The sequence below is a fragment of the Ralstonia sp. 25C genome (assembly GCF_051904805.1).
Lineage (GTDB): Bacteria > Pseudomonadota > Gammaproteobacteria > Burkholderiales > Burkholderiaceae > Ralstonia.
In genome coordinates this window covers 620739-734926 of sequence record NZ_CP196737.1, presented here as the reverse complement: position 1 = coordinate 734926, position 114188 = coordinate 620739, and the positions used below count along the sequence as shown (strand labels likewise).

Below are 114188 nucleotides of genomic sequence, written 5' to 3'. Positions count from 1 at the left end.
GTATCTGTATCCGATGTTCGTGACGGTGCTGGCGGCGATCTTCCTGCGTGAACGATTGACCGCGACGGCGATCATCGCGCTGGTGCTGTGCTCTGTTGGTGCTGGGCTGACGGTGGGCGGCGCGGGCCTGTCGGGTGGCAGCGTGCTCGGTATTGCGCTGGGCGTAACGTCGGCGGTGATCTACTCGATCTACATCACAGTGGGTGCGCGGGTGACGCGCGGGCTTGATCCGCTCGCGTGTACGACGGTCATCTGCACTGCGGCGGCTGTGGTGTACACGGGCATGGCGCTGGTCGGCGCGCCTGCACACCTGCCTGGCACGTTCGGCGGGTGGGCGGCGGCCGTGGCGATTGCCGGTCTGTCGACGGTGGTGGCCATTCTGACGTTCTTTGCCGGCCTGCAGAAGCTGGGCGCGGCGCAGGCGTCGATGCTGTTGACGCTGGAGCCTGTGGTGACCGTGCTGTTGGCGGCGCTGCTGCTGGGCGAGTCGATTGCGCCGATGCAGATGACGGGTGGCGTGCTGATCCTGGCGGGCGTGCTGTGGCTCACGCGTGCTGATGCCAAGCCCGCCAGCCATCGGGTGGAAGACATGGCCTGATACCGGCTCGATGCCCAAACAAGAAACCGCCCGACCAGGCCTGAACCCGGTCGGGCGGTTTGCTTTTCAGCCTTCAGGCGATTACTTCTTCACGCCTTCCGGCAAGCGTTGCAGGCTCTGCACCCGCATCAGCGCCGGACGATCCGCCAACACGCCATCGTAGAACGACGCCAGGTCACCCTTGAGCGCGGTGCGAGACGCATCGTTCAGATAGATCATGTGGCCCGACGGGTAATTCTTGATCGTCAGGTTCTTGGCCTTGATGGTCGGGTCCAGCGGCATCTGCGCCAGCGTCAGCTCGGTCTGGTGGAACGGCGTGACGGCGTCGTAGTAGCCGCTGGCCTGCAGCACCTTCAGGTCGGGGTTTAGGCTCATCGTCGAGGCCAGGTCGCCGGCGGTGTAGAGCGTGTTGCCGCCGCCCTTGTTGGCGCCCGTTGGGTCGATGTGGCTGAAGTCCCAGTTGTTGAACACGGCGTCGTTCAGGTCCACGAACGACGAGGTCGACGTGTACTTGAGCTGGGTGTTCAGGTAGCTGTTCCACAGCACCGTGTACACGCCACCGATGTTGGAGATCGACGGATCGTTGCTGCCCGAATTCGGCAGGATGAACGGTGCGATGCCTTTGCCTGTGTAGTTGGCACGACCGTCATACTGGCCGATCTGGATGCCTGGGTTCAGCGTCAGGAAGAACGTGTACGGCGGGTTGTTATTCTGCGATGGCACGTTGCCCAGCGCCGCCGGATTGCCGAACGTCTGGATCAGCGAGACCGGATCGGTGCCGATGTACGAGCCCATCGTCTGCGCAGACTGCAGGTTCAGGTTCAGGCGCACGTTGACGAAGCCGCCGTCTGCTGCGCTCGGTGCCTGTGCCAGCGGCGCGAGCGTGTTGTCGGCGTAGTTGCGGGCCTGAGCCATGTAGCTGTCGAGATCGGCGGGCGGCGGGTTCACCGTCGTCTTCTTCCAGTACCACGCGTCCGCAGCCAGCGTCGGGAACGTGCCCACGGCCGACAGTGCATTCGCATAGTCGAGGATGGACGACTGCAGCGTGATGCCGTTCAGCTCGATGCCGTCTTCATGCAGGACCCACGACACCACCGCACTGCGCGCTGTGCCATACGACTCGCCGAACAGGAACTTGGGCGAGTTCCAGCGTGAGTACTTGGTCAGGTAGCGCTGGATGAAGCGGTCGATCGAGCGTGCGTCCTGATCCACGCCCCAGAAGTCCTTGTTCTTGGCCGGTGCAATGGCGGCCGAATAGCCGGTGCCGACTGGGTTGATGAACACCAGGTCGGAGCGGTCGAGCAGGCTGTCGGGATTGTCGGGCAGCTTGTACGGCGCGGGCGGCGTGAAGTTCGGGAACGACGACTGCAACCGCTTCGGCCCAAACGAACCCAGCAGCAGGAACACCGACGACGAACCCGGGCCGCCGTTATAGAAGAACGTCACCGGGCGCGGCTTCGACGGATCGGGGTTGTCCTGCGTATAGGCCACGTAGAACATCGTCGCGTTGGACTGCGAGGTAACTGGGTCGATGGTCGTCAGGTGGCCGGCGGTGGCGGTATAGGCGATGCTCTTGCCGCCGATGGTGACGGTGTGGTGCGTGACGGCAGCGTTTTCGCCGGGGTCGGCAGCGAGCGCGTCGTTGGGGCCGGTGCCGTAGACGTTCGGGTCCACATAAGGCTGGTCGGGCGGCACGGCGGCCGTGACCGGTTGCGTAGTCGCGTTGCCCGCATTGGCGGCAACGCCGCTGGGGCTGGCGCTGGCAGAGGAGTCTCCGCCGCCGCAACCCGCCAGCAACACGGCGGACAACGCCGCTGCCACAAGCGATGCGCCCATGGCTCTGGGCAAACCTGCAAAATCACTGGTCGATAACCTGGATTTCTTCATGGCGATAATGGCCTTTTTCAGGGTGACGAACGCCATCACTTAAAACGGATGGTTTTAAGTGGGCTCCATATCCGGGTTGCGTTTTGTAATTTCTATCCGGCGCAAAGCGGATATTCTGATTTCCCGTATATTGATGGGAAATTAATGCAATGATTTTCGATTGGGCAAAGCTTCTCCCTGAAACTCATCGGAGTCTCAAAACAAGGAATGCCATAGAGTCAATGCGCTGGCTAGTTTGCGCAAAGTTGACTGCTGCTCTGCGAAAACGTTGGCGCGAATATGTCCGTGCGCTCTGGTTAAATGGAAGCGCCGGCCGAATGTCTCCAGACCTTGGGTAATTCAATGACGAACCAAAAAGTAGTTCGTAAGGAAACCGTTGTAAAGGTCTGTTTTTCGTCGCATGCGGCCGACTGGTAAAAAAGACATTCGTGACTCTGGGCGGTGTTATCGAAAGGCGATTAACTACAAACCGCGCATGGCATTTTTGACCGCCTTAACGATGGGATTGCTCCATCTTGGTGCCCGAACGGGGCCTGCGGGGCGCGGCACGGCGCATTACAATGCGCTCCTCACTGTTTCCTGGAGCGCCTAGCAATGCCCATGCTTGAACCGTCCGTGCTGGACCAACTGTTTCACGCAGCCCGCACTCACAACGTATGGCTGGACAAGCCGGTCGACGACGAACTGCTGCACACCCTGTACGACACCGTGAAGTACGGCCCGACCGCCGCCAACAGCACGCCGGCGCGCTTCGTCTTCGTTAAGAGCGCCGCTGCCAAGGAGCGCCTGGTGCCGTGCATGTCTGCCGGCAATCAGGAGAAGACCCGCCTGGCACCCGTGACCGTGATCGTGGCGTACGACACGCAGTTCCACGAGCAACTGCCCAAGCTGTTCCCGCACACCGATGCGCGTTCGTGGTACGCCGGTGACCAGGCCAAGATCAACGCCGCCGCGCTGATGAACAGCTCGCTGCAGGGTGGCTATCTCGTGATCGCCGCACGTGCACTGGGCCTGGACTGCGGCCCGATGGCGGGGTTCGACGCCGACAAGGTCAACGCAACGTTCTTCGCCGATGGCCAATGGAAGGTCAACTTCATCATGAACATCGGCTACGGTGATGTGGAGAAGCTGCACCCGCGCAACCCGCGCCTGTCGTTTGAAGAGGCGTGCAAGATCGCCTGATCGACAGCGATCGTGCAAAGAAGAAGCGGGGGATGTTGAGTCCCCCGCTTTTTTTTATTCCTTCGGCGCTGGCGTCTTCGGTTTGAATTCGCACAGCGGCTCAATCGCGCAGTGCCAGCATTCGGGCTTGCGCGCCTTGCACACGTAGCGCCCGTGCAGGATCAGCCAGTGGTGCGCATCCTGGCGGAACTCCTCGGGCACCACCTTCATCAGCTTCAACTCCACTTCCAGCACGTTTTTGCCCGGTGCAAGCCCCGTGCGGTTGGCCACCCGAAAGATATGCGTGTCCACCGCAATCGTCGGTACGCCAAAGGCCGTGTTCATCACCACGTTCGCCGTCTTGCGGCCCACGCCGGGTAGGGATTCCAGTGCGGCCTGGTCGCGTGGCACCTCGCCGCCGTACTGGTCCAGCAGGATGCGGCACGTCTGCAGGATGTGCTTGCCCTTGGTGCGGTACAAACCGATGGTCTTGATGTATTCCGTCAGCCCTTCTTCGCCCAAGGCCAGTATCTTGGCCGGCGTATTGGCCACCGGAAACAGCTTGCGCGTGGCCTTGTTCACGCCCACGTCCGTCGCCTGCGCGGACAGCAGCACCGCAATCAGCAACTCGAACGGCGTGGTGTATTCCAACTCGGTGGTCGGCGTCGGATTGTTCTCGCGCAGGGTCTCGAAGATGGCGTAGCGCTTGGCGGGATTCATCGTCGGGGCGTCAGGTGGGGTCGGCGTCGGGTTTGGCGCGGTGCTCGATCTGCTCAGCGATACGCTTGCGGCGGGCCTCGGCTTCGTCGATCTGCGCTTGTACATCCGCCGGCACATCGGTCACGTTACGCGGACCTTGCCCGCGCGCGGCCATCTCGGCTTGCTTCTGGCGTGCGCGTTCGATAGCGGCCTGGATGATGGCCTTCTTGCGCGCCTGTGCTGCCAGTTCTGCTTCATCAGCGGGCTGCTCCGCGCTCACTGCGGCTAGCTTGGCTGCAGCTTTGGCGGCGAGGCGGGCTTCGTTTTCCGCTTGCTCGCGTTTGAGGCGTGCGTTGCGGAAGACGTAGCGGTCGCGGGCGATGTCGGCTTGTTCCTGACTCCACGCGTCCCACCCCGTGCGGTCGCCCGTGACGGGCACCATGTCGATGCAATCGACGGGGCAGGGCGCAACGCACAGGTCACAGCCGGTGCACCAGTCTTCGAGCACCACATGCATCGCCTTGGGCGCGCCGACGATGGCGTCGACCGGGCAAGCCTGGATGCATAGCGTGCAGCCGATGCAGCGTTGTGGGTCGATGACGGCGATTGCGCGCGCTTGTTCGATGCCGTTGGCTGGGTCGAGCGGCAGCAGTTCGCCTGTGCGGCCGAGTGCATCGGACAGGCGGCGGATGCCCTCCACGCCGCCCGGCGGGCAGCGGTTGGGCAGCGCCTCGCCGATGGCCATGGCCTCGGCGTAGGGGCGGCAGCCGTTGTAGCCGCACTTGGTGCACTGGGTTTGCGGCAGGAGGTTTTCGAGCCGGTCGGCTAAGGAAACCACGATGGGACTTGTCGTTTGAATAGCCCGCCATTATCGCCGATTTGCCCGGTGCGCAAGGGGTGCATGCCCTGACGCCACTTGTGTCAAGTCACGCGTTGACCATGTGACATAATTCTTTCGTTCTAAACGGACCGTCGTGCCATGTCGTCTTACTCCGCCGCGCCGTTCTCCGACGTCGAAGCCATCGACTCCCCCAGCGATTCCGCCACGCCACGTGTACGACGTGATCCGGCCGGCACGCGCCGCCGCATCCTCGCAGCGGCGCTCGAAGAGTTCTCGCGCGGCGGCTTTGCCGGTGCCCGCGTCGATGCCATTGCCCGACGCGCGGAGACCAACGAGCGCATGCTGTACTACTACTACGGCAGCAAGGAGAAGCTCTTCCTTACCGTGCTCGAGCACATGTACTTCCGCTTCAAGCAGGCGGAGGAACAGGTGCAGATCGAGTCGTCCGACCCGCGCGAGGCCGTCATCCAGCTCGCGCGTTTCGTCTGGGATTTCTATTACGAGAATCCCGAGTTCATCCGCCTGCTCAACAGCGAGAACCTGCACGAGGCGCGGCATCTGAAGACCTCGCCGCACCTCGGCGAACTGGTCAATCCGGTCATCGATGTGCTGCGCGGCGTGGTCGAGCGCGGGCAGCGCAGCGGTGTTTTCCGCGACGATGTCAACGTGTCGCGGTTGTATCTGACGATTTCGGCGCTGGGGTATTACGTGCTGTCCAACCGCTACACGATCAGCGCGGTGGTCGGCCGCGACATCGCCTCGGCGGATGAGCACGAGGCCTTCGCGCAGCTGCACATCAAGATGCTGCTGGCGTATCTGGAGCGGCCCAAAGGCTGAGCGGCGTGCCGCGTCCAAACGAAAACGCCTCGCAAACCGCGAGGCGTTTTCGTTGGAGCATCGGGCTCAGAACCTGTTCACGATCCGTAGCGAGCGGTCCGAGGTTGGCTTGAGAAGCGCAGCCGTACATGGGTACGGCGAGCATCGCAAAGCCAAGATCGGGTCGCGCAGTAGGATCGTGGGCAGGTTCTCAGGCGACGGCCTTGATGCGCGGGGTGTCCTGGTCGTACTGGCGGATGAAGTCGCGCAGTTGCGGATACACCTGTTCACGCCAGCGGCGGCCCGAGAAGATGCCGTAGTGGCCGCACTTGGGCGCCGTCAAATGCTGCTTGCGCGCTTTCGGGATGCCAGCGCACAGCTCATGCGCGGCTTCGGTCTGGCCACTGCCGGAAATGTCGTCCAGCTCGCCCTCAATGGTGAACAGCGCCGTGTTCTTGATGTCCTGCGGGCGCACCGGCTTGCCTTCGATCACCCAGGTGCCGTTGGCCAGGTGGAATTCCTGGAACACGTCACGGATGGTTTCCAGGTAGTAATCAGCGGCCATGTCGAGCACGGCGTTGTACTCGTCGTAGAAGCGCACGTGGGCTTCGGCGTCTTCGGTGTCGCCTTCGATCAGGTTCAGGTAGTAGTCGTAGTGCGACGACAGGTGGCGGTCCGGGTTCATGGCGACGAAGCCGGCATGCTGCAGGAAGCCCGGATACACCTTGCGGCCGTGGCCCGGATAGTTGGCCGGCACCGTGTAGATCACGTTGGTCTCGAACCAGCTATGCGACTTGTTGGTCGCCAGCGAGTTGACGGCGGTCGGGCTCTTACGCGCATCGATCGGGCCGCCCATCATGGTCATGGTGCGTGGCGTCTTTTCGCCGTCCGACGCCATCAGCGAGATGGCGGCCAGCACCGGCACGGTCGGCTGGCACACCGAGATCACGTGCAGCTTCTCGGCGCCAATGTGGTTGATGAACTCGCGGATGTAGCTGATGTAGTCCGACAGGTGGAACGCGCCTTCTTCCAACGGCACCATGCGGGCGTCGATCCAGTCGGTCACATACACCTTGTGGTCTTGCAGCAGCGTGCGGACGGTGTCGCGCAGTAGCGTGGAGTGGTGGCCCGACAGCGGCGCGCACACCAGCACGACGGGCTCATCCTTGAGCAGCTTGATGGTCTCGGCGTCGTCGGCGTAGCGCTTGAAGCGGATCAGGCGGCAGAACGGCTTTTCGATGATGGTCTGCTCGACGATCGGGATGTCGCGGCCGTTGGACTTGACGGAGCGGATGCCGAATTCCGGCTTCTCGTATTCCTTGCCTAGGCGGTACAGCAGTTCGTAGCCCGCGGCGTAGCGTTGCGCGCCGGGCACCATGGACAGCGGGCTGAGCGGGTTGGTGAAAGTCTTGGCGGTCGCTTGAGCCCAGGCCGTCATCGGGCTGAGCAGGGCGCGCTGGAATTCGTGGAGCTGGTAAAGCATGGCTGGACCGGTCTGTGGTGGCGAGGGCAAACGCAAACGATTATGCGCTCAGGTGCATGTTACTGCGATGCAGCACAAACCCTGATAACAGAGTGTTGCGCGGCTTATATGATGCGCCCGTGTCAGTCTAGAACGATGCAGCAAAAAAGCGGCCGAAGCCGCTTTTCTTTTCGCAATTGCGCCTACCGCGTGGCGCTTGCAGCACCTTACAGCACGTCGGCGATAGCGTTGACCACGGCATCGATGTTGTGCGTGTTCAGCGCGGCCACGCAGATACGGCCGGTCAACACGGCGTAGATGCCGTGCTCGTTACGCAGGCGATCGACTTGCGCCGAGGTCAGGCCCGAGTACGAGAACATGCCGCGCTGTGCCTTCACGAACGAGAAGTCGGTCTTCACGCCCTTGGCGGCCAGCTTGTCGACCAGCGCATTGCGCATCGACTTGATGCGGTCGCGCATTTCGCCCAGTTCCTGCTCCCACATGGCGCGCAGCTCGGGGCTGTTCAGTACCGTGGCGACCACCGTGCCGCCGTGCGTGGGCGGGTTGGAGTAGTTCGTGCGGATCACGCGCTTGACTTGCGACAGCACGCGGGTGGCTTCGTCCTTGCTGGTCGTCACGATCGACAGGGCGCCGACGCGCTCGCCGTACAGCGAGAACGACTTCGAGAACGAGCTCGACACGAAGAACGGCAGGCCCGATTCCGCAAACAGTTGCACGGCCAGGCCGTCCTGCTGGATGCCGTCGGCAAAGCCTTGATAGGCCATGTCGAGGAACGGGATCAGGTTCTTGGCCTTGATGACTTCTACGACTTGCTTCCACTGGTCGGCGGTCATGTCGACGCCGGTCGGGTTGTGGCAGCAAGCGTGCAGCACGATGATCGTGTTCGCTGCGTAGCTGTTCAGCGAATCCAGCAGACCAGCGAAGTTCAGGCCGTGCGACGGAGCATCGTAGTACGCGTAGTTGACGACTTCGAAGCCAGCCGACTCGAACAGCGCGCGGTGGTTTTCCCAGCTCGGGTCGGAAATGGCGACCTTGGCGTTCGGGTACAGGCGCTTGAGGAAGTCGGCACCAATCTTCAGCGCGCCGGTGCCGCCCAGGGCTTGTGCCGTGACCACGCGGCCTTCGGCGATCAGCGGGGAATCCGCACCGAACAGCAGCTTCTGCACGGCCTGGTCGTAGGCGGCAATGCCTTCGATCGGCAGGTAGCCGCGCGGAGCGACAGTGGCCAGGCGAGCCTTTTCAGCTTCCTGCACGGCGCGCAGCACCGGAATTTTCCCTTCGTCGGTGAAGTACACGCCCACGCCCAGGTTCACTTTGGTGCTGCGGGTATCGGCGTTGAAAGCTTCATTCAGGCCCAGGATGGGGTCGCGCGGGGCCAGTTCGACGGCGGAGAAAAGCGACATGAGATGTGTCTCGATCGGTTGGTTCGGAATTCGGTGGAGTGCTGCAGGCGGTGCGCCGCAAGCGGTCGGCAGGGCTGCCGACGCCGAATGCATGAAGCGGGCACAAGACCGAATTGTACCGAATACAGGCTCTAATCGCCCAAAAAATCCTTGCAGAACAGGGGCATAAAGCGATTTGGTGGGCGGTACAGATGCGGCATTCCAGACCTCCAAACGATTGCCAGAGTGGCGCGCTACACTAGACGATTGGTTGCAATTGCCGCCGCTGCCCTCATTTGCTGGGGACGTGCGAGTCACTTTGTCGACTTCCTGCGCTGCCATCCACCCCCGCCGCCATGACCGATCTGAGCCAAGTCCCCCTTCAGCACGACAACTCGCACGACGAGTCGAAATTCGTGACCTTCGAGGGCTCGCCGTTCCAGTTGTATCAGCCGTATCCGCCGGCCGGCGACCAGCCGGAGGCGATTCGCCAGCTCGTCGAGAACATTGAAGACGGCCTCTCGTACCAGACCCTGCTGGGCGTGACGGGCTCGGGCAAGACCTACACCATGGCCAATGTGATCGCCCGGGTGGGGCGCCCAGCCATCGTGTTCGCGCCCAACAAGACGCTGGCGGCGCAGTTGTATTCGGAGTTCCGCGACTTCTTCCCGCGCAACGCGGTCGAGTACTTCGTCTCGTACTACGACTACTACCAGCCTGAGGCCTACGTGCCGCAGCGCGATCTCTTCATCGAGAAGGATTCGTCGATCAACGAGCACATCGAGCAGATGCGGCTGTCGGCGACGAAGAGCCTGCTCGAGCGACGCGACGTGGTGATCGTGGCCACCGTGTCGGCCATCTACGGTATCGGTAACCCGAGCGAATACCACCAGATGATCCTGACGCTGCGCGCGGGCGACAAGGTCAGCCAGCGCGACGTGATCGCGCGCCTGATCGCCATGCAGTACACGCGCAACGAGACCGACTTTCAGCGCGGTACCTTCCGCGTGCGCGGCGACACGGTCAACATCTTCCCCGCCGAACATGCGGAGATGGCGGTGCGTCTGGAGCTGTTCGACGACGAGGTCGAGTCGCTGCAACTGTTCGACCCGCTGACCGGGCGCGTCCGGCAGAAGATTCCGCGTTTCACGGTGTATCCGTCGAGCCACTATGTGACCCCGCGCGAGACCGTGTTGAAGGCCATCGAGACCATCAAGGTGGAACTGCGCGAGCGGCTCGATTTCTTCTACAAGGAAAACAAGCTGGTGGAAGCGCAGCGCCTGGAACAGCGCACGCGCTTTGATCTGGAGATGCTGCAGGAACTCGGCTTTTGCAAGGGCATTGAGAACTACTCGCGGCATCTGTCTGGCGCGGCACCAGGCGAGGCGCCGCCGACGCTGGTCGATTACCTGCCGCCCGACGCGCTGATGTTCCTGGACGAATCGCACGTGTTGATCGGCCAGCTCAACGGCATGTACAACGGCGACCGGGCGCGCAAGGAAACGCTGGCCGAATACGGCTTCCGCCTGCCTTCCGCGCTCGACAACCGGCCGCTCAAGTTCGCGGAGTTCGAGACCAAGATGCGGCAGGTTACGTTCGTGTCCGCCACGCCGGGCGACTACGAGAAGAAGACGGCCGGCACCGAAGTCGTGGAGCAGGTCGTGCGCCCCACGGGCCTCGTCGATCCGACCATTGAAGTGCGGCCGGCCACGACGCAGGTCGATGATCTGCTATCGGAAATCCACCTGCGCGTGGAAGCGGGTGAGCGCGTGCTGGTGACGACGCTGACCAAGCGCATGGCCGAGCAGTTGACCGAGTTCCTGTCGGAAAACGGCGTCAAGGTCCGCTACCTTCATTCGGACATCGATACCGTGGAGCGCGTGGAGATCATCCGCGACCTGCGCCTCGGTACGTTTGATGTGCTGGTCGGCATCAACCTGCTGCGCGAGGGCTTGGACATTCCGGAAGTGTCGCTGGTGGCGATTCTGGATGCCGACAAGGAAGGCTTCCTGCGCGCCGAACGCTCGCTGATCCAGACCATCGGCCGCGCCGCACGGAACGTGAACGGCACCGCCATCCTCTATGCGGATCGCATGACCGATTCGATGAAGAAGGCCATTGGCGAGACCGAGCGCCGCCGCGCCAAGCAGATCGCCCACAACGAGGCACACGGCATCACGCCGCGCGGGGTGGTCAAGCGCATCAAGGACATCATCGACGGCGTGTACAACGTCGACGACGCCCGCGCCGAACTGAAGGCTGCGCAAGAGGCCGCCAAGTACGAAGACATGAGCGAGAAGCAGGCGTCCAAGGAAATCAAGCGCCTCGAAAAGCAGATGCTCGACCACGCCAAGAATCTCGAATTCGAAAAGGCGGCGCAGGTGCGCGATCAACTGGCCAAGCTCAAGTCGCAGCTCTTCGGGGCGAGCGGCGAAGACCATATCGTTCCGGCCGCCTGAACTGCGCGGCCGCGTTGGTTGTCGGATGTCCCGCCGCCTCGCCGAGGCCGGCGGTGATTCCGTGTTGACACAATTTCAAGCCATTCCTGGGCGCTGCGCGTCGCCCGGCTGGGGAACCGGTACGTTGTGCCGTAAGAGCGGCCATCACTGCGGCTGCCATCGGGCGCACGTGTCCGCCATCAAGGGAGTTCGATGTTCAATTTTTTGCTGAATCCGTGGCGCAAATGGCGCGCTTCCCGGCATGCCAGCCACCAACTCGATGCCATCCTGGCGCAGTTCGAGCCCACGCGCAGCCTGGCCGAACGCAATGAATGGCTGATCGAGCTGGCCTACTGGCTGCGCCGCGCGGACAGGCCCGTGGGGACCACCTCCGAGTCGTGGCGGTATGCGCGTCTGCGCTACCTGCTGCAGGTGCTGGAGAACAACCCCGACCTGGCCGCCCGCGTCGGCCAGACCCTGCGCACCATCGTGCAGGACAACGACCCGGTGTCGCTGCTGTGCGATACGGGCCTGTCGTCACGCTCGGGTTTCTGGGGCGAACTGGTGGACCGCTGGCAGGCGCGCTTTCTGCCGCCCGCGCCCAACGAACCGCAGTTGGCGGCACTGTTCGCGCTGCTGTTTGTCGGCCCGTACGACGCGGCCTGGGTCGATGGCCTGGACGATGAACTGGTGACGCGTCTGCATGCGCTGTTCCGCGCCGGCTTGAGCGATGCCGATGAACTCGCGGGCCAGACGCGGCTGGAGCGCAGCCTGGGCATCGGCATCCAGATCCTGATCAGCCAGGTGCGGGCGGCGGGGCTGTCCCGCGCGATCCGCAGCCGCATGGACCACGGGGACGTGACCGAACTGCCGTTCTACCGGCTGGCGGATGCGGCCAATGCCATCTTTCTGGAGCGCCCCGACGAGGCGCCTGCCCGGCCCGAGCAGTTCGCGCAGCAACTCAACTATTTCCGCGCGGTGCTGGACCAATGCCGCGCGGCCACGGCCAGCGTGTACCAGCATCTGGACGAGAACGGCGTGTCGGTCGAAGTGGTCTTCCAGGTCGAGCGCATGAAGGCATGGCTGGGCCGCATTGACCTGTTGCTCACTGCCTGGGCGGATACCCGCGCCACGCGTCGCTTCACCCATCTGACGGCGGAACTCGTGTCCGCCAGCCAGCACCGCCGCAGCGTCGGTTATCTGATCCGCTCCACCTTTGCCGATCTGGCCCGCAAGGTGGTCGAGCGTTCGGCAGAAAGCGGCGAGCACTACATCACCCGCGACAACAAAGAGTACGGCGCGATGGTGAAAGCCGCGGCTGGCGGCGGTGTCATCACGGCCGCCACGGTGTACATCAAGTTCTTCATTGCCGGGGCGCACCTATCGCGTTTTACCGAAGGCTTCCTCGCCTCGATCAACTACGCGGTCAGCTTTCTCGGCATTCACTTCGCGCATTTCACGCTGGCCACCAAGCAGCCGGCCATGACGGCGCCCGCGCTGGCACATCGGCTCGACCAGGTCGCCCGTCCCGAGGGTCTGGAGCGTTTCGTGGATGACACCGTTGCCATGATCCGCACCAACGCGGCGGCGATTGTCGGCAACCTCGTGGCGGTGGCGCCCGTGGCGTTTGTGGTGCAGTGGCTGGCGGGGCGGTTCTTCCACGCGAACCTGATTTCGCCCGAGAAGGCCATCGCAACCATCGACTCGTTTTCCCTCCTCGGGCCGACGCCGCTGTACGCGATTTTCACGGGCGTGCTGCTGTGGGCGTCGAGCCTGGCGGCCGGCTGGGCCGACAACTGGTTTGCGCTGCACCGCGTGCACGATGTGATTGCCTTCCACCGGCGCCTGCGCTTCATGGTGGGCACGCGCGGTGCGCAGCATATTGCCGGGTTCTGGAAGCGCAACCTGTCGGGCATCGTGGCCAACGTGTCGCTGGGCTTCATGCTGGGGCTGGGCCCGGAGATCGTGTCGTTCTTCGGGCCGCACACCGAGGTGCGCCACGTCACGCTGTTGACCGGTGCGGTCGCTACCGCCGTGGGCGTGCTCGGGCCGGCGGTCATGCATACGGCGCCGTTCTGGCTGGCTGTGGCTGGCATTGCGCTGATGGGCGTACTGAACGTGCTGGTGTCGTTCGCGCTGGCCTTCAACATGGCGATGCGCTCGCGCAACCTGCGTGGGCTGGATCGCAAGCGCATTACCGGGGCGGTGTGGCGGCGCATCCTGCGAGACCCGCTGTGCCTGCTGGTGCCGCGTCCGGCCACCGAGGCCACGCCGCCCGGTAGCAGCACACCGGCCTGATTAGGTGCGGTACGTCGCTCCAGCGCGCCGGTGCTGGAGCGCTGAACCTCGCCGCTGAGGTTCTGAACCGCAATGTCGGAGCAAAAAGAGACACCTATGGCGTTCAGAACCCCAACGATGCCCCTAAAAGGTGGGCTCGCGAGGGTTTGAGGGCCGTCATCGGTGTTCGGAGCCCCGGCGTCGGAGCTTGAAGGTCCGACCGTGAGGTTGCCGAGGTCCAGGCTTGCACCTAATAGGTGCGGTCCTGAGCGATTGAGGTCCGCTTTCGAGGTTCGGGACGTTGACGTCGGACTTCAGAGGCTCGGCGGTCCCGCTTAAAGACGCGATGCGATGCACCGATCCGGCCCATGCATGCGCTTCTGAGGTCCATCGATGGTGTTCCGAGCCCCGTTGCCGGGGTTCGGAGCCCCAAGGCTGGAGTTCTGAACCCCACGACCGTGCTAGCTCGGCTGTGCGGCGAGCACCGCGATTTCGCTGCGGAAGGGGATGGAAGGTTGTGCACCCAGCCGCGTGACGGAGACCGCTGCCGCCGCCTGCCCGAACTGGATGGCGGCATCGGGCGATGCGCCTTCGGCCAGCGCCGTGGCCAGCGCGCCAACAAAGGTGTCGCCGGCGGCGGTGGTGTCCACGGCCTGCGCGCTGGGGGCGGGCAGCAATAGCCGCGTGGTGGCATCCACATAGGCAATGCCGCGTGCGCCCAGGGTGATGATCACGTGCCGGGCGCCTTGTGCGTGCAGGTCGGCCGCTGCATCCAGGGCGGCTTCTGGGGAGTCGACGGGGCGGGCAGTCAACAGCGCCGCTTCGGTTTCATTCGGGATCAGGTAATCGCAGGCGGCCAGCCACGGCGTGGGCAATGGGCCGACGGCCGGCGCCGGGTTCAGTATGACCGTCTTGCCGAGCTGCCGGCCGAGTTTGAGCGCGCATTCCACCGCATCGGGCGGGGATTCCAATTGGCAGACGATGACGCGGGCCCGCTCGAACGCGGCGCGCTGCGCTTCGATCATGGTGGGCGTGAGCAGCTCGTTGGCCCCCGCCACGATGACGATGGTGTTCTGCCCGCTGTCGGCCACCGTCACGCAGGCGATGCCGGTGGTGACGCCTGCGTGGGCCGACACCATCGCGGTGTCCACGCCTTCGCGGCGCAGGCCATCGCGCAGGGCGATGCCGTGGGCATCGTCACCCACGCAGCCGAGCATGGCGACACGGCCCCCCAGGCGGGCAGCTGCCACGGCCTGGTTGGCGCCTTTGCCGCCCGGGATGGTCTCCAGCGCCGGGCTCGCAACCGTTTGCCCAGGCGACGGCAAACGAGGCGTGCGGATGACCAAATCCATGTTGAGGCTGCCGACGATGAGCACGTCGGCAGCAGGGTGGGCGGAAGAGACGGAAGGGCGCTTGGCCACCATGGCGAGACTACGTTGAGAGAGCGGAAATGGGTGGGGCGAACGAGTTGGGCCGGGTGGGGTCTCAGGCAGCGCGGGCAGGGCGTGCCGGTTCGGCGGTCAACTCGCGCAGCGACAACCGCGGCGGCAGCACGATACGGCGGGGCTTGCGTTCGTCCACCGGATGGCGCATGGCGGCGTCGGTCAGCTGTTGCAGCAGGGTTTGCGCGGTGGTCTCGCCAAGCTGACGGATCGACTGGCCCACGGTGGACAGCGCCGGATAGACATAGCGGCTCAACTCGATGTCGTCAAAGCCGATGATCGACAGCGCCTTCGGTACCGGAATACCGAGCTCGGCAGCGGCACGCAGCGCGCCGATGCCCATCAGGTCGTTGCTGGCGAAGATGGCGGTCGGCTGTTCGCCTTCGGTCAGCAGTTGGCGTGCAGCGCGATAGCCGCCCGGGCTGGTGAAGTCGCCTTCCGCCACGCGGGCAGAGGCCTCCGGCACACCGGCTTCGCGCAGGGCGCGGTGAAAGCCCGCCAGACGGCCAGCCGTCACGCTCAGGTCCGCCGGCCCGCTGATGCAGGCAATGCGTCGGTGACCCAGCTCCAGCAGGTGCTTGGTGGCCATGTGCGCGCCTTCTTCGTGATCGACCTGGACCTGGTCGGCCTGGATGCCTTCGGTCGGGCGGTCAACCATCACCACGGGCAGAAAGGATTCGCCTAGCGCGTCGACGAGCGCAGTGTCGGGCCCGGCGCTGCTGACGATGATGCCGTCGACGCGCTTTTCCATCAGCACGCGCAGGTAGTCGCGCTGCTTGCGTGGGTCGTCGTCGGAGTTACACAGGATGACGCTGTAGCCGGCCGCAGCGCATACGTCTTCAATGCCGCGCGCCAACTCCGCAAAGTAGGGGTTGGTCGCCGTGGGCACCAGCACGCCGATGGTGCGCGTGGTGCGGTGCTTGAGCGAGCGTGCCACGGCGCTGGGCACGTAGCGCGTGGCGCGGATGGCCTCTTCCACACGCTTGCGCGTTTCCGCGTTCACAGGGCGCGTGTTGTTGATGACATGCGAGACGGTGGTGAATGACACTCCCGCCAACGCTGCGACGTCCTTGATCGTTGCCATGTTGAAGCTCCCTGTGTCGTTCTAGTGTGTGTGTGTGGTGACCCGGTTGCGCCGGGTTCGATAGGTATCCATGACCACGGCCGCCACGATGACCGCGCCCGTGATGATCCGTTTGGTGGGCTCGGAAGCGCCGATCTGTGCGAGGCCCGATTCGAGCACCGAGATGATCAGCACGCCAAACAGCGTGCGCACGACCGACCCGCGCCCACCCATCAGGCTGGTGCCGCCGATCACCACGGCCGCAATCACCTGCAATTCCATGCCGACGCCGGCGTTGGGGTCTGCGGCTTCCAGGCGTGACACCTGGAACAGCGCGGCCAACCCCGACAGCAGCCCCATCAGCGCGAACACCGCAATCTTGTACGGGCGCGGGTTCACGCCTGCCAGCCGCACCGCCTCTTCATTGGTGCCAATGGCAACAAGGTAGCGGCCGAACACCGTACGCACCAGCACAATCTGCCCGATGACGGTGATGGCCACGGCAATCAGGAACGATGGCGCAATGCCCAGCGCGATCGGGTTGGCCAGCCAATCGACCGCGCTGCCGATATATACGGTACGCGAATCCGTGAGGCTGTAGGCGAGACCGCGCGCCATTTCCAGCACCCCGAGCGACACGATGAACGACGGAATGCCCCAGTGCACCGTCACTGCGCCAGTGAGCGCACCGGCTGCCGTGGCAAGCAGCACGCCGGCGAGCGCAGCGGGCAATAGACCCCAGCCGAACTTTGTCATGGCAATCGACAGCACCGACGCTGCCAAGGCCAGCACGGAACCCACCGAAAGGTCGATCCCGCCGATCATCAAAATGAATGTCATGCCTACGGCCATGACGAGCAGATCGGGGATCTCGTTGGCGATGGTCGTGAAGGTGGGCACTGAGAAGAACGTCGGCGACAGCGTGCCGAACAGCACCAGCATGGCCACCAGCGCCGCGAGCAGCCCGCCGATGGCGCCAAGCGAGATACCCAGCGCGGCACGCGTGCTCTGCCCGGTGGCAGGCGAGGGTGGCAGGGTGGAGTCAGAGCGCATCCGCGGTCTCCGAAGACGATGGGGAAGCCGGTGAGTCGCGCTTGTCCAATTCGGCCGACTCACCGAAAGCGGCGGCGAGCAGGGCGTCCTGGCTCCAGCCACCGCGTTGGAAAATGTGTGTGAGCCGTCCGGCGCGCATCACGCCGATGCGGTCGCACAGCTGCATCAGTTCACGCAGGTCACTGGACACCACGACAAGTGCCTTGCCGCGCGCGGCCAGCGCATCGAGCAGCGCGTAGATGTCGAACTTGGCGCCGACGTCCACGCCGCGTGTGGGTTCGTCGAACAGCAGCACCGGCGTGTCACGCTCCAGCCAGCGGGCAATCGCCACCTTCTGCTGGTTGCCGCCCGAGAGTTCGCCCACGGGTTGCTCCGGCCCGCCACAACGGATGCGCAGCGCGCCGATGTGCCGCTGCGCCAGCGCACGTTCGCGCGCGGGTTGCAGCCAGCCGCGTTTCGTCACGGTGGCCATGTTGCCCAGCGCGATGTTGGTGGCAATTGGCAGGCTCAGCATCAGGCCTTCGTCCTTGCGGTCTTCGGTGAGCAGGCTGATGCCGTGGCGTACCGCATCGCCAGGCGAACGCATGCGTACGGGTTTGAGCGGTGAGCCCACTTCGATGGTGCCGGCATCCGCGCGGTCCGCGCCAAAGATCAGCCGCAGCAGCTCCGTGCGCCCCGCGCCCACCAGGCCGGCGATGCCGAAGATCTCGCCCGGCGCGACCTCAAAGCTCACGTCGCGCACGGCTGGCGCACGTGTGAGGCCAGTCACGCGCAATGCGGGCGTACCGTCGCCAGGCCGGGGTTCGCGTGCGGGGCGTTCGGTATCCGAGGCAGCGCCTTCGGCCGGCACCGCGCGTCCGACCATCGCCTGAATCAGCGCATCTTGGGTGACCGTCGCGGCCGGCGCATCGGTGATGAGCTTGCCGTCGCGCAGCACGACAATGCGGTCGGCAATGCGTGCCAATTCATCCAACCGGTGAGAGATGTAGACGATCGCCACGCCTTCGCGGCGCAGCGCGTCGATGCGCGCGAAGAGCGTCGCGCTTTCGTGCGCGCTCAGCATGGCGGTCGGCTCGTCGAGGATCAGTACGCGACAGGCGCTGGTCAGCGCGCGCGCAATCTCGATCATCTGCCGGTGGCCGATGCCCAGCGTATGCACGGGCGTCCAGGGGTCGAGGTCGAGCCCGACGCGCGCTAGGGCCTGCTCTGACTGGCGCTGCAGTGTCTGCCGATCCACGAAGCCCAGCCTGCGCGGCAGTTCGCCCAGGAACAGGTTTTCGGCCACAGTGAGCGTGGGCACCATGCTCAGTTCTTGCAGCACCATGCGCACGCCCAGCGCCTCGGCCGCGTTGCGCGAAGCGGGGGCATATGGCGCGCCGCCCAGCGACATCGCGCCGGACGTTGCCGTCTCCAACCCGCAGAGGATCTTGGAGAGCGTGCTCTTGCCTGCGCCGTTCTCGCCCGTGAGCGCAAGCACCTCGCCGGCGTGTACGTCGAGATCGATCTCGCGTAGCACTGGCGCGGCGTAGTGCTTGCTGACGGCGGAAACGCGCAGCAGCGGCGTGCGCGAAGCGTGGGCGGTCAACATGGCTGGCGGCGGCTGGCCTGTCAGACGCGTTACGAGCGCGTCACGAGGTTGACGGGCGTCTCGACCACACCCGACAGCTTCGCCTGCGGTGTTTTGCTGGCCAGCGCCTTCAGGGCGGTCTCGATGCCGAAGACGGCTTGCTGATCGGCGTGCTGGTCTGCCGTGGCCACCACGCGCCCATCGGCCAGCATGGCCTTGATGGCGTCGATGTTGTCGTACCCGCCAATCAGCACCTTGCCGATCTTGCCCGCCGCCCGCACGGCAGACACCGCGCCGATCGCCATGTTGTCGTTGCCGCACAGCAGGGCCTTCAGATCAGGCTGTGCGCGCAGCATGGCGGCCGCCACCTTGTTGCCCTTGTCGATTTCCCACTCGCCCGATTGCACGCCGACGATCTTCAGCTTGGCGGCCTCCGCAGCATCCTTGAAGCCGGCCGTGCGCTGCTGCGCATTCGTCGTCGTCGGAATGCCTTCAATGATGCCGACCGCATCGCCCGGTTTGAGCGACTTGGCGACGAAGTCACCGACGAGCCGTGCGCCCTTGCGGTTGTCCGGGCCGACGAAGGGCACGTTCAGTCCCTTCTCCTTGAGCGCCGCCGGGTCAAGCCGGTTGTCGATGTTGATGACGAGGATGCCCGCATCCACGGCCTTCTTGACCACCGGCACCAGCGCTTTGGAATCGGCCGGCGCCAGTACGAGGGCATCGACCTTCGACACGATCATCTGCTCGACCAGGCGGATCTGGCCGCCGGTGTCGGTTTCATCACGAATGCCATTGGCCAGCAACGTGTAGTCCGACGCGTGTTCCTTCTGGTGCTTGCGCGCGCCGTTCTCCATCGTCAGGAAGAACTCGTTGGCGAGCGACTTCATCACCAGCGCCACCTTGGGCGGCTGGTTGGCAGCATGTGCAAGAGAAAACGACAGGGGCAGGGCAAGGGCGACAGCAGAGCCCGCGCCAAGTTGCAGCGCGCGGCGACGGCGGATATCCATGGTGTCTCCTCCAGGAAGAGGCCGGTCTAAGAGGGATTGCGGGCGTCGCTGTCCTAAGCCATTCAAAAGGGCAATCGCGCCACAGTGTTCGCAAACGTTTGCGTATCCAGTAGTCTCGGTTGCCGCGTAACAAAAGTCAATGGATTTAAGTTGGCCGCAGCATAAGTGGAAACCCGCATGTGCCGCGCTGGCGCACGACATTCGCAAGCTGCGCTGCAAGATGCGGCGTGATAGCCCTATCCGACGTGGTTGATTGTTTTAGTCCACAATACGGCCTGCCGCGCGGCTACCCGGCGCAGTTTCCCACTGTGCGGGCTCTGCAATCCCCTTGCTGCGACGCGGAATCCCCCGACACCTTAGTTGACCGATTTTGTCGGGTTCCTTTATACTTGAGCAAAACGATCAGGTATTTCCCCGACGCCCATGAGATTGACCACCAAAGGCCGCTTCGCGGTCACCGCCATGATTGACTTGGCGCTGCGCCAAGAGCAGGGTCCGGTCACGCTGGCCGGCATCAGCCAGCGCCAGAAGATTTCGCTGTCGTACCTTGAGCAGTTGTTCGGCAAACTGCGCCGCCACGAAATCGTGGAAAGCGTGCGCGGCCCGGGTGGCGGCTACAGCCTGGCGCGCCGTGCGGATGACGTCACGGTGGCCGATATCATCATCGCCGTGGACGAACCGCTGGACGCCACCCAATGCGGCGGCAAGGGCAACTGCGGCGAAGAACACAACGGCCAGGCCGGCCGCTGCATGACGCACGACCTGTGGGCCACGCTCAACCAGAAGATGGTCGAGTACCTCGATTCGGTGTCGCTGCAGAACCTGGTCGATCAACAACGTGAGCGCCAGCCCGATGTGATTCAGGATATGCGTGAAGCCCGTCCGGCTCGTCGTGAGCGCACACCGGCCCGTGCCCGTGGTGCGGATGCGCCCGCCACCGCAGTGCCGGCAGAGCCGGTCAAGCGCGCGCCGCTGGTCAACTCCGTTTTCAGTCTGGCGCAGTCGTGATCGCATGATTGCGCCAGCGTGAGGTCCGGCCAAGACGCCGATCCCACACATAGAACATCGCCCCCCACACAAGGCAGACAAGACAATGAGCACCCTGCATCTTCCTATCTACATGGACTACTCCGCGACGACGCCGGTGGATCCGCGCGTGGTCGACAAGATGATTCCGTACTTGCGCGAAAGCTTCGGCAATCCGGCCTCGCGCAGCCATCCGTTTGGCTGGGAAGCTGAAAAAGCCGTTGAGACCGCGCGTGAGCAGGTCGCCGCGCTGGTGAACGCCGACCCGCGCGAGATCGTGTGGACGTCGGGCGCCACCGAATCCGACAACCTAGCGATCAAGGGCGCCGCTAATTTCTACAGCAGCAAGGGCAAGCACATCATCACCGTCAAGACCGAGCACAAGGCTGTGCTGGATACGACGCGTGAGCTGGAGCGCCAGGGCTTCGAAGTGACGTATCTGGACGTGAAGGACAACGGCCTGATCGATATCGAAGTCTTCAAGCAAGCCATCCGCCCGGACACCATTCTTGCGTCGGTGATGATGGTCAACAACGAGATCGGCGTCATTCAGGACATCGAGCAACTCGGCGAGATCTGCCGCGAGAAGGGCGTGATCTTCCACGTTGACGCCGCGCAGGCGACCGGCAAGGTCGGCATTGATCTGCAGAAGCTGAAGGTCGACCTGATGTCGTTCTCGGCGCACAAGACGTATGGCCCGAAGGGCATCGGCGCACTGTACGTGCGTCGCAAGCCGCGTATCCGCATCGAAGCGCAAATGCACGGCGGTGGCCACGAGCGCGGCATGCGTTCGGGCACGCTGGCGACGCACCAGATCGTCGGCATGGGTGAAGCGTTCCGCATCGCCAAGGAAGAAATGGCGACCGAGAACGAGCGCATCCGCATGCTGCGTGACCGCCTGTACCGTGGCCTGAACACGATGGAAGAGGTGTACGTGAACGGCGACATGGAAGCCCGTGTGCCGCACAACCTGAACATCAGCTTCAACTTTGTGGAAGGCGAGTCGCTGATCATGGCGATCAAGGACGTCGCCGTGTCGTCGGGCTCGGCTTGCACGTCGGCCTCGCTGGAGCCGTCGTACGTGCTGCGCGCCCTGGGCCGCAACGACGAACTGGCTCATAGCTCGATCCGCTTCACGGTCGGCCGCTTCACCACGGAAGAGGAAGTCGACTACGTGGTCGAACTGCTCAAGAGCAAGATCGGCAAGCTGCGCGACCTGTCCCCGCTGTGGGAGATGTACAAGGACGGCGTGGATCTGAACAGCATTCAATGGGCGGCGCACTAAGCGCGGCGTTTGAGAACAACGGCGCCCCCGCGCCAGCCAACGATTGAAAGAGGTGTGAAATGTCTTACAGCAACCAAGTTCTGGATCACTACGAAAACCCGCGCAACGTCGGTTCCTTCGAGAAGGGCGACGACACGGTCGGCACCGGCATGGTCGGCGCACCGGCCTGCGGCGACGTGATGAAGCTGCAGATCAAGGTGAACGAGCAGGGCGTGATCGAAGACGCCAAGTTCAAGACCTACGGCTGCGGCTCGGCCATCGCTTCGTCGTCGCTGGTGACGGAGTGGGTGAAGGGCAAGACGCTGGACCAAGCACTGGAAATCCGCAACACGGCCATCGCTGAAGAACTGGCGCTGCCGCCGGTGAAGATTCACTGCTCGATCCTGGCGGAAGACGCCATCAAGGCGGCCGTGGCCGACTACAAGGAAAAGCACGGCACCGCCGAACAGAAGGCTGCTTAAGCCGCGCATCCAGCATCAATAGAAAGGACGCAGCATGATCACCCTGACCGACAAGGCCGCGCAGCACGTTACCCGCTACCTGACCCGCCGTGGCAAGGGCGTGGGCCTGCGCGTGGGCGTGAAGACCACCGGCTGCTCGGGCTTGGCTTACAAGCTCGAATATGCGGATGAGATTGCCGCCGAAGACCAGGTGTTCGAATCCAACGGCGTCAAGGTGATCGTCGATCCGAAGAGCCTGCCGTACATCGACGGCACCGAGTTGGACTTTGCACGCGAAGGGTTGAACGAAGGCTTCAAGTTCAACAACCCGAACGTGAAGGACGAGTGCGGTTGCGGCGAGTCGTTCCGCGTGTGAGTGGACCAAGCGGGGCACATTGAAGCAAGCGATTGTCGGTTTCGAGCGGGACGAGGAAGGCCATTGGGTCGCCCGTCTCGCCTGCGGGCACGGACAGCACATGCGCCACGATCCGCCCTGGCAGCAGCGGCCCTGGACTGAAACCGAAGCGGGGCGTGCCAGCAAGATCGGCGTGGTGGTGGAATGCCTGAAGTGCGATCGGGGTGAGCCGCGAGGTTGAGCCGATCAAGTCAGCAACACAAAGGCGGCATAGCCGCTTTTTTTATTCATGAATCCTGCGAGCACGCATTTCTCCCTCTTCGGTCTGCCCGAGCACTTCGAGGTCGACGACGACGCGCTGAACGCTGCGTACCGCACCGTGCAATCGCAGGCGCATCCGGATCGCTACGCGCACGCGGGTGACGCCGAGCGTCGTGTCGCGATGCAATGGGCCACGCGCGCCAACGAGGCCTATCAGACGCTGCGTGATCCGCTCAAGCGGGCGACGTACTTGCTGCACCTGCGCGGGATCGACGTGCAGGCCGAGAACAACACGGCCATGCCGCCGGCGTTCCTGATGCAGCAGATGGAGTGGCGCGAAGCACTGGGCGATGCCAAGGCCGAGCGCAATGTGGATGCGCTGGACGATCTGCTCGGCATGCTGCGCAAGGAAAAGCGCGCGCGTTATCAGGCGCTGTCCGGTCTGCTCAACGGCGATGGCAACAGCGCCGCAGCAGCCGATGCCGTGCGCCAGCTGATGTTCATCGAAAAGATCGAACGCGACACCGCCGAGGCCATCGACCGGCTGGAAGACTAGAACCCAGAATTTGCGACAATGGCAGGTTTGCCGAGGCCGGCATCCTGCGTATTCCGCGCAATCGAGACATCCCCATGGCTTTACTGCAGATTTCCGAACCCGGCGAATCGCCCGCACCGCACCAGCGCCGTCTGGCGGTGGGCATCGACCTGGGCACGACCAACTCGCTGGTGGCCGCTGTGCGCAGCAGCGTGCCGGAAGTGTTGCCCGACGATCAGGGCCGTCCGTTGCTGCCCTCCGTGGTGCGCTATCTGCCCACCGGCGGCGCGCATATCGGCTACAAGGCCCAGGCCGAAGCTGTGCGCGACGCCAAGAACACCATCATCTCGGTCAAGCGCTTCATGGGGCGTGGGCTGAAGGATGTCGCCCACATCGAGAACACGCCGTACGACTTTGTCGACGCGCCTGGCATGGTGCAACTGAAGACCGTGGCCGGAGTGAAGAGCCCGGTGGAAGTGTCGGCGGAGATCCTCGCCACGCTGCGCCAGCGCGCGGAAGACACGCTCGGCGATGACCTTGTCGGCGCAGTGATTACCGTGCCGGCGTACTTTGACGACGCACAGCGCCAGGCCACGAAGGACGCCGCCAAGCTGGCCGGCCTGAACGTGCTGCGCCTGCTGAACGAACCCACCGCCGCTGCCATCGCCTACGGCCTGGATAACGCGGCCGAAGGCGTCTACGCGGTGTACGACCTGGGTGGCGGCACGTTCGATATCTCCGTGCTCAAGCTCACCAAGGGCGTATTCGAGGTGATGTCCACGGGCGGTGATTCCGCGCTCGGCGGTGACGATTTTGACCAGCGCATCGTGTGCTGGATCGTCGAGCAGGCTGGCCTGCAGCCGCTGTCGGCAGAGGACACGCGCCTGCTGTTGAACAAGGCGCGCGCCGCCAAGGAATGGCTCTCCACTGCCGACAGCACCGAGATCGACGCGATGCTCTCCACTGGCGAGACCGTGCACCTCGTGCTGACTGCCGAGACCTTTGCTGAGCTGACGGCCAATCTCGTGCAGAAGACGCTGTCGCCAGTGCGTCGCGCACTGCGTGATGCCGGTGTGACGGTGGACGAGGTGAAGGGTGTGGTGCTTGTGGGTGGCGCGACGCGCATGCCGATCATCCGCCGCGCCGTGGGCCAACTGTTTGGTCGCACGCCGCTGACGAATCTCGACCCCGACCAGGTGGTTGCCATCGGGGCGGCCATGCAGGCCAACCTGCTGGCCGGCAACCGCGCGCCAGGCGAAGACTGGCTGCTGCTGGACGTGATCCCGCTGTCGCTGGGCGTCGAGACGATGGGCGGCCTGGTCGAGAAGATCATCCCGCGCAACAGCACGATTCCCGTGGCGCGCGCGCAGGAATTCACCACCTTCAAGGATGGCCAGACCGCCATGGCGATCCACGTGCTGCAGGGTGAGCGCGAACTGGCGAGCGATTGCCGCTCGCTGGCGCGTTTCGAGCTGCGCGGCATTCCGCCGATGGTGGCCGGTGCCGCGCGCATCCGCGTGACGTATCAGGTGGATGCCGATGGCCTGCTGTCGGTGGCCGCACGCGAAACGGTGTCGGGCGTGGAAGCGTCGATCACCGTGAAGCCGTCGTACGGCCTGGCCGATGACGACATCGCGCGCATGCTGCAGGAAGGCTTCCAGTCCGCCGAAGACGACATGCGCCGCCGTGCGCTGGCGGAAGAGCGTGTGGAAGCCGAGCGCCTGCTCGAAGCGCTGTCGCAGGCGCTGGCGGCCGATGGCGATCTGCTGTCGGCCGAAGAGCGCGCCGCCATCGACACCGAAATCGCGGCGCTGCGCACCACGATGCAGGGTGAAGACCACCGCGCCATCAAGGACGCCGTGGATGCCCTCTCGCACGGCACCGACGAGTTCGCTGCGCGCCGCATGGACCGCGGCATCCGCAAGGCGCTCGCCGGCAAACGCATCGAGGAGCTCGGCTGATCGCCGATCGCGTCCCCAAACACACTTATCGAACGAGTTTTTCATGCCACAAATCGTTGTCCTTCCTCACGTCGAATACTGCCCGGACGGGGCCGTGATCGAAGCCAAGACCGGCACGACCATCTGCGACGCGCTGCTGGGCGCTGACATCGAGATCGAACACGCCTGCGAAAAATCCTGCGCCTGCACGACCTGCCACGTGATCGTGCGCGAGGGCTTCAATTCGCTGGATGAGGCGACCGAGAAGGAAGAAGACCTGCTCGACAAGGCCTGGGGCCTGGAGCCGAACTCGCGTCTGTCGTGCCAGGCCAAGGTGGCGGATACGGACCTGACGGTCGAGATTCCGAAGTACACGATCAACCACGCGAAGGAAAATCACTGAGCCTTGCGGCCAGCGGCGCCGTCAGTGCAAATAGGGAGCCCCATCATGAAATGGAACGACATTCAGCAGATTGCCGAAGCGCTGTACGACAAGTACCCCGACGTCGATCCCACGCGCCTGAACTTCGTCGACCTGCACAACAAGGTCGTCAGCCTCGATGGCTTTGACGACGACCACAAGCGCGGCGGCGAGAAATTCCTCGAAGCGATCCAGCAAGCGTGGATCGACGAAGCGGAGTAAGCGCATAGCCTCCACCGCACGCGCATGAAAAACCGGCCCGAAGGCCGGTTTTTCTTTGGGTGCGAAGCGGATGCCGGATCAGCCGGCCACCAGCGAGCCGTCTTCGACGTGCACGCGGTCACCCGGCTGGAAGCCCGGGGCAGCCTTGTAGGTGAAGCTGCGGTTGGTGCCGTTGTCCATACGCACGTTCACGCGGTATTCGGTATCGCGATGGTAGTAGTTTTCTGCCACATGGCCGCCGTAACCGCCCGCCAGCGCGCCGCCCACCGTAGCGAGCGTGCGGCCATTGCCGCGACCGACCTGGTTACCCAGGAGGCCACCCACCACTGCACCGCCAATCATGCCGAGACCGGTTTCCTTGGCTTGCGTGGTGATCGGGGTGATCGACGTCACACGGCCGGCATACGGGCTGGCCGATTGGCGCGGCTGCGTTTGTGCGTAGTGCGGGCTGGTCAACGGAGCGCGTTCAGCATACGAAGGCTCACGCGCACGTGCCGGGGCCGGAGCGGGTGCCACGTTTTGTGCCGGATACGGCGCGGCTTGATTCGGTTGCGTCGTCTGGCCCGGAGCCGCCAACGCCATGGGGGCGGAGGCGCCCGGCATCGCGGCTGCAGACTGGGCTGCGACGTTCGGATCGGTGCTGCCCTGCGTGGCCTTCGACGTCGGCAAGACGCCGGTAATGGCGGCCACTGCCGTCAGGCTGGCGATGATCACGGCCACAGCGGCCGTCGTCATCAGCGGATGCATGCGGCGCGACGACGGCGGCACTTGGCCCGGCGACGTGGCGGCATATTGTTGACCTTGGTTCGATTGGACGTTGTTGTTCATCTTCGCTCTCCTGCGCCGTGATCGGTTCGGCGTTTTGATGATCACAGTGTGGTGCATCGCCCAAACGGATGCCGTTTTAATTTGTAAGCATCTGTAGTCCTGTTTTTCTATTAAAAATCAAAGAGTTGCCGCGTTTTTATACATGTTGTGGCATCGTGGGGATGTTACAAATAGCGGGGTAGGCGCGCCGATTGCGCGGCTGCGCGCCCAACAAAAACGCCCCCGAAGGGGCGTTCTCGCGAGGCTGGCTTTCCGGCCAATCAATCTTCGCGGCGCAGGTGCGGGAAGAGGATCACGTCGCGGATGTTCGGGCTGTCGGTCAGCAGCATCACCAGACGGTCGATGCCGATGCCGCAGCCGCCCGTCGGGGGCATGCCGTATTCCAGTGCGCGGATGTAGTCAGCGTCGTAGAACATGGCTTCTTCGTCACCGGCGTCCTTCTGTTCGACCTGCTTGCGGAAGCGCTCGGCCTGGTCCTCTGCGTCATTCAACTCCGAGAAGCCGTTGGCGATTTCGCGGCCGGTAATGAACAGCTCGAAGCGCTCGGTGATGCCCGGCTGCGTATCGGAGGCGCGCGCCAGCGGCGAGACTTCGACCGGGTAGTCGATGATGAAGGTCGGCTCCCACAGTTGCGACTCGGCCGTCTCTTCAAACAGCACCAGTTGCAGCGTGCCCACGCCGGCGTTCAGGAACTGCGGCGCGTTGGTGTCGATCTTGAACTTCTTCAGCTCGGCGCGCAGGAACTCGACGTCGGCCAGTTGCGCATCGGTGTACTGCGGCGCGTACTTCTGAATGGCCTGGCAGATCGTCAGGCGATGGAACGGCTTGGCCAGATCCAACTCGCGGCCCTGGTAGGTCAGGGTGGCGGTGCCCGAGGCGTCGATCGCGGCTTGGCGGATCAGCTGCTCGGTGAAGTCCATCAGCCAGCGGTAGTCCGTGTAGGCCGCGTAGAACTCCATCATCGTGAACTCGGGGTTGTGTCGCGGCGACACGCCCTCGTTACGGAAGTTGCGGTTGATTTCGAACACGCGATCAAAGCCGCCGACGATCAGGCGCTTGAGGTACAGCTCCGGCGCGATGCGCAGGAACATCTGCATGTCCAGTGCGTTGTGGTGCGTGATGAACGGCTTGGCCGCAGCGCCGCCCGGAATCGGGTGCAGCATCGGCGTCTCAACCTCCATGAAGCCGTTGCCAGCCATGAAGTTGCGCAGCGAGGCCATGGCCTTGGTGCGGGCGCGGAAGGTGTCGCGCGTTTCCTTCGAGACGATCAGGTCGACGTAGCGCTGGCGATATTTCACTTCTTGATCGGCCAGACCATAGAAGTCGCCCGGCAGCGGGCGCAGGCTCTTGGAGAGCAGGCGCAGTTCCGTCACGGCCACCGACAGTTCGCCGGTCTTCGTCTTCATCAGCGTGCCGCGGGCGGCCACGATATCGCCCAGATCCCACTTCTTGAAGCTGGCGTAGACGTCTTCGCCCACGGCATCACGGCTGATGTAGAACTGGATGCGGTCGGTGCTGTCCTGCACGGTGGCAAAGCTGGCCTTGCCCATCACGCGCTTGAGCATCATGCGGCCGGCGATGGCGACTTGCACCGGTTCGGCTTCCAGCGTGGCCTGCTCAAATTCGCGGTACTTGGCTTGCAGATCGCCGGCGTGATGCGTCGGGCGGAAATCGTTGGGGAAGGCGACGCCTTGTTGGCGGATCTCTGCCAGCTTCTCGCGGCGCTCGGCGATGATCTTGTTGTCATCCTGCGCCGCGACTGGTGCTGTGGCCGGGTTGTTCTGTTCGGTCATGATGGTGATGAGAGGAGAGTCTTGTCAGGCGCGGATTAGGTGTAATTGCGCAGATCGTCGAGTTCGGTCGCGCCAAAGTCGGGGCGGGCGAGGTAGGCGGCGATGCGCGCGGCGGCGTCTTGCGGCGAGACCAGCTCGCCATGCGTGTGCAGATCGCGGAAGCGCTGCACGCCGGCAAAGCTTGCGCCACGGATGGTGCGTTGCATGTCGGTGTCGATCACACCCGGGGCCAGCGCCACGGCGCGCACGCTGGCATCGCCATCCACGTTGATGGCGCGCACGAACATGTCGAGCCCCGCCTTGCCCGTGCAGTACGCAGCCCAGCCGGCGATCGGCCGGCGCGCGGCGCCCGACGAGATCGCCAGCACGCGGCGCTGCGCGTTCCAGGCGGCGGTGCCGCGTAGCAGGGCGGCGGTCAGTGCCATCGGGCCAGCCAGGTTCAACTGCAGGTGCGGCAGGAGCGTATCGGCGCGCAGCGTGTCGATGGTGCCGATGGGCTCGACCGCACCGGCGTTGAGCACCAGCGTCACGTTCTTGTAGGCGGGCAGGGCGGCCAGCGTCTTGGTCATCCAGGCCTCGGCGGCGTGCGCGTCGGACAGGTCGACCTGATGCCAGTCGAGTGTCACGCCAGCGGCAGTCGCTTGTGCGCGCAGTTCAGCGTTATCGCCGCGAGCTACGCAGATGAGCCGGTGACCCGGCTGCATCAACGCCCGGGCCAGCGCGGCGCCCAGGCCGCGCGAGGTGCCGGTCAGGATGAACAAAGACGTGTCAGGCATGGCGGTCGCTCGGGCTCGGTTAGACGCCTTGCTTCAGGCTGGCCTGAATGAAGGGGTCCAAATCGCCGTCCAGCACCTTCTGCGTGTTGGAGATTTCCACGTTTGTGCGCAGATCCTTGATGCGGCTCTGGTCGAGCACGTAGGAACGGATCTGGTGGCCCCAGCCCACGTCGGTCTTGGCGGCTTCCTGCGCGTCGGCCGCAGCTTGGCGCTTGCGCAGCTCGTGCTCGTACAGGCGCGATTTCAGCATCGTCATCGCCTCAGCGCGGTTACGGTGCTGCGAGCGGTCGTTCTGGCACTGCACGACGATGCCGGTCGGGATGTGCGTAATCCGCACGGCCGAATCGGTCTTGTTGATGTGCTGACCGCCCGCGCCGGACGCGCGGTACGTATCGACACGCAGGTCCGCCGGGTTGACCTCGATCTCGATCGAGTCATCCACTTCCGGGTACACGAAGATCGACGAGAACGACGTGTGGCGGCCACCTGCCGAGTCGAACGGCGACTTGCGCACCAGGCGGTGCACGCCGGTTTCGGTGCGCAGGAAACCGAATGCGTATTCGCCCTCGACCTTGATCGACGCACTCTTGATGCCGGCCACGTCGCCTTCGGACTCTTCCAGCACTTCGGTCTTGAAGCCCTTGCGCTCGCAGTACTTCAGGTATTGACGCAGCAGCATCGACGCCCAGTCGCACGCCTCGGTACCGCCGGCGCCGGCTTGGATGTCGATAAAGCAGTTGGCGGCGTCCATCGGGCCGGAGAACATGCGGCGGAATTCCATGTCTTCGACAATGGCGCGCATGCCGGCGGTATCGGCTTCAATGGCCTCGATGGTGTCGTCGTCGCCTTCTTCGCGGGCCAGCTCGAACAGCTCGGCGCCGCCGGTGAGGTCTTCGTCGAGCTTGGTCAGGGCCAGCACGACGGTTTCCAGCGATTTTTTCTCGCGGCCCAGTTCCTGGGCGCGTTTGGGGTCGTTCCAGACCTCGGGGTTTTCGAGTTCCTTATCGACTTCAACTAGACGTTCAGATTTGACGTCGTAGTCAAAGATACCTCCGAAGGTCGTCGGCGCGCGACTTCAGGTCGGCCAACGTGTTCTGGATGGCATTGAGGCGTTCTGCTTCCATGGTGCAAAAATCCGGTCGGAAACCAGAAATTATAGCGGAATCAAGGGGTTCCCCGCCTGCGCGGGCCGGTAAAAGCCGTGTTTTGGAAGAGATTTGTACGCCCCATCTGGCGCCCGGCCGGGGTTCGGTTAGCATGACGCCCACTTCCCGTGGTTTTTGGCGTTGCCCAGATGATCATCCGCTCGCTGCTCGATACCGATCTGTACAAATTCACGATGATGCAGGTGGTGCTGCATCACTTCCCCGGTGCGCACGTTGAATACCGCTTCAAGTGTCGCAACGCCGGCGTTGATCTCGTGCCGTTCATCGAAGAGATCCGCGCGGAAATCCGCCAGCTCTGCACCTTGCGCTTTACCGAGGCCGAGCTGGATTACTTGCGCGGTTTCCGCTTCATCAAGAGCGATTTCGTCGATTTTCTGGGCCTATTCCACCTCAACGAGAAGTACATCGAGGTGCGTCCGGCGCCGAGCAATGACGGGCAGATTGAAATCGTCATCGCCGGGCCGTGGCTGCACACGATCATGTTCGAGGTGCCGGTGCTGGCCATCGTCAACGAGGTGTTCTTCAGCCGCACGCAAAGCCACCCGCAGTGGGAGGAGGGCAAGCGCCGCCTGACCGAGAAGCTGGGCTCGCTGATGCGCCCGGGCCTGGAGGCATGCCGCATCGCCGATTACGGCACGCGCCGCCGCTTTTCGCACACGTGGCATGAGCACGTGCTGATGGAGACACGCACGCAACTCGGTGCCCAGTACGCCGGCACCAGCAACGTCTACTTCGCCATGAAGCACAACATGACGCCGCTGGGCACCATGGCGCACGAATACCTGCAGGCGTGCCAGGCCCTGGGCCCGCGCCTGCGCGATTCGCAGACCTTCGCGCTGGAGACCTGGGCCAAGGAATACCGCGGCGATCTCGGCATCGCGCTGTCGGACACCTACGGTTTCGACGCCTTCCTGCGCGATTTCGACATGTTCTTCTGCAAGCTCTTCGACGGCGTGCGGCATGATTCCGGCGACCCGTTCGAGTGGGGCGAACGCATGCTCAAGCACTACGAAGAGATGCGCGTCGAGCCGAAATCCAAGGCGCTGATCTTCTCCGACAGCCTGGATATGCCCAAGGTGATCGGCCTGTACGAACGCTTCCATGATCGCTGCAAGCTGGCCTTCGGCGTGGGGACCAACCTCACCAATGACCTGGGCTACACGCCGCTGCAGATCGTCATCAAGATGGTTCGCTGCAACGGGCAGCCGGTGGCCAAGCTGTCAGACGCACCCGAAAAGACCATGTGCGACGACCCGGCCTACCTGACGTATCTGAAGCAAGTCTTTGGCGTGCAGTAGTCAGTAGTCAGTAGTCAGTAGTCAGTAGTCAGTAGTCAGTAGTCAGTAGTCAGGCGTGCAATTGGGCTCACGCCGACGCCGAATAAGTTTCAACGGCGTTGGCGGACCGAGCTGAATGCGGCTCGTATAATCGACCGATCTTTCGGAGCCGCCATGGAATCACGACCAGATACCCCCGTCGACCCGCTCGACACGACCCGCGCCCGCGACGCCATCTTCGCGCGCATCCGCAATGCGCAGCATCGTCCCGCGCAGCCGACCCAGGGTGAACGCGATGCCGTGGCGGACTACCTGGCGCGTCATCCGGCAGGTCCGCGTCCACCCATCCCGGAAGATGTCGCCGCGCATTTTTCCGAGCAGGCGCTGAAGATGGCGTCGACGCTGGACTCGGTCGCCACGCTGGCTGACGTGCCGGTTGCCGTGGCGCGCTATCTGGCCGGCCTGGACCTGAAGCCAAGCGCTGTGGCGTGGACCACGCTGCAATCCCTCGATTGGGCGGCAGCCGGCATCGCCGTCGAATTCCGCCCCCCGGTGCGCGAACCCCAAGCGGATCACGACCACGGTGATCTCGTTGGCATTACGGGCTGCTTCTGCGCGATTGCCGAGACGGGTTCGCTGATGCTGCTGTCGGGGCCGGAGAGCGTGGCTTCCACCGCGCTGCTGCCCGAGACGCATATCGCCGTGGTGCCGCGTTCGCGCATCGTCGCCAACCTGGAAGAGGCCTATGCGTTGGTGCGTGCGGAGCGGGGTGAGCTGCCGCGTGCCACCAATGTCATCAGCGGGCCGTCGCGCACGGGTGACATTGAGCAGACCATCGTGCTGGGCGCCCATGGCCCCTACCGCGTTCACGTGATCGTGGTGACGGAGGCCTGAAGGCCATTCGGCGCATTGGGCCAATTGGGCCAATTGGCCCCGTTGCACTGTCAAACATGTGTGGACGTTTTCCGAGCGCCGCGACCTAGGCGTTTACACTGGCGTCTTTGCCCGTGAGGCGCGCCTGGCTTCGCTGCGCGCCGCTGCTAAGGAGAACGCCCACGTGAAACGCCTCTGGCCCCTTGTCTTCCTGTTTGTCTGTGGTTTCGCGCGTGCCGCTGATGTGAATGGCGCCGAGTTGCCGCTGTGGTGGGGCGTGCCGTTCGCGGGGATTCTGCTGTCGATTGCGATTGCGCCGCTGGTGGCGCCCAAGCTGTGGCACGACCACTACGGCAAGATTGCGGCCGCGTGGAGCTTGGCATTTCTGGTGCCGTTCGGCATCAGCTTCGGCGGCGAGGCGGCGATCGCTTCCGTCGTTCACGCGGCGCTTGCCGAGTACATCCCTTTCATCGCGTTGATTGCCGCGTTGTATGTGGTGGCAGGCGGCATCTGCATTCGCGGCAATCTGCACGGCACGCCCAAACTCAATACGGGGTTGATCGCTCTCGGCACGGGCCTGGCCAGCATCATGGGTACGACCGGTGCTGCCATGCTGCTGATCCGTCCGCTGCTGCGCGCCAACGAGGCACGCCGGCATCGTGCGCATGTCGTCGTGTTCTTCATCTTCCTGGTGGCCAATGCGGGTGGGGCGCTCACGCCCCTGGGCGATCCGCCGCTGTTCCTGGGTTTCCTGCAAGGCGTCGATTTCTTCTGGACCGCGAAATTCCTCTGGCGCCAGACGCTGACGATGTGGGTGTTGCTGCTGGCCATCTTCTTCGTTGTCGATAGCTACTACTACCACACGGGCAAGGAAGAACTGCCCAACATCACCGACGCCACGCCCGACGACGCGGGCCCGCTGCGCTTCGAGGGCAACATCAACTTTGTGCTGCTCGGCGGCATCCTGGGCCTGGTGCTGATGAGCGGGCTGTGGAAGCCCGGCATCGTCTTCCACGTGATGGGCACCGAGGTGCTGCTGCAGAACGTGGTGCGTGATGTCGGTCTGGTCCTCATCGCGCTGCTGTCGTTGTGGCTCACGCCCGGCAGCGCGCGTTCGGGCAACGAGTTCAACTGGGAACCCATCCTGGAAGTGGGCAAGCTGTTCGCGGGCATCTTTATCACCATCGGCCCCGTGATTGCGATGCTCAAGGCGGGGGTGGATGGCCCGTTTGCCGCGATCGTGCATCTGGTGAACGACGGCACCGGCCAGCCCAACAACGCCATGTACTTCTGGGCGACGGGCTTGTTGTCATCCTTCCTCGACAACGCGCCGACGTATCTCGTGTTCTTCAACACTGCCGGCGGCGACGCGCAAATGTTGATGAGCGAAGGCGCCGCTACGCTGGCCGCCATCTCGGCTGCAGCCGTGTTCATGGGGGCCAATACGTACATCGGCAACGCGCCCAACCTGATGGTCAAGGCCATCGCTGAAAGCCGTGGCTTGCAGATGCCGAGTTTCTTCGGCTACATGCTGTGGTCGGTGGGGATTCTCGTGCCGATCTTTGTTTTGATGACTTTCGTTTTCTTCCGTTAACCTGACGTGTTGAACGTATGAAACCCGGAATCCTTGTCACCCGCGCGATGTTCCCGGAAGTGCTGGAGCGCTTGCGCGAAACCTTCGACGTGATCGACAACCAGGCGGATGTCGTCTATCCGCCCGAGGCATTGGCCGAGCGCTTGCAAGGCCGCGTGGGCCTGCTCGCGAACGCGGCTGACACGATCAACGCAGAGTTGATCACCCGTGTGCCCACGCTGCGTGCGGTTGCGAACATGGCGGTCGGCTACAACAATCTGGACCTGCCGGCGATGACGCGTGCGGGCATTCTGGCCACCAACACGCCGGACATCCTGACCGAGACCACGGCCGATTTTGGTTGGGCCTTGCTGATGGCCGCCGCGCGTCGCGTGTCGGAATCCGAACGCTGGCTGCGCGCAGGGCAGTGGAAGCGGTGGACGTATGACGCGTTCCTCGGTGCGGAGGTGTTCGGCAGCACGCTGGGCATCCTGGGCATGGGCCGCATCGGCCAGGCGCTGGCGCGGCGGGCGAGCGGCTTTTCGATGCGCGTGATCTATCACAACCGCAGCCGCCTCGCGCCCGAGATCGAGCAGGACACGCGCGCCACGTATGTCAGCAAAGAAGAACTCCTGAAGCAGGCCGATCACCTCGTGCTCGTGCTGCCGTATTCCAAGGAGAGCCACCACGCCATTGGCGCCGCAGAGCTGGCGCAGATGAAGCCGACGGCCACGCTGGTCAACCTGGCCCGCGGCGGCATCGTCGATGATGCGGCGCTGGCGCAGGCGTTGGCGGACAAGCGCATCTTCGCGGTCGGCCTGGACGTGTACGAGGGCGAGCCAAAGGTGCATCCGGCATTGCTGGAGGCAGAACACGTTGCGCTCACACCGCATATCGCCAGTGCCACGCACGGCACGCGCCTGGGCATGGCGAACCTGGCGGCCGACAACCTGATCGCCGCGCTGGGTTTTGGCCCGCATGCAGGGCAGCCGCCCAACTTGTTGAACCCCGACGTGCTGGCGGTCCAGCGCGCCGCTTCCTGATCGAATAGCTCTATGGATTGGTTGGCTTTGTTGACGCTGCTGGGCGTGGCCCTGGTGGCGGTGCTGTGTGTGCTGATCTGGCGCGGTATGTCGCGTCCGGCGGCCAATGATGTGTCGCCGGTGCTCGCCGCGCTGCAGGATGGGCTCATGCGGGAGCTTGCACGGGGCAACGAGCGCGTGGAGCGCGAACTGCGCGGTGAAATCGCGGAGACGGCGCGCATCGGCCGTAGCGATGTCACGCAGCAACTCGGGCAGTTCCAGCAGGTGCTGGCCACGCAGCTTACCAGCGTCGCCACGCTACAGAACAACCAGATCGACACGTTTGCGCAGCAGCTGACCAAGCTGACCGAGACGAACACGCAGCAGCTAGAAGCTGTGCGCCAGAGCCTGCAGCAGCAGGCCCAGCAGGCGCGCGAAGAGCAGGGCAACGCGCTGCGCCGCTTCGGCGAGGTCATGCAGCAGCAACTCGCCCAACTGGGCGAGGGCAACGAGCGCCGTCTGGCCGAGGTGCGTGCCACGCTGGAGCAAAAGCTCAAAGACATCGAGGCCAACAACGCGACCAAGCTCGACGAGATGCGCCGCACCGTCGACGAAAAGCTGCACGCCACGCTGGAGCAGCGCCTGGGCGAGTCGTTCAAGCTGGTGTCGGATCGGCTGGAGCAGGTGCACCGCGGCCTGGGCGAAATGCAGGCGCTGGCCCAAGGCGTGGGTGATCTCAAGAAGGTGCTGACCAACGTGAAAACGCGCGGTACCTGGGGCGAAGTCCAGCTCGAGATGCTGCTCGAACAGATGTTGACGCCGGAGCAGTACGACAAGAACGTCGAGACTGTGCGCGGCACCGGCGCGCGCGTGGAATTCGCCATCCGGCTGCCCGGCAAGACCGATGCGGACCGTGACGCGACGGTCTGGCTACCGATCGACGCCAAGTTCCCCAAAGAGCAATACGAACGCTTGCTCGACGCGCAGGAGCGCGCGGATGCCGAGGCCGCCGCAGTCGCCAGCCGTGAGTTGGAAGTCGCGGTGCGCAAGGAAGCCCAGACCATCCACGAGAAGTACATCGCACCGCCGGCCACGACCGATTTTGCGATCCTCTTCCTGCCGACGGAAGGCCTTTATGCCGAAGTGCTGCGTCGCCCGGGCCTGACCGACGAGCTGCAACGCAAATTCCGCGTGACGGTGGCGGGGCCCACCACGCTCACGGCCATCCTGAACAGTCTGCAGATGGGCTTCCGCACGCTCGCGCTGGAAAAGCGCTCCAGCGAGGTGTGGCAAGTGCTGGGTGCGGTGAAGAGCGAATTCGGCAAATTCGGCGACGTATTAGCCGCGACCAAGAAGACCTTGGAACGCGCTGTCAGCAACATCGAACAGGCCGAGGTGCGCACGCGGCAGATGAACCGCAAGCTCAAGGCGGTGGAAGCGCTGCCGAGCGATTCCGCGCAAAACGTGCTGGGGCTGGAAACGGCGTCGGCGTTGAATGGGCAGGATGATGAGACCGAGGCCGAGTAACAGCCGTCGGCATCAGCAAAAGCAAAGGGGCGGAAATTTCCGCCCCTTTTTTTATCCATAGATACCGAGATCAGGCTTCTTCGGGCACGTCGCGCAGCGCGATTTCGATGCCGCCGAAGCGTGCGGCCACCCAGTTATAGGCGTGGCAACCCAGCCAGAGCGCGCCGAAACCGATCAGCGCGTTAAGAATCAGGCCACTCAAGATGGCAATCGCCGGCAGTTCGCCCGTGCGAACAAAACCGGTAAAAAAGACCAACCCCACGATCGGGAGCGAGAAGCACAGGTACACCAACATCAGCGCACGCGCAGTGTGGGCCGGGTGGAGGTAAACAATCTCCTGTTTCGTCATGGCATTACTCAAACGTGGGCAAGCTCAAAGCATTCAAACTGGCGCAGAGTGTAGCGAATCGACCGACTCGCCGATACCCGCGCCCGGCGGGTGACGCAAAAAACCGACAGGCCGTGCACTATCGTGGGGCGTGCTTCCGCTACACCAGGCCGTCGAACAGCAGGACCTGGACTGCATCCCCCGCGTTGACCTGGCCTTGCTCATGCGCGAGCACGACAAAGCAGTTGGCCTCGCTCATGGAGCGCAGCACGCCGGAGCCTTGCTGGCCCGTCAAGCGCACTTCCAACTGCCCGCGGTTATTCAAGGCGGCGATGGCGCGTTGGTATTCGGTCCGTCCTGGGCGCTTGCGGATGGGTGTTGCACTGACGGCCGGCACCAGTGGCGCACCGGACTCGGTGGCGCCCATCATGCGCAGCAGCGCGCCGCGCACGAAGTGATAGAACGTCACCATGACCGCCACGGGGTTGCCTGGCAGACCAAACAGAAACGCGTTGTGCCCATTCGAGTTGATGCGTCCGAACGCCATCGGCCGGCCGGGGCGCATGGCGATCTTCCAGAACGTCACATCACCCAACTGGGCCATCATCTGCTTGGTGAAATCCGCTTCGCCAACGGAGACACCGCCGGAGGTGATGATGGCATCGGCGTTTTCGGCGGCCGTGCGGAACGCGGCTTCCAGCGCGGCCGGGTCGTCGCGCACGACGCCCATGTCGAGCAACTCCACGCCCAGGCGCGAGAGCATGCCGTGCAGCGTGTAACGGTTGGAGTCATACACGCAGCCGGCGTCGAGCGGTTCACCGATGGAACGCAGCTCGTCGCCGGTGGAGAAGAACGCCACGCGCAGCTTGCGGCGCACCGGCACTTCGGCGATGCCGAGCGAGGCGAGCAGACCAATGTCGGCGGGGCGGAGGATGCGGCCAGCGGACAGTGCGGCGTTGCCACGGGCGAGGTCTTCGCCACGCAGACGGCGGTTGTCGCCTGCGCGCACGGCATCGTGGGCAAAGCGGACGGTGGTGGCATCACCTTGCGTGAATTCCTGCGGGATGACGGTATCGCAGCCGGCGGGCATGACGGCGCCGGTCATGATGCGCACGGCATCGCCCGCGCCCGGAGCACCGTGGAAGGCCACGCCTGCGTACGCGGTGCCGATCACCTTCAGCGTGACTTCACCGCCAATATCGTCGTTATTGCGCGCCAGTTCGGCGCTGGAGAAGGCGAAACCATCCATCGCGGAGTTGTCGTGCGAGGGCACGTCGATGGACGACAGGATGTCTTCGGCCAGCACGCGGTCGAGCGCGCTGCGGATCGGCACGCGCGCAAAGCCGCTTACGGGCTGCACGAAGCCGCGCATGATGGCTTGGGCCGTTTCCACGGGCAGCGCGTTCGGATCGTAGTCGGACAGGCAGGAGACGACGGAGGCGAGGGTGGTCATGTCGAAGGTAAGTGCATCTGCGGCGCACTAGCGGCGCTCGGCCAGCGTATGAAGTTCTGCCAGCGTGTTGATATTGGCGAAGGCGGCGCTGTCGTCAAACAGGACGTCTACCGTGGCGTGGCGGGCGGTCCAGGTTTCAATCTTGCGCCCACCGCCTTGCAGGTAGGCGGTGAGGTCATCGGCCAGCCGCGCATCGATCAGACAGAATACCGGTTGCACTTGCCGGCGCGGTTGAGCCTGCGCATCCGGCTCCATCGTGACGGGCATGGCGATGCGCGCGTCGGCGTCTTCCAACGCGTGGGCCAGCTTGGCGGCCAGGTCGGTCGGCACGAATGGCGAATCGCACGGGGCCGTCAGTAGATAGCGCGTCTGACATTGCTCCAACCCCGCCAGGATGCCCGCCAGCGGCCCCGCAAAATCCGGTACGGAATCCACCACCACCGGCACCCCGAACGATTCGTACGCAGCCAGGTTGCGATTGGCGTTGATGAGCATGTGATCGACCTGCGGCGACAAGCGCATCAGCGTATGCATCGCCATCGGCGCGCCGCGGAACGTTTGCAGGCCCTTGTCGACGCCGCCCATACGGCTACCCCGGCCGCCGGCCAGGATCAGGCCGGTAATGTCGGATGTGGAAATCATGTGAAGTGAAACGGCCGGCCGTCAGCCGCCGATGTAGGACATTTCGATACGTCGCCCGGCCGAGGCGGGTGCCTGTCCGCTGGCGCGCAGTTCGGAGTAGCGGTCGGCGCGACCCTGCCAGATCGTGCGGATGGCATTGGACAGTTCGATGTCGCTCGCGCCGCCTCGCAGCAGAGCGCGCAGGTCAAAACCCTCGGTGGCGAACAAGCAGAGATACAGCTTGCCTTCCGTTGACAGTCGCGCGCGGGTGCACTCGTGGCAGAACGCCTGCGTGACGCTGGAGATCACGCCGATCTCGCCCGCGCCATCTACGTAGCGCCAGCGCTCGGCGGTTTCGCCGTTGTAGTTGGCGTTCAGCGGTTCCAGCGCAAACTCGGTCGACAGACGTTGGATCACCTCCGCCGACGGCACCACGGAGCGCATGTCCCAGTGGTTGGTGGTGCCCACGTCCATGTATTCGATAAAGCGCACGATGATGCCGCTGCCCCGGAAGTGGCGTGCCATCGGCACGATCTGGTCATCGTTATCGCCTTTTTTGACGACCATGTTGACCTTGATCGGCGCCAGCCCGACCTGTTGCGCGACTTCGATGCCGTTCAACACCTCGCTGACGGCAAAGTCGACGTCGTTCATGCGGCGGAAGGTCGTATCGTCGATGCCGTCCAGGCTGACGGTGATACGGCTGAGGCCGGCGTCCTTGAGCGACTGCGCCTTGCGTGCGAGCAGGGCGCCATTGGTGGTGAGCGTGATATCCAGCGGTTTGCCGTCAGCCGTGGTCAGGCGCGCCAGCATTTCCACCAGGCGTTCGATGTTCTTGCGCAGTAGCGGCTCGCCGCCAGTCAGGCGGATCTTTTCGACACCGTGCTCGATGAACAGCCGCGCCATGCGCTCGATCTCTTCGAACGACAGCAGCTCGGAGTGCCGCAGGAACCGGTAGTCCTTGTCGAACACATCCTTCGGCATGCAATAGACGCAGCGGAAGTTGCAGCGGTCCGTCACCGAGATACGCAGATCGTGCAGGCGGCGGCCGCGCGTATCGGCCAGCCAGCCCTGCGCGGGGACGAGCGTGTCCGGCACGGCGGGCACCGTGGCGCGATAGTGCTGACCATCACGCAGGTCATAGATGGGGATGACGGTTTCGGTCATGGTGCGGTGCGGCGCGTCAGTCCACGGGGCGGGACGGTTGCGCTCGATACAAGGTCGAGTGTAGCGCAGCCCCTGTTTGAAGCGCGGAGCACAGTTCAGGCCCCGCGTGTCGCGCACAGGAAAAAGGGCGGCCGAAGCCGCCCCTTCAATGTGCCAGCAGTTGCCTGCTGGGAACATCACTGATGCCTTATTGCTGGTCTGCGCCACCTGCCGGACGGCTGGTCTCGACCAGAACCATCGGGCCTTGCTGGACCGGCGGCAGCGGCTTGCGCTCACGCGGTACGCGCGGCGGCGTGACGGCGCGGGCGGCCTCGGCTTGCGCGGCTTCCAGCTTCTGCGAATCCGTGTGAACCCACGTCATGCCAGCGTTGTCCAGCACGCTTTGCAGCGTCTCGATCGGCAACGGCGATGCCTGTGCCACCGTGCTGACCGGGGCCGGCACTTCAGCAAAGGCCGTCACGATGGCCACTTCAGGCACCTCGGCCACTTCCACGGCGGCAGGTGCGGGGGCGGCTACCGGTTCGGTCGGATGCACAGCGGGCAGGGCGGAGACGGGTGCCACGGCTTCCGTCGTGGGCACGGGCTCGTGCACCACCGGAGCCACTGGCTCGATCGGCGCGAACGATGCCGTCTGCACCGGCTCCGTCACAGTCGTGTGCAGCGCAGGCTCGGCAGGCTGACCACCTTCCGGCGCAGCATGCACTTCGGCAACGGCGTCTTCCGTGCTTTCGGCGTCTTCAGCTTCACCTTCCGCACGCACGCCTTCCGCACCTTCGCGGTCACGACGATAGCGGTTGCGACCACGGCGACCACGGCGGCGGCGTTCTTCACCCTCGCCGTTACCTTCTGTGCCCGGCGTCACGCCTTCTGCCGGGGCAGCGGTGTCGAGCAGCGGTTGCGGCACTTGCGGTGCAGCAGTCGGGTCGAGCAGGCTTTCGGTCGCCGCGGCTGCGGCTTCCTTGGCTTGCTGATCGCGCTCGCGGGGTTCACGCGGCTCGCGCGGTTCGCGGGCCTCGCGGGGTTCACGACCCTCACGCGGTTGGCGCTCACGGCGTTCCTGGTTGCGTTCGCGGCGGCCTTGGCCCTGATTTTGGCCTTCAGCGCGCGGTTCCTGACCTTGTGCCGGTTGACGGGCTTCTGCCGTCTCGCGGGCAGCGCCTTCGACCTGAGGCTGGCGATTGCGATCGCGGTTGCCGCGTTGGTTGTCGCGCTGACCTTCGCGTTGGCCTTGTTGCTGGCCCGATTGCTGGCCATCACGGGCTTCGTTACGGTCGCGGCCTTGGCGGTTGCCGTCGCGGCCGCTCTGACCTTGACCTTGGCGCTCGCCACGGTCGCCGCGCTCACCACGTTGGCCACGGCCGCCGCGGTCTTGGCGATTGCCACGATCACGGCGGTTGCCATCTTCCGCACGTTGCTTCGGCGCTTCGGCAGGCGCGGCGACCACCGGCTCAGCCGGCTTGCCGCCAAACAGCGACTTCAGCCACGAAACAAAACCACCCTGAGCTGGCACCGGAGCCGGCGCTTGCGGGGCAGGGGCTGCGGCCTCGGTACGGGGCGGGCGCTCGGCGCGCGGCACCGACACGGGGGCCGGTTGTTCCGGCGTGATGCCCTTGACGGCCGCTTCCTGGCGCGGCTTGGCAGCTTCCTTGCGGGTGCTGTAGGCGGTGTCGGCTTCCAGTTCCTTGGCGGCCTCTTCGGCCATCTTGTAGCTGGCCTTGGTGTCGTCCAGACGCGGATCGTCGTGGCGCAGGCGCTCCAGCTTGTAGTGCGGCGTCTCCAGATGCTTGTTCGGGATCAGCAGCACATTGACCTTGAATCGCGTCTCGATCAGGTTGATGTCCGGGCGCTTCTCGTTGAGCAGGAACGCAGCCACTTCCACCGGCACTTGGCAGTGGATCGCGGCGGTGTTTTCCTTCATCGCCTCTTCCTGGATGATGCGCAGCACCTGCAGGGCGGACGATTCGGTATCGCGGATGTGGCCCGTGCCGTTACAGCGCGGGCAGGTGACGTGCGAGCCTTCCGACAGCGACGGACGCAGGCGCTGGCGCGACAGTTCCATCAGGCCGAAGCGGCTGATCTTGCCCATCTGCACGCGGGCGCGGTCGTGGCGCAGCGCGTCTTTCAGGCGGGTTTCGACGTCCTTCTGGGCCTTGCTCGACTCCATGTCGATGAAGTCGATCACGATCAGGCCGCCCAGGTCGCGCAGGCGGAGCTGGCGGGCGATTTCGTCGGCGGCTTCGAGGTTGGTGCGCGCGGCGGTTTCCTCGATGTCGGCGCCCTTGGTGGCGCGTGCCGAGTTCACGTCGATGGCGACCAGCGCCTCGGTGTGGTCGATCACGATGGCGCCGCCCGAGGGCAGCATCACCATGCGCGAGTACGCCGATTCAATCTGGTGTTCGATCTGGAAGCGCGAGAACAGGGGAACATCGTCGCGGTATTTCTTCACCCGATTCATGTTGTCGGGCATCACCACGCTCATGAAGGCGCGGGCCTGATCGTAGATATCGTCCGTATCGATCAGGATTTCACCGATATCCGGCTGGAAGTAATCGCGGATCGCGCGGATCACCAGGCTGGATTCGAGGTAGATCAGCAGCGGGGCCTTGTTGTCGACGGCAGCGCCATCAACGGCCTTCCACAGCTGCATCAGGTAGTTCAAGTCCCACTGCAGCTCTTCAGCCGAGCGGCCGATGCCGGCGGTGCGGGCGATGATGCTCATGCCGTCCGGCACTTCCAGTTGCGCCATGGTTTCGCGCAGTTCCTGGCGGTCTTCGCCCTCGATGCGGCGCGACACGCCACCGCCACGCGGGTTGTTCGGCATCAGCACTAGGTAGCGGCCGGCCAGCGAGATGAACGTGGTCAGGGCTGCGCCCTTGTTGCCGCGCTCTTCCTTCTCAACTTGGACGATCAGTTCCTGGCCTTCGCGCAGCGCATCCTGAATGCGCGCATTGCGCACGTCCACACCTTCCTTGAAGTAGGCGCGGGCGACTTCCTTGAAGGGGAGAAAACCGTGCCGCTCTTCGCCGTAGTTGACGAAGCACGCTTCCAGCGACGGTTCGATGCGGGTGATGACACCCTTGTAGATATTGCCTTTGCGCTGTTCGCGCCCGGCGGTTTCGATGTCGATGTCGATCAGCTTCTGACCGTCGACAATTGCGACGCGCAATTCTTCTTGCTGCGTCGCATTGAACAACATGCGTTTCATTGCAACCTCACTCCAATGCCGTGCAAGCACGGCGCTTCATGGAGCACGCGAAGGCGGAGCGGGTGGTCAACGAATTGCCAGGGTATCGGCCGATACAGATACGGCGCGACGGGGCACGGGCGAAAGAAATGAGGGCATTACACGCGTCATCAGGGATGCCAGGGCGGGAGTTGCGGGCGCGGTTAGCGCCGCGTTTCGCTGTATTGCACGTCCTGTCACTCGTGCCACGGGTCAGCGCGTTCGTTGTACGGGCGGCGGACCGGCGGCGGCGAGTCGCGTGAAGCGACCACAAAGAGCGAATTGACGGACGGCCTGTCCGGACGAAACCCGCGGCGGGCAGATCGGGCGGCATGCTGCTTGTTGGAGTTTTGCCGCCGGACCGCCATGGCAACGCGGTAACCGGATATCCAGCCGGCCGGCACCAACTTTGGTGCGGCAAGGGCTTCTTTCACCAAGCGGGCGCCGTATGGATGACCATGTGGCGCCCGCTTTTGAATTCTGTTCTACCAGCTGCTCGTTCTACGCTGGCCGACGTTGCCGACGTGATCTTTGGTTCGCGTCTTGCAGAGAGGGACAGCGGTGCGTGCTGCTTTCGTGCCGATCGAGTCGGCCACGTGTTTAGCTTTGTAACACAAGTGGGCGAGACATCGGCACGTTCCGGACGATTCCAGACGAAAACGGTGGCTGTGTACAATACCTGTTGTTTCGTCCCGACCGGCTCTTGCTGGCGCTTGTACGACTGTCCAGCGAGAAAATTATATTGAAAATGAATGAGTTACGCCATCCATTTGATGGCCGCATTCAAGAAGCCGTGCGCGACGCACTCGACGGAAAATCCGTCGCCTATGTCGAGATTGGCGAGGACGCTGAGGGCCAGCGCATCGACAATTTCCTGATGCGACTGGCCAAAGGTGTGCCCAAGAGCCATATCTACCGCATCCTGCGTTCCGGCGAGGTGCGGGTGAATAAAGGCCGCATCGACGCGGAATATCGCCTTAAGCTGGGTGATCTGGTGCGCATTCCGCCGCTTCGAATTGCGCAGCAGGCGGAAGCGCCGCGCGCCGTGCCGGCCGCTGAATTTACGATCCTCCACGAAGATACGCATCTGCTGGTCATCGATAAACCGGCGGGCGTGGCGGTGCATGGCGGATCGGGGGTTGCGTTCGGGGTGATCGAACAGTTGCGCCAGTCCCGTCCGGAAGCCAAGTTCCTGGAATTGGTGCACCGGCTGGACCGGGAAACCTCCGGTGTGCTCCTGCTCGCGAAGAAGCGCTCTGCGCTCGTGGCCCTGCATGAGCAGATTCGCGAAGGGCAGCTCGATAAACGCTACTTTGCCGCGGTGAAGGGCGTCTGGCCCCATCAGCGTCAGCACATCAAAGCGCCGCTGCACAAGTTCACCACGCCGGAGGGCGAGCGCCGCGTGCGCGTGCAAGCGGATGGGCAGGCCTCCCACACGATTTTCAACAAGGTGGGTGTGTTCGGGCCGTACACGTTGCTTGAAGCCGAGTTGAAGACCGGGCGCACGCACCAGATTCGCGTCCATCTGGCACATGCCGGTTTTCCCATTCTCGGTGACGACAAATACGGCGATTTCGCGCTGAACAAGTCGCTTTCGCGCGCAAACGCCTCGCCTCGGCTGGGGCGGATGTTCCTGCATGCGCATCGCTTGCAGCTGACCCATCCGCAAAGCGGTGAGACGGTTACGTTCAGCGCGCCCTTGCCCGCTGAATGCGCTGCGTTTCTGAAAGCCTTCCCAACCGAAAGCCCCGATTCCGATGCCGCAGCAGCGCTTTGATCTGATCGTCTTCGACTGGGATGGCACGTTGATGGATTCGACGTCGGCCATTACCCGGTCGATCCAGTTGGCGTGCCGGGATCTCGATCTGCCCGTGCCGGACGATACGCGCGCCAGCCATGTGATCGGCCTGGGCCTCCGGGATGCGCTCGAATACGCGGTTCCGACGCTGGATCCCGCCGATTACGGCAAGCTGGCTGAACGCTATCGCTTCCACTACCTGAGCCGCGATTCGCAACTGGTGCTGTTTCCGGGCGTGCGCGACATGCTGGACGCGCTGCGCCGCGAAAACTACCTGCTGGCGGTGGCGACGGGCAAGTCGCGCATTGGTCTGCAGCGTGCGATGGAGGCGACCGGGCTGACGGGCGTGTTCGATAACACGCGCTGCGCGGATGAAACGTTTTCCAAGCCGCACCCGGCCATGCTGCTCGAACTCACGCGTGACCTTGGTATGGACGTCGAGCGCACGCTGATGATTGGCGATACCACGCACGATCTGCAGATGGCTGCCAATGCGGGCGCGGCGGGCGTGGCCGTCACTTACGGCGCGCATCCGGCTGACGTGCTGCAGGCGCTTGCGCCCCTGTATTCGGCCAAGTCGGTGCCGGATCTGCATGACTGGTTGTTGCAACATGCCTGATATGGCGGAAGTGGTTCGCATTTGCGAGGGCGCCGCGTTGGAAGATGGCGGCGTTGGCGTGCGCTTTTCCGTGGACGTGCGCGGCCGCACGGTAAGCGCCTTTGTCGTTCGCTACGCTGGCAACGTGCATGGCTATCTGAACCAGTGCGCGCACGTGCCGATGGAAATGGACTGGCAGGAAGGCCAGTTCTTTGAAAGCTCCGGGCTGTATTTGATGTGCGCAACGCATGGTGCCATTTACGAGCCGGATACCGGCCGCTGTGTGGGCGGCCCATGCCGAGGCGCACACTTGTCGAAGCTGGATATCACCGAGCGCGATGGCGCGGTCTGGTGGCAACCCGATGCGCTGTTCCGCGCGCCAGCCCCGTCGGCTTGACGGCGTGGTTCTTCTTTTCGATCGTTTTTACTCTCGTCTATGACCGACTCGATTCCGCCGAAAGGCCCTGAAGACGCACCCAAGCACGGCGACGACAAGCCCGAAGCACTGGAAGTCACGCAGCACGCCGATCACCCGCTCGAAGCCGAATTGCGCGACCCGGCGGCAGGCAAGCCGGCATCTCCGAAGGCCTCGACGGCATCCGCTCAGGCGGGTGGCTGGGAGCGTGAGGTGCTCGAAAAGGTGCTCATGGCGACCGTTCGCGAGCAACGTGCCGCGCGTCGCTGGCGCATTTTCTTCCGCTTCGTGTCACTGGCCATTGTTGGGCTGATTTTCTATGCCTTCGCTACGTTCGAGGGGGAAACCGTCAGCACCGGGCGTCACACTGCCGTGGTTGCGCTCGATGGCGAGATCGCCGCGAATACGAACGCCAGCGCGGAAAACATCAATGCCTCGCTGCAGGCTGCGTTTGCGGACAGCAACACGGTTGGCGTGATCCTGAAGATCAATTCGCCTGGCGGCTCGCCGGTGCAGGCGGGCATGATCAACGACGAAATCCGTCGTCTCCGGGCCAAGTACAAGACCATTCCGCTTTACGTGGTGGTGGAAGAGATGTGCGCGTCGGGTGGTTATTACGTGGCCGCTGCCGCCGACAAGATCTATATCGACAAGGCCAGCATTGTCGGCTCGATCGGCGTGCTGATGGATGGCTTCGGTTTTACCGGGCTGATGGACAAGGTGGGCGTGGAGCGCCGCCTGCTGACCGCCGGCTCGAACAAGGGGATGCTCGATCCGTTCTCACCTGTGTCGCCGCAGCAGAAGCAGTTTGCGCAGGAAATGCTTGACCAGGTGCATCAGCAGTTCATCGATGTGGTCAAGCAAGGCCGCGGCAACCGCCTGAAGGACGATCCGACGCTCTTTACCGGGTTGTTCTGGACGGGCGCCAAGGCGGTGGATCTGGGGTTGGCGGACGCCGTCGGTAGCGCAGATTTTGTTGCGCGCAGCGTCATCAAGGCACCCGACGTGGTCGATTACACCGTGAAGGAAAACTTTGCCTCGCGCGTGGCACGCAAGCTGGGCACGGCGATGGGGGCGGGCGCGATCAAGGCGCTGGCCGACACCGGCCAGCTCAAACTCTTGATGAAGGAATAACGCGCTTATCTCGCCAGCAACGAGAAAATGGCCGGCCGTTTGTGCAGATCCATGCGGTCGGCGCGCCACTCGTTCACGGGCAGCGTCACCACCTGCTCACTGGGCAGCGTCAGGTCTACCGCAATCGACAGCAGCGTGCCGGGCGCGCAACCGGCCTGGATGGCTTCCAGCAGAGCGCCGTTGCGGTAGGGCGTTTCGATGAACACCTGAGTTTGTCCCGCCGAACGCGAGAGCTGTTCCAGCGCGCGCAGCTTGGTTTTGCGCTCCGCTGCGTCCACCGGCAGATAGCCGTTGAACGCAAAACTCTGGCCGTTCAGGCCCGACGCCATCACTGCCAGCAAGATCGAGCTCGGCCCAACCAGCGGCTTCACCCGCACGCCGTGCCGATGTGCAAGGCGCACGAGATTCGCGCCCGGATCGGCGACTGCCGGCACGCCAGCTTCCGACATCAACCCCGCGTCCTGCCCCGCAACGACCGGCGCCAGCAGGGCTTCCAGCTCTGAATCCGGCGTCTTGACGTTCAGCTCGCGGATGGTGATTTCCTGCAGCGGGCGCGCCAGCGGCGTGGTTTCGCCCAGCTTCTTGAGCAGTGCGCGGGCCGTTTTGGCGTGTTCGGCCACAAAGTAATCAAGCTGCGCCGTGATCTGCTGAACGCCCGCAGGAATCACATCGGGCAGCGGGTCGGCTGCATCGCGCAAGCCGAGCGTATTGGGAATGAGGTAGAGCGTGCCGGCCATGGCTTAAACGAAGAGCGGGTAGTGCGCGTTGCGCAGCATGCTGGTCAGCGCGATCAGGGGTAGACCCACCAGCGCAGTCGGGTCTGTCGATTCCACGCGTTCGAGCAGCGCGATACCGAGGCCCTCTGACTTGGCACTGCCGGCCACGTCGTACGGGTGTTCCAGGTGCAGGTAAGCGTCCAACTCCTCGTCCGACAGGTTGCGGAACGTGGCCAGCGTGCGAATGTCCTCACTCTGATGCTGGCCGGAGCGCCCGTCATACAGGCACAACGCCGAATGAAATGTGACGGTGCGGCCACGCATCCAGTGCAATTGCGCGAGTGCGCGGGGGTGGTCGCCGGGTTTGCCGACCTGCTTGCCGTCCAGCGTGGCGACTTGGTCGGAGCCGATCACCAGCGCCCCCGGGTATCCGGCTGCGACCTTTTCCGCCTTTTGTCGGGCCAAGCGCAGTGCGGTCTGGTCTGGCGATTCGCCGGGGGCGGGCGTCTCATCGATGTCTGGCACTACGATCTCGAACGGCAGGCGCAGGCGCTCCAGCAATTCACGTCGATACGGCGAACTGGAGGCGAGAATCAGCGGCGGACGCGAAGCAGAAGTCATAAGTGCTTGAAGATGCAGTGGATTTTGAGCGAAAACCTTTTGACGCCAGAGGTTTCTGCCCGCTATAATCCCGCGTTTCGCGGTTTGGCCGCGCAGTGTCGCAAACCAGGCGTTCAGGCGCAAGGGATGGCAGTCGCTGCAGGCGGTCTATCCGGTTCGCGCACCAACACAGCGCCAAGTCAGATAACGCGTTCAGCAGGTTCGATTCGTGGATTTTCGTACATTCGATCTTTTCGCGTTCATCCGGGCGGGTGAGCAGGTCAGTGGCACGGTCAGTTTGGCCGACATGCCGCGTCTGCTTGCCGAGCAGGCTGCCGATGCGCCGGCGGATGCCAATACACAGTTCCGTTGGCAAATGCAGGGTTTGGTGCGTGAGGAGGCCGATGCAACCCAATCGGCTCGTCAGCGGCTCTTCGTCGAACTAGAAGTGGATGGCGCAATCTGGTTGCAGTGCCAGCGGTGCCTGAAGGCTTATGAGCAACCCCTGCCGGTGCGTACGCGCCTGGAGGTGATGCGCTCAGAGGCGGAAGCCGATGCGGTCCCGCTCGATGACGACGAAGCCGATGTCATCGTCGGCTCACGCAGCTTCGACCTGGTCACGCAGATTGAAGACGAGTTGCTGCTGGCGTTGCCCGTGTCGCCGCGTCATGCGGTTTGCCCGGATGAGGTCGTGCCGGAAGCCGCTGAAGCTGAAAAAAAGCCGTCGCCGTTCGCGGTGCTGGCTGCGCTGAAGACCAAGCATTAAGCGCGCGCCTGTCGCGCTGATGTGGCGAATTCATGCAGTACGTTTCACACGCCTACCGGAATGGCTACGCTCCGGCTCCGTGTGATGTGATAAAATCGATCAAATTGCTTAGGAGTCAGTCATGGCTGTTCAACAAAACAAGAAGTCGCCGTCCAAGCGCGGCATGCATCGTTCGCACGATTTCCTGACGGCGGCCCCGATCGCTGTCGAGCCGACCACCGGCGAAGTGCACCTGCGTCACCACGTGAGCCCGAACGGCTACTATCGCGGCCGCAAGGTTGTGAAGACCAAGAACGACTGATGCGTTTTGCCAGTCCTCTGGCAAGCGTGTTGGGTTGGTCTGAACACACAGGTTCATGATGCAAGCAGAAAAGCGGCAAGCAAAATTGCCGCTTTTTTGTTGATCAGAATCCGGCAATGCGTGTACCGGTTTGTGTACCATACGCGCGCAAAATGCTGGAGCCGCACGTGAAACCGCAACTCAGACTCGCATGACCATCAAGCTTGCCATCGACTGCATGGGCGGCGATCACGGTGTTGGCGTGACGATCCCTGCAGCGATCCAATTTCTTGCCGCGCACGACGACGTCGAGATGCTGCTCGTCGGGCAGCCCGATGCCATCGCGGCGCAGCTCAAACGAATCCGCGCTACTGGGAACCCTCGCGTCCATGTCGTTTCCGCCTCTGAGGTGGTGTCGATGGACGATCCGGTCGAGGTCGCGCTGCGCAAGAAGAAAGATTCTTCGATGCGCGTGGCCATCAATCAGGTCAAAGAAGGCGCCGCCCACGCGTGCGTTTCCGCCGGCAATACCGGCGCGCTGATGGCCGTGTCGCGTTACGTTCTCAAGACGCTGGATGGCATCGATCGTCCGGCCATCGCCACTGCCATCCCGAACGAGAAGGGCGCAGGGACTACGGTGCTGGATCTTGGCGCCAATGCCGACTGCGAACCCGAGCACCTGCTGCAATTTGCGCAGATGGCCTCGGCAATGGTGTCGGTGGTCGAGCATAAGCCGCGCCCGACGGTGGGCTTGCTTAACATCGGCGAAGAGGTCATCAAGGGCAACGAAGTCGTCAAGCAGGCGGGTGAGTTGCTTCGGGCATCGGACCTGAACTTTTACGGCAACGTTGAAGGCAACGACATCTTCAAGGGCACGACCGACATCGTTGTCTGCGACGGTTTTGTCGGCAACGTGGCGCTCAAGAGTACCGAGGGCCTCGCCAAGATGATCGGCGAGATGCTGCGCGAAGAATTTAGCCGCTCCTGGTTCACCAAGCTGCTGGCCATGGTGGCGATGCCCGTCATCGTCAGCTTGAAGCGGCGCATGGACCATCGGCGCTACAATGGCGCCGCGCTGCTTGGCCTGCGCGGGCTGGTCATCAAGAGCCACGGTTCGGCCGATGCTTATGCGTTCGAATGGGCTATCAAGCGCGCCTACGACGCGGCCGCCAATGGCGTGATCGCCCGCATTGCGCAGGCGTTCGAATCGCACCACGACGCGGCGGTTGCTGCGCCAGTCCCCACTTCCACTCCGGCCGCTGACGCAGCTTGAACGCGTTGCTGCCGAGTCAGATTTCACCCCACCGCACATGACACGTTACGCAAGGATCATCGGCACGGGCAGCTATCTGCCGCCCAAGCGCGTCACCAATGATGAGTTGGCCGCGCAATTGGCCGAGAAAGGCATCGAGACGAGCGATGAATGGATCGTTTCGCGCAGCGGCATCCGCGCGCGCCATTTCGCCGAGTCCGATGTTGCATGCAGCGACCTCGCTGTGAAGGCGGCTGAACGGGCAATCGAGGCGGCTGGCATCGATCGCTCGGAGTTGGATCTGATCCTCGTGGCCACGTCCACTCCGGATTTCGTGTTCCCGAGCACCGCATGCCTCGTGCAGCAGAAGCTGGGCATCACCAATCACTGCGCCGCGTTTGACGTGCAGGCCGTGTGTTCGGGCTTCGTGTACGCACTGGCTACCGCCGACAAGTTCATCCGCTCGGGCGCGTACCGCAACGTGCTGGTGATCGGCTCGGAGGTCTTCTCGCGCATCATCGATTTCAACGACCGCACCACGTGCGTCTTGTTTGGCGATGGCGCCGGTGCCGTGGTGCTGCAGGCGTCTAACGAGCCGGGCATCCTGTCGACCGCCTTGCATGCCGATGGCAGCCACGCCAACATCCTCTGCGTGCCTGGCAACGTGGCCGCGGGCGTGGTTCAGGGCAGCGCCTTCCTCTACATGGATGGCCAGGCCGTCTTCAAGTTGGCCGTCAACGTGCTCGACAAGGTCGCGCGCGAAGCGCTGGCTGCCGCCGAGATCGATGCCTCGCAGGTCGACTGGCTGATCCCGCATCAGGCCAACATCCGCATCATGCAAGGCACCGCCAAGAAGCTGGGGCTGTCCAACGACCGGATGGTCGTCACCGTGGATGAGCACGGCAACACGTCGGCCGCTTCGATTCCGCTGGCGCTCGACGCGGCGGTGCGCGACGGACGTATTCAGCGCGGTCAGCTCGTGATGCTTGAGGGCGTGGGCGGCGGCTTTACGTGGGGCGCGGCACTGCTGCGCTTCTGAGCGACGAATTTCCAGAACGAAAATACGCCATGACATTCGCTTTCGTCTTTCCCGGTCAGGGTTCCCAATCGGTTGGCATGCTCAACGCGTTTGCTGATCATCCTGCCGTAGCTGCCACGCTGGCCGAGGCATCCGATGCGCTGGGTCAGGACATCGGCAAGCTGATCGCCGAAGGCCCGGCCGAAGAGCTGAATCTGACCACCAACACGCAACCGGTCATGTTAACGGCTGCCGTTGCTGTCTATCGCGCATGGCAGGCTGCGGGCGGTCCGGTCCCGACCGTCGTGGCTGGTCATAGCCTGGGCGAATATTCTGCGTTGGTGGCGGCTGGCGCCATCGCTTTCAAGGATGCGGTGCCGTTGGTGCGCTTCCGCGCCAAGGCGATGCAGGAAGCTGTGCCGGTGGGTGAGGGTGGCATGGCCGCGATCCTTGGTCTGTCGGACGATGATGTGCGCGCAGCATGCGCTGAAGCGTCGGCCGCTGGCGTGGTCGAAGCCGTGAACTTCAACGCGCCGGCGCAGGTGGTGATTGCCGGTGCAAAAGCTGCCGTCGAAAAAGCCTGCGAGATCGCCAAGGCCAAGGGCGCCAAGCGTGCACTGCCGCTGCCGGTGTCGGCGCCGTTCCACTCGTCGCTGCTGAAACCGGCATCGGATCGCCTGCGTGAATACCTTGCCAACGTGACGATCAGCACGCCCGTCATCCCCGTCATCAACAACGTGGATGTGGCTGTTGTGAGCGATCCGGCTGCCATCAAGGACGCGCTGGTGCGCCAGGCAGCGTCGCCGGTGCGCTGGGTTGAAACCATCCAGAAGATGAAAGCTGATGGCATCACGCGTGTGGTTGAATGTGGCCCGGGCAAGGTGTTGGCCGGTCTGACCAAGCGTATCGATGGCGACATCGTTGGGGATGCGATTTTCGATCCGGCAACGCTTGAAGCCGTGCTGGGCCAACTCAAATAATCAACAGGATTCGCATGACCCAAGCATTGAACAATCAAGTCGCGCTCGTGACCGGCGCTTCGCGCGGCATCGGCCGTGCCATTGCATTGGAGCTGGCACGCCAGGGCGCGACGGTGGTCGGTACGGCCACGTCGGAAGCTGGTGCACAGGCTATCTCCGCCTACTTCGCCGAAGCTGGCGTGAAGGGCGCGGGCGTCGTGCTCAACGTGAATGATTCCGCGCGTTGCGAAGCCGTGATCGACGAAACCATCAAGACGCACGGCGGTTTGAATATCCTCGTCAACAATGCCGGCATCACGCAGGACAACCTGGCGATGCGCATGAAGGACGAAGAGTGGGTGTCGGTCATCGACACTAACTTGTCGGCAGTATTCCGTCTGTCGCGCGCGGTGCTGCGCCCGATGATGAAGGCGCGTGGCGGCCGCATCATCAACATCACCTCGGTGGTCGGTTCGGCCGGTAATCCGGGGCAAGCCAATTACGCTGCGGCCAAGGCTGGCGTGGAAGGCATGGCTCGGGCTCTGGCGCGAGAAATCGGCAGCCGCAACATCACCGTCAACTGCGTTGCACCGGGCTTTATCGATACCGATATGACGAAGGTCCTGTCGGAAGAGCAGCATACCGCGCTGAAAGCGCAGATTCCGCTGGGCCGCCTAGGCGCACCGGAAGATATCGGCAACGCGGTGGCCTTTTTGGCGTCACCGGCTGCAGGCTACATTACGGGCTCGACGTTGCACGTCAACGGCGGCATGTACATGGGATAAGAAGCCGTCCCGGCGGCGATTGTGCAGGGCCTTGCGCATGCGCGAGATCGTGCAAAATCGCTGAATTAACTGGCTTTTAGCATCATGTTGGGCGCACTTTTTGCATGGATTTCGGCGCGGTTTTTCGCCGCGCAAACCTGCTAGAATGCGCGCACTTTTTGTCGAATACTTCCCTGGAGGGTTAAATGGACAACATCGAAGCACGCGTCAAGAAGATCGTCGCGGAACAACTCGGCGTGGCCGAAGCGGACATCAAGAACGAGTCGTCGTTCGTGAACGATCTGGGCGCGGATTCGCTCGATACGGTTGAGCTGGTGATGGCACTGGAAGACGAGTTCGGCATGGAAATCCCGGACGAGGAAGCCGAGAAGATCACCACGGTGCAACAAGCCATCGACTACGCAACCGCCCACGTCAAGGCGTAAGCGTTAATCGATCTCTTGACATCGCGGGCCACAGAAAGGGCTGTTATCCGGTTTGACCGGGTGGCGCGCTTTCTGTGGCCTTTGTCGCTGATACAGAGTTGCAGGAAAGCATAGTGAGCCGTCGTCGCGTCGTCGTAACCGGCCTTGGGCTGGTTTCTCCGGTAGGAAACTCGGTCGCCGAGGGGTGGGCCAATCTGGTCGCCGGCAAGTCCGGGATCGCCACCGTCACCAAATTCGATCATTCCAATCTGGCTGTGCACTTCGCTGGTGAAGTGAAGGGCTTCAACGTCGAGGAGTACATCCCGGCGAAGGAAGCCCGCAGCATGGATACCTTCATCCACTACGGCATTGCCGCCGGGGTGCAGGCGCTCAAGGACAGCGGGCTGGAAGTGACCGAGGCCAACGCCGAGCGCATCGGCGTGTTGGTCGGTTCTGGCATTGGCGGTCTGCCAATGATCGAAGATACCCACGCTACCTTGGTAGAGCGCGGCCCGCGTCGGATTTCGCCGTTCTTCGTGCCGGGTTCGATTATCAACATGATCTCGGGCCACCTGAGCATCATGCACGGTCTGAAAGGCCCGAACCTGGCCGCCGTGACGGCTTGTACGACGGGTCTGCACAGCATCGGTCTGGCTGCGCGTCTGATTCAGGCGGGCGATGCCGACGCCATGGTCGCTGGCGGTGCCGAGTCGACCATTTCGCCGCTGGGCATCGGCGGCTTTGCCGCGGCGCGTGCGCTGTCCACGCGCAATGATGATCCGGCCACTGCATCCCGCCCCTGGGACAAGGACCGAGATGGCTTTGTGCTGGGCGAGGGCGCCGGCGTCATGGTGCTCGAGGAATACGAGTCTGCCAAAGCCCGCGGCGCCAAGATCTACGCGGAGTTGATCGGTTTCGGCATGAGCGGTGACGCGTACCACATGACGGCGCCGAACATGGACGGCCCGCGCCGCTGCATGCTGAACGCGCTGCGCGATGCCGGCGTGAATACCGATCAGGTCCAGTACCTGAACGCCCACGGTACGTCCACGCCGCTGGGCGACAAGAACGAATCCGACGCCATCAAGGCTGCCTTCGGCGAGCACGCCGGCAAGGTGGTGGTGAACTCCACCAAGTCCATGACCGGCCACTTGCTGGGTGGTGCCGGTGGTCTGGAGTCGGTGTTTACGGTGCTGGCGTTGCACCATCAGGTGTCGCCGCCGACCATCAACATCTTCAACCAAGACCCCGAGTGCGATCTCGATTACTGCGCGAACACCGCGCGTGACATGAAGATCGACGTGGCCGTGAAGAACAACTTCGGTTTTGGCGGTACAAACGGCACGCTGGTGTTCAAGCGTCCGTAAGACAAACGCGGCGCGTGGCCTGAAGGTCCGCGCCGCTGTCATTTTCACCTTGGTTGTCGAACACATCACCTTCCCGGCTTCATATCGGCGCGTATGCCTAGTCGGTCGGCTCGGCACTGTAGGTCTGCTCAGCATTGCCTTGTTCTGGTTGATCGTCGCATGGGGCTTTGCCCTCCCGGCAGTGACGTGGTTCGTGCTCGGGGTGCTGACGATTGCGGCTGCCATGCCTCTGTTGATCAATCGTTCGCCGCTTGCCATGGAACTGATGTGGCGGGCGCGTCTCAAAGGGAATGGCGAGCCTGGGCAACCACGCTGGCAAGTCAGGCTACAGATGCCTCAGGCGTTTCGGGCCGCGCCGCTGTTATGGGCATGTCCTGTTGGTGAGCGAATTCTGATCCTCGGGGTTGCACATGGCGGATGGTGCCCACAGATAGTCGTGCTGATGTCGCCGTGGTTTGCCGCGGGGCAACTGCGCCGACTAAGAAGTCTGTTCCGTCTCGGCCCGCCGCTGCTGGCGTCTCGTGTGCCGTAGGCAAAATACAACGTTCCCAAGTCATAAAAATTCAAGGCGATACACTGCAGGTGAAGAATCCGTGAGTGAACGCGAAGCCGACCAGATCCTCGTCGAGCGCGTCCAGCAAGGCGACAAGCGGGCGTTTGAACTCCTAGTGGTCAAATACCACCGGAAGATCATCCGCCTCGTTTCGCGTTTGATCCGTGACGCAGCCGAAGTCGAGGATGTGGCACAGGATGCCTTTATCAAGGCCTACCGTGCGCTGCCCCAATTCCGGGGGGAGTCCGCGTTCTATACGTGGCTGTATCGCATCGCCGTCAATACGGCCAAGAATTACCTGGCGACCCAGGGCCGGCGCCCGGAATCGTCGAGCGATATCGACACCGAAGAGGCTGAAACTTTTGCCGACGGTGAGCTACTAAGGGATATCAATACGCCGGACTCCATGCTGCATACCAAGCAGGTGGCCGAAACGGTCAACCGTGCAATGGAAGCGCTGCCCGAGGAATTGCGAACCGCAATCACCCTTCGGGAGATCGAGGGTCTGAGCTATGAGGAAATCGCCGAAGCGATGGAGTGCCCGATCGGAACGGTCCGTTCACGAATTTTCCGGGCGCGCGAAGCGATTGCCGAGAAATTGCGCCCCCTGCTGGGAACGGTTGAGGGCAAACGGTGGTAGCCAGCCGATATGAAAAACCGGCGGCCGGAGTTGGAATTGGTCGCAAACGGTGAAACCTCGGGAAGTCTTCTCTCGGATCGTTGATTGGACGTTGGAGTTTTTGGGGTTGGGAAATGGGTCAGGCTCAAATGCAGACGACAGAAGCGGAGTTCGCGCAGCGCATCTCCGCCTTGATGGACGGTGAAGTTGCGGTGCACGAGGTGTCGTCGGCCGTAGAACTCGCCAAGGATGGCGACGGTGCGGTGCACTGGCGCGAGTATCAGCTGATCGGCGATGCGCTTCGGTCGGAAGAGCTGCTGCACGCACGTTCGTCCGAGGATTTTCTTAGTCGGTTCTCGGCCAAGCTTGAGGCTGAACCGCATTTGCTCGTGCCCACTGTGGCGCAGCGAGTGAAAGCGCAAGAGAGGCACCGTTTCCTCGTTAGCCCGGCCTGGGTCCGCCGGATCATGCCGTCGACTGCTGTGGCAGCGGCGGTGGCGGCCGTTAGCTGGGTCGTCGTGCCGCAACTACGTGGCCCAGTTGATGGCGCTGACGGTTCGCCGGCACTGGTCGCAAAGGCCGCGCAGGGTGCCGGTGTACAAGCGGTGACCGTGGCTGCTGCCGACGCGACGCCAATGATTCGCGATGCGCGTCTGGATGAATACCTGAGTGCGCACCGTCAATCCGCCACCAATGGCATGGTGGTTCCGTATCTGCGAGCAGTGGCCAATGGGGTGGCAAACACCCAGGACTCCAATCAGGAATAATGCGGGTATCCATGTCGAAGGTGTGGCACCCCGTTGCTGGGGCAGGCGCCCGCAAGTTGCTGGCCGTTCGCCGGTCTGTTTTTCTTCTCCTGTGTGTTTCGGCGCTGGCGACGGCTGCACAGCCGCAGCCCGATCCCATGCCGCGCAAGGAAGCCGCTTCCTGGCTGACCAAGATCCACCGCGCGGCCCTCAAGCAGAACTATGTCGGCACGCTGACGTATCAGCGTGGCACCGGCATGCACTCCACACGCATCCAGCACTACGCTGATCTGTTCAACAACGAGTACGAGCGTATCGAGACGCTCGACGGTAAGCAGCGCGAAATGCTGCGTCAGAACGACGTCGTCCGGAACTTGATCTACGACGTCAAACTCGTTGTGACCGAGAAGCAGGAGCACAAGGATAGTTTCCCCGCGCTGCTCGCGACGACGAATGGCGAAGTGCTCGACCAGTACGACATGCGCCATCTGCCCGCCGAGCGTGTGGCCGGCATGGATTGCGAGGTCTTCCAGCTGGACCCCAAGGATGGCTTCCGTTATGCCTACCGCATCTGGGCGGAGCGCAGCAGTGGTCTGCTGATGCGTGCCCAGACCATCGATGAAGATGGCAAGGTGCTTGAACAGGTTGCGTTCTCGCAGGTCGCGCTGGGCGTGCCGTCGGACAAGCAGAAGATCGTTTCTGCGTTTAAGAACGTGAGCGGTTGGAATCAGTACGAGATCGTCACGCAGCCGATCAATCTGGCGGACCAGGGCTGGACGATTGGCATCCCCATTAAGGGCTTCCAGAAGATTCGTGAAGTTCGCCGTCCGTTGGGCGACATTGCGCCGGCGGGTAAGGGGGGCTCGGCCTTCGAGGTGCAGCAGGTCGTGTTCAGCGACGGGCTGGCGGGGTTGTCGCTGTTTATCGAGCCCGTGTCTGAGAAGCGCACGCGCCGTGAGGGCTTCATCTCGCAGGGGGCCACGCACGTGATGGTGCGCCGCATTGCCGATTTCTGGCTCACGGTGGTGGGTGAAGTCCCCTTTGCTACCATCAAGCAGTTTGGCGCGGCGGTGGACTACAAGCCCGTCTCCGCCAACGCAGCGACCGGGACTAGCCGGCCGGCGACCAGCGCGCCGCAATAGTCGGGTAGCTGCCTCAATTGCGCGGCATGCCCGCGCAGCACATTTCTCTATCTGTTTTCGTTCCGGGGAGCCTCCATGCGTACCGCTCGATCCGTTCACGCTTTGCGTTTGCTGTGTGTTGCCGCTGCTCTGGCGCTGGGCGGTGCGCTTGCGCCAGCCTATGCGCAGAACGCCACCGGCAGCACGGCGACGGGCACCTACGGCTTGCCCGACTTTGCCGATCTGGTGGAAAAGGTTAGCCCGGCTGTCGTCAATATCCGCACCACCGAGAAGGTGCGCATGCGCAACGGCCCGAGCGACGACGACATGGCCGAGTTTTTCCGTCGCTTCTTCGGCGTGCCGCTGCCGGGCATGCCTGGTCAGGGTGGTCAAGGGCAAAAACGCCGCAACGCGCCTCCGCAGCAGGAAGAAGAGCAAAGCCGCGGCGTGGGCTCCGGGTTCATCATTTCGGGTGACGGCTACGTTTTGACGAATGCGCACGTTGTCGAAGGTGCGGAAACCATCTATGTCACGCTGATCGACAAGCGCGAGTTCAAGGCCAAGGTGATTGGTGTAGACAAGCGGACTGACGTCGCGCTGGTCAAGGTGGATGCCACCGGCTTGCCGAGCCTGAAGCTTGGGGATTCCGACAAGGTGCGCGTGGGCGAATGGGTCTTGGCAATCGGCTCGCCGTTTGGCCTGGACAATACGGTGACTGCGGGCATCGTGTCGGCCAAGGGGCGCGATACGGGGGATTACCTGCCGTTCATTCAATCCGATGTGGCCGTGAATCCGGGCAATTCGGGCGGACCGCTGATCAACCTGCGTGGCGAGGTGATCGGCATTAACAACCAGATCTACAGCCAGAGCGGTGGCTACATGGGCATCTCGTTCTCGATTCCGATCGATGAAGCGATGCGTGTGGCGGATCAGCTCAAAGCGCAGGGTCGTGTGACCCGCGGTCGCATTGGGGTGGCCATCGACAACGTGCCGAAGGATGCGGCGGAATCGTTGGGCATTGGCCGTGCGCGCGGCGCCTACGTGGGCAACGTTGAGTCGGGTGGTCCGGCGGAAAAGGCTGGCATCGAGGCTGGCGACATCGTTCTGAAGTTCAATGGCCGCGACGTCGAGAAGGCCGGCGATCTGCAGCGCCAGGTCGGCGAGACCAAGCCCGGCACGCGCGCGACCGTGCAAGTCTGGCGCAAGGGTGCAACGCGTGACTTGACGGTGACCGTGGCCGAGCTGCCTTCGGATACCAAGGTCGCCCAGCGCGGCAAGGGCACGCAGCCGGACAACAGCCAGCAGGGTCCGGGTAAGCCGAATGCACTGGGGCTGGTGGTGGCCGATCTGTCGGATGGTGCCCAACGCGAATTCAAGACCAAGACTGGTGTCGAGGTGCAGGTGGCCGAAGGGCCCGCAGCGCGCGTTGGCATTCGGCCGGGGGATCTGATCCTGCGCGTGGGCGACACTGATATCACAGGCGCCAAACAGTTCAATGATGTGGTCGCCAAACTCGACAAGAACCGTATGGTGGCCGTGTTCGTGCGCCGTGGCGATGCGACCCAGGTGGTCACGATGCGCCCGAGCACTGCGCGTTCGGGCAGTGGCCAGTGATTGAGCTGACGCTGTACGGCCGCTCATACTGCCATTTATGCGACGACATGAAGGTCGCGCTGGAGCCATTCCAGCGCGGCTTTTCGTTTGTGCTGCACGAGGTGGATGTCGATCGTGATCCGGCGTTGGAAGAGCGTTTCGGTGAGCTGGTGCCGGTGCTGATGACGGGCGCGCCGGACGCGCCGCCGGGCGGGGCTCAGGAGTTGTGCCACTACTTCCTGGACGCGTCTGCCGTGCAGGAGTGGCTTGCGCAACAGCTGGCGCGCGGCTGACGCGTCGCTGCCGCAAAAAGAGGCGCGGGGAGCCCCCGGAAATCCGGTAAAATCGCCTGTTAGCGCCGATTTTTGCAGTGCACGATTTTTGTGTCGCAGCCTCGGCTTGGAATCCAATACCTCCCGCTGGCGCCGTCTCACGCGCGCTGGCCATGCCGGAATCGCCTCGCGCCCGGCAGATGCGCCCGGGATGGGCGCTTTTCGACGCATTCGATGGACAATATCCGTAATTTCTCGATCATCGCCCACATCGACCACGGCAAATCGACGCTGGCCGATCGCATCATCCAGTTGTGTGGTGGCCTCTCCGACCGCGAGATGGAAGCCCAGGTGCTGGACTCGATGGATATCGAGAAAGAGCGCGGCATCACCATCAAGGCCCAGACCGCCGCACTGTCGTACAAGGCGCAGGACGGCAAGGTCTACAACCTGAATCTGATCGACACCCCGGGGCACGTCAACTTCAGCTATGAAGTCAGCCGCTCGCTGTCCGCCTGCGAGGGCGCGCTGCTGGTGGTGGACGCCTCGCAGGGCGTGGAAGCGCAGACGGTTGCCAACTGCTACACCGCCATTGAGCTGGGTGTGGAAGTGGTGCCGGTGCTCAACAAGATCGATTTGCCGGCCGCCGACCCGGACAACGCGATCCAGGAAATCGAAGACGTGATCGGCATCGACGCAACCGACGCGACGCGCTGCTCCGCCAAGACGGGTGTGGGCGTGGCGGACGTGCTGGAAGCGCTGATCGCCAAGGTGCCGGCGCCCAAGGGCGACCCGGCCGCGCCGCTGCAGGCGTTGATCATCGACTCGTGGTTCGACAACTACGTTGGCGTGGTGATGCTGGTGCGCGTGGTGAACGGCACGTTGCGCGCCAAGGACAAGGTCCTGTTGATGGCAACCGGCGCGCAGCATCTGGTGGAGCAGGTCGGTGTGTTCTCGCCGAAGTCGATGCCGCGCGAATCGCTGTCGGCGGGGCAGGTGGGTTTCGTTATCGCCGGCATCAAGGAACTGAAGGCCGCGAAGGTGGGCGACACGATCACGCACGTGGCGCCGCGCAAGGCCGAGGCGCCGCTGCCGGGCTTCAAGGAAGTCAAGCCGCAGGTGTTTGCTGGTCTGTATCCAGTGGAAGCCAACCAATACGAAGCGCTGCGTGAATCGCTGGAAAAGCTCAAGCTGAATGACGCGTCGCTGCAATACGAGCCGGAGGTGTCCCAGGCGCTGGGCTTCGGCTTCCGCTGCGGCTTCCTTGGCCTGCTGCACATGGAGATCGTGCAGGAGCGTCTGGAGCGCGAATTCGACATGGACCTGATCACCACCGCACCGACGGTGGTCTATCAGGTGCAGCAGCGCGACGGCACCATGATCCAGGTGGAAAACCCGGCGAAGATGCCGGCGGACCCGAGCAAGATCGAGGCAATTCTCGAGCCGATCGTCACGGTCAATCTGTACATGCCGCAGGACTACGTTGGCGCCGTGATCACGCTGTGCGAACAGAAGCGCGGCTCGCAGATCAACATGAGCTACCACGGTCGCCAGGTCCAACTCACGTACGAAATCCCGATGGGTGAGATCGTGCTGGACTTCTTCGATCGCCTGAAGTCTGTCTCGCGCGGTTATGCGTCGATGGACTACGAGTTCAAGGAATACCGTGTGTCGGACGTCGTCAAGGTCGACATCCTGATCAACGGCGACAAGGTCGATGCGCTGTCCATCATCGTGCACCGTTCCAACAGCACGTATCGTGGTCGGGAAGTCGCCGCCAAGATGCGCGAGATCATCCCGCGCCAGATGTACGACGTCGCCATCCAGGCCGCTATCGGCGCCAACGTGATTGCGCGTGAGAACGTCAAGGCGCTGCGCAAGAACGTGCTGGCCAAGTGCTACGGCGGCGATATCTCGCGCAAGAAGAAGCTCCTCGAGAAACAGAAAGAGGGCAAGAAGCGCATGAAGCAGGTCGGCACCGTTGAAATTCCGCAAGAGGCCTTCCTGGCCATCCTGCGCGTCGAAGAAAAATAACCCGGACACCGCTCGGACGATCTCTCCTCCATGAACTTCGCCCTGATCCTGTTTATTCTCGTCGTCATCACCGGTATTGCGTGGGTGGCTGACAAGCTCGTATTCCAGCGCCAGCGTCAAGCCGCAGCAGCGACTGCGCTGGCTGAGTTCGATGCGCGTGCGCAAGTGCAAGCCCAGTACGGCGGCGGTGGCGATATTGGCGCGGCACGTCTGCAGTTGGCTGACGAGAAGCTGCGCCAGCCGTGGTGGCTCGAATACACCGCCAGCTTCTTCCCGGTGATCGCCGCGGTATTCCTGCTGCGCTCGTTCGTGATCGAGCCGTTCAAGATTCCGTCGGGCTCGATGATCCCGACGCTGCAGATCGGCGATTTCATCCTCGTCAACAAGTACACGTACGGCATCCGCCTGCCGATCGTGAACAAGAAGATCGTCGCGCTGAATCAGCCGCAACGCGGTGATGTGATGGTCTTCCGCTACCCGAAAGATGAGTCGATGGACTACATCAAGCGCGTGGTTGGCGTGCCGGGCGACGTGGTGAAGTACGACAACAAGCGCCTGACGGTGAACGGCCAGCCTGCCTCGTACACGCCGCAATCGGACTACCTCGACGGCGAGCGTCTCACGTATTCCAAGCAGTATCAGGAAACGCTCGGCAACGTTTCCCACAACATCCTGAACGACGCGGATCGCCCGGCCTATGTCTCTGGCCCGGACGATTTTCCGTTCCGCGAAAACTGCACTTACAATCAGGCCGGGTTTACCTGCAAGGTACCTGAAGGTCACTATTTCATGATGGGTGATAATCGCGACAACAGCGCGGACTCCCGTTATTGGGGCTTCGTGCCGGACAAGAACATCGTCGGGAAGGCGTTCTTCATCTGGATGAACCTGGGTGACTTGAAGCGGATCGGCAGCTTCCGTTGATCCGTAGAAGTGATTAATCAATCTCTTATTCAAACTCGGCACTTGCACAACGGGGGAAATGCAATGCGGATTCGTCAGGCTGGGCTGAAACGCCCGTCGCGCGGGATTACGATGTTCGGCATTCTGATCGGCATCATCGTGCTGATCACGGCGGTGTTGCCGGCGATCCGGTCCATTCCGAGCCTGATGGAGTACCAGGCGATCACGCGTGCGGTAAAGCAAGCACGCGAGCGTGCGTCTACGCGGCAGGACATTACCTCTGCTTTTGACAAGCAAGCGGCCATCGACGACATCACATCGCTCAAGGGCGACGATCTTGAAATACTGGATTCCGGCGGTTCCATTCAGGCCGTGCACTTCTCATACAAGCGAGAGATTCCGCTGTATGGCCCGATCGGCATGGTGATCACCTACTCGGGGACCCTGCGTTGAGATGAGTTTGGAAGCACTACAGCAACGTCTTGGCTACCGCTTCAGCAAACCGGAGTTGCTGCAGCAGGCGCTCACCCATCGCAGCCACAGCGCGATGCACAACGAGCGCCTGGAGTTTCTTGGCGATTCGATCCTGAATTGCGCCGTCGCCGACATGCTCTACGGTATGTTCGGCAAGTTGGATGAAGGCGATCTCTCCCGCGTGCGGGCGAACTTAGTCAAGCAGCAGGCGCTGTACGAGATCGCCCAGATGCTGCAGCTGCCTGATGCACTGCGGCTGGGCGAAGGCGAGTTGAAGAGCGGTGGTTTCCGCCGGCCGTCCATCCTGGCGGATGCGCTGGAAGCCATCTTCGGGGCGGTGTTCCTCGACGGCGGTTTCGATGCCGCCCGCACGCTGATCCGCAAGCTCTACATCCCGATCCTGGAGCAGGTCGATCCGCGCACCCTTGGCAAGGATGCCAAGACGCTGCTGCAGGAGTACCTCCAAGGTCACAAGATCGCGCTGCCGCTGTACACGGTGGTTGCCACCCACGGCGCGGCGCATAATCAGCAATTCGAGGTCGAGTGCACGATCCCGAAGCTGGAGATTCGCGTCTCCGGCAGCGGTGCATCGCGGCGCGCGGCCGAACAATCGGCGGCCAAGCTGGCCTTGGAAGAAGCGCATCGCCTGGTGCCGCAGCTCGTCAAGCGCAGCCGCGCCGAGCGCACTGGTAAGACGCGCAAGCAGGCCACGCCGCCCGATCCGCAGTTGTCTCTCAGGTTGAAGGAATAATCAGGTAAATGAGCGACACCCCATTGCAGCCTCCGCAGCCAGAATCTGGCGTGCCGGAGGGGTTCCGCTGCGGCATGGTCGCCATTGTTGGGCGGCCGAACGTCGGCAAATCCACGCTGATGAATGCCTTGGTGGGCCAGAAAGTCAGCATCACGTCGCGCAAGGCGCAGACCACGCGTCACCGCATCACCGGTATCCAGACGACGGAAGACGCGCAGTTCGTCTTCGTCGATACGCCGGGCTTCCAGACGCGCCACGCCACGGCGCTGAACCGATCCCTCAATCGCGCCGTCACGTCCACGCTGACGTCGGTGGATGCCGTGTTGTTTGTGGTGGAAGCGGGTCGTTATGGCCCGGATGACGAGAAGGTGCTCTCGTTGTTGCCGCGCGAGACGCCCGTAATCCTGATCGTCAATAAGGTCGATCGGCTGGATGGTTACACGCGTGCCGAGATGGTGGCCACGTTCCTGCAGGACATGGCGCAGGTGTTTCCGTTTGCCGAAATCGTGCCGATGTCGGCCAAGAATCGCGACGACATCGACCGTCTGCTCGGCATCGTGCGCCCGTACCTGCCGGAAGGCGAGCCGATGTACGACCCCGAAGCGCTGACGGACCGCAGCGAGCGGTTTCTGGCTGCCGAGATCGTCCGCGAAAAGGTCTTCCGCTGGACGGGCGATGAGCTGCCTTATTCCAGCACCGTCGTCGTCGACAAGTTCGAGACCGAAGGCCGTCTGCGCCGCGTGTTCGTGACCATCCTGGTCGACCGCGATGCGCACAAGGCGATGATCATTGGCGCGAAGGGTGCCAAGCTCAAGCAGATCTCCACCGAAGCCCGCATGGACATGGAAAAACTGTTCGACGGCAAGGTGTATCTGGAGGTCTGGATCAAGGTCAAGAGCGGCTGGGCCGACAACGAAGCCGGCCTGCGCGCCTACGGCTACGAGTAACCACTCAGCCACGCCACTCCACATACGCTCGATGGCGGGACGATCCGATCCGATTCCGGACGAGGCGGCGGAATGGCTGGCCGAGGAAGGCGTGGCAGGCGCCGCGCCGCGCAAGAGCTTTCCCGCTGGGCGTTCGGAGACGCGGGTTGCGGCACAGCCAGCCTTCGTGCTGCACAGCTACCCGTATCGGGAAACCAGTCTCATCATCGACGTTTTTACGCCCGACTACGGGCGCATGGCGCTGGTTGCCAAGGGGGCGAAACGCCCGCATTCGGCGTTGCGCGCGGTGCTTCAGACGTTTCAACCGTTGTCAGTCTCCTGGAGTGGTCGTGGTGATGTGCGCACCCTCACGCGTGCCGAGTGGGTGGGCGGCATGCTTCCGCTGGGCGGGGAAGGGCTGCTCTCCGGCTTCTATCTGAACGAACTGCTCGTCAAGTTTGTCGCCCGCGAAGACGGCCACCCCGTGCTGTTCGCGCACTACGTCGAAACGCTCAATAAGCTGGCGCACGGCGAACCTGCGGCTTTTACGCTGCGTGCGTTCGAGCGCGTGCTGTTGCGCGAAACCGGTTTTGCCGCGCAGCTTGATCGGTGCATTAATGGCGAGCCGGTGCAAGCCGATGGCGACTACGTCTATCACCCCGAACGCGGCATCCGGCGCACGCTGCCGAGCGATCCATCCTCGTGGCCCGTGTTGCGCGGCCAGACGTTGCTCGATATGGAGCACGATGATTACGCGTCGCGCCCGACGACCGCCCAGCAGAGCCGTAGCCTGATGCGTTTCTTGCTGCATTATCATTTGCACGGCACGCCGCTTTCGACGCGCCAGATCCTCATCGACTTGCAGAAACTATGATCTTTCACGCCTCACCGGGGGTCATCGACCTGGGCGTCAACATCGACCACGTTGCCACGCTGCGCAACGCACGCGGTACCGTCTATCCGGATCCGATCGCGGCGGCGCTGCTGGCCGAAGAGGCTGGCGCCGACCTTATCACGCTGCATCTGCGTGAAGACCGTCGTCACATCAAGGACGCCGACGTGCGCGCACTGCGCCCGCAACTGCGCACGCGCATGAACCTCGAATGCGCGGTCACGCAGGAGATGCTCGACATCGCGTGCGACATCGGTCCGCAGGATGTTTGCCTCGTGCCGGAGCGCCGCCAGGAAGTGACCACCGAGGGCGGGCTGGACGTGGTGGGCGGCTTCGCCAAGGTGCAGGCCGCGTGCAAGCAACTGGCCGATGCGGGCATCCGCGTGTCGCTGTTCATCGATCCGGATGCCGCGCAGATTGAGGCAGCCGCTGCCGCAGGCGCGCCCGTCATCGAACTGCATACCGGCCGTTATGCCGAAGCCACCGACGATGCCGAAGTGAAGGCCGAACTGGTGCGTATCGAAACGGCGGTGGAAGAGGGCATCCGCTGGGGTGTGCGCGTGAATGCCGGGCATGGCTTGCACTACACGAACGTGCAGCCGGTTGCGGCCATTGCCGGCATCCATGAACTCAATATCGGCCACGCCATCGTGGCGCACGCGGTGTTTGCCGGTTGGCAGAACGCGGTGCGCGAGATGAAGGCGATCATGGTGGCAGCGCGGTTGTCGTCGACAACGCCGGCCGCCGCACACCCAGGCGTGCCCGTATGAACGCGCCGGCTGCAGCTGCCTCGGTGTCCGGCGCCATCTACGGCATCGGCACCGACATCATCCAGATCGAGCGTGTCGAAGGTGTCATGCAGCGGACCAACGGCCGCTTCGCCGAAAAGGTGCTCGGGCCCGATGAGCTGCGCGTCTACCATGCCCGCAAGGCACGGTCCGAACGGCGCGGCCTGGCGTTTCTTGCCACGCGTTTCGCCGCTAAGGAAGCGGTGTCCAAGGCCATCGGCCTGGGCATGCGCTGGCCGATGACGTGGCGTGCGGTGCAGACGCTTAACCTGCCCTCCGGCCAGCCGGTGGTGCGCTACAGCGGCGAACTGGCCGACTGGATCGCCCAGCATGGCCTCCATATTCAGATCAGTGTGACGGACGAGCGCGACTACGCAGTCGCTTTCGCTGTCGCCGAGTTGCAAACGAAACCTTCCGCATGACTTCAACCAACAAGCAAAAGCGTCCTGGCCCGATCGTCCTTGATGTGGCCGGCCTCGAACTCGGCCCGGATGATGTCCGTCGCATCGCGCATCCGCTGACGGGCGGCGTCATCCTGTTCGCACGCAACTTTGAATCGCGTGGGCAACTGACGGCGCTCACCAAGGCCATCCGCGCTGTCCGTGAAGACGTGCTGATCTGTATCGATCACGAAGGTGGCCGCGTCCAGCGCGCGAAGACTGACGGCTTCACGCATCTGCCGGCCATGGGTGCGTTGGGCAAGCTGTGGGATACCGACGTGCTGGCTGCCACGCGCGCCGCCACCGCTTGCGGCTACGTGCTGGCGGCCGAGCTGCGCGCGTGCGACATCGACCTCAGCTTCACGCCGGTGCTCGACCTAGACTACGGCACCAGCAGCGTGATCGGCGATCGCGCCTTCCACCGCGACCCGCGTGTGGTGACGATGCTCGCCAACCACCTGACGCTGGGCCTGCGCCTGGCCGGCATGGCCAACTGCGGCAAGCACTTCCCCGGCCACGGTTACGTGCAAGCCGATTCGCACATCGCCGTGCCGGTGGACGAGCGCCCGCTGGAAGCGATCCTGGCTGACGACGCGCAGCCCTACGGCTGGATGGGCATCGGCCTGCAATCGGTGATGCCCGCGCACGTCATCTACTCGGCGGTGGATCCGAACCCGGCTGGTTTCTCGCGCTTCTGGCTGCAGGACATGCTGCGCGCGCATTTCAATTTCGATGGCGTGATCTTCAGTGATGACCTGAGTATGGAAGGCGCGAGCGTCGCTGGCTCGGTGGTCGACGGTGCGCGTGCAGCGCTGACGGCGGGCTGCGACATGGTGTTGATCTGCAACGCGCCGGATAAGGCCGATCGGCTGCTGGGGGAATTGGATGCGACGATCGGCAAGGCGTCGCTGCGGCGTGTGCGCCGACTGTTCGGTGGCAAGGCCGTGAAGGATTGGGCCAAGCTGCAGCAACAATCGGCCTACAAGCAGGCGCTGCGCACGTTGCGCGAGGCGAAACTCATCGCATAGTTCCAAAGCGCAACAACAAGCGCGATCGCAAAAGAAAAGGCTCCCGAGGGAGCCTTTCTTGTTGCTGCTGCGCCAGCTTACTTGGCGCGGCTGCGGTACTCGTCGGTACGCGTGTCGATTTCGATCTTGTCGCCGGTGTTGCAGAACAGCGGCACTTGGATCTTGAAGTCGGCGTTGTCGTTGATCTGGGCGGGCTTCAGGACCTTGCCCGAGGTGTCGCCCTTGACAGCCGGTTCCGTGTAGATGATTTCGCGGACAACCGTCGTTGGCAGTTCGACCGAGATGGGGTTGTCGTTGTACAGCGTCACTTCCACTTGCATGCCGTCTTGCAGGTAGTTCAGCGCGCTGCCCATGTTTTCGGCGTCGACTTCGTATTGTTCGCCGGTGCCCATGTTCATGAACACATAGCGCGAGCCGTCGAAGTAGGAGTACTCGGCTTCCTTCTTGTCCAGGATGATCTGGTCGAACTTGTCGTCGGCGTTGAAGACCGATTCGCTCGGTGCGCCAGTCAGCAGGTTCTTGTACTTCATCTTGATGACAGCACCCGAACGACCCGAGCGGCTGTACTCGGTTTTTTGCACGACCATTGCGTCGTTGCCGATCATGAACACGTTGCCTGCGCGGAGTTCTTGCGCGATTTTCAAAGCCATTTCACAGTTCCTGAGAGTAAGAGGGTTCGATGCGCGCCAAGCAACGAAGCACCGCGCGATACCCTCGGGTCGCGCGAACCAGGTCAGAGCCGGGGCCGCATACAAATCAGCCCGCTATTTTACCTGTTTTTCGCAAAATGCCACCAGATTCGCGGCGAGATCGCCCAGTTGCATCAAGCTTTGCTCCCACGTGATCGCCCGGCTACGCACGCTTGGCACAGCGGCGATGAAGTCGGCCCAGTTGAGTGATGCGGGCGCCCCATTCCAGGCATGCCAGAACGCAATGAGCGCATCGGCTTCGGCCTGGGGCAGCGCGGCGGTATAGCGGGCGAGAAATGCATCGAGCTTGGTCAGATGCACATCGTCGCTTTGCGGATAGATGTGCCAGACAAACGGCCGCAGCGCCCACTGGGCACGCACGAACGAATCTTCACCGCGCACGAAATTGACATCGCAGGCCCAGAGAAGCGGATCGTAGTGCTCCTGCTGCACAAACGGCACCACGGCGACTGTCAGATTGCCGCGCGACCAGCGGGCGCCGGTTTTTGCGGCGCCGGCGTCGCCCAAAAGGGCGGCGATCTGCGTGGCCGCCAAGCCCTCCGGCGCGAGGCAGAGGATCGGTTGGGGCGATGCCTCCCATTGGGCAACGAGCGCCGGCAGTGCTTCGTTGGCATAGGCAAACAGGCTCACGCGCAAGGCGTTGGGGTGCGCCCGCATCAGATCATCGACGCCAAGGCGATGCCACAACGCTTGGTGGGCTGCGGGGCTCGCCTCGAATGTTGAGCGTTGGGCGCCGAGGTGCGATTCGCGGAGTACGCCGCCCGTGTTGCGGGCGAAGCCTGGGAAGAAGAAATACTTGACCAGCGGCAGGCGCGAATGTGGCGATTGCATCGCGTGGTGCTCGGCGACCCAGTTCTCTGCGCTGAGATATTCCAGGTTGATCCAGACCGGCGCGGTGCCGTGCGCTGCCTGCTCGGCCATGTGCGTCAATATCGGCTCCGGGGTTGGGCATGCAAAGGCGCCAACTACCACGTCATGCGGTGCAGGATGTGCGTCGGCGGCAAGCAGCGTTGCCACCTGGGCATCGTCGCCCCAACGGCGGATGTCGACACCCGAGACGCGCTGCGCGTCGGCCGCAGCGTCCACGGCGGGGCAGAGCTTTTCGAATGCGCGCAGATCATCCATCCACAGGCGGACGGTATGACCATGCTCCTGTACGAGTTGCCGGGCCAGACGCCAGCACACGCCGATGTCGCCATAGTTGTCGACGACGCGGCAGAAGAGATCCCAGGACGTGATGGTGCGCATGCGGCAAGGCGAGGAGAGCGAGATGGCCCGACATTGTAGTCGGCCGCTTGTTCTACACTGACGGCCTCTGAGCTTGCGAACGCCATGCCATCCGACACCCCCGAGACGCCCCAGAGCGCCAACCCGAGCGAACCCGCGAATGTGCCTGCGAATGTGCCTGATTTCGACGCGAAAGCGCACATCGCACGCCTGCCGAACCTGCCCGGTGTATATCGCTATTTCGATGCGCAGGGCAATGTGCTCTACGTGGGCAAGGCGCGTGACCTGAAGAAGCGCGTCTCCAGCTATTTCAACAAGACGCTGCTGTCTCCACGCATCGCGATGATGGTCGCGAAGATCGCCCGCATCGACACCACCGTCGTGCGCAGCGAGGCCGAGGCGCTGCTGCTGGAGAACAACCTCATCAAGGCGCTGGCGCCGCGCTACAACATCCTCTTCCGCGACGATAAGTCGTATCCGTATCTCAAGCTCACGCAGCATGCGTATCCGCGCATGGCGTACTACCGCGGCGCGACGGACCGCAAGCACCAGTACTTCGGCCCGTTCCCGAGCGCGCATGCGGTGCGCGAGAGCATGCAGATCCTGCAGAAGGTGTTCCAACTCCGCACGTGTGAGGACACCGTCTTCAACAACCGCACGCGCCCCTGCCTGCTGCACCAGATCCATCGCTGCAGCGGCCCGTGCGTGCAGGCGATCAGCGCCGAAGACTACGCCCGCGATGTCGGCAACGCGGCGGGCTTTCTGCTGGGCCGTCAGGACGAGGTCATGCAGACGCTGCAGGACAAGATGCTCCGCTATTCGGAAGCGCTGCAGTTCGAGCAGGCTGCCATCGTGCGCGATCAGATCGGTGCGCTTTCGGCGGTGCTCACACAGCAATCCGTGGAAGAGGTCGGTGCCGCCAGCGACATCGACATCCTGGCTGTCGCCATCAAGGGCGGCCACGCCTGCGTGAACCTCGCGATGGTGCGCGGCGGGCGGCACCTGGGCGACAAGGCCTACTTTCCGACACACGTGGAGGAAGGCGCCGCCATCGTCGGCGAAGACCTGGAGGCCGAGACCACGACCGACGCCGAAACCCAACGCGACCCCGAGCGCATGGCCAGCGACATTCTCGAAGCCTTCGTAGCGCAGCACTACCTGGACCAGTTCGTGCCGCCGGTGCTGGTGGTCAGCCACCCCATTCACGCCGCCGAGCTGATCGACGCGCTGGCTGAACAGGCCGGACGTCGTGTCTCGGTGGTGCGCCAGCCGCAGAGCGGCCGTCGCGCGTGGCTCGAGATGGCGCAAAAGGGCGCCGAACTTTCGCTGATGCGCCGGCTTTCCGAGCAAGGCAGCCAGCAGGCTCGCACGCGCGCACTGGCCGAGACCATCGGCATCGACCTCGAAGACCTCGCCGCCCTGCGCGTGGAGTGCTTCGACATCAGCCACACCGCCGGCGAGGCGACGCAAGCTTCATGCGTGGTCTTCCACAGCCACGACATGCAGAACGGCGAATACCGCCGCTACAACATCCAGGACATCACCCCTGGCGACGACTACGCCGCCATGCGCCAAGTGCTCACGCGCCGCTATCAGAAGATCGTCGAACAAGCTGGTGAAGACACCCCCAACATGCCCACCATCGTGCTGATCGACGGTGGCAAAGGGCAGGTGGAAGTCGCACGCCAGGTGTTTGAAGAGCTGGGGCTCGACATCGGCTTGCTCGTCGGCGTGGCCAAGGGCGAGGGCCGCAAGGTCGGCCTGGAGACGCTGGTCTTCGCCGATGGCCGTCCTTCATTGGAGCTTGGGCAGGGTAGCGCCGCGCTGATGCTGGTCGCGCAGATTCGTGACGAGGCGCACCGCTTCGCCATCACCGGCATGCGCGCCAAACGGGCGAAGGCGCGCAACACCTCCCGGCTGGAAGAGATCGAAGGCATCGGCGCCAAGCGTCGGCAGCGCTTGCTGGCGCGCTTCGGTGGCCTGCGCGGCGTGATGGCCGCCAGCGTGGATGAACTCGCCACGGTCGAAGGCATCTCCCAGACGCTCGCCGAAGAAATCTACCGTCAGCTGCATTGATCGGCGACAATGCCCAATCTTGCCGCGCCGGGTAGGGCCCGCGCGGCAGTTGTCCTCTCGATTTGCCATGCCTTTCAACTTCCCGATCCTCCTGACCTGGCTGCGTGTGGCCATGATCCCGCTGGTGGTGGGCGTGTTCTACGTGCCGGACACCTGGATGGCGCTGCCCGCCAAGAACCTGACCGCAGCGGTCTTCTTCATCGTCGCGAGCCTGACGGACTGGTTCGACGGCTTCCTTGCACGTCGCTGGAATCAGACCTCCGCATTTGGCGCGTTCCTGGACCCGGTAGCCGACAAGCTCATGGTGGCCGCTGCGCTGCTGGTGTTGCTGGCACTGGGCCGCGTGTCAGACGTCATCGCGCTCATCATCATCGGCCGCGAGATCACCATCTCCGCCCTGCGCGAGTGGATGGCGCAGATCGGTGCGTCAAAGAGCGTCGCCGTCAATATGCTCGGCAAGCTGAAGACGACCTTCCAGATGATCGCGATTCCGCTGCTGCTGTTCCAAGACAAGCTGCTCGGCGTGATCGACGCGCAGGTGTGGGGCACGTGGCTGATCTACGTGGCGGCGGTGCTCACGCTGTGGTCGATGGCGTACTACATGAAGCTCGCCTGGCCGCAGATCCGTGAGCGCGCGAAATGAGCTTGCAAAAACTCTTGCGCAAAAGTGTTGACGAGCGCGATTCTTTTTTGCCATAATCTCTTTCTCGTTGCAGCGATGTGACGAAACGGTCTGGCAGCACAAAGGTTGTACGGCAGTGCTGGTAGCCAAAATGCGGGAATAGCTCAGTTGGTAGAGCGCAACCTTGCCAAGGTTGAGGTCGCGAGTTCGAGCCTCGTTTCCCGCTCCAGTTTGAAATGTGTGGCCGTGCTGATGTGGTGCGCGGCGGCATAACCGGTTACGCGGGAATAGCTCAGTTGGTAGAGCGCAACCTTGCCAAGGTTGAGGTCGCGAGTTCGAGCCTCGTTTCCCGCTCCAATCCCGAAGGGAAGCCTTGCTTCCCTTTTTCTTTATCGGCACGGCCCAGACGCGGTTCGCTACGAATTGCTACAATGCGGTGCTGAACCCTTGGCGGGGTAGCAAAGTGGTTATGCAGCGGCCTGCAAAGCCGTGTACGCCGGTTCGATTCCGGCCTCCGCCTCCAGAATGCAAAGTAAAAAAGCCCCGACCTGTTCGGGGCTTTTTGTTTGCTGCTCCCCAGCTGTCCCTTTTTCGGCCTGGTTCCTCCCTTGGGGAGGCCGCGGCCATCTATGTGGCGCTTGAATAGCACCCGCATCTTGTTCTGTCGCAACAAAAAGTGATAGAACGACACCCATATCCGTGCCGAGCGTGCTTTTTACATTTGTTTTGAGTGCGACGGGGCTGTGCTTCTAGGATGGCCTCGGTTCAAGCTAGCAGTGGACCGCGCAGGAGAGGGTGGGGCTCGTACAACAATGTGTCGGCGCTGAGCCGATAACAACGACAGAGACCCATAACGGTGGCCGGGGCCGACAACGCGGCCAGGCCAGAAACGGGGAAAAGGGCAGTCCAGATGGCGATACGAATTGCCTCGGTGGAAGACAATCAGGCGCAATCGGAGTTGATCCGAGAGATCCTGGTGTCGTCCGGATACGAATGCGAGAGTTTCAGTAGCGGGGATGCCTTCGTCAAAGCGCTGCGGGATCGCACGTTCGATCTGCTGTTGCTGGACTGGCAGTTGCCCGACATCAGCGGCATCCAGCTGGTGAGCTGGGTGCGGCAGACGGTCGGCCCGGCGCTGCCGGTGCTGTTCCTGACCAACCGCTCGCTAGAAGACGATGTGGTGCGCGGGCTGGCCGCCGGTGCGGATGACTACGTCATCAAGCCGGTGCGCCGCGCTGAACTGGTCGCGCGCGTGGGGGCGCTGCTGCGCCGCGCCGCGCCGCGTACGGGCGAATCGTTGGAGCGCATTCACGTGGGGCCGTATGCAGTGGACCCGCTGGGGCGCGTACTGACGCTGCATGGCGCCCAGGTCGAACTGTCGCCGCGCGAGTTTGATCTGGCGCTGTACCTGTTCCGCAATATCGGCAAGCTGGTGCCGCGCGAGCTGATCGAGCAGGCGGTCTGGGGCCGCAGCATCGGTCCGGATTCGCGCACGCTGGCGACGCATATTTCGAAGTTGCGGCTCAAGCTCGATCTCAATCAGAAGAATGGCGTGCGGCTGGTGTCGGTGTATTCGCATGGCTATCGACTCGAAACCACACAGGAAGAGAGTGAAGCCAACTGACGCCAAGGTTCCGATGGGGCGCGCCGCGTGTGTCGGCGCGTTCCTTATTTTTGCGGGCGCGTGGCAGCTCGTCATGGCGCAGCCCTCGGGCGCCGATGGGACGGAGTTCCTCTATCGCGTGCAGCAGGGCGATACGCTCATCAGCCTGGCCGACCGCTACATGGATAGCGTCGAAAGCTGGCATCTGCTGCAGCAGCGCAACCACGTGGCCGACCCCTACCACCTGAAGCCCGGTTCGGTGCTGCGTATTCCGTTCGACCGCATTCCAGTGGTGGCGGCGACAGCGCAGGTAGTGTTTGCGCGGGATGCCACCACGGGCGGCAACAAACCGCTGGAAGCCGGCATAAAGCTGGCGGAAGACGCCCAGATCGATACCGGTGACAAAGGCGCCGTCACGCTCGCGTTTGATGACGGCACGCGCGTGACGGTGCCGCCGGGCAGTCATGTCACGCTGTCACGCGTGCGAGCGTTTGCGCGCGCCGGGTTGATCGACGTGCGCATGCATGTGAAGCAGGGCGAGGCCGAATCGACGGTGTCGCCCAAAAAGCGCGGTGTGGGCCGTTACGAGATTTCGACGCCCGCGCTGGTGACAGGCGTGCGCGGAACGCGATTCCGCGTGCAGGCCAGTGAATCGGGATCGACCAGTTCCGTGCTCGAAGGCGAAGTGGCCGCCAAGGCGGGCCATCAATCGCAGGCGGTGAAGGCGGGGTTTGGCGTGCAGGCCGCAGATGGCCGCATCAAGCGTGCGGCGTTGCCAGCCACCCCCAAGCTCAATGCGATGCCCGAGCTGGTGCAGACGCCGTGCTGGCGGGCAACGTGGGAGCCGGTGAAGGGCGCGGTGTCCTACCGTGCCGCTGTGGCACGCGATGCTGCGTTGACCGAACTGAGCGCCTATCAACTCAGCAAGACGCCCGGCGCAACGCTGTGCGGCGACGAGGACGGTGATTACACCCTGGTTGTACAGAGTGTCGATGCGCTCGGGCTGACCAGCGTTTCGGCCACGCGGCCGTTTACCGTGCGCCTGCATCCGGAGGCGCCGTATACGATTCAGCCGGCAAGCGGCAAGGCCTATCGCAGCGGCGATGTGGCTTTTGCCTGGGCGTCGGTTTCCGATGCGCGTAGCTATGACTTCGAGGTGGCTGATGCGCAGACCTTTGCGTCGCCGACCGTCCAGCAGCACGGAACGGATGTCCGCGTGATCAAACCGCTGGCTGCGGGTACGTGGTGGTGGCGCGTGCGCTCGGTGGCCGCAGATGGCAAGACGGGCCCTTGGAGCGATGCGCTGAAGTTCCGGGTGCTCGACGTGCCGTCCGATGCCGCGCCCCAGGCTTCCGTCGATGCCGCGGATGACGGCAAGCTGCACGCTCACTGGCCCGCGCTGGCGCCGGAGTTGTCGGCATCTGGCGCCCATACGCGCCTGCAGCTTGCTGCTGAGCCCACCTTCGCCAAGCCCATCGCCGATATCGTCAGCGACGGCAATGAGGCGGTCATTCCGCAGCCGCCGGCCGGCGTGTATTACCTGCGTACGGGCGTAGACCTCGGTGATGCGGCCTCGGTGATCTATGCCAAGCCGCAGCGCATCGATGTCGGCAGCTTTGTCAGCGATTCATCGCGCAGCCCGGTGCAAAGCGGGGGCGGCAACCTCTTGCTCAATGACTGGTCCCGTTGATCCGGCGCCGGTGAGCCCGGCCGCGCCGCGATCGGCGCTGCGCTCGCTGGTGGAATGGGTCGTGTTGGTGGCGCTGGCTGCGTTGCTGACGGTCGGTGCTGTGCGCTGGAGTGTGGTGGCGCGGTTGGACGCGGCACTGTATGACGCCGTTGCCACGCTGCATGGACATGCGCCGCGCGACGACATCGTCATCGTGGCTATTGACGATCAAAGCCTTGACGCCGTGGGCCGCTGGCCCTGGCCTCGCAGCCGACTCGCTGAGCTGATTGCGCGGGTAGGCCAGGCGCGGCCGCGCGGGATCGGCATCGATATTCTGCTGATCGAGCCCGATCTTGCACACCCGGAAGGCGACCGAGCCCTGACGGCAGCCATCGCGCAGGCGGGGCATGTCATTTTGCCCGCCCTGCCGGAGCGCACCGAGCAGGCACGCGTCTATCACTATCCGTTCCTGGGTCTCGGCGCCGCGGTCGCACATATCAATGCGGCACCGGATGCGGACAGCGTCGTGCGCGGCGTCTATCTGGCGGAGGGGCCGCGTGGGCATGTGCTTGACCATCTAGCGATGCAGCTTGCCCGGCAGGCAGCGCGACCGCCGGTCTCCATGTTGGCGCCAGCGGATGCAGAAACCGATGCCGAGGGCTGGACGCGCCGCACACCGATCCGTCTGAATTTTGCGGGCCCGGCCGGTACATTTCGCCACGTGCCGGCGCTGGACGTGCTCAACGGCCGCGTCGGCCCAGAGGCGTTTGCCGGCAAGCTGGTACTGATCGGGGCCACGGCGTCTGGCGTGTCCGATATTTTTGCGACACCCACCTCGCGCACGATGAGCGGCGTGGAAGTGCTGGCCAACGCCACGCAGACGGTGCTCGACGGCAGCGCGATCCTGCCGGTGGCGCCTGAGCTGTTCTGGATGATGACGCTGCTGCCGTTGCTGATGGCGGCCTGGGCGGTGCGTTGGCTGACGCCCCGCATGGCGCTGGCGGTGTCATTGGCCGGCGCGGTCTTGGTATTGCTCGGGGCCGTCTTCGCGTTGGTGGGGCTGCACCGCTGGCTGCCGCCGTTCGCCGCGCTGGTGGGGCCGCTGGTCTTGTATCCGCTGTGGAGTTGGCGCCAGCAGGAGGCCGCGTTGCGCTTTCTGCGCGAGGAGATGCAGCACCTGGCGAGCGAGCCTGGCGTCCTGGCCGATGCACCGCTGGCCCGTACCGGCCGCACGCTGGGTGCGCACATGGATGCCGTCGCCTCGCTGACGGACAAGCTGCGCGGCCTGCGCCGCTTTCTGGCTGATGCGCTGGAGAGCCTCCCCGATGCCACCGTCATCTGTGCGCCCGATGGCGCAATCCTGCTGGCCAATGGCCGCAGTGCGGACCTCGCTGGCCAGTCGCACACATCGGGGCAGAATCGCGCCGCTGCGCTGCGGGACTTGCCCACGCTGTTGGCGCTCGCGTTTCCCGACCCTGCCGCCGGCCAGCAGTACTGGGCGCGCTGGCAAGCCGAACCGGGCGTCACGCTGGAGCCCGTCGAATTGCGCACGCATGACGGCCGCTCAATGCTGATGCATGCCGCCGCCTTGCGCGATGACGCGGGTCAGCCCATCGATATCATCGTCAGCTTTGCCGACATCACACCCGTTCGCCAGGCCGAGCGCCACCGCGAAGAAGCCCTGCGCTTCATCTCGCACGACATGCGCTCGCCGCAGAGCGCCATCCTCGCGCTCATCGAATTGCAGCGTGATGCGTCTCGCGCGTTGGACCGGGAAGCACTGCTGTCGCGGATCGAGCAGTTGTCTTCGCGCACGCTCGAGTTGGCCGACACTTTTATCGACCTGGCGCGTGCGGAGTCGCAGGTGCTCAGGCTGCAGGATGTCGACCTGGTGGGGCTGGTGCTCGACGCAGCCGATGAAGTGTGGGCGCTGGCGAATCGCCATCACGTGGAAGTGCGCGTGGAGGCCGACATCGAGGCGCCTGTGCGCGGTGATCCGCGCCTGCTGGTGCGGGCGTTGGTGAATCTGCTCAACAACGCCATCAAGTTCAGTGCCGAGGGTTCGGTCGTTACCGTGTCGCTGGGCGAGGACGAAACGATGTTCACCGTGGCGGTGGCGGACCAGGGGGCTGGCATTGCACTGGCCGATCAACCCCGGCTGTTCCAGCCGTTTCATCGCCTGCACGAAGGGGCGGCCAACGCACCTGCCGGCAGCGGGCTCGGGCTGGTGTTCGTGAAGACGGTGGTCGACCGTCATGGTGGGCGCATTGCCGTGCAAAGCGCGCCGGGCCTCGGTTCGACCTTTACCGTGTCGCTGCCGCGCGCGCCGCAACACCGCGACGCCTGATCGCCGGGCACTGCGGCGCACTCCACTGTGGCGTTTGCCACATGCCCTTTTCAATCATTTGCATTCCGGGTCCCTGGCGGCCCTACATTGCATTGGTCGACCGGCACAACGTACGCGGGCAACACGCCCGAACGAGAGATGGCGCCACCTGGGCGAGAACCGGCAGCACAGGCATAGCAACCCATGCATTACCGGCCACCCAGGCGCTACGTATGTTGAGCAAGACCGCAACCGATGTGCTGAGCGAATGCGATTACGAACGCATTCGCACGCAACTGCACCACGCCCTGTATGGCGACGGGAACCCATCGCAGGGTGTGCGTGTCTGGCAGGCCGGTCGGCTTTTATCCAAACCGTGTGCCGCAGACCAGGAGTGGGCCCATGCATACCATGACCATCACGCCTCGGTCTGATCGCGCGACGCACGGGCATTCCAGACACCGAGCCATGAAAATCGGCCTGATCGACACACATATCAGCCGCCAGCAGGCGATTCATTCCGCGCTGCAGCCGTCGCGCTTTGAATGCGTTCCGCTGTTTCTTTCCCGCCAGGTGTTCGAAGCCATCGACGTGCATGGCATCAATCTGCTGATGGTGGGCGCGCACGCGCACGACATGCCGGGCCTATCACTGGTGCGCAGCGTGCGCGAGCGCGTTGGTGCCGGCATGGCCATCGTCTACCTCGGTGACGGACACGCCGACGCCGAAACCGCCGACGCGCTCAACCACGGCGCTGACCTGTGCTTTCAAGGTGAGATTCGTCCGTCCGAGCTGCTTGCCCGGCTCGACGCGCTGATCCGACGCTTTGCCGTCAGCCGCGCGGTTCGCGTATCGGAAATCCAGTTGGGGCCGTACACAATTGATCGCCAGAACCGATCCATCCGCGTGCACGATACCGCCGTGCCGGTGCATGCACGCGAGTTCGAACTGGCACTGCTGCTGTTCGCCAACGCGGGTCGGGTGCTGTCACGCGCGGATATCGAATTGGCGTTGTGGGGCCGCGAACTGAGCCCCTATTCGCGGACGCTCGATACGCATGTCTCGCGGCTGCGCAAGAAGCTGGCACTGGGCGCCGCAAACGGCCTGCGCCTGCGAGCGATCTACGGGCAGGGCTTCTGCTTGGAGCGCGTTATGGAACGCGCGACCGCCTACTGACCTGACCGCGTTTTACGGCAATGCAAGGGCCCCGAATATCGGGGCCTTTTTCATTGCTGAAGCAGACACCGGGGAAGGACCAAAAAGAAACGCCCTGATACTCAAAGCAGCAGCATCAGGGCGAAGTAGGCCGCAGCTCTCTCTTCTGCGGCCGGAGCGCACCCACGAGGGTAGGTACACGCTCAGATTACGTGGCTGGGAGTGGAGGAATGCAAACCTTTATCAACAGCTGTCTCGGAGGGAGCGAGGGCGCAAGAACCTCCTACCATAAGACATCGTACAACCGGGCGAGATTTCGGGTCCTGACCTTGGTTCAGGCCGAAGTTGACTGCATCAGCTTGCTAGCCGTCTCGTGCGCGTGGCGCAGGCGTTCCCGGCTGTTGGAGAGGTGCATGCGCATCGCCGCACGGGCGGCTTCCGGGTCCTTGCGCGCAATGGCTTCGAAGATGCTGTGGTGCTCGCGGTTGACCGTAGCGCGCAGCTCCGGGGCGTTCAGGTAGCCCACTTGTGCCAGGCTCATCCGCGTGCGGGGGATCAGCGTTTTGCCAAGCTGGGCGAGGGCGCCCACGAAGTGCTCATTGCCAGTCGAGCGCGCAATGCTCAGGTGGAACTGCAGGTCGGAGGTGGCGCTGTCGTTGCCATCCGCCTGATCTTGTTCGATAGCTTCCAGCGCGGCACGCAAGGTGTCGATCTCGTCCGCGGTAATGCGTTGCGCGGCCAACCCGGCGCATTCCGTTTCAATGGCCATGCGCAGTTCCAGCATGGACAGGATGTCGTGCAGCGTGGAAGCGTCGCCTAGCTGGATGCTGTTGTCGGCGCGCGGTGGCAACACAAAGCTACCGATGCCGTGGCGCGTTTCGATCAAACTCTTGGCCTGCAAGCGGGAGATGGCTTCGCGCACCACTGTGCGGCTGACGCCCAGTGCTTCCATGAGCGCGGATTCCGTCGGCAACTTGTCGCCGGGGCGTAGCGATTCCGTCGCAATGCGCCCCTTGATGTGGTCCACCACCACGTCCGCCAGGCTTTGAGTGCGGCGCACGAGCGTTGCGGGGGAGCTGCCGGACATGCGATCTCCGATCGTGGGTGGCTTGAATTTCGGGTTTACCAGGGCTGGCCCAGTAGGAATACGTCAATTATATTCCCGTTCCATGTTGTACGACGACTGATGACATACGTGACGACCATGAATCACCTCTCTGCTGAAACGCGCACGCCCCGTATTACCCGCTTGCAGGTCATCCCGGTTGCCGGGCGCGACAGCATGCTGTTGAACCTGAGCGGCGCGCATGGCCCGTTCTTCACGCGCAACATCGCCATTCTGGAAGACTCCGAAGGCCACATCGGCGTGGGCGAAGTGCCGGGCGGCGAGGCGATTCGCAAGACCATCGAAGACGCGACGCCGCTGGTTGTCGGACAACCCGTCGGCGCGTACAACAACGTGCTCAACACCGTGCGCCGTCAGTTTGCCGACCGCGATGCCGGTGGCCGTGGCCTGCAGACTTTCGATCTGCGCACCACGGTGCATGCAGTGACTGCGCTGGAAAGCGCGTTGCTGGATTTGCTGGGCCAGCACCTGGGTGTGCCCGTGGCGGCCTTGCTGGGGCAGGGCCAGCAACGCGCCAAGGTGCCGGTGCTGGGCTACCTGTTCTTCGTGGGCGATCGCAAACGCACCAACCTGGACTACGCCGACGGCAGCGATGCCACCGACGACTGGACCCGACTGCGTCATGAGGAAGCGCTCACGCCGGAAACGGTCGTGCGCTTGGCCAAGGCGGCGTATGCGCGCTACGGCTTCAAGGATTTCAAGCTCAAGGGCGGCGTGCTGAGCGGCGATGATGAAATGGTCGTGACCACCGCGCTGGCCGAGGCGTTTCCCGACGCGCGCGTCACGCTGGACCCGAACGGCGCATGGTCGCTGGCGGAGGCTATCCGCTTGTGCCGCGACAAGCACGACGTGCTGGCCTACGCCGAAGATCCGTGCGGCGCCGAGGGCGGCTACTCCGGCCGCGAGGTGATGGCCGAGTTCCGCCGCGCCACGGGCCTGCCGACCGCCACCAACATGATCGCCACCGACTGGCGCCAGATGGGGCATGCCATTCAACTGCACTCGGTCGATATTCCGCTGGCCGATCCGCACTTCTGGACGATGCAAGGCTCGGTGCGCGTGGCGCAGATGTGCGATGACTGGGGCCTGACCTGGGGCTCGCATTCCAACAACCACTTCGATATCTCGCTGGCGATGTTCACGCACGTGGCCGCAGCCGCGCCGGGCAACATCACCGCCATCGACACGCACTGGATTTGGCAAGACGGTCAGCGCCTGACGCGTGAGCCGTTCCAGATCGTTGGCGGCGAGATCGATGTGCCGGCCAAGCCAGGCCTGGGTGTGACGATCGACATGGAGCAGATCGAAAAGGCGCACGCGCTGTACAAGCAGCACGGCCTGGGCGCGCGCGACGATGCGATTGCCATGGGCCAACTGATTCCCAACTGGAAGTTCGATAACAAGCGTCCCTGCATGGTGCGCTGACGCTGCATGATTTCTGGGCGGCTGGAGGCTGCCCATCAAAACTACAAAGATATTTGGAGACGAAACCGTGAAGACCATCAAGGGCTTGCGCTGGTGGATCATCGTGCTGGTGTGTCTGGGCACGATCATGAACTACCTGGCGCGCAACTCACTGGGCGTGCTGGCACCCACGCTCAAGCAAGAGCTGTCCATGACCACGCAGCAGTACGGCTACGTGGTGATGGCGTTTCAGTTCGGCTACACGCTCATGCAGCCGGTGTGCGGCTTCATTGTCGACTTGATCGGCCTGCGCATCGGCTTTGCACTGTTTGCTGTGTTGTGGTCGTTTGCCGGTGTGCTGCACGCAGGCGCGACGGGTTGGCTGTCGTTGGCGGGCTTCCGTACGTTCATGGGGCTGACGGAGGCCGCCGCCATTCCGTCCGGCATGAAAGCCGTGGCGGAGTGGTTCCCCGACAAGGAAAAATCCGTGGCCACGGGCTGGTTCAACGTGGGCACGTCGTTTGGGGCCATGCTGGCGCCGCCGCTGGTGCTGTACCTGTCGATGCGGCATGGCTGGCAGTCCGCGTTTGTGGTGACGGGCGCGCTGGGTTTCTTCTGGGCGGCGCTGTGGTTTGCGTTCTATCGCTCGCCGCAGCAGCATCCTCGTCTGTCCAGTGAGGAGCTGAAGACTATTACCGACGGGCAATTGCGTTCGGCAGGCGACAAGCCGGTCGAGAAGCGCTCGATCGGCAAGATCATCGGTGCGCGCCGTTTCTGGGCGATTGCGCTGGCGCGTTTCTTTACGGAACCTGCGTGGCAGACCCTGAGCTTCTGGATTCCGCTGTACTTCTTCAAGGAGCGCGGCATGGACCTAAAGCAGATCGCCATGTTTGCGTGGCTGCCGTTCTTGGCGGCTGACTTGGGCGGGATGGCCGGTGGGTATCTGTCGCCGTTCCTGATGAAGTTTGGCAAGCTGCCGCTCATCTGGTCGCGCGTGGGCGGTGTGGTGATTGGCGCATTGATGATGATCGGTCCGGCATGCGTGGGCCTGGTGGCGTCGCCGTACACGGCCATTGCGCTGTTCTGCGTGGGCGGCTTTGCGCACCAGATGATCTCGGTGTCGGTCAACACGCTCTCCGCAGACGTGTTTGACCCGCAGGAAGTCGGTACTGCCAACGGTTTTACTGGTATGTCCGGCTGGATTGGCGGCCTGGCCTTCACCGCTGTGGTGGGCGCCTTGGCCGACACGGTTGGCTACGGCCCGCTGTTCGGCCTGTTGGGTGCGTTTGACGTGATTGCCGCTGTGCTGCTGATCGTGCTGATTCGCGGCCAGTCGGCAGAAGAGCGTGCTGCACGCAAAATGAATCTGTCTGCTTCAAATTGAGCTGAAAACGATGTCCATGTTGCATCCTCCCCGTTTTGAACTTCAAGCGCGCGAAGGCAACCGCCTGCGCCTGGCCAGCAGCGCAGGCGCTGCGATCGAACTCTTCGTGCTGGAGGAGGACATCGTTCGCGTACTGGTGCTGCCGCAGGGCGACCTGCGCGGCCCCGCCACGTGGTCGATCGCGCCGGGCGGCGACGATACGCCGCTGGAAGGGCGTGACCGCCGTGACCTCAGTGGTTTCTCACTGCCGGCGTTCGAGCTGCAGTCCGATGCCAGCACGCTACGCATCGAAACCAGCAAGATCCGTTTGACGATTGCCTTGGCCGGCGGCTTCTGCAACTGGGAAATCCGCCGCGCCGGGCAATGGCAAGCCGTGCTGCACGACCGAGCCACCCAGGCCTACAACTTTGGCTACTGGGACGAGCAGGTCTACCACTACGTGCGTCGCGAACCTGGCGAGATGTACTTCGGCCTGGGCGAGCGCGCCGGTGACACGAACCGCGCGCACCAACGCTACGAGATGCGCAACATCGACGCGATGGGCTACAGCGCGCGCACGACCGATCCGCTGTACAAGCACATCCCGTTCTACGTGACGTGGCAGCCCGAGAACGCCACCGGCTTCGGGCTGTTCTACGACACGCTGTCTGACTGCAGCTTCGACATGGGCCGCGAGCTGGATAACTACCACGGCCTCTATCGCTACTTTGTCGCGCCGCACGGCGATCTGGACTACTACTTCATCGCCTCGCCCGATACGCCGCTCGATGCCACCCGCCGCTTCACGTGGATGACGGGCCGCCCGGCGTGGATGCCGAAGTGGGGCCTGGGCTATTCCGGCTCGACCATGACGTACACCGACGCGCCCAACGCGCAGGAGCAGATGGGCGAGTTCATCAAGGGCTGCCGTGAACACGACATCCTGTGCGATTCGTTCCACCTATCGTCGGGCTACACGTCCATCGGGCCGAAGCGCTACGTCTTCAACTGGAACACGGACAAGTTTCCCGATGCGCGCGGCTTCGTCCAGAGCTATCTGGATGCGGGCATTCGCCTGTGCCCGAACATCAAGCCGTGCCTGCTGCAGGACCACCCCAAGTTTGTCGAGGCCAAGGAAGCCGGCCTGCTGATCTGCGACGACAAGGGCGAGCCGGCCTGGGTGCAGTTCTGGGATGAGGTGGGTGCGTATCTCGATTTCACCAACCCGAAAACGCTCGATTGGTGGAAGGCGAACGTGAAGAGCGCATTGCTCGACTACGGCATGGCTTCCACCTGGAACGACAACAACGAGTTCGAGGTCTGGACGCCCAACGCGTTCGCGCATGGGTTTGGCAAGAAGGCGCCGATCCGCGAGGCGAAGGTGTTGCACACCATGCTGATGATGCGTGCGTCGCGCGAGGCGCAGTTGGAATACGCGCCGCAGCGCCGGCCGTTCCTGGTGTCGCGCTCGGGCGGCGTCGGCATGCAGCGCTATGTGCAGACCTGGTCCGGCGACAACTACACCTCGTGGGAGACGCTGCGCTACAACCTGAAGATGGGCCTGGGGCTGGCGCTGTCGGGCGTGTCGAATATCGGCCACGACATCGGCGGGTTTGCGGGCCCTGCGCCGTCGCCGGAATTGCTGGTGCGCTGGGTGGCGTTCGGCGTGTTCATGCCGCGCTTCTCCATCCACTCATGGAATGACGACAAGACCGTCAACGAGCCGTGGATGTATCCGCAGGTCACGTCGCAAATCGCGTCGTTGATCAAGCTGCGTTATCGGTTGATTCCGTATCTGTATGAACTGCTGTGGCAATCGACGCAGGCGTACGAGCCGGTGCTGCGTCCGACGTTTGCCGAATTCCCCGCAGACCGCCGCTGCTACGCCGAATGCGACGACTTCATGCTCGGCACCTCGCTGCTGGTGGCGCCGACGGTGGAAGAAGGACAGACCGAACGCACTGTATATTTGCCAGCTGGCCAGCGCTGGGTGTCGTACTGGAGCGGCGAGGCGTTTGACGGCGGCCAGACCGTGACGTTGCCCGCGCCGTGGGATCAACCAGCGATGCTGATCCGCGAGGGTGGTGTGATTGCCCTGAACGTTGCCGAGCAGCATTTCGACCAGCGTGCTGATCAACGCGGCTTCCTGGTCGTGCCGATGGCAGGCTCCGGTGAGGCCGCTGGCGGCAGCATCGAAGACGATGGCGAAACGGAAGCCTGGCGCAATGGCGAGCACGGCCGCTGGAACGTGCGCGCCGTGTCGGATGCGCAAACCGTGGTGCTGCACGTGACGCGTGAAGGCCGGATGCCCACGCAAGCGGATACCGTTGAAATTCATCTGCCGGCTGCGGAAGCGCGGCAGTTGCAGATTCCGCAGGCCCGCGTTGTCGGGCAGGCTGTTTCGGGCGGATGGCGTCGGCTGACCTTGCAGTTGCAGCCGTAACCACACTGCCTACCTGTGCGCTTTCGCGGGGCGAGGAGAGCCCCGCTGCTGCGCGATTCCCCGGTGCTGGAGACCACCACAGAGAACGATGAACACCATGAAAACCACACGAGCCAAGTTCACCATCAAGCCGGTTTGCGCGTGCGTCGCGCTGTTGTCCGCAGGACTGTCCATGCACGCATCGGCGCAAAGCACCGTGACGCTGTACGGTACGGTCGATAATGCCATCGCGTATTCGAGCAACCAGGGCGGGCATTCCAACGTCTACATGAATTCCGGCGCGCTGGCTGCCAGCAAGTTCGGTCTGTATGGCACGGAAGACCTGGGCGGCGGTACCCAAGCGCTGTTCCGCCTGGAGAACGGCTTTGCGGCTGACACGGGCGCGCAAAGCAAGGCGAACTTCATCTTCAATCGCCAAGCCTATGTTGGCCTGACCAACAAGACCTACGGCCAGATCACGATGGGCCGTCAGTACACGCCGTACTTCCAGTACGTGGCCGCACTCGGCCCGACCAACGTGCTGACGGGCGCCGTCGGCGCGCACCCCGGTGATATCGATGCGATGGACACCACGCTGCGCGTGCCGAATTCGATCACCTATACGACGCCCACGTTCGGTGGTTTCCAGGGCGGCTTGCAATACGGCATGGGCGAGCAGGCGGGCAGCATGTCCAACGGCAGTGCCTTCAGCGCGGCGCTGCGTTATGACTATCAGTCGTTTGCGTGGTCGGCCGGCTATATCCGCCTGAAGAACGTTCCGACCTTCCAGAGCAACAGCGGGGACTTCGCCAACAACGCCCCCATCAACAAGGGCTACGCAACGGCCGACAGCGCCCAGATCATCGGTACCGCGGCCCGTTACACCGTGGGCAACCTGATGATGGGGCTGAACTACTCCAACGTGCAGTACAAGCCGGGCGCCACGTCGCCGGCAGGGTTTGCACAGACGGCGAGCTTCAACACGTTCGGCGCCATCGCCACCTACGCGCTCACGCCCGCACTGACCGTGGCCGCTGGCTACAGCTACACCGCCGAGAACAAGCGCAACGGCGTCGACCAGGCGGCGCGCTATCACCAGTTCACGATGGAGCAGGTGTATTCGTTCTCCAAGCGCACGGCGCTCTATGCGATTGAGGCCTATCAGAAGGCGAGCGGCCAGACGCTGAGCTCGACGGGCGGCATCGTCAATGCTGTGGCATCAGTGGGGGACTCGCAGAACGGCACGCCGTCGAACGGCCCGAGCCAGTTCGTCGGCATGGTCGGCATTCGCCACTTCTTCTGATGACGTCTGCAGCATGGTTGGCGCCTGGGGCGGTGCATCGGCTGCACGCCGGCGCGCTGACGATGGACGTCGCGCCGGCCGCGGGTGGCCGCATTGCCTCGCTGGCTTCGGCCAGCAAGGATGGCCACCGCATCGACTGGCTGGCCCCGATGTCCGAGGCCTGCCTGCTTGACGGCTTCGATGGGCTGGCGTGGCCCAAGACGGGCTGCTATCCACTGCTGCCGTTCTCCAACCGTATCCGCGATGGCCGCTTCCAGTGGGGCGGGCGTGAGGTCCGTCTCGCGCCGCACCCGGGGCAGCCGCACGCCATGCACGGTTTGGCGCATGCGCGTGCGTGGACGGTTGAGCAGCTCACTGCGTCGTCGATCGTGCTTGGCCTGCGTTACGTGCCGCAGGCCGGCAACTGGCCTTGGCCGTTCACGGCCACGCAGACGCTGGTGCTCAGCCCCGAAGGTCTGGCGGCCGTCATGACGCTGCGCAATGATGGCGATAGCGACATGCCCGCTGGCGGCGGTTTCCACCCGTACTTCACGCGCACGGCGGATACACGCGTGCAGTTCGATGCGCCGACCATGTGGCCGACAGACACGGGTGAAGTTGCCATCCGCTGCGAGTCAATTACCCCGCGCGAAGACTTCCACATCGCACGGCCATTGCCGGATGAGGCGCTCAGCGTCTACTACAGCCACTGGCATCAGCGCGCGGTCGTCTCGCAGCGCGGGGCAACGCTCACGCTGAGCGCGGCCGATCCATTGGATCATTTCATCCTGCATGCGCCGCAGGCCCAGCCGTACTTCTGCCTGGAGCCCGTTTCGCACGTGGCGGACGCCGTCAACCTAGCTGTGCAGGGCTGGGAGGGTACCGGCCTGCGTGTTTTGTCGCCTGGCGAGACCCTGCACTTGCGGATGCGGATGCAAATCGATCATCCCGGCTGAACGGCACGGGGTTGGATACCAGAACGGCTCGAATCATTCGGGCCGTTTTTTTTCTGCACGGGCACACAAAATATCGCAGTGAATTTCCAATGTCAGCGATAGGGATATTATTGGAGGTGTTAGTCGACCGGACTGGGATTATGCGGCATCTAACATATGCCGCCTCTTCTCATTGAAGTCAGATAAAAATACGTCGCATTTGCAAGCGAACGAGCGTTTGCAAATAATGCCAAGGCAGTCAGCCGAGATGGCGAGTCACCGTAGTCGAGATACCCCAACGTATCGCGTTTTGATCGGTGTATAAGAATCAGCCACTCGCATCCAGTGAAGTTCGCCTTGGATTTGTATTGCCATGCAGTTCGTCGCCCCTGAGTCGCCTGCCTTTGATATTCACCCGCCAGACACCACGTCGCCGTGGGATGGCCTTCTGCTCTCCGGCGCAGTCCTCACACACCACCCATCTCCGCAAGCCTGGCATCGACGGCGTCGCTAGCGGAAGACCTTGAATATTTGCCGCAGGAAAATTTCGCGGCAACAAACCTTCTTCGATTCTGAGTCATTGCTTAGGTTGGGAAAATGACCCCACGTATTGGTGGACATTTTCGAGCAACCCAAGGCGGACGGTTTTCGTCCGTTTTGCGCTGCCAAAGCGGGTTATTGGGCGCTGCGGTTTTAATAATTAACACATCATAATAATTGCGCCAATATGTTGGCGTGAGGGGCCTTGTTTTTTCAAAATAAAAGAATAGGGGGGATTTCCTTTGATTATTAATGGAGAGAACAGGATGGCTAATCCAGTCGTCATTGGACAAACATTTACGGTATTCGACCGCGATGGCGCCGAATTTGGGCGAGGGTGCTTCAGCTATCGCGGCGAGCCGGGCGCGGTCACCCTGTCTCACCCCGCCGCCAGTGGCGCGGGGGCAGTCAAGCTCGAGAACTTCTGGTACCACGACTCGGTGGTCGGCACGCTCGGCTTGCTGGATTTGAAGGCGCTTGAATTTAGCGTGGGTGACGCCCCCCGCTTCTCGTTCGAGGCGAAGCGCTCCGACGAGGTTGGCATTGCCGCACAAGTGGCCTCGAAGGGTGCCCCGGGCGCCGTGTTGACCCACCATGGTGCTGCTGGAGATTTCTCCAATCAGGGCCGCACCGTGGTGTTCCCGCGCGAAAACATCGTGCCTGAAGGCGAGCTGATCGTGCCGGCAGTCGACCTCGTTGTGCTGATCGACACCAGCTACTCGATGATGGACGAGGCGCAATACCTGAGCAACGCCGTCAGCGTTGCCATTGAGACGGCGAAGAGCACCTGCCCCTCGGACTTGCGCGTGAGCTACCTCGGCGTGGAGGGTTGGTTCGTCGATAAGGAGAAGGGCATCGACACCGAATTCAAGCAGTCCGCCCGCCAGTACCTGACCACCCAAGGCACAGCGAAAGGGAAAGAGAGCGAACTGCTGATGCGCACGAAGGAGCAGGTCGAAAAGGCTGGGCTGTATCAAGGCTCGCAGCGCGAAGACGGCGCGCGCGCCATGCAAGATGTGATGCGGTTCTACGATTGGCGGCCGGGCGCGCAGAAGGCGATCTTCTACCTCACCGATGAAGGGCTGGACGGCGGTAGCGGACTGAAGCCAGAAGAGGCGGTGGACCAGGGCGACATCGATGCCGCCAACGACGCTATTCGGGCCGCGAAGGAAGAGAAGGTCCGCCTCCATACGTATATGGGGAAAACGTGGTTGCGCAAGGAGGGCGCCGAAAAGCTGCGTGCTGAACTGGCCCGTGTTGCCAACGAAACCGGCGGCCAGGCGTTCGCCTATGCTGGGCCGGACGCCTACACCACCGGCAGCGGCGTGGCCAAGGAATCCGACGTGAAGAACCTCACCGCGGACGATCCGAAGCTGCTGGCAGAGTTCCAGAGCATGCTGCAGAAGGTGATCTGCGGCAGCCGCGCACCCGCCCCAGAACCCGTCGTGGAAGAGCGCGAAGAGTTGATCGTGCCGAAGGTCGATCTGGTCATCGGCATCGACACCAGCGCGTCGATGGTGGATGAAGCCAAGGAACTGAGCGAAGCCGTGAGCGCGGCCATCGACGCTGCCAGCAAGCATTGCCCGTCGGACTTGCGCGTGGTGTACCTGGGGCTCGAAGGCACGTTCAAGGGCACCAAGTTCGACAAGACCGCGCGCGACTACCTCACCAAGACCGTCAAGGTCGACGAGGCCAAGCTGCGCCAGCGCAAGCGCGGTACCGTGGCCGAAGGCGGTGCGCAGGAAGACGGCGCACGCCTGATCGAAGACATCGCCACGCACTTCGATTGGCGGCCTGATGCACGCCGCGCCATGCTGTACCTCAGCGACGAAGGCCTGGAAGGTGGCGGGCGCGTCGATGAAGAAGACATGGCCGCCGCCAGCCAGGCGATTGTCGTGGCTCAGCGCAACAACATGCGCGTGCATACCTACCTGGGCGACGTGGCCTACAAGAAGGCCGACAAGGACAAGCTCGCAGCCGAGTTCAAGCGGGTCGCCGAGGAAACCGGCGGACAGGCCTTCACCAAGGAGTCTGCCCTGTCTGGTCTGAAGGACGTGCTGGAAAAGGTCATCTGCGGTAGCAAGCAGAAGTACACCGTCACCACACCGTGCTGCCCGTGCTGCCAGGAACTGGTGACGGGCTTCAAGGCGAATCCCGCCACGCCCAACGCAGTGAAGTAATCAACGTGCCCTGCATGTCATGGGGCATGCGGGGCAGTTCTTGAATCGAATTAGGAGAGGGTGAACATGGCTGAAACCAAAGCAGGCACGGTGTCGATTCCTGCCGTCGACCTCGTCGTGGTGATCGATACCAGCGCATCGATGCGCCCGCAAGCCGTCGCGCTGAGCGAGGCGGTGACCGCGGCCATTGCGGCCGCCAAGGATCACTGCCCGTCGGATCTGCGGGTCGAATACCTGGGCGTAGAAGGCACGTTCGGTAGCACGAAATTTACGACCACCGTGCGCAAGTACCTCACCGGCAAGGCCAAGGCCGACGAGTCCACGCTGAAAGGGCGGATCAAGGGCTCGGTGGCCGAAGGCGGTGCCCAGGAAGATGGTGCGCTGGCCATTGAAGATGTCACCAACCACTTTGATTGGCGCAGCGGCGCCAAGAAAGCCATCCTGTATTTGAGCGATGAAGCGCTCTTCGGCGGTGGCCTGGTCGACCAGGAAGACATCGACGCCGCAACGAACGCCATCAAGGTCGCAAAAGCGGGCGACGTGCGTGTGCATACGTACCTGGGCCCGAGCCCGGCCAAGACCAAGGCCGCGGACCGCAAGAAGCTCGAGTCGGAATTCGCGCGCGTGGCGAGCGAAACCGGTGGCCAGGCGTTCACCGACAAGGAAGCGCTGGGCGGTTTCCAGGCGATGCTGGAAAAGGTGATCTGCGGCAGCCGCACCACGCCGGGCAGCGAAGAAGATGCACCCTGCGAAGACTGCGGCAAGCCGGAAGCGCCGGCCAAGAAGGATCCGCCAGCAGCGAAGGAACCGCCCGTCGCGCCGCCGCCCGAAAAGAAAGAGCCCGTTCGCATGAACGACGATCTCTACGCGATCGTGCTGAGCGACCAGACGTGGTGGGCCGCCAATAACTACGACGACAACAGCGACATCTACATCCACGACCCCAAGACGGGCGGCATCAAGCGCAAGGTGGTGGACAACAATCGCGCCATGGGCCAGAGCAACGCCATCACAACGGATGGCTGGAACTACTACGTCTGGAACCTGACCGATGTGTACCGCGAGAAGAACGGCGTGAAGCAGCACATGCCGGGCCTGTCGGTGAAGATGGGCTATTCGACCGATGGCTTCGCGTTCCGGCAAGACAACCGGGGGTTCACGCTGTATGCGCAGAATCCGCAAATCACCCATTTCCAGCACGATCCGAACAATCCGAACATTGGCGCGCAGCGCCTGACCGTTCGGTCGGCGGGCGGCGGCGGGCCGGTGCCGTTCGGCCCCAACGAAAACCAGTGGGTGACCGACCTTGCCTTTGATGGCAACGATCGCGCCTACTTGATCAACCCGCACGGTCACCTGTGGGTGGTCGACGATACGAAGTCGCTGACCGAATGGAAGGCACGCTATCTGTGCCAGGTCCCTGGGGTGCCAGGTTTGCCAGGGCACACGCGCTACATCGGCATTGCGTTCGACGCGGACGGTGCCGTGTACCTGTGCGGCGGCGTTGTTGAAAGCCCGAACCCGCCGAGGACATTGTTCAGGATGGGCTCGCGCTATTCGCGCCGCTTTATCTCGCGCTTCCGGTTGGACAACCCCGGCAAGATGGAGCTCGTCTATGACGGCGGCCCGCGCTCGGGCTCGTATGGCGATCTGGCCTCACAGGCCTTCCCGAAGATCACCAAGGTGTGATTGACCACGCGTCGTGTGCTGCGCTTATGTAGCGCACGACGCTGATCAGCATGTTCTCGCCCATTGGTTGGCGCAGCGCGCCACCAGCGTATGGAGATATCGCCATGAGCACCACCAAGTACCCCACCGCGAAAGACGCAGCCAAAGCCATGTCCGCTGCCATGGTCAGCAAGACGGATAGGAGCGGCGCGACCGTGCGCCTCACCGACAGCGCCCCCCAGTGGATGCACGACACGGTTCGAAAGATCCACGACGCGCGCGAGTTTGACGACTCCGACAATTTCAAATACGAGACCATCCATTACTACCTCAACGAATTGGCGGAGTACGAAGAGTCCGAATGGGACACCTACGACCTGGATGCCATATGGGATTCCTTTGGCGATGAAGGGTCGTATCAATGGCTGCGCACCTCGTTCTATCGCTTGAACTATCTCGATGAGGTTCGGAAGGCGCCGGGCAGCGGCAACGTCAACATGCTCTCTCTGCTCAATCGTGCCCAGATGTTAGAGCACCGCGAGATATTCACCTTGCTCGTGGCGGCCGTGCGCGCGCAAGTCCAAGCGAAGGCGCCCGCTGCAAAGCGCACCACCAAAAAGACCAAGGCGGCTGCTACCGCGTAGCTGGTCAGTGTGATCGGCGCTCTGCTGCCGATGTCATTCATCGGAGCGGAGCGCGCCGATTTCGGCCAGGCCAACGCAAGTTCCATGCGGAAGTTCATGAAGCATATTGCTGTCTCACTCGCACTGAGTTGCCTGGTGACCACCAGTGCAGTGCATGGCGCCACGATCGCCGCTTATGGCGACAACACCATCAATCCATCAGATCTGGTTGCCGATCTGATCTCGCCAGACTTCAGCCAGGTGCTCGACAACGCCGGCCTGGTCGTCGTCGTGCAATACGACACGACGATGCTGGGTAGCGACCGCGTGTGCCACGCTGTCACGGGTGTCAGCCGTCGGCCTGACGCGGATGTCACCGCGAGGGTGCCGGCGCTCAGGGCCACGCATACCACGCTCATGCGCAATGTCGCAGCGGAAGATGCCGCGTCTCAACGCAGATGCATGACCGAAGCAGTGCGCGGCGCGATCAAGATCCTCACAGGCATTCCTGTGGACGTGCTGCTGCAGGGAAGCAAGGCTTCGGTGTCGGACCGCGTGGAGCGGCAGTGGGGCAAACCGGCGCTGGTGATTTGAAGGAAGGGGGTAGGGGTTCCACACAGTGGGCTACCCCTGCCGACACATTTTCGGAGCGCACAAAGCAAAAAGCCCAGTCGGTGAGGACTGGGCTTTCTACGCGAGTTCTGGTGGGGCGTGAGTGACTCGAACACTCGACCTACGGATTAAGAGTCTCGCCGTGTGATGATTTCCTCGCATGTCTTCGAATGCGTGTAAGTTGCCGGACCCGCGCCAGCATTGAGGAAAACGGCCTAACCTACGGATTTTGTATTGTTCTGTGTGTCTCTTTCGGCAGACAATTCCTTACATGGCCCGTACATGGAAGACCTACGGACTATTCACGGATCATCGGAGATACCCAAATGGCCGCCGAGACTTTCACGCATAAAAAGGTGTCCGCTTTCGCTTGTGAGGCTGGCAAACAGCAATCATTCATGTGGGACATTTCAAGCCCAGGGCTTGGGCTTCGTGCTACCGCCAACGGTTCTAAGGCATTCATCTTTCAGGGCGAGTTACACGGCAAAACTATCCGCATGACGATTGGCGAGCCGCGCGGATGGAGCATCGGCGATGCTCAGGAAGAAGCCGCCCGCCTGCGGCGCCTGCTGCGCGAAGGGAAAGACCCGCGCGAGGAAAAGAAGGAACGCGAAGCAGAGCATGAAGCCAAGCAAACGGCGGTCGTGCGCGCGGCCGTGACGTTCGGTGATGCCTGGGATGCGTATGTGGCCGCGAAGCGCGCGAAATGGAGCGCCCGCAACTACGAAGACCACGTTAAGTATGCCGACGTTGGCGGCAAGGCCAGGAAGCGCGGCGGCGGTGTCACCAATCCCGGCCCGCTTGTCAGCCTGCGCGGCGTGAAACTGACCCAGCTTACGGGCCAGCGGATTGCGCAATGGCTGGAAAGCCATACGAAAGCACGCCCGACCATGGCCGCGCTGTGCTTCCGTATGCTTCGGGCTTTCATCCGTTGGACGAAACGCCGCGAAGAGTACCGGGGCCTTATCCCCGATGAGTCGTACCTTGACGATGCCGTCAAAGACGCCTTGCCGAAAACTAAGGTGAAGACCGACGCATTGCAGCGCGAGCAGTTGGCGCCATGGTTCAAAGCGGTTCGCGCCTTGCCTAACCGTGTCATTTCCGCCTACCTGCAAGGCGTGCTCATCACGGGCGCGCGCCGTGAGGAATTGGCGGGGGTCAAGTGGGATGACGTTGATTTCAAGTGGGGAAGTATGAAGATCGGCGACAAGGTGGAAGAAGAACGGGTCATTCCACTGACGCCCTATCTTGCGATGCTGTTAAAGGGGCTGCCGCACGTCAACGACTACGTGTTTTCGAGCCCGAAAGCGGAGGAAGGGAAGATTGCCGAACCGCGCATCGCGCACGGGCGGGCGCTCAGGGATGCGGGCTTGCCGCACATCTCCATGCACGGCCTGCGTCGGTCGTTCAACAGCCTTGCGGAATGGGTGGAATTGCCCGTGGGGGTTCGGGCTCAAATCATGGGCCACAAACCCAGTGCGATTGCGGAAAAGCACTATACGCAGCGCCCGATTGACCTGTTGCGCTTTTGGCATACGCGTATCGAGCAATGGATGATTGAACAGGCTGGCGTCCATTTCGAGTACCCGCCCGAAAAGGCCGTCGTGCAGGTCGTCAAGGCAGAGAGGGCGCAGATTGCCAACGCTGCATAGCTTTGCACTTCTGCCCGAAAGGCAGCGCCATAGCCCGGATGGCTCCCCCATCCGGCTTTTTTTTCGCCTACTTCGCGGGCTTGTCCGCTGGCCTGCCGAACTGCGCGGCGAAGGCCGACGCCATCGCATCGGTTTTCGTCTCACTCCCCCGGCTGCTACCGAAGAAGAACGACACGACCTGTTGGGCGTTCGCGGCCACGTAACCGATGATGGTTCCAACGAAGCCCGCGACCAAGCCGACGACGGAAGCATCCCGCAAGACCACGTTGCCTGTCAAAAGGCCATAGGAAGCCCATAAAGCCGCCGCCATGACGACAGCGAAGGTCAGGAGGATAACTACCCCCATGACGAACACGCGGTCGTTAGCGGCGTTTTTAGCGCGTGCGTCGGCCGTGTCGCTGACGTAGGCAAGCGTCTCTTCCTGCTTGAGCTTCGCAAGGGCTTGCTCATTGGCAAACCCGGCTTCAGTCATGCGTGCCTGATAGTCAAGATTGACTTTCTGCATGGCCGCGAGTTGTTCGGGCGTGGCGCCCGCGATGGCGGCGGCGACAGTGCTTTGCCGATCCTCCATGGACTTGCTGTTATCGGGCGTGATGCCGAAGCACGCTTCAAGCGCCGCGACCGCGCCGCCCGCAAGCGGTCCACCCAGCCCCGCAGCGATCATCGGCGCAAGTTTGCCGATGACGGGTAGCGCGTCAGCCCATGCCATAGTCGCCCCCGTTCATGGTCACAAGGAAGAGGCGCTTAAACCAACCCTTTTTGTTCGGGTCGAATTTCTTCGCCTGCATGTAGGCCAGCGCGCGCAGCGCCATGAAGATTGCCATTTGCTCGGCCGTGACCTTGAAGCACGCCGCAATCGTCTTCGGCCCGATGACGCCATCGACCGCGACGCCTAGCGCTTGCTGCAACGTGCGCTTGGTCGCGGGCTGCCCTTGGTTCACGGCGCCGTCAAAGACGAGTAGCGCGAGCGGCCACGGCATTTGATCGCAACACACTTCGCGCCAATAGTCTTTGGCGTAGATGGCTTTCGCGTCGGCAAGCGTCAGGCTTTTGATATCAAGTTCGGGGTACGCGCGGTGGCTGATGCCGAAATTCGTTTCGCCGCCTGGATCGACTTCCGGGTCGGGGTTCGAGTAGTTGCCTTCGATGCCGACGACGACTGCGAAGGCTCGATCAAAGTTATCCGCCATCATTCCCCCCTGCATGCGTTGTATCGCATCACTACATCGATTGTGTATTCCTGCAATGTCTGGCCCGGTGCCATCTGAGGCAGCGGCGGGCAGCGCGCGGGCGCGCACGCGGACAGCAAGAGCGCCAAGAGCAAGAGAGCGACTTTCATTTGCTGGGCTTCGTGACGGCGCGATTGATGAGGCGTCGCGCTTGCTCGTTGGTTTGCTCAACGGTTTGTTTCGCGGCTTCCGTGGCAACTTGTTTTGTGCTGTCGTCACGCGTTGCAAGCGCGTGTTGTTGCCTGCGGCGAATATCGCTTGTGGTCTTGCCCAGCGATGCAAGCTCGCGGCTAAGTTCGGCGATGTGCTTTGACTGTTCGCTAATGCGCCCGGACTGTTCCGTGATGCGGTCGGTTTGCTCTTTCAACAGCGCATCAATCGCCTTTTCTCGCAAGTTGTAGGCACTCGTGATATCGGTTACGCGGTCGGTGCAAAGCTGCGACATGGACGCTTGCACGCTATGCACGCGCGCATCAATGCGGCTTATTTCCGCGCTGTCCTGCCATGCCCGGATTGACCATCCAAGCGAAAAAATAGCGATGAGTACAAGCAAGATGCCAAGCGGGCCATCCATGTGTGACCATATGCGCCGCGCGCGTTCACGAATGTCTAGCATCTTGGTCACTCCTTTGGAATCCGGTTGACAGCTTCCGTCAGGCGTTGCACCTCGCGTTTAAGCTCGGCAACCTGCCCGCGTAGCTCTTCTAGCTCGCGTGTCGTATCCATGGCGCGAAGTTCGGCGGCTTCGCGCATCTCCCGTTCCTTTATCACTTGGGATGATGCGTGCTCATACAGCGAGCGCCAGTTTTCAACGGCGGCTGTCAGCGTCCTAAGTGCCGCCTCTTCCGATGCCCCGATTTGATGGTCGAGCTTTAGCCGCGTCCAAGCGCGAAAAATGAGCGCGGACCCCACGACGAGCGCGCCCGCGATAGTGCCTAGAACGGTGCCTATGTCCTTAAAAACAAAATCCGTCATGAAGTCCCCCGTTCCAAATTTGTTTTTAGTTCGGCGCGCTATCCCGTAATAGCCTGAATCGTCCGTCGCTTGCGGCTTTGCTTCGGCGTCATGGTCGCCGTCATGCTTGCGGTTGCATTGCCTAGCTGCGTGCCAATCGTGCCGCTTTGAAACGCGGAAATGCTCGCGGTTGCATTCGCAAGCGTGGAAGTCCACATGTTGTTTTCTGACGCGGTAATGCTGACCGTAGCGTTTGCCAGCCGCACGTCCAACGGGATACCAAAGTTGAAGTTGACGGCGTTGTGCGCAGGCGGGGTGTATGTGCCTTTGAAGTTGAAATTGACGGCACTGTGTGCGGGCGGCGTATATGGCATGGCTTACCCCGGCGTAACTTCGTCATAGCCGATCATCTGATAGCTCGTCGGGTCGAACGCCTCAACGTAGACGTTGGTGAAGCCGCCGCAATTGATGGAGTAAGAACCATCGGCCGCACTCACAGCACGCCCAATCGGCATGCGGGAAGCCTTGTCGTATGCCACAACGATAATGCCAGCGGTGACGGCACCTAGCACGCTTACAACGCCATTCACGGTCGTTGCGGTGCCCGCCGAGCGCATAGCGAGAAGCCGCGCGCCATTGCCCACAGGGGTTGTCGTTTGAACGGCGGCGAGCTGGGCTTTCAGATAGGCGTTGCCGATTTCCGATACCGCGAAAGTTCGGGTTTCAGTGGCGGCCCATCCGACCTGATTGCGCACGTAATGCGCGACCGTCCACGTCGTGCCGTTGTCGCTAAATTCAAACGTCCACGTATCGGGGGCAAACGACGCCGCAAGGCTTGCCGAAGAGGTGACGGTGTATTCAACGATGGCCTGGGCGCTGGCAAATTGATAGCTGATCGTTGAAGAGGAAGAGGTCGTCTGACAGTCAGTCCCCGTATTGCCATCAAAAGCGTTCGTCGCGGGAAAGCTCCCGTTAATGTTCGTGCCGCCTGCGGTGCCCCCGGTGCATACGTTCGAGCCGCCCACTGTCGTATGCATGGCGATTTCCGCCACCGCTGGGTTGCTGCCGTTCGTGGGCGAGGCGAAGTTAAGCCGCCAATACAGGTGCGTTGCCATGATGGCTTAACTCCACGTGTTCGAAGTTTCAACGAACATCATTCCTTGCTGCGGGCCGTTGTTGTTGATGCTCTGCACGTTCAACGCGATGAACGTTTTGCCCGCCATGTTGCCAGTACCGCTAAACGTGTCGGTGTGCCCGCAAGGCTGCGGCGCGAGCGGTGCCCAGATGCCTTTTAAGTAGCCGCGCACGGCCCCGTTATGACCGACGAAAACGGGTGACATCATGATTGAGCCGTCAGGGCCGTTCGGCTGCATACCGATAGCGCTGCCAGTGGTGTTAGGAATGCCGCCCATGGCACCCTCGGTGTTCCCGTTCTGAACTGACAGCAACGCGCCGTGTTTGCTAAAGGCGAGGCTCCCAGCGGTGCCGGTCCAACTACGCGCGAGAAAGGAAGCGCGCGAAGCCAACGCAATAAGCGCATTGGTTTGCCCGCACAGCGTGGGGAGGGATTCGACGCTTCCGCTACTATTGTTCTCGGTGGTGCGCCCCTGAATCTGGCAGTTGTACGTGTCGCCCGACTTGTAAGAAAAGAAGTCGCCAAAGCTGAAACAGAATGAATAGCTCGGGCTTGTCACGTCGCCAGTATCAACGAAGAGATGAAAGCACGTCGCATCGGCTACGCAATACCACGCGCGCGTCGTTGAGTCCGCCGAAGTGGATTTGCGGCAGATGACGCCCGCAGACATTTGCGAAGACGTTGGAAACGCATTCGTACCTGTCGCAAGTGCGGTCATGGCTTCGTAGCCGCGCATGCGTGCCTCACGTGCGCCGCCGCCGCCTGGGCCGTTGTCGTTTACATCCACGTAAAAGCCATTAGAGCCGGTTCCCTGCTTATAGTCGCGTTGGTTCGTGCCCGTGTATGCAATCGTCCAACCTGCTGCGGGTTGCGAGCCGTAGCCGTTCACAAGGATGGCGTCTAGCAACGTCGTGAGAGAGCCCACTTGCCCCGTGAGCGTGGGCGCCGACGTGTCGGTAGACCGATAAAAAGTGATGGTCATTTCATGGGCTCCAAATTAGGGGTTGCCTGCGGTGATCTGCGCGGCGGAAATGCTCACTGTCGCGCCGCTAACAATCGTGGTGGTGGTGTTGAGGTTTACGTCGGTGCCGCTCGTGCCAACGTCCATATCCATGATGAAAGTCCCGCCCGACGTTGCGAGCCGCGCCCACGTCGCCGTGCCGTTTGTCGAAGCCGTGCCGTTCGAAATTGAGTTGAGCGTTAGCACGCCGCCAGAAGCCGCAGGGGCGAAAACAACGTTGCATGTGAGCGTGCAAAGCGCCGTGGTCGCCGTGCCGCCAGTGGCCGGGCGCGTGCCGTTGTAGATGGTGATAACCGCGCTACCGCCCGTCGCCGTGGTGATGGCGTTAAGCATCGCGTTACGCACCGCAGTGCCAATCCCGACTGTCATGGTCGTGCTCCCGATAGACGAAAAAAAACGCCCCGTAGGGCGTTTGTGTGTGCGGTTGAAGTTCGGTTAGGGTCGCGTGCCTGCGAGCGTGACGGCGATGTTTGCTAGGGTTGCGTCTGCTGTCCCTGGGCCGGTCAGCGAAAGAATGTCGCCCGCTACAAAGCTCGTGCTTGATGTAACTGAGATGGTCCCGACCGTGCCGGATGCGGCCCACACAATCGTGCCTATCGAAGTGCCATTCTTGGCAAGCGTGTAGGTTGTCGAACCGGTTGCCGCTACCTGGGCGACTGCCGCGCCTGACGCGCCAGATGGAAGCGTCCAACCGCGCGGGGCTACGAACTCCCACACGATTTCGCTGTTGGTCGTCAAACCTTCTACATAGATACCAATGTCATACACGCCGCTGGAAGACACGGGCGGCGTTGCGCTCGGCTGATAGCTGCGCAAGTCGGTGTAGCTCGTAACGCTGGTGGTGCCCGTGACGATGCTGTAAAGCGAAATCTTGCCGGACGGCACGCCCGTTGTATTGATCGACACGGCGCCGTTTGTGGGGTCGGCAAAAAGATAGTTTGTCGTGCTCGCCGTGAGCGTTACGGTGCCGTTGGCAATCGCGTTGGACGTGAGCCCGATTTGATAGTTGCCGCCGTAGTAGCCCCACGTGAGGCCATTGCAAGCGCTGGCGTGACGGCCCCACAACGATGCGGGACTGAACGCATCCGCAAGCGCGTTCATGATGACTTCTTTTGAAGCCTGATTCGCGGCGATGGTGTCAAGTAGCGTCGTGCTGTTGGACATGGCTTGTTACCTCGTGATCGTCGCGGATGCGGCGCGGCCCAGCACGCCTAGATCGCTGTTTTGCGCAACGCTGAAATTGATTGTGTTGCCACTACTGAAACCATCGGCCGTGATGTTCGCGGCGGTGTAGACGTAGGTTTGCGCGGCAAGCACGGTGGCCGTGCGCACTATCGCGCCCGTGCTGTTCTGGATGGTCAATTGATATGACTCTGTTTGCTGATCTAGCGGCACGTCCGCGCCGTTGAGCCAAGCCGCATTGACGCGCGCGCGCCGCATCCAGAACAGGGAAATATCGCTTGTGCTCACCACCGAGCCGGGCAGCGCACGGAACAGGGCGGGCGACAGCGGTTGAACGCGTGCATTCGTCGGTGTCAGTGAGCGCGCGGGCGTGACTTGCCCGGAAAAGATATTGAGCAAGCGCGATTCAAAATACAGCTTGCTCCCAATGTCATGAACGTTCAGCCCCACCGATGCCAGCGTGTTGCCAAGCAAAATGAACTGTTCGCCGTTGACGTGCGAGCCCATCGCCCATTCCGTGCCACCTACGCCGCGTAGGAAACCCGACAGCCGGTATGCGTTGGTTGCAATCAGGGTGGCGTTGCGGAAATACACGATTTCATTGCCAATCACTGCCGCGCTGTTGCCCGCAAGGAAGTTGGCATAGGACACGGACGCGAGCGAGCCCATATCAACAACGACCGTTGCCGTACTCAATTCGTCGGGCTGATTGCCGCCGTAAAAGTTGGGGAGCGCCGAGCGCATCGAACCGATGACCGATTCGCCGGTAATAGCAACAAAGTCCGTGTAGCTGTTCCCGTCGCGCGAGATTTCCACCGTGCAGCCGGGCCACGCGGACGTGTAGCCCGTCGCCCCGATATAGAGGCCCGGGGAAGTATCGGAAGCGCGCAGCGGCGGCACGTCCAACACAACAATGTCAGACGGGCCGCTGTAGGGCACAGACTGTTTCGGGAACCCCGCATTAGGCCCACCGGCCGCCGTGCTCGTATAGATCGCGGGCGCCTCACTAAGCGCCGTCCACTTGAGCACGCCTTGCGCGTCGAACTGGCAATCAACGAGGCGCACCGTATAGCTCGCGTTTGCCCCTTGCAGCGTTACAACGTCGTTCGGTACGTATTTCAGGTAGGCAAGCGAGGTCGTAAAGGTGAACTCTTCGCGCGCCAGCCACGCGTTCCAAAGCATTGTTTGCGCCTTCTGCAAACCCTCGTCATCACCCAGGCAGATGGGAACGGAAATCGTTGCCTCTTTGTTGGATTTCGTCGTCGTGCGGAAGGCAATTTGCGAACTCATCTGATAGTCATTGTTGAGCCCGCAATAGGTCAGCGTGAGTTGCTTCGGCAAATCAAGCTCTTGCGCGCGCATGACTTGCAGCGGCGTTTCGTTGGTGGGGTCGCCCACGTTATTTGCCGCGCCCAGGTCGCCGTAAGCGAACGTGCCAACCGTCGCGCCGCCGCGCTTAACAAACGTCAGCTTCCCGTCTGCGTCGGTCACGTCGAAGAAATAGGCGCCCATGAGCGGCCCGAGATTGTCACGCGCGGAAGCGTTGGTCGTGATGGCGTAGCCCGCAACAATGTCCGTAATTTGGGACACGTCGTATTGAGAAGGGGAGAGCCCAGCGCGCGAACAGATATCGGCGACTATGGTTGACAGCGGCATGCCCACCGAGCCCGACGTTGCGAACGTGAGCGCGATGTAATACAGCGTGTCATTTACGCCGCCGCCATCCCCGACGAGGAACAGGCCAGGGCTCACAGACTGCATCGTCTGGCCGAAAGCGGGATAGCCCGACCCTAGCAGGGTCGCAACGCCGGTTGTCGAATCGAAGCAATAGAGGCGCCCCGCGCCGTAGATGTACACGTGCCGGTCATCGACAGCGTGGCCGCATTGCGCTTGGTTCAGGCCGAGCCCGATAGAGACAGGCCATTGCTGAACGACAGCAAGCGTCGTCGCGTTGAACTGATAGAGATACGCCCCATCGGACGCATACACGTACGATTGCGTCACGCCCAGCATTTCGAAGGGCTTTTGAAGCGTTGAGGTTGCGAAGATTTGGCCCGCGCCCGTCGGGTTGTTTTGCAGGCCAAGCGTGAACCCGACAATGGGGAAGTTCATGCCCCCATAGTTGCAAGAGGCCCAGACGTTATTACCGAGCTTCACGAACGTTCGCCCGATGCCGACCGCGCCGCTTGGGAGCGGGCTTACACCGTACTGGATGAAGCCGTCGAGCGTGTACCAATTGTAAGTACCGGAGCTATAGCCAAGGAAGCCGGGCGAGTCCGACCAACTGGCTTGTACGGATGCGCCCCAGCTCGGCACGTCGGAAGGAATGACGTAAGCGCCTTGGCCCATCGGGTTATCGAACTGGATGCCATAGGGCGTGAAGTTCTGCACGCCGACGCCGATGTATTGGCCCGCAGGGTAGCCCGTGAAATCAACGTGATAGCCGCCTTGTGCTGACAGGCCCGTGAAGGTGCCGACCGACTGGCCTTGCGTGTACTGCCCCACGGTGCCCATCACGTAGGAGGTACTAACGCCCGTCACAATCTCGAACGAGAACGACGGGAGGAAGTTGCCCCATTCGGACAGGTCAAGCTCATTGAACACGACATAGGCGAGGCCGCGATGCGCAGGCACGTTGCCGGAACCAAGCTGCGATTCCATCGTCGGGTCAGGCAATTGCGTCTCTTCGCCGTTGTAGACGACGAAGTTAGACAGCATCTGATTGCTGCCGCTGATGGCCGCGAAGTTTGACGGGTTCGAAATGTCGTAGACGAGTTTCCCGTTGGCCCAAATGCGGCGCACGCCTTTAATCGGCCCCTCGCACAAGCCGATGGCAAAGGACATGCGCACCACAGTTTGACCGCCGCCGCCCTTGCCGCCTTTGCCGCCCGACGTGTGTTGATGCGGCTGCCCCGCCCACATGACATTACCCGCAACGCGGTACATGCCATAAACGCGCGGGATGATCTTGCCGTAAGCGCTATCTTGTACCCGAACGTCATTGATTTTCGGGCTCGGTGGCTTCGGGCCGAAGAACATGTTGCCCACAAGGGCGCCGACCATCCAACCAATTTGCACGGCGGTGGCAACCGCCATCACGCCCGTGGCTGCTGCGGCGCTCCCTGCGATAGCGGCGCCTACTGCGGCGACAGCTAGGACGGCCATTATTCAACCCCCGGCACGTGATAGGCGGCGGCAATCTGCGCGCGCCAACGTTCATCGAAGCGGTGTTCAACAACGCGACGGTTGACAGCAAAGGCGTGAATGATCGTATCCGGCCCGGTCAAGATGGCGAGGTGTACCGGGCTGTTGTTCCACGCGAACAAAAGCACGTCGGCGGCGCTCGCCTCTTCAAGCGGGATCGGCAGCATGAACTGATCGCAGTACATGCGCATTTCGCCTGTTGGTTTGCGTTCGTAGTTCGTGAATTCGAAGTCGCACAGGTCAAGCGCGCGCGCCGTCTCCATGACTAGGCCCACACAATCGACGGCAAGGCCCTTAAAACGGCCTTGGTGAACCCAGGGAGTGCCGAGCCATGTCCTAGCCTCTGCCACGAATTCAGCGCGCGTAATCATGTCGATTGGGGCCGTAGGGTGGTGTCGGCGCCGGGTACGTAGGGCTCGCCCCGGAAGTTGACGACGTTGTTAAAGCGCGTCTTGCACGTGCCGAACGTGCGGTCGCAACCGGCAACGATGGTGTAGGTATCGCCAGCGGAAACAGGGAACGGGAACGGAAGCGCAACCGTGACGACGCCCGGCGCGAAGCTCTTAACTTCGGTGCTGTATCCCGCGTTTGCGCCCGTCAGGAAGGTCACGGTGCCATATGCGAAATAGCCGATGCTGTAGGTGTAGGAAATGAACACTTCCCAGCCCGGATTATCGCTACCGTCAAACGTATAGGTGCCGTCAGATGCGACGCTGTATTGCTGCGCGCCTGGGCCGCTGACAACCTGCGTCCACACGTTGCCGGTTGAATCCGTGACGCCGCCGTCAGCGACGAACGCCCCGCCAGTGGGCGGCACAACCTTAATCGTGTATGGCCCCGTGGTCGGTATCTTGTGGCCGCGCGTGTCGGTGTAAGCGACGGTCGGCCCCGTCTGCGTCAGGCTTGTATCGAGCCATGTGAAAGTGTTTGTGACGCCGGTAACGGTCCCGGTGGCCGTCAGTGGCCCGAGCGCTATGGTGCATCGACTGTCGCCTAGGCTCGCGCGGCACGTCGGGCTGAAAGGCTCGCCCGCAGTCTGCTGCATCATCTGCGCGAGGCCGCGAAACTCCGCCTTGTATTGGCCGTTCAGCAACGTCACTTGACCGAGCGAACCGGCTTGCAGAATGGCCGCGCCCTGGGTCAAGTCGGCGTAGTTGATAAGCGAAATCGTGACGGCCGCGTTATCCCACAAGCCCGCCTCAATATCGACTTGCTGTATCGCGCTGGAATCGAACAGGGCCGTTACTTCCATGTTCGTAACAGACAAGTCGCTCTTGTTGTCGATCTGCGAATGTGTATAGCCGCCTGCGGTCTTGTACGTAAAGCCGTTGAACGTTACATCGCGGTCAAGATCGGTGAACCCGAATTGCTGGCCGTCTTTGCGCGTGATGAGCCAGAGCGTGCAGACAGTGAGGGTGTCACCCGCCAAGTGAGCGGCAAGCGCGGTCGAGATATTGCGCATGTCAAACCCGGATTTCAACGATGGGGATAGAACCCCAATCGACTAGCAGGTCGCCGCTCGGGCCGTTGCGGTCGATGATTTGTTTCTTCATCTCGTCCACATCGAACCGCGCGGGCACATCGAATTGGCCGGCCCACGTCAGCGTTTCGCCGCTCTGCGGATAGAGCGACACAGTGCCACCGCTACCGGTGTTGCCCGTGGTCGCGGCGGCAATCGTGATTTGGTTTGTGCCGGTGGCCGTGATCTGCCAGAGCTTGCCGTTAAGCGTCGTGCCGAGCGTACCGCTAACCCCGCTCACGGCGACATATTGGCCGACCGTGGCGCCCGTGAGCGACGCGGCGAAGTTCAGGACGGTCGTTGCGCCCGGCGTGTTGGCCGTGATGCCCTGGGATGCATCGGCGACGAACGTTACAAGGCCCGTAGTCGTATCCACCGAGTAATTGCCTGCGGAAGAGCCAGCCGTTACGGGAACGCCATTGCGATACGGCTGCACAGTACCGACGACAGGTTTTGCAATGTTGCGTGTTTCGTTGAGTGCGCCGGTGATGTAGGTCTTCGCGAGTTGGAACACGCCGGGCGCCGTGGTCGTGACGAGCAGACCGTTGGAAGTGGTGACGGTGTAGTCGGTCCAATCCTTGATTCGGAAGCCATTTGCACGGCCTTTCACGGAACGGAAGAAGGCATCGAGCAATGCCGTGTCGCTGGCGTTCATCATGCGGCGCCCCACTTCGAAGTGACAGCGTGATTGCGTCCAAGCGATAGACCGGGCCTCACGGCCCGAATAGACGGGCGTGATAACGGTTAGATATGTCGGACCCACGACGGCGCCGAATGCGATGTTGTCGGGGAAACGCGTCGATTCTAGGAAGGCCATTTTTACGTGTTCCTCACGGACGCAATCTGCGCATGCCGCATGATTTCAGCGGCTTGTTGCTGCGCTGTTTGGCGGGAGGTGCCGGGCGGAACATTGATATTCATGTGCATGACGGTCGAACGACCGCCCGACATGACGCCGCTGCCAACCGGCGTCACGCTGCCGCTTTGGTTGCCCGACATGAGATAGGTACGGTTCGCCACGGTATAAAGCTCGGGGCCGTTCTCATTCACGCGGTAGAACTTGCCCGGCGACGTTTCGCCGCCGTCCGCCATCGCACCGCCGAAGTAACTTGCAACCATGCCGATGAGACCGCCCAGGCCGCCGCCGCTTTCGCCACCAGAACCGGCAGAACTGAACAGGCCGCCGAAAAGCTGCTGCGCAAGCGAGTTGGCGGCCATCTGCGTAATCATGTTGGTGATGGAATTCGCAAAGTCCAACACCGCATCTTTCAGCGACTTCGTACGATTGACAACGGCTTCAAGGTCTTTGGCGAACTGATGGCCGAATGCGGTAGACAGCTTGTTCCCGAGCACGTCGCTACTGCCTTGAATGTCCTTTAGCTTTTGGTCGAACTGCGTAGCGAACAAAAGCATTTGTTCATTGCCCGAGCCAATCGCAATCTCGTTGATCTTGTCGCCGATGGCTTGCAGTTGCCGCAGCGAGTCGGCGCGCGCCTGCCCGATTTGCAACATGCCGTCAATTTCGTTCGTCTGCCCTAGGCGCACCGCCTGATTAACGCCGTCTTCGCGCACGCGCAACCCTTCAAGGATGTTTTGCGCTTGCTTGTTCTGTTCGTTAAGTTCGCCTTGCGCGACCGTGAGGCGCTTCGTCTCAGCCAAGCGGTCAAGCGTGCCCGTATCGCCTTGGAGCGTGGCTTGCTTCGTCAGCTTGTCGTGCATGCGGTCGAAGTTCTCGGCGACGTTCTCGCCTAGATGGCCGTGCAGCTTCGCCAACTCGGCGTTGAGCTTTTCGACTTCAAGGCGGTACGTCTCCATTTCCTTCGCTTGCTGGGGAACAAGTTCATTCAACTTGGTCATGTCCGCAGCAATGGCGCGGTTCATCCGCTCTTCAAGGTCTTTGGCTTTGGTGCTCGCTTCGATGCGCTGACGCTCATCGCTGGCGGTCTTGGAGAACTCGCGCACAATCTGTGCCTCGCGGGCATAGTCGGCGCGCACCTTGTCGATGTGTTCTTCGATGGCTGCACGCTGCCCGGCGTAGTAGTCGGCCGTCGAAATCTGGTCGGCTTCGTGATAGCGCTTAAGCATCGCTTCGCGCTGCGAAAGCAATGCATCCTGCGCCTTGATTTCGTCTTCGATGGGGCGAAGGCGCGCTTCTAGATTGGCCTTATCAATGCCCGCTTGGCTCTTGTCCTTATAGCGGTCGTTGATACCCTTGATGATGCGGTCATACTCGCCGCCAGAGAACGCGAAGCCCGATTGCTCGCTGCCCTTGACCTGCACGCCCTTAAGCAACGGCGAGTTGGGATTGCCAATCGCCAATTCCTGAAACCGAACGTTCACTTCGTTGATTTCTTTTTGCTTGGCGGCGGCCTTGTCGAACTGGATGCGCAGCTTTTCTAGGTCATCGGTAGCCTTGATCGCGGCTTGCTGCTGCTGGTCGATGATACTTTGCCGGCTGGCCTGCGCGGCTTCCATGCGCTGCATTTCGCGCAGGTTCGCAAGCTCTTGCTCCTTTTGCTGGCGCCACTTAAACATTGTGCTGCTGGGGTCGTTGTCAACCTTGACCCCCTTAAGCATCGCTTCAAGGCCCCGGATTTGATCTGCGGTCGTTTCAGGGCGGCCAATCGACTTGAGCGCATCGACAACGTTGCTGATTTCATTCCGCACCGCGCGCCACATGCGTACGACGATGCCTAGCTTTTCTTGCGACGTGTCGGCGAAGCGCGAATGCAGCGCTTCAAGGTTCGCCATCAAGGCTTTCTCAGTTTGGCCCGTGTTTTCAAGGTTGCGGATGTAGTCGAATTGCGCCGCGCTCATGTAGTGCCACGCGCGGTTATGTTCCTCCGCCCACTTGCTCACGCCCTCGCGCATCTTGCCGAAGTCTTCCGCGATTTTTTCCATCTCGCCGCCCGTGAGAGCGGCAATCGCCATAATGTCGGCCGACGCGGATTGCAGTTGCGTGCGCGTGAATTGCCCCGTTGCAACGATGGCCGCAAGGGCTTCGCGCGAGGAACCAATGGTCTTGTTGGTGCTGTCGGCAATCGAGCGCGCCAAGTCGCTAAACGAAGAGCCCGTCACGCCCGCTGCGTTGTTGGTCAATTCCAGTGACTTGCGCAATTGCTCGGCTTCAATCGCGCCCTTAGCGACGGCCACGACGAAGCCAGCGAACAGCGCAGTAAGGCCAAGGATGGTCGCGCCCGTCTTGCTGAAAATCAGGCTCATGGCGTCGATACGCTCGCCAAGCACCATCACTGAGCCAAACATTTTTGTCCAATTGCCTTGCGACGCCTCGTGCGCCAGGACAAGCAATTCACGACGTGCTGCGACCGTCTTGAAATTGAGATGGTCCATCTGATCGACCATCTCATCTACGCCTTTGATGCGCCCGACGTTCTTTGAACCGCTGCCAATGTTTTCGATGCTCTTGCCCGCGCTTTCCGCCGCCTTGTCGATGCGGCCCACGTGCGTATTGACGACGCCTTCCATCTGGCGCATGTCGTTCTCAAGGCGCGCAACGTTGCCCTGAATCTCGATAATCAGGGAACCGAGAGACGAGGCCATGTTTCAGTCCTTTAGGAAAACTTGGGACAAAATCAGTTTGCTTTGCTGTTCGGGGTCTTGCAGCAACACGGGCTTGTCGTCGTCGCGCTTCAAAAACGGCATGAAGTCGGACGCCTTGTAAGGCGTGTCGGGACGCGCGTAGCTGTGATTTGCTGTTGCCGCCGCTACGATCCCCGCCCGCAAATCGGCGCGCGTCTCGCCGAAGGGCTCAAGCCGATCAAAGGCCGCCCACTCGGTTAGCTCTGCGCTGTCGATGACGGAAAGCAACTGCTTGACCGTCATTCCCAGCGAGAGCGCGAGGCGAAAGTAAAAGCGCCGTTCGGGGCGGGCTTCTAGTTTTTTGCGGCTTCTTCCGTGCTGTCGGGTGCCAAGCCGTTAAGGCGTTGCGCGACCTTGAACAGCTTTTCAAGCGCGTTGGCGCTCTTGCCTGCGAGCGCTTGCACTTCCTCTGCCGTCTTGAACAGCAATTCGCCCGCGTCATCAACGAGCGTGGCCGCAACGAGCTTGGCGCGCATGTTGGTGAGGTCGGCAACGCGCTGGCCGTCTTTCAGCACAACCATGCTCGCCTCGTACGCATCGCGCGCGGCGCCGGTCATCGCGCGAACGATGACCGAGCCGCCCCATTCCGCAACGTCTACGGCTTCGGTCGTGATATCGGAAGCCGCAAGGATTTGCTCTTTCGTCAGTGCCATTTCAAACCCCTTTATGCGTAAGTAACCGGGCCATTGATGATGAGGTTCACGGTTGCGCTGACGATCTTGTCAACGCCGCCATCCCACGGGAACGATTCAACGAAGCCCGAGAAAGTCGCGGTGTGCGAGTTGGGGAGCGTCAACTTAAAGTTGGCGATGGTCGAATTCGCGCGGTAGTTCTGCAACGCGGTTTGCCCGGCGTCGGTGTTGTCTACGTCCACGTCGAACGAGAATTGACCCGGATCGAGCAGGCCAGCGCGCCATTCCTTCGCGGTGCTGGAAAGGTTCGTCGCATCGAGTTTGGCAATCTTGCCGTCAAAGCCCTTGATGGTCTTGAAGTTGCCGACCGCCACCCAGGCGACAGGCGTTGCGGTGCCGCCCGACGTGTAGGCCGAACCGCCCGTCGTATCCACGTTCACGGCAAACGTGTTGGTCGTCTTGTTGGTCACGACGACAGAAAGACCGTTCAAAACGGTTGTGCCGCCGATGGCCGCGAGCGTCACAACGTCGCCGTTGTTGAAGCCGTGCGCAGTCGCGGTAATGATCGTCGGATTGCCAAGCGCAATAGCGGTGATGTTCTTTGCAGTGCCGTTGCCGCTCGATACTTGGAACGTCGAGCCTTGGGCCGAAAACGCGGTCGAAGCCATTTTGTGTGCTCCAAAAGAAAAAAAGCCCGCTAGAAGCGGGCTCGGATGCCGGGGCGGCGGGTCGTCAGTAATGCCAAACAGAGAAATCCAAAATCACACGGAACAGCCTTACATCTGCCTCGTATTCGTCGTGTTCAAGTAGCTGAACGTTCTGCACTGACCACGACGACATTGCGGCGCGCACCGCTGCCGCTGTGCTCTGCGCCTGGGCGTAGGTCGTCGCCCATACGTCAAGCTGAAAGCGCGTGTTGTTGATGGGCGGATTCCCGTTACCCGACAACGTGTTTTCTATCGCGCTAGGCACGCGCGTATAGACGATGTAAGGCGGCGTGACGTTCTGTTCGGCCGTCAGCGGATAGATGCCGCCCGACGCCACGCCGTTAAGCTGCGAGCAGAGTTGTTCCTGAATCGTCGGCATCGGTTGAACCCCGCTTATACGTCTCGTCGGCGATGCGCTTGCGCAAGTAGTTTTCGATGGCTTGCGCGGCTTCCGTTTTCTTGGTGTCGAATGCGGGCCGCATGAATGGGCGCGCGGGAACATAGAGACCCGGTGGCGTCGCGTAGCGGCTGCGATGCTGTTTCTTGCCTACGCCTTGCGGGCGCGGTGGCACGAACCAATGACCAAATTCCACCCACTTCGCGTAATAGGCATCCATGCCGACAAAGCCTTTGCCGCGCTTGCGGAAGCGATTGCCCTTACCAGAGCGCACGCCCACGATGTAGGTTTGCGTCGTCGCGTTCGAATTGCCCGGCATGTGCTTTTGATAGATGGCCCGCTTCAAAAGGCCCGGGTCTACGCGTTCGTCGGGATAGCGGTAAGGGATGCCCGTATAGACCGGCGCGAGGCGCACGGCTTCTTTGCGAAACACCGATGCGCCCGCATTGACGGCACCGCGTAGGGTGTTCTTTGCGATGTTCTGCGGTAGGGCGCGCATCGCTTCCAACAACTCGCCCACGCCCCTAACGCATTGGAAGTTGTTAGCCATCGTTCATGCCCTCGGCGGCCATCAATTCGATGACCGCGTTTTCTTCGTCCATGTTCTGCGCAACTTGGATATTGAAGTTGCGGCCGTTGTACACAGCGCGATAAGCGGCAACGACCTTGGGGTCGGCGAAGATCGCGTCGTAACGCACAGTGATGCGGTGGGAAACGTCCGTGAACATCGATTGACCGGCCGCGCGCTCAAACCCTGACAGCGCTTCGATGAACGCATAGACCTTTTTTACTTCGGTCCACGTCGTTAGTTGTTGGCCGAAGCTGTCTTGCGTGGTGGTGCGCAGCTGAATCGAAATCAGCCGCGTAAGCTGCCCGGCACGCACGCGCGTGGTCATGGCAGGGAAATCCGATACGGGTCTAGCAGGCCATCGATGAACGGCAATTCTTCAACCTTGCCCCGGTTCAAGATGGCGACTTCTTCGCGGTTCTCATACAGGGAGCCAACGCGAATCAAAATCCAGTTGCGGATACCTTCGGGCACGACGCCGCAATAGTTCGTGCCGCTTCCGCTGTCTGAGAACGTCACAGGCGAGCCCGCTGCGTTGTTCACGGTGTAGACGCCTGCGTTAGCGCTCGCAATGGTGTAGTTCGCTTTCGCCACGAGGCCGCCAGGAAGCGCGCCGCCGCTGTTATAGAACTGCACCAAGTCGCCCACAGCGTGCGTCACGGGACCGCTAATGCTGAACGTGCCAGCGCCCGCGTTCACGACGGTCATCATCGCCGCATAGCCCGCGTCGTACGTCACAGTGACCGCGCCGATTTGCGGCAGCGGAATGGGCCAAATCTGGCCGAAACGCGGCGTGATGATGGACGGCATCAACGCGAGATTGGCCGTGTATACGCTCGGGTCCACCGTTTGAAGTGTGCCGCTCATGTCGAGGTATTGAATCGACACGATATCCACCACAGGGGCATGCGGCAGAATGATCCCGTAAGCGGGCATGTTCACCACATGCTCAAACGGGTACAGCGTGCCTACGCCTGCCATCGGAAATTTATCGATGACGAGCCGATAGCGGGCGTACAGAAGCTGTTGCCGCGTCTTCGTCTCTGCCGCTTGGCGCGCGCCCGACAGCATGGCCGCAATCAACACATCTTGCGATGTGTCTGTCACGCGCAAATGCGTCTTCACGTCGGCAAGGTCGAGCGGTTCGCCAGTCGGCGGCGTAACGAGGATTTCGGGCATGTTCGGAAGGCCGCAAGGGGTTGCACCCCCTGCGGCCTAGTTGCGCTGCTTAGTTGGCGACCTGCACGACCGACGTTGCGTTCGAAGCCGACGCCGGGGCGAAGCGCGGCACGAAGCCGAGCACGGCCGCCGAAGTCAGGCTTGCCGCTGCGCCGACGGTCACGGACAGTTGCACGTAGCTGAAACCGCCCGACACGTCGAGTTGCTGCGCATCAAGGTTGAGTTCGGCTTGCACGTTGTCGCCGCTGGCCTTCTCGATTTGCGAGATAGCTGCGCCGGTAATGTCCTTTGCGCCCGTGCCGCTGCTGTCGGTGGCCTGTTGGAACTTGGCATCGACGGTGGCGGCGGTGCCGAGCACGCCGGTTTGAATCAGGGCGAGAAACTTTTGAAAATTCGCCGCCGAAATCCAGCCGGAAGTTGCCGCGCCCGTGGCTTGGCTCGAAGGGCTGATGACGGCCAACAGCGCTACCTGTTCGCTTGCTTTTGCGTTCGGATACATGGTCATTTCTCCATGAAGGGGGATCGAAGACCGGGCCTAGGCCCGGTCCTGGGTCGATTAGCGGGCTTGCAGTTGGATGAACGGCGAAAGGGTGTTGCTGCCCTTG

At 62.6% G+C, this 114188-nt stretch carries 109 protein-coding genes and 3 tRNA genes (2 of these 112 cut by a window edge); 65 read left to right on the top strand and 47 right to left on the bottom strand.

The window, feature by feature from the left end:
- Positions 1–598: the 3' portion of a DMT family transporter gene (locus ACS7SF_RS03410; protein ID WP_439892682.1), read on the top strand. Its footprint begins 338 nt before the window's first position; 598 of the gene's 936 nt are visible here — the last part of the coding sequence; its start codon lies off the left edge, out of view; it ends in the stop codon at positions 596–598.
- An 81-nt stretch (positions 599–679) separates the two neighbouring features.
- Here ACS7SF_RS03410 and ACS7SF_RS03405 read toward each other — a convergent pair whose 3' ends face one another.
- Positions 680–2434: a S10 family peptidase gene (locus tag ACS7SF_RS03405; RefSeq protein WP_439891684.1), complete on the bottom strand. Its 1755-nt coding sequence runs from the start codon at positions 2432–2434 to the stop codon at positions 680–682.
- 645 nt (positions 2435–3079) lie between these two features.
- On the opposite strand from ACS7SF_RS03405, the gene ACS7SF_RS03400 reads away from it, so the two are divergent.
- Positions 3080–3667, top strand: coding sequence for a malonic semialdehyde reductase (locus ACS7SF_RS03400; protein ID WP_439891683.1), 588 nt, complete (start codon positions 3080–3082; stop codon positions 3665–3667).
- 54 nt (positions 3668–3721) lie between these two features.
- Here ACS7SF_RS03400 and nth read toward each other — a convergent pair whose 3' ends face one another.
- Together nth and rsxB are read right to left on the bottom strand one after the other, a co-directional pair.
- The gene (gene nth / locus ACS7SF_RS03395) at positions 3722–4366 is read right to left on the bottom strand and encodes an endonuclease III (protein WP_439891682.1); all 645 of its coding nucleotides are present in this window, start codon (positions 4364–4366) and stop codon (positions 3722–3724) included.
- 10 nt (positions 4367–4376) lie between these two features.
- Positions 4377–5186, bottom strand: a complete 810-nt coding sequence (gene rsxB / locus ACS7SF_RS03390; RefSeq protein WP_439892681.1) for an electron transport complex subunit RsxB — start codon at positions 5184–5186, stop codon at positions 4377–4379.
- A gap of 138 nt (positions 5187–5324) precedes the next feature.
- Between rsxB and ACS7SF_RS03385 the strand changes: the two genes are divergently transcribed.
- On the top strand, positions 5325–6023 hold the full coding sequence (locus ACS7SF_RS03385; protein WP_439891681.1) for a TetR/AcrR family transcriptional regulator: 699 nt from the start codon (positions 5325–5327) through the stop codon (positions 6021–6023).
- Between the two features lie 190 nt (positions 6024–6213).
- Here ACS7SF_RS03385 and ACS7SF_RS03380 read toward each other — a convergent pair whose 3' ends face one another.
- Together ACS7SF_RS03380 and ACS7SF_RS03375 are read right to left on the bottom strand one after the other, a co-directional pair.
- Positions 6214–7485 carry a polyhydroxyalkanoate depolymerase gene (locus tag ACS7SF_RS03380; RefSeq protein WP_439891680.1) on the bottom strand — a complete coding sequence of 424 codons (1272 nt, stop codon included), beginning with the start codon at positions 7483–7485 and terminating at the stop codon, positions 6214–6216.
- Positions 7486–7691: 206 nt separating this feature from the next.
- Positions 7692–8888 (bottom strand): amino acid aminotransferase, encoded by a 1197-nt coding sequence (locus ACS7SF_RS03375; RefSeq protein ID WP_439891679.1) that lies wholly within the window; start codon positions 8886–8888, stop codon positions 7692–7694.
- 335 nt (positions 8889–9223) lie between these two features.
- On the opposite strand from ACS7SF_RS03375, the gene uvrB reads away from it, so the two are divergent.
- Together uvrB and ACS7SF_RS03365 are read left to right on the top strand one after the other, a co-directional pair.
- Positions 9224–11326 carry an excinuclease ABC subunit UvrB gene (gene uvrB / locus ACS7SF_RS03370; RefSeq protein WP_439891678.1) on the top strand — a complete coding sequence of 701 codons (2103 nt, stop codon included), beginning with the start codon at positions 9224–9226 and terminating at the stop codon, positions 11324–11326.
- Between the two features lie 192 nt (positions 11327–11518).
- Positions 11519–13603 carry a site-specific recombinase gene (locus ACS7SF_RS03365; protein ID WP_439891677.1) on the top strand — a complete coding sequence of 695 codons (2085 nt, stop codon included), beginning with the start codon at positions 11519–11521 and terminating at the stop codon, positions 13601–13603.
- Between the two features lie 440 nt (positions 13604–14043).
- Here ACS7SF_RS03365 and rbsK read toward each other — a convergent pair whose 3' ends face one another.
- The 5 genes from rbsK to ACS7SF_RS03340 all read right to left on the bottom strand — a co-directional run bounded on the left by rbsK (position 14044) and on the right by ACS7SF_RS03340 (position 19717).
- On the bottom strand, positions 14044–15006 hold the full coding sequence (gene rbsK / locus ACS7SF_RS03360; protein WP_439891676.1) for a ribokinase: 963 nt from the start codon (positions 15004–15006) through the stop codon (positions 14044–14046).
- 61 nt (positions 15007–15067) lie between these two features.
- Complete coding sequence (locus tag ACS7SF_RS03355; protein ID WP_439891675.1) at positions 15068–16108, bottom strand: LacI family DNA-binding transcriptional regulator; 1041 nt, start codon at positions 16106–16108, stop codon at positions 15068–15070.
- 21 nt (positions 16109–16129) lie between these two features.
- Positions 16130–17140 carry an ABC transporter permease gene (locus ACS7SF_RS03350; protein ID WP_439891674.1) on the bottom strand — a complete coding sequence of 337 codons (1011 nt, stop codon included), beginning with the start codon at positions 17138–17140 and terminating at the stop codon, positions 16130–16132.
- Positions 17130–18728 carry a sugar ABC transporter ATP-binding protein gene (locus ACS7SF_RS03345; protein ID WP_439891673.1) on the bottom strand — a complete coding sequence of 533 codons (1599 nt, stop codon included), beginning with the start codon at positions 18726–18728 and terminating at the stop codon, positions 17130–17132. Before ACS7SF_RS03345 ends, ACS7SF_RS03350 begins: the two co-directional genes overlap by 11 nt.
- Positions 18729–18757: 29 nt before the next feature.
- Positions 18758–19717 carry a sugar ABC transporter substrate-binding protein gene (locus ACS7SF_RS03340; RefSeq protein WP_439891672.1) on the bottom strand — a complete coding sequence of 320 codons (960 nt, stop codon included), beginning with the start codon at positions 19715–19717 and terminating at the stop codon, positions 18758–18760.
- A 423-nt stretch (positions 19718–20140) separates the two neighbouring features.
- Here ACS7SF_RS03340 and iscR point away from each other — a divergent pair, with 423 nt between their 5' ends.
- From iscR to iscX, 9 genes are all read left to right on the top strand, one after another.
- Positions 20141–20725 carry a Fe-S cluster assembly transcriptional regulator IscR gene (gene iscR / locus ACS7SF_RS03335; RefSeq protein WP_426394057.1) on the top strand — a complete coding sequence of 195 codons (585 nt, stop codon included), beginning with the start codon at positions 20141–20143 and terminating at the stop codon, positions 20723–20725.
- Positions 20726–20810: 85 nt separating this feature from the next.
- The gene (locus ACS7SF_RS03330; RefSeq protein ID WP_439891671.1) at positions 20811–22028 is read left to right on the top strand and encodes an IscS subfamily cysteine desulfurase; all 1218 of its coding nucleotides are present in this window, start codon (positions 20811–20813) and stop codon (positions 22026–22028) included.
- A 59-nt stretch (positions 22029–22087) separates the two neighbouring features.
- Positions 22088–22489 (top strand): Fe-S cluster assembly scaffold IscU, encoded by a 402-nt coding sequence (gene iscU, locus ACS7SF_RS03325; RefSeq protein WP_039596266.1) that lies wholly within the window; start codon positions 22088–22090, stop codon positions 22487–22489.
- Positions 22490–22523: 34 nt separating this feature from the next.
- Positions 22524–22844, top strand: coding sequence for an iron-sulfur cluster assembly protein IscA (gene iscA, locus ACS7SF_RS03320; RefSeq protein WP_021195403.1), 321 nt, complete (start codon positions 22524–22526; stop codon positions 22842–22844).
- A 19-nt stretch (positions 22845–22863) separates the two neighbouring features.
- Positions 22864–23064: a DUF3565 domain-containing protein gene (locus ACS7SF_RS03315; protein ID WP_426394051.1), complete on the top strand. Its 201-nt coding sequence runs from the start codon at positions 22864–22866 to the stop codon at positions 23062–23064.
- Positions 23065–23112: 48 nt separating this feature from the next.
- Positions 23113–23640 carry a Fe-S protein assembly co-chaperone HscB gene (gene hscB, locus ACS7SF_RS03310; RefSeq protein ID WP_048931765.1) on the top strand — a complete coding sequence of 176 codons (528 nt, stop codon included), beginning with the start codon at positions 23113–23115 and terminating at the stop codon, positions 23638–23640.
- Positions 23641–23714: 74 nt separating this feature from the next.
- The gene (hscA, locus tag ACS7SF_RS03305; RefSeq protein WP_439891670.1) at positions 23715–25580 is read left to right on the top strand and encodes a Fe-S protein assembly chaperone HscA; all 1866 of its coding nucleotides are present in this window, start codon (positions 23715–23717) and stop codon (positions 25578–25580) included.
- 43 nt (positions 25581–25623) lie between these two features.
- Entirely contained in the window at positions 25624–25962 is a 339-nt protein-coding gene (gene fdx, locus ACS7SF_RS03300) for an ISC system 2Fe-2S type ferredoxin (protein ID WP_439891669.1), read from the top strand.
- Positions 25963–26007: 45 nt separating this feature from the next.
- A complete protein-coding gene (gene iscX / locus ACS7SF_RS03295) occupies positions 26008–26202 on the top strand; it encodes a Fe-S cluster assembly protein IscX (RefSeq protein WP_021195398.1) in 195 nt (64 codons plus the stop codon).
- A 78-nt stretch (positions 26203–26280) separates the two neighbouring features.
- Here iscX and ACS7SF_RS03290 read toward each other — a convergent pair whose 3' ends face one another.
- The 4 genes from ACS7SF_RS03290 to prfB all read right to left on the bottom strand — a co-directional run bounded on the left by ACS7SF_RS03290 (position 26281) and on the right by prfB (position 30723).
- Complete coding sequence (locus ACS7SF_RS03290; RefSeq protein ID WP_439891668.1) at positions 26281–27030, bottom strand: glycine zipper 2TM domain-containing protein; 750 nt, start codon at positions 27028–27030, stop codon at positions 26281–26283.
- 260 nt (positions 27031–27290) lie between these two features.
- Positions 27291–28823 (bottom strand): lysine--tRNA ligase, encoded by a 1533-nt coding sequence (lysS, locus tag ACS7SF_RS03285; protein ID WP_439891667.1) that lies wholly within the window; start codon positions 28821–28823, stop codon positions 27291–27293.
- A gap of 35 nt (positions 28824–28858) precedes the next feature.
- The gene (locus tag ACS7SF_RS03280; protein WP_439891666.1) at positions 28859–29599 is read right to left on the bottom strand and encodes an SDR family oxidoreductase; all 741 of its coding nucleotides are present in this window, start codon (positions 29597–29599) and stop codon (positions 28859–28861) included.
- 19 nt (positions 29600–29618) lie between these two features.
- Positions 29619–30723 (bottom strand): peptide chain release factor 2 gene (prfB, locus tag ACS7SF_RS03275; RefSeq protein WP_102064856.1). Its coding sequence is split into 2 segments (ribosomal slippage): positions 29619–30641 and positions 30643–30723, totalling 1104 coding nucleotides; the frame shifts between segments, so codons are not numbered across the junction.
- Between the two features lie 170 nt (positions 30724–30893).
- Between prfB and pncB the strand changes: the two genes are divergently transcribed.
- The 5 genes from pncB to ACS7SF_RS03250 all read left to right on the top strand — a co-directional run bounded on the left by pncB (position 30894) and on the right by ACS7SF_RS03250 (position 37037).
- On the top strand, positions 30894–32063 hold the full coding sequence (gene pncB, locus ACS7SF_RS03270) for a nicotinate phosphoribosyltransferase (protein ID WP_426394038.1): 1170 nt from the start codon (positions 30894–30896) through the stop codon (positions 32061–32063).
- A 153-nt stretch (positions 32064–32216) separates the two neighbouring features.
- Positions 32217–32936, top strand: a complete 720-nt coding sequence (locus ACS7SF_RS03265; protein ID WP_439891665.1) for a LutC/YkgG family protein — start codon at positions 32217–32219, stop codon at positions 32934–32936.
- 163 nt (positions 32937–33099) lie between these two features.
- A complete protein-coding gene (locus ACS7SF_RS03260) occupies positions 33100–34509 on the top strand; it encodes a sodium:proton antiporter (RefSeq protein WP_439891664.1) in 1410 nt (469 codons plus the stop codon).
- A gap of 17 nt (positions 34510–34526) precedes the next feature.
- The gene (locus ACS7SF_RS03255) at positions 34527–35531 is read left to right on the top strand and encodes a 2-hydroxyacid dehydrogenase (protein ID WP_439891663.1); all 1005 of its coding nucleotides are present in this window, start codon (positions 34527–34529) and stop codon (positions 35529–35531) included.
- Positions 35532–35543: 12 nt separating this feature from the next.
- On the top strand, positions 35544–37037 hold the full coding sequence (locus ACS7SF_RS03250) for a DNA recombination protein RmuC (protein WP_439891662.1): 1494 nt from the start codon (positions 35544–35546) through the stop codon (positions 37035–37037).
- Positions 37038–37107: 70 nt separating this feature from the next.
- Here the strand turns inward: ACS7SF_RS03250 and ACS7SF_RS03245 are convergent, their stop codons facing one another.
- The 5 genes from ACS7SF_RS03245 to ACS7SF_RS03225 all read right to left on the bottom strand — a co-directional run bounded on the left by ACS7SF_RS03245 (position 37108) and on the right by ACS7SF_RS03225 (position 43811).
- Positions 37108–37386 carry a hypothetical protein gene (locus ACS7SF_RS03245; protein ID WP_426394031.1) on the bottom strand — a complete coding sequence of 93 codons (279 nt, stop codon included), beginning with the start codon at positions 37384–37386 and terminating at the stop codon, positions 37108–37110.
- A gap of 139 nt (positions 37387–37525) precedes the next feature.
- Entirely contained in the window at positions 37526–38818 is a 1293-nt protein-coding gene (gene moeA / locus ACS7SF_RS03240; protein ID WP_439891661.1) for a molybdopterin molybdotransferase MoeA, read from the bottom strand.
- A 27-nt stretch (positions 38819–38845) separates the two neighbouring features.
- Positions 38846–39460 (bottom strand): molybdenum cofactor guanylyltransferase MobA, encoded by a 615-nt coding sequence (gene mobA, locus ACS7SF_RS03235; RefSeq protein ID WP_439891660.1) that lies wholly within the window; start codon positions 39458–39460, stop codon positions 38846–38848.
- 21 nt (positions 39461–39481) lie between these two features.
- Positions 39482–40606 (bottom strand): GTP 3',8-cyclase MoaA, encoded by a 1125-nt coding sequence (gene moaA / locus ACS7SF_RS03230; protein WP_439891659.1) that lies wholly within the window; start codon positions 40604–40606, stop codon positions 39482–39484.
- 187 nt (positions 40607–40793) lie between these two features.
- A complete protein-coding gene (locus ACS7SF_RS03225; RefSeq protein ID WP_439891658.1) occupies positions 40794–43811 on the bottom strand; it encodes an Rne/Rng family ribonuclease in 3018 nt (1005 codons plus the stop codon).
- Positions 43812–44577: 766 nt separating this feature from the next.
- Here ACS7SF_RS03225 and ACS7SF_RS03220 point away from each other — a divergent pair.
- Genes ACS7SF_RS03220 through ACS7SF_RS03205 form a run of 4 tightly spaced genes read left to right on the top strand, consistent with a single transcriptional unit; the run spans position 44578 to position 47774 of the window.
- A complete protein-coding gene (locus tag ACS7SF_RS03220; RefSeq protein ID WP_439892680.1) occupies positions 44578–45606 on the top strand; it encodes an RluA family pseudouridine synthase in 1029 nt (342 codons plus the stop codon).
- Positions 45587–46246: an HAD-IIIA family hydrolase gene (locus ACS7SF_RS03215; RefSeq protein ID WP_439891657.1), complete on the top strand. Its 660-nt coding sequence runs from the start codon at positions 45587–45589 to the stop codon at positions 46244–46246. The genes ACS7SF_RS03220 and ACS7SF_RS03215 overlap by 20 nt, the downstream gene beginning before the upstream one ends.
- The gene (locus tag ACS7SF_RS03210; protein ID WP_439891656.1) at positions 46239–46622 is read left to right on the top strand and encodes a Rieske (2Fe-2S) protein; all 384 of its coding nucleotides are present in this window, start codon (positions 46239–46241) and stop codon (positions 46620–46622) included. The genes ACS7SF_RS03215 and ACS7SF_RS03210 overlap by 8 nt, the downstream gene beginning before the upstream one ends.
- Before the next feature lie 39 nt (positions 46623–46661).
- Entirely contained in the window at positions 46662–47774 is a 1113-nt protein-coding gene (locus ACS7SF_RS03205; protein ID WP_439891655.1) for a S49 family peptidase, read from the top strand.
- A 5-nt stretch (positions 47775–47779) separates the two neighbouring features.
- Here the strand turns inward: ACS7SF_RS03205 and ACS7SF_RS03200 are convergent, their stop codons facing one another.
- Both ACS7SF_RS03200 and ACS7SF_RS03195 read right to left on the bottom strand, forming a co-directional pair.
- Positions 47780–48511, bottom strand: coding sequence for an SAM-dependent methyltransferase (locus ACS7SF_RS03200; protein ID WP_439891654.1), 732 nt, complete (start codon positions 48509–48511; stop codon positions 47780–47782).
- Between the two features lie 3 nt (positions 48512–48514).
- The gene (locus ACS7SF_RS03195) at positions 48515–49111 is read right to left on the bottom strand and encodes a Maf-like protein (protein ID WP_439891653.1); all 597 of its coding nucleotides are present in this window, start codon (positions 49109–49111) and stop codon (positions 48515–48517) included.
- A 208-nt stretch (positions 49112–49319) separates the two neighbouring features.
- Here ACS7SF_RS03195 and ACS7SF_RS03190 point away from each other — a divergent pair, with 208 nt between their 5' ends.
- The 23 genes from ACS7SF_RS03190 to nagZ all read left to right on the top strand — a co-directional run bounded on the left by ACS7SF_RS03190 (position 49320) and on the right by nagZ (position 69061).
- On the top strand, positions 49320–49856 hold the full coding sequence (locus ACS7SF_RS03190) for a YceD family protein (RefSeq protein WP_439891652.1): 537 nt from the start codon (positions 49320–49322) through the stop codon (positions 49854–49856).
- 121 nt (positions 49857–49977) lie between these two features.
- Complete coding sequence (gene rpmF, locus ACS7SF_RS03185; RefSeq protein ID WP_009238536.1) at positions 49978–50157, top strand: 50S ribosomal protein L32; 180 nt, start codon at positions 49978–49980, stop codon at positions 50155–50157.
- Between the two features lie 190 nt (positions 50158–50347).
- Positions 50348–51409: a phosphate acyltransferase PlsX gene (gene plsX, locus ACS7SF_RS03180; protein ID WP_439891651.1), complete on the top strand. Its 1062-nt coding sequence runs from the start codon at positions 50348–50350 to the stop codon at positions 51407–51409.
- Positions 51410–51446: 37 nt separating this feature from the next.
- Entirely contained in the window at positions 51447–52427 is a 981-nt protein-coding gene (locus ACS7SF_RS03175; protein WP_439891650.1) for a beta-ketoacyl-ACP synthase III, read from the top strand.
- A 29-nt stretch (positions 52428–52456) separates the two neighbouring features.
- Positions 52457–53386: an ACP S-malonyltransferase gene (gene fabD, locus ACS7SF_RS03170; RefSeq protein WP_439891649.1), complete on the top strand. Its 930-nt coding sequence runs from the start codon at positions 52457–52459 to the stop codon at positions 53384–53386.
- Positions 53387–53400: 14 nt separating this feature from the next.
- On the top strand, positions 53401–54150 hold the full coding sequence (gene fabG, locus ACS7SF_RS03165; RefSeq protein ID WP_439891648.1) for a 3-oxoacyl-ACP reductase FabG: 750 nt from the start codon (positions 53401–53403) through the stop codon (positions 54148–54150).
- A 185-nt stretch (positions 54151–54335) separates the two neighbouring features.
- Entirely contained in the window at positions 54336–54575 is a 240-nt protein-coding gene (gene acpP, locus ACS7SF_RS03160) for an acyl carrier protein (RefSeq protein ID WP_199030069.1), read from the top strand.
- A 113-nt stretch (positions 54576–54688) separates the two neighbouring features.
- Complete coding sequence (gene fabF, locus ACS7SF_RS03155; RefSeq protein WP_439891647.1) at positions 54689–55921, top strand: beta-ketoacyl-ACP synthase II; 1233 nt, start codon at positions 54689–54691, stop codon at positions 55919–55921.
- Positions 55922–56060: 139 nt separating this feature from the next.
- A complete protein-coding gene (locus tag ACS7SF_RS03150; protein WP_439891646.1) occupies positions 56061–56453 on the top strand; it encodes a hypothetical protein in 393 nt (130 codons plus the stop codon).
- 61 nt (positions 56454–56514) lie between these two features.
- A complete protein-coding gene (gene rpoE, locus ACS7SF_RS03145; RefSeq protein ID WP_426393999.1) occupies positions 56515–57114 on the top strand; it encodes an RNA polymerase sigma factor RpoE in 600 nt (199 codons plus the stop codon).
- Positions 57115–57227: 113 nt separating this feature from the next.
- On the top strand, positions 57228–57860 hold the full coding sequence (locus tag ACS7SF_RS03140) for a sigma-E factor negative regulatory protein (protein WP_439891645.1): 633 nt from the start codon (positions 57228–57230) through the stop codon (positions 57858–57860).
- Between the two features lie 11 nt (positions 57861–57871).
- Positions 57872–58981 carry a MucB/RseB C-terminal domain-containing protein gene (locus ACS7SF_RS03135; RefSeq protein WP_439891644.1) on the top strand — a complete coding sequence of 370 codons (1110 nt, stop codon included), beginning with the start codon at positions 57872–57874 and terminating at the stop codon, positions 58979–58981.
- A 75-nt stretch (positions 58982–59056) separates the two neighbouring features.
- Positions 59057–60574 carry a DegQ family serine endoprotease gene (locus ACS7SF_RS03130; RefSeq protein WP_439891643.1) on the top strand — a complete coding sequence of 506 codons (1518 nt, stop codon included), beginning with the start codon at positions 59057–59059 and terminating at the stop codon, positions 60572–60574.
- Positions 60571–60846, top strand: a complete 276-nt coding sequence (locus ACS7SF_RS03125; RefSeq protein WP_439891642.1) for a glutaredoxin family protein — start codon at positions 60571–60573, stop codon at positions 60844–60846. Before ACS7SF_RS03130 ends, ACS7SF_RS03125 begins: the two co-directional genes overlap by 4 nt.
- Before the next feature lie 213 nt (positions 60847–61059).
- On the top strand, positions 61060–62859 hold the full coding sequence (gene lepA, locus ACS7SF_RS03120; protein WP_439891641.1) for a translation elongation factor 4: 1800 nt from the start codon (positions 61060–61062) through the stop codon (positions 62857–62859).
- Positions 62860–62889: 30 nt separating this feature from the next.
- Positions 62890–63783 (top strand): signal peptidase I, encoded by an 894-nt coding sequence (gene lepB, locus ACS7SF_RS03115; RefSeq protein WP_439891640.1) that lies wholly within the window; start codon positions 62890–62892, stop codon positions 63781–63783.
- A 63-nt stretch (positions 63784–63846) separates the two neighbouring features.
- On the top strand, positions 63847–64215 hold the full coding sequence (locus ACS7SF_RS03110) for a DUF4845 domain-containing protein (protein ID WP_439891639.1): 369 nt from the start codon (positions 63847–63849) through the stop codon (positions 64213–64215).
- A 1-nt stretch (position 64216) separates the two neighbouring features.
- Entirely contained in the window at positions 64217–64987 is a 771-nt protein-coding gene (rnc, locus tag ACS7SF_RS03105; RefSeq protein ID WP_426393987.1) for a ribonuclease III, read from the top strand.
- Between the two features lie 8 nt (positions 64988–64995).
- Positions 64996–65934: a GTPase Era gene (era, locus tag ACS7SF_RS03100; protein ID WP_426393984.1), complete on the top strand. Its 939-nt coding sequence runs from the start codon at positions 64996–64998 to the stop codon at positions 65932–65934.
- A 31-nt stretch (positions 65935–65965) separates the two neighbouring features.
- Positions 65966–66787 carry a DNA repair protein RecO gene (gene recO, locus ACS7SF_RS03095; RefSeq protein WP_439891638.1) on the top strand — a complete coding sequence of 274 codons (822 nt, stop codon included), beginning with the start codon at positions 65966–65968 and terminating at the stop codon, positions 66785–66787.
- Entirely contained in the window at positions 66784–67575 is a 792-nt protein-coding gene (pdxJ, locus tag ACS7SF_RS03090; RefSeq protein ID WP_439891637.1) for a pyridoxine 5'-phosphate synthase, read from the top strand. Before recO ends, pdxJ begins: the two co-directional genes overlap by 4 nt.
- Positions 67572–68015, top strand: a complete 444-nt coding sequence (acpS, locus tag ACS7SF_RS03085) for a holo-ACP synthase (RefSeq protein ID WP_439891636.1) — start codon at positions 67572–67574, stop codon at positions 68013–68015. The genes pdxJ and acpS overlap by 4 nt, the downstream gene beginning before the upstream one ends.
- On the top strand, positions 68012–69061 hold the full coding sequence (gene nagZ, locus ACS7SF_RS03080) for a beta-N-acetylhexosaminidase (protein ID WP_439891635.1): 1050 nt from the start codon (positions 68012–68014) through the stop codon (positions 69059–69061). The genes acpS and nagZ overlap by 4 nt, the downstream gene beginning before the upstream one ends.
- A 77-nt stretch (positions 69062–69138) precedes the next feature.
- Here nagZ and efp read toward each other — a convergent pair whose 3' ends face one another.
- Both efp and earP read right to left on the bottom strand, forming a co-directional pair.
- The gene (gene efp, locus ACS7SF_RS03075; protein WP_426398843.1) at positions 69139–69705 is read right to left on the bottom strand and encodes an elongation factor P; all 567 of its coding nucleotides are present in this window, start codon (positions 69703–69705) and stop codon (positions 69139–69141) included.
- Positions 69706–69825: 120 nt separating this feature from the next.
- Positions 69826–71019: an elongation factor P maturation arginine rhamnosyltransferase EarP gene (gene earP / locus ACS7SF_RS03070; RefSeq protein WP_439891634.1), complete on the bottom strand. Its 1194-nt coding sequence runs from the start codon at positions 71017–71019 to the stop codon at positions 69826–69828.
- Between the two features lie 84 nt (positions 71020–71103).
- Between earP and uvrC the strand changes: the two genes are divergently transcribed.
- From uvrC to ACS7SF_RS03025, 9 genes are all read left to right on the top strand, one after another.
- Positions 71104–73074 carry an excinuclease ABC subunit UvrC gene (uvrC, locus tag ACS7SF_RS03065; RefSeq protein WP_439891633.1) on the top strand — a complete coding sequence of 657 codons (1971 nt, stop codon included), beginning with the start codon at positions 71104–71106 and terminating at the stop codon, positions 73072–73074.
- Between the two features lie 67 nt (positions 73075–73141).
- Positions 73142–73717, top strand: coding sequence for a CDP-diacylglycerol--glycerol-3-phosphate 3-phosphatidyltransferase (gene pgsA, locus ACS7SF_RS03060; RefSeq protein WP_439891632.1), 576 nt, complete (start codon positions 73142–73144; stop codon positions 73715–73717).
- A gap of 132 nt (positions 73718–73849) precedes the next feature.
- Positions 73850–73925 (top strand) — tRNA-Gly (locus ACS7SF_RS03055).
- A gap of 52 nt (positions 73926–73977) precedes the next feature.
- Positions 73978–74053 (top strand) — tRNA-Gly (locus tag ACS7SF_RS03050).
- 92 nt (positions 74054–74145) lie between these two features.
- Positions 74146–74219: transfer RNA gene (locus ACS7SF_RS03045), tRNA-Cys, on the top strand.
- A gap of 387 nt (positions 74220–74606) precedes the next feature.
- Entirely contained in the window at positions 74607–75320 is a 714-nt protein-coding gene (locus ACS7SF_RS03040) for a response regulator transcription factor (protein ID WP_439891631.1), read from the top strand.
- Positions 75321–75333: 13 nt separating this feature from the next.
- A complete protein-coding gene (locus tag ACS7SF_RS03035) occupies positions 75334–76989 on the top strand; it encodes a FecR domain-containing protein (protein WP_439892679.1) in 1656 nt (551 codons plus the stop codon).
- Positions 76973–79315 (top strand): CHASE2 domain-containing protein, encoded by a 2343-nt coding sequence (locus ACS7SF_RS03030; protein WP_439891630.1) that lies wholly within the window; start codon positions 76973–76975, stop codon positions 79313–79315. Before ACS7SF_RS03035 ends, ACS7SF_RS03030 begins: the two co-directional genes overlap by 17 nt.
- Positions 79316–79762: 447 nt before the next feature.
- On the top strand, positions 79763–80470 hold the full coding sequence (locus ACS7SF_RS03025; RefSeq protein WP_439892678.1) for a response regulator transcription factor: 708 nt from the start codon (positions 79763–79765) through the stop codon (positions 80468–80470).
- A 313-nt stretch (positions 80471–80783) separates the two neighbouring features.
- Here ACS7SF_RS03025 and ACS7SF_RS03020 read toward each other — a convergent pair whose 3' ends face one another.
- On the bottom strand, positions 80784–81536 hold the full coding sequence (locus ACS7SF_RS03020; RefSeq protein WP_439891629.1) for a FadR/GntR family transcriptional regulator: 753 nt from the start codon (positions 81534–81536) through the stop codon (positions 80784–80786).
- A 99-nt stretch (positions 81537–81635) separates the two neighbouring features.
- Here ACS7SF_RS03020 and gudD point away from each other — a divergent pair, with 99 nt between their 5' ends.
- From gudD to ACS7SF_RS02970, 10 genes are all read left to right on the top strand, one after another.
- On the top strand, positions 81636–83000 hold the full coding sequence (gudD, locus tag ACS7SF_RS03015) for a glucarate dehydratase (RefSeq protein ID WP_439891628.1): 1365 nt from the start codon (positions 81636–81638) through the stop codon (positions 82998–83000).
- Between the two features lie 67 nt (positions 83001–83067).
- The gene (locus ACS7SF_RS03010) at positions 83068–84363 is read left to right on the top strand and encodes an MFS transporter (protein ID WP_439891627.1); all 1296 of its coding nucleotides are present in this window, start codon (positions 83068–83070) and stop codon (positions 84361–84363) included.
- 10 nt (positions 84364–84373) lie between these two features.
- A complete protein-coding gene (locus ACS7SF_RS03005; protein WP_439891626.1) occupies positions 84374–86785 on the top strand; it encodes a TIM-barrel domain-containing protein in 2412 nt (803 codons plus the stop codon).
- Positions 86786–86882: 97 nt separating this feature from the next.
- On the top strand, positions 86883–88067 hold the full coding sequence (locus ACS7SF_RS03000; protein WP_439891625.1) for a porin: 1185 nt from the start codon (positions 86883–86885) through the stop codon (positions 88065–88067).
- On the top strand, positions 88067–89002 hold the full coding sequence (locus tag ACS7SF_RS02995; RefSeq protein WP_439891624.1) for an aldose 1-epimerase: 936 nt from the start codon (positions 88067–88069) through the stop codon (positions 89000–89002). The genes ACS7SF_RS03000 and ACS7SF_RS02995 overlap by 1 nt, the downstream gene beginning before the upstream one ends.
- 785 nt (positions 89003–89787) lie before the next feature.
- Entirely contained in the window at positions 89788–91701 is a 1914-nt protein-coding gene (locus ACS7SF_RS02990; RefSeq protein ID WP_439891623.1) for a hypothetical protein, read from the top strand.
- A gap of 66 nt (positions 91702–91767) precedes the next feature.
- Positions 91768–93390: a hypothetical protein gene (locus ACS7SF_RS02985; RefSeq protein WP_439891622.1), complete on the top strand. Its 1623-nt coding sequence runs from the start codon at positions 91768–91770 to the stop codon at positions 93388–93390.
- A gap of 104 nt (positions 93391–93494) precedes the next feature.
- On the top strand, positions 93495–94013 hold the full coding sequence (locus ACS7SF_RS02980; RefSeq protein WP_439891621.1) for a hypothetical protein: 519 nt from the start codon (positions 93495–93497) through the stop codon (positions 94011–94013).
- A 96-nt stretch (positions 94014–94109) separates the two neighbouring features.
- Positions 94110–94586 carry a hypothetical protein gene (locus tag ACS7SF_RS02975; protein ID WP_439891620.1) on the top strand — a complete coding sequence of 159 codons (477 nt, stop codon included), beginning with the start codon at positions 94110–94112 and terminating at the stop codon, positions 94584–94586.
- Positions 94587–94930: 344 nt separating this feature from the next.
- Positions 94931–96256, top strand: coding sequence for a tyrosine-type recombinase/integrase (locus ACS7SF_RS02970; RefSeq protein WP_439891619.1), 1326 nt, complete (start codon positions 94931–94933; stop codon positions 96254–96256).
- A gap of 67 nt (positions 96257–96323) precedes the next feature.
- On the opposite strand, the gene ACS7SF_RS02965 is transcribed toward ACS7SF_RS02970, so the two are convergent.
- The 23 genes from ACS7SF_RS02965 to ACS7SF_RS02855 form a co-directional block, all read right to left on the bottom strand.
- Positions 96324–96965 (bottom strand): hypothetical protein, encoded by a 642-nt coding sequence (locus ACS7SF_RS02965; RefSeq protein WP_439891618.1) that lies wholly within the window; start codon positions 96963–96965, stop codon positions 96324–96326.
- Complete coding sequence (locus tag ACS7SF_RS02960) at positions 96952–97449, bottom strand: glycoside hydrolase family 108 protein (protein ID WP_439891617.1); 498 nt, start codon at positions 97447–97449, stop codon at positions 96952–96954. The genes ACS7SF_RS02965 and ACS7SF_RS02960 overlap by 14 nt, the downstream gene beginning before the upstream one ends.
- A gap of 142 nt (positions 97450–97591) precedes the next feature.
- A complete protein-coding gene (locus tag ACS7SF_RS02955) occupies positions 97592–98101 on the bottom strand; it encodes a hypothetical protein (RefSeq protein WP_439891616.1) in 510 nt (169 codons plus the stop codon).
- A gap of 5 nt (positions 98102–98106) precedes the next feature.
- A complete protein-coding gene (locus ACS7SF_RS02950; protein WP_439891615.1) occupies positions 98107–98460 on the bottom strand; it encodes a hypothetical protein in 354 nt (117 codons plus the stop codon).
- 38 nt (positions 98461–98498) lie between these two features.
- Complete coding sequence (locus ACS7SF_RS02945; protein WP_439891614.1) at positions 98499–98813, bottom strand: hypothetical protein; 315 nt, start codon at positions 98811–98813, stop codon at positions 98499–98501.
- Between the two features lie 3 nt (positions 98814–98816).
- Positions 98817–99554, bottom strand: a complete 738-nt coding sequence (locus tag ACS7SF_RS02940; RefSeq protein ID WP_439891613.1) for a hypothetical protein — start codon at positions 99552–99554, stop codon at positions 98817–98819.
- A gap of 6 nt (positions 99555–99560) precedes the next feature.
- Positions 99561–100556, bottom strand: a complete 996-nt coding sequence (locus tag ACS7SF_RS02935; protein WP_439891612.1) for a hypothetical protein — start codon at positions 100554–100556, stop codon at positions 99561–99563.
- Positions 100557–100571: 15 nt separating this feature from the next.
- A complete protein-coding gene (locus ACS7SF_RS02930; RefSeq protein WP_439891611.1) occupies positions 100572–100964 on the bottom strand; it encodes a hypothetical protein in 393 nt (130 codons plus the stop codon).
- A 66-nt stretch (positions 100965–101030) separates the two neighbouring features.
- Positions 101031–101759 carry a hypothetical protein gene (locus tag ACS7SF_RS02925; protein WP_439891610.1) on the bottom strand — a complete coding sequence of 243 codons (729 nt, stop codon included), beginning with the start codon at positions 101757–101759 and terminating at the stop codon, positions 101031–101033.
- 6 nt (positions 101760–101765) lie between these two features.
- A complete protein-coding gene (locus tag ACS7SF_RS02920) occupies positions 101766–104873 on the bottom strand; it encodes a phage tail protein (RefSeq protein WP_439891609.1) in 3108 nt (1035 codons plus the stop codon).
- A gap of 68 nt (positions 104874–104941) precedes the next feature.
- Complete coding sequence (locus ACS7SF_RS02915; RefSeq protein WP_439891608.1) at positions 104942–105244, bottom strand: NlpC/P60 family protein; 303 nt, start codon at positions 105242–105244, stop codon at positions 104942–104944.
- A gap of 104 nt (positions 105245–105348) precedes the next feature.
- On the bottom strand, positions 105349–106443 hold the full coding sequence (locus tag ACS7SF_RS02910) for a DUF2163 domain-containing protein (RefSeq protein WP_439891607.1): 1095 nt from the start codon (positions 106441–106443) through the stop codon (positions 105349–105351).
- A 1-nt stretch (position 106444) separates the two neighbouring features.
- Complete coding sequence (locus tag ACS7SF_RS02905; protein WP_439891606.1) at positions 106445–107317, bottom strand: DUF2460 domain-containing protein; 873 nt, start codon at positions 107315–107317, stop codon at positions 106445–106447.
- A 2-nt stretch (positions 107318–107319) separates the two neighbouring features.
- A complete protein-coding gene (locus ACS7SF_RS02900) occupies positions 107320–110061 on the bottom strand; it encodes a phage tail length tape measure family protein (RefSeq protein ID WP_439891605.1) in 2742 nt (913 codons plus the stop codon).
- Positions 110062–110064: 3 nt separating this feature from the next.
- On the bottom strand, positions 110065–110343 hold the full coding sequence (locus ACS7SF_RS02895; RefSeq protein WP_439891604.1) for a phage tail assembly protein T: 279 nt from the start codon (positions 110341–110343) through the stop codon (positions 110065–110067).
- Positions 110344–110393: 50 nt separating this feature from the next.
- Positions 110394–110753 (bottom strand): hypothetical protein, encoded by a 360-nt coding sequence (locus ACS7SF_RS02890; protein WP_439891603.1) that lies wholly within the window; start codon positions 110751–110753, stop codon positions 110394–110396.
- 11 nt (positions 110754–110764) lie between these two features.
- Positions 110765–111400: a phage tail tube protein gene (locus tag ACS7SF_RS02885; protein ID WP_439891602.1), complete on the bottom strand. Its 636-nt coding sequence runs from the start codon at positions 111398–111400 to the stop codon at positions 110765–110767.
- A 64-nt stretch (positions 111401–111464) separates the two neighbouring features.
- Entirely contained in the window at positions 111465–111818 is a 354-nt protein-coding gene (locus tag ACS7SF_RS02880; RefSeq protein ID WP_439891601.1) for a DUF3168 domain-containing protein, read from the bottom strand.
- Positions 111781–112386: an HK97-gp10 family putative phage morphogenesis protein gene (locus ACS7SF_RS02875; protein ID WP_439891600.1), complete on the bottom strand. Its 606-nt coding sequence runs from the start codon at positions 112384–112386 to the stop codon at positions 111781–111783. Before ACS7SF_RS02875 ends, ACS7SF_RS02880 begins: the two co-directional genes overlap by 38 nt.
- Positions 112379–112732: a phage head closure protein gene (locus ACS7SF_RS02870; protein WP_439891599.1), complete on the bottom strand. Its 354-nt coding sequence runs from the start codon at positions 112730–112732 to the stop codon at positions 112379–112381. The genes ACS7SF_RS02875 and ACS7SF_RS02870 overlap by 8 nt, the downstream gene beginning before the upstream one ends.
- Positions 112729–113583 carry a head-tail connector protein gene (locus tag ACS7SF_RS02865; RefSeq protein ID WP_439891598.1) on the bottom strand — a complete coding sequence of 285 codons (855 nt, stop codon included), beginning with the start codon at positions 113581–113583 and terminating at the stop codon, positions 112729–112731. The genes ACS7SF_RS02870 and ACS7SF_RS02865 overlap by 4 nt, the downstream gene beginning before the upstream one ends.
- Positions 113584–113632: 49 nt before the next feature.
- Complete coding sequence (locus ACS7SF_RS02860) at positions 113633–114082, bottom strand: hypothetical protein (protein WP_439891597.1); 450 nt, start codon at positions 114080–114082, stop codon at positions 113633–113635.
- A 57-nt stretch (positions 114083–114139) separates the two neighbouring features.
- Positions 114140–114188, bottom strand: the final stretch of a protein-coding gene (locus ACS7SF_RS02855) for a phage major capsid protein (protein WP_439891596.1). It continues 1244 nt past the right edge of the window; 49 of the gene's 1293 nt are visible here — the last part of the coding sequence; its start codon lies off the right edge, out of view; its stop codon occupies positions 114140–114142.

Coding starts and splice junctions, on each gene's coding strand:
- ACS7SF_RS03405 (WP_439891684.1), bottom strand. CDS start 2,434: ATGGGCGCATCGCTTGTGGCAGCGGCGTTGTCCGCCGTGTTGCTGGCG.
- ACS7SF_RS03400 (WP_439891683.1), top strand. CDS start 3,080: ATGCCCATGCTTGAACCGTCCGTGCTGGACCAACTGTTTCACGCAGCC.
- nth (WP_439891682.1), bottom strand. CDS start 4,366: ATGAATCCCGCCAAGCGCTACGCCATCTTCGAGACCCTGCGCGAGAAC.
- ACS7SF_RS03385 (WP_439891681.1), top strand. CDS start 5,325: ATGTCGTCTTACTCCGCCGCGCCGTTCTCCGACGTCGAAGCCATCGAC.
- ACS7SF_RS03380 (WP_439891680.1), bottom strand. CDS start 7,485: ATGCTTTACCAGCTCCACGAATTCCAGCGCGCCCTGCTCAGCCCGATG.
- ACS7SF_RS03375 (WP_439891679.1), bottom strand. CDS start 8,888: ATGTCGCTTTTCTCCGCCGTCGAACTGGCCCCGCGCGACCCCATCCTG.
- uvrB (WP_439891678.1), top strand. CDS start 9,224: ATGACCGATCTGAGCCAAGTCCCCCTTCAGCACGACAACTCGCACGAC.
- ACS7SF_RS03365 (WP_439891677.1), top strand. CDS start 11,519: ATGTTCAATTTTTTGCTGAATCCGTGGCGCAAATGGCGCGCTTCCCGG.
- rbsK (WP_439891676.1), bottom strand. CDS start 15,006: ATGGTGGCCAAGCGCCCTTCCGTCTCTTCCGCCCACCCTGCTGCCGAC.
- ACS7SF_RS03355 (WP_439891675.1), bottom strand. CDS start 16,108: ATGGCAACGATCAAGGACGTCGCAGCGTTGGCGGGAGTGTCATTCACC.
- ACS7SF_RS03350 (WP_439891674.1), bottom strand. CDS start 17,140: ATGCGCTCTGACTCCACCCTGCCACCCTCGCCTGCCACCGGGCAGAGC.
- ACS7SF_RS03345 (WP_439891673.1), bottom strand. CDS start 18,728: ATGTTGACCGCCCACGCTTCGCGCACGCCGCTGCTGCGCGTTTCCGCC.
- ACS7SF_RS03340 (WP_439891672.1), bottom strand. CDS start 19,717: ATGGATATCCGCCGTCGCCGCGCGCTGCAACTTGGCGCGGGCTCTGCT.
- iscR (WP_426394057.1), top strand. CDS start 20,141: ATGAGATTGACCACCAAAGGCCGCTTCGCGGTCACCGCCATGATTGAC.
- ACS7SF_RS03330 (WP_439891671.1), top strand. CDS start 20,811: ATGAGCACCCTGCATCTTCCTATCTACATGGACTACTCCGCGACGACG.
- iscU (WP_039596266.1), top strand. CDS start 22,088: ATGTCTTACAGCAACCAAGTTCTGGATCACTACGAAAACCCGCGCAAC.
- iscA (WP_021195403.1), top strand. CDS start 22,524: ATGATCACCCTGACCGACAAGGCCGCGCAGCACGTTACCCGCTACCTG.
- hscB (WP_048931765.1), top strand. CDS start 23,113: ATGAATCCTGCGAGCACGCATTTCTCCCTCTTCGGTCTGCCCGAGCAC.
- hscA (WP_439891670.1), top strand. CDS start 23,715: ATGGCTTTACTGCAGATTTCCGAACCCGGCGAATCGCCCGCACCGCAC.
- fdx (WP_439891669.1), top strand. CDS start 25,624: ATGCCACAAATCGTTGTCCTTCCTCACGTCGAATACTGCCCGGACGGG.
- iscX (WP_021195398.1), top strand. CDS start 26,008: ATGAAATGGAACGACATTCAGCAGATTGCCGAAGCGCTGTACGACAAG.
- ACS7SF_RS03290 (WP_439891668.1), bottom strand. CDS start 27,030: ATGAACAACAACGTCCAATCGAACCAAGGTCAACAATATGCCGCCACG.
- lysS (WP_439891667.1), bottom strand. CDS start 28,823: ATGACCGAACAGAACAACCCGGCCACAGCACCAGTCGCGGCGCAGGAT.
- ACS7SF_RS03280 (WP_439891666.1), bottom strand. CDS start 29,599: ATGCCTGACACGTCTTTGTTCATCCTGACCGGCACCTCGCGCGGCCTG.
- pncB (WP_426394038.1), top strand. CDS start 30,894: ATGATCATCCGCTCGCTGCTCGATACCGATCTGTACAAATTCACGATG.
- ACS7SF_RS03265 (WP_439891665.1), top strand. CDS start 32,217: ATGGAATCACGACCAGATACCCCCGTCGACCCGCTCGACACGACCCGC.
- ACS7SF_RS03255 (WP_439891663.1), top strand. CDS start 34,527: ATGAAACCCGGAATCCTTGTCACCCGCGCGATGTTCCCGGAAGTGCTG.
- ACS7SF_RS03250 (WP_439891662.1), top strand. CDS start 35,544: ATGGATTGGTTGGCTTTGTTGACGCTGCTGGGCGTGGCCCTGGTGGCG.
- ACS7SF_RS03245 (WP_426394031.1), bottom strand. CDS start 37,386: ATGACGAAACAGGAGATTGTTTACCTCCACCCGGCCCACACTGCGCGT.
- moeA (WP_439891661.1), bottom strand. CDS start 38,818: ATGACCACCCTCGCCTCCGTCGTCTCCTGCCTGTCCGACTACGATCCG.
- mobA (WP_439891660.1), bottom strand. CDS start 39,460: ATGATTTCCACATCCGACATTACCGGCCTGATCCTGGCCGGCGGCCGG.
- moaA (WP_439891659.1), bottom strand. CDS start 40,606: ATGACCGAAACCGTCATCCCCATCTATGACCTGCGTGATGGTCAGCAC.
- ACS7SF_RS03225 (WP_439891658.1), bottom strand. CDS start 43,811: ATGAAACGCATGTTGTTCAATGCGACGCAGCAAGAAGAATTGCGCGTC.
- ACS7SF_RS03220 (WP_439892680.1), top strand. CDS start 44,578: ATGAATGAGTTACGCCATCCATTTGATGGCCGCATTCAAGAAGCCGTG.
- ACS7SF_RS03215 (WP_439891657.1), top strand. CDS start 45,587: ATGCCGCAGCAGCGCTTTGATCTGATCGTCTTCGACTGGGATGGCACG.
- ACS7SF_RS03210 (WP_439891656.1), top strand. CDS start 46,239: ATGCCTGATATGGCGGAAGTGGTTCGCATTTGCGAGGGCGCCGCGTTG.
- ACS7SF_RS03205 (WP_439891655.1), top strand. CDS start 46,662: ATGACCGACTCGATTCCGCCGAAAGGCCCTGAAGACGCACCCAAGCAC.
- ACS7SF_RS03200 (WP_439891654.1), bottom strand. CDS start 48,511: ATGGCCGGCACGCTCTACCTCATTCCCAATACGCTCGGCTTGCGCGAT.
- ACS7SF_RS03195 (WP_439891653.1), bottom strand. CDS start 49,111: ATGACTTCTGCTTCGCGTCCGCCGCTGATTCTCGCCTCCAGTTCGCCG.
- rpmF (WP_009238536.1), top strand. CDS start 49,978: ATGGCTGTTCAACAAAACAAGAAGTCGCCGTCCAAGCGCGGCATGCAT.
- plsX (WP_439891651.1), top strand. CDS start 50,348: ATGACCATCAAGCTTGCCATCGACTGCATGGGCGGCGATCACGGTGTT.
- ACS7SF_RS03175 (WP_439891650.1), top strand. CDS start 51,447: ATGACACGTTACGCAAGGATCATCGGCACGGGCAGCTATCTGCCGCCC.
- fabD (WP_439891649.1), top strand. CDS start 52,457: ATGACATTCGCTTTCGTCTTTCCCGGTCAGGGTTCCCAATCGGTTGGC.
- fabG (WP_439891648.1), top strand. CDS start 53,401: ATGACCCAAGCATTGAACAATCAAGTCGCGCTCGTGACCGGCGCTTCG.
- acpP (WP_199030069.1), top strand. CDS start 54,336: ATGGACAACATCGAAGCACGCGTCAAGAAGATCGTCGCGGAACAACTC.
- ACS7SF_RS03140 (WP_439891645.1), top strand. CDS start 57,228: ATGGGTCAGGCTCAAATGCAGACGACAGAAGCGGAGTTCGCGCAGCGC.
- ACS7SF_RS03135 (WP_439891644.1), top strand. CDS start 57,872: ATGTCGAAGGTGTGGCACCCCGTTGCTGGGGCAGGCGCCCGCAAGTTG.
- ACS7SF_RS03130 (WP_439891643.1), top strand. CDS start 59,057: ATGCGTACCGCTCGATCCGTTCACGCTTTGCGTTTGCTGTGTGTTGCC.
- lepA (WP_439891641.1), top strand. CDS start 61,060: ATGGACAATATCCGTAATTTCTCGATCATCGCCCACATCGACCACGGC.
- lepB (WP_439891640.1), top strand. CDS start 62,890: ATGAACTTCGCCCTGATCCTGTTTATTCTCGTCGTCATCACCGGTATT.
- ACS7SF_RS03110 (WP_439891639.1), top strand. CDS start 63,847: ATGCGGATTCGTCAGGCTGGGCTGAAACGCCCGTCGCGCGGGATTACG.
- rnc (WP_426393987.1), top strand. CDS start 64,217: ATGAGTTTGGAAGCACTACAGCAACGTCTTGGCTACCGCTTCAGCAAA.
- era (WP_426393984.1), top strand. CDS start 64,996: ATGAGCGACACCCCATTGCAGCCTCCGCAGCCAGAATCTGGCGTGCCG.
- recO (WP_439891638.1), top strand. CDS start 65,966: ATGGCGGGACGATCCGATCCGATTCCGGACGAGGCGGCGGAATGGCTG.
- pdxJ (WP_439891637.1), top strand. CDS start 66,784: ATGATCTTTCACGCCTCACCGGGGGTCATCGACCTGGGCGTCAACATC.
- acpS (WP_439891636.1), top strand. CDS start 67,572: ATGAACGCGCCGGCTGCAGCTGCCTCGGTGTCCGGCGCCATCTACGGC.
- nagZ (WP_439891635.1), top strand. CDS start 68,012: ATGACTTCAACCAACAAGCAAAAGCGTCCTGGCCCGATCGTCCTTGAT.
- earP (WP_439891634.1), bottom strand. CDS start 71,019: ATGCGCACCATCACGTCCTGGGATCTCTTCTGCCGCGTCGTCGACAAC.
- uvrC (WP_439891633.1), top strand. CDS start 71,104: ATGCCATCCGACACCCCCGAGACGCCCCAGAGCGCCAACCCGAGCGAA.
- pgsA (WP_439891632.1), top strand. CDS start 73,142: ATGCCTTTCAACTTCCCGATCCTCCTGACCTGGCTGCGTGTGGCCATG.
- ACS7SF_RS03040 (WP_439891631.1), top strand. CDS start 74,607: ATGGCGATACGAATTGCCTCGGTGGAAGACAATCAGGCGCAATCGGAG.
- ACS7SF_RS03035 (WP_439892679.1), top strand. CDS start 75,334: ATGGGGCGCGCCGCGTGTGTCGGCGCGTTCCTTATTTTTGCGGGCGCG.
- ACS7SF_RS03030 (WP_439891630.1), top strand. CDS start 76,973: ATGACTGGTCCCGTTGATCCGGCGCCGGTGAGCCCGGCCGCGCCGCGA.
- ACS7SF_RS03025 (WP_439892678.1), top strand. CDS start 79,763: ATGAAAATCGGCCTGATCGACACACATATCAGCCGCCAGCAGGCGATT.
- ACS7SF_RS03020 (WP_439891629.1), bottom strand. CDS start 81,536: ATGTCCGGCAGCTCCCCCGCAACGCTCGTGCGCCGCACTCAAAGCCTG.
- gudD (WP_439891628.1), top strand. CDS start 81,636: ATGACATACGTGACGACCATGAATCACCTCTCTGCTGAAACGCGCACG.
- ACS7SF_RS03005 (WP_439891626.1), top strand. CDS start 84,374: ATGTCCATGTTGCATCCTCCCCGTTTTGAACTTCAAGCGCGCGAAGGC.
- ACS7SF_RS03000 (WP_439891625.1), top strand. CDS start 86,883: ATGAAAACCACACGAGCCAAGTTCACCATCAAGCCGGTTTGCGCGTGC.
- ACS7SF_RS02995 (WP_439891624.1), top strand. CDS start 88,067: ATGACGTCTGCAGCATGGTTGGCGCCTGGGGCGGTGCATCGGCTGCAC.
- ACS7SF_RS02990 (WP_439891623.1), top strand. CDS start 89,788: ATGGCTAATCCAGTCGTCATTGGACAAACATTTACGGTATTCGACCGC.
- ACS7SF_RS02985 (WP_439891622.1), top strand. CDS start 91,768: ATGGCTGAAACCAAAGCAGGCACGGTGTCGATTCCTGCCGTCGACCTC.
- ACS7SF_RS02980 (WP_439891621.1), top strand. CDS start 93,495: ATGAGCACCACCAAGTACCCCACCGCGAAAGACGCAGCCAAAGCCATG.
- ACS7SF_RS02975 (WP_439891620.1), top strand. CDS start 94,110: ATGAAGCATATTGCTGTCTCACTCGCACTGAGTTGCCTGGTGACCACC.
- ACS7SF_RS02970 (WP_439891619.1), top strand. CDS start 94,931: ATGGCCGCCGAGACTTTCACGCATAAAAAGGTGTCCGCTTTCGCTTGT.
- ACS7SF_RS02965 (WP_439891618.1), bottom strand. CDS start 96,965: ATGGCATGGGCTGACGCGCTACCCGTCATCGGCAAACTTGCGCCGATG.
- ACS7SF_RS02960 (WP_439891617.1), bottom strand. CDS start 97,449: ATGATGGCGGATAACTTTGATCGAGCCTTCGCAGTCGTCGTCGGCATC.
- ACS7SF_RS02955 (WP_439891616.1), bottom strand. CDS start 98,101: ATGCTAGACATTCGTGAACGCGCGCGGCGCATATGGTCACACATGGAT.
- ACS7SF_RS02950 (WP_439891615.1), bottom strand. CDS start 98,460: ATGACGGATTTTGTTTTTAAGGACATAGGCACCGTTCTAGGCACTATC.
- ACS7SF_RS02945 (WP_439891614.1), bottom strand. CDS start 98,813: ATGCCATATACGCCGCCCGCACACAGTGCCGTCAATTTCAACTTCAAA.
- ACS7SF_RS02940 (WP_439891613.1), bottom strand. CDS start 99,554: ATGGCAACGCACCTGTATTGGCGGCTTAACTTCGCCTCGCCCACGAAC.
- ACS7SF_RS02935 (WP_439891612.1), bottom strand. CDS start 100,556: ATGACCATCACTTTTTATCGGTCTACCGACACGTCGGCGCCCACGCTC.
- ACS7SF_RS02930 (WP_439891611.1), bottom strand. CDS start 100,964: ATGACAGTCGGGATTGGCACTGCGGTGCGTAACGCGATGCTTAACGCC.
- ACS7SF_RS02925 (WP_439891610.1), bottom strand. CDS start 101,759: ATGTCCAACAGCACGACGCTACTTGACACCATCGCCGCGAATCAGGCT.
- ACS7SF_RS02920 (WP_439891609.1), bottom strand. CDS start 104,873: ATGGCGGTTGCCACCGCCGTGCAAATTGGTTGGATGGTCGGCGCCCTT.
- ACS7SF_RS02915 (WP_439891608.1), bottom strand. CDS start 105,244: ATGGAGACGGCGCGCGCGCTTGACCTGTGCGACTTCGAATTCACGAAC.
- ACS7SF_RS02910 (WP_439891607.1), bottom strand. CDS start 106,443: ATGCGCAATATCTCGACCGCGCTTGCCGCTCACTTGGCGGGTGACACC.
- ACS7SF_RS02905 (WP_439891606.1), bottom strand. CDS start 107,317: ATGGCCTTCCTAGAATCGACGCGTTTCCCCGACAACATCGCATTCGGC.
- ACS7SF_RS02900 (WP_439891605.1), bottom strand. CDS start 110,061: ATGGCCTCGTCTCTCGGTTCCCTGATTATCGAGATTCAGGGCAACGTT.
- ACS7SF_RS02895 (WP_439891604.1), bottom strand. CDS start 110,343: ATGACGGTCAAGCAGTTGCTTTCCGTCATCGACAGCGCAGAGCTAACC.
- ACS7SF_RS02890 (WP_439891603.1), bottom strand. CDS start 110,753: ATGGCACTGACGAAAGAGCAAATCCTTGCGGCTTCCGATATCACGACC.
- ACS7SF_RS02885 (WP_439891602.1), bottom strand. CDS start 111,400: ATGGCTTCGACCGCGTTTTCGGCCCAAGGCTCGACGTTCCAAGTATCG.
- ACS7SF_RS02880 (WP_439891601.1), bottom strand. CDS start 111,818: ATGCCGACGATTCAGGAACAACTCTGCTCGCAGCTTAACGGCGTGGCG.
- ACS7SF_RS02875 (WP_439891600.1), bottom strand. CDS start 112,386: ATGGCTAACAACTTCCAATGCGTTAGGGGCGTGGGCGAGTTGTTGGAA.
- ACS7SF_RS02870 (WP_439891599.1), bottom strand. CDS start 112,732: ATGACCACGCGCGTGCGTGCCGGGCAGCTTACGCGGCTGATTTCGATT.
- ACS7SF_RS02865 (WP_439891598.1), bottom strand. CDS start 113,583: ATGCCCGAAATCCTCGTTACGCCGCCGACTGGCGAACCGCTCGACCTT.
- ACS7SF_RS02860 (WP_439891597.1), bottom strand. CDS start 114,082: ATGTATCCGAACGCAAAAGCAAGCGAACAGGTAGCGCTGTTGGCCGTC.